The organism is Nocardioides donggukensis (assembly GCF_014842875.1).
Classification (GTDB): domain Bacteria; phylum Actinomycetota; class Actinomycetes; order Propionibacteriales; family Nocardioidaceae; genus Nocardioides; species Nocardioides donggukensis.
Genome location: NZ_JACYXZ010000001.1, coordinates 1,183,932 through 1,298,681, shown reverse-complemented (window position 1 = coordinate 1,298,681; position 114,750 = coordinate 1,183,932). Strand labels below are relative to the sequence as shown.

At 73.2% G+C, this 114,750-nt stretch carries 101 protein-coding genes and 1 riboswitch (2 of these 102 running past the window's edge); of the genes, 39 read left to right on the top strand and 62 right to left on the bottom strand.

Going from position 1 to position 114,750, the window contains the following annotated elements; genetic code table 11:
* The 6 genes in view from hisF to hisD are tightly spaced (each overlapping or abutting the next) and all read right to left on the bottom strand, a layout consistent with a single transcriptional unit that may run on beyond the window.
* Positions 1 to 413, bottom strand: partial view of an imidazole glycerol phosphate synthase subunit HisF gene (hisF, locus tag IE331_RS06350; protein WP_192141515.1) — the 5' portion only. The gene continues 349 nt to the left of window position 1, outside the view; only the first 413 of its 762 coding nucleotides appear in the window; it begins with the start codon at positions 411 to 413; the stop codon falls past the left edge of the window.
* Entirely contained in the window at positions 410 to 1,144 is a 735-nt protein-coding gene (priA, locus tag IE331_RS06345; protein ID WP_192141513.1) for a bifunctional 1-(5-phosphoribosyl)-5-((5-phosphoribosylamino)methylideneamino)imidazole-4-carboxamide isomerase/phosphoribosylanthranilate isomerase PriA, read from the bottom strand. Before priA ends, hisF begins: the two co-directional genes overlap by 4 nt.
* Entirely contained in the window at positions 1,141 to 1,818 is a 678-nt protein-coding gene (gene hisH, locus IE331_RS06340; protein ID WP_192141511.1) for an imidazole glycerol phosphate synthase subunit HisH, read from the bottom strand. The genes priA and hisH overlap by 4 nt, the downstream gene beginning before the upstream one ends.
* Positions 1,815 to 2,423 (bottom strand): imidazoleglycerol-phosphate dehydratase HisB, encoded by a 609-nt coding sequence (gene hisB / locus IE331_RS06335; RefSeq protein WP_192141509.1) that lies wholly within the window; start codon positions 2,421 to 2,423, stop codon positions 1,815 to 1,817. The genes hisH and hisB overlap by 4 nt, the downstream gene beginning before the upstream one ends.
* Positions 2,420 to 3,499, bottom strand: a complete 1,080-nt coding sequence (locus IE331_RS06330; RefSeq protein WP_192141507.1) for a histidinol-phosphate transaminase — start codon at positions 3,497 to 3,499, stop codon at positions 2,420 to 2,422. The genes hisB and IE331_RS06330 overlap by 4 nt, the downstream gene beginning before the upstream one ends.
* Complete coding sequence (gene hisD / locus IE331_RS06325) at positions 3,496 to 4,842, bottom strand: histidinol dehydrogenase (protein WP_192141505.1); 1,347 nt, start codon at positions 4,840 to 4,842, stop codon at positions 3,496 to 3,498. Before hisD ends, IE331_RS06330 begins: the two co-directional genes overlap by 4 nt.
* 74 nt (positions 4,843 to 4,916) lie before the next feature.
* On the opposite strand from hisD, the gene IE331_RS06320 reads away from it, so the two are divergent.
* Positions 4,917 to 5,585, top strand: a complete 669-nt coding sequence (locus IE331_RS06320; RefSeq protein WP_192141503.1) for an LON peptidase substrate-binding domain-containing protein — start codon at positions 4,917 to 4,919, stop codon at positions 5,583 to 5,585.
* A 16-nt stretch (positions 5,586 to 5,601) separates the two neighbouring features.
* Positions 5,602 to 6,099 (top strand): Cys-tRNA(Pro) deacylase, encoded by a 498-nt coding sequence (gene ybaK / locus IE331_RS06315; RefSeq protein WP_192141501.1) that lies wholly within the window; start codon positions 5,602 to 5,604, stop codon positions 6,097 to 6,099.
* 27 nt (positions 6,100 to 6,126) lie between these two features.
* On the opposite strand, the gene IE331_RS06310 is transcribed toward ybaK, so the two are convergent.
* The 26 genes from IE331_RS06310 to mraZ form a co-directional block, all read right to left on the bottom strand.
* Positions 6,127 to 7,800, bottom strand: coding sequence for a DUF3352 domain-containing protein (locus IE331_RS06310; protein ID WP_192141500.1), 1,674 nt, complete (start codon positions 7,798 to 7,800; stop codon positions 6,127 to 6,129).
* Between the two features lie 28 nt (positions 7,801 to 7,828).
* Positions 7,829 to 8,359, bottom strand: coding sequence for a hypothetical protein (locus IE331_RS06305; protein ID WP_192141498.1), 531 nt, complete (start codon positions 8,357 to 8,359; stop codon positions 7,829 to 7,831).
* On the bottom strand, positions 8,349 to 11,903 hold the full coding sequence (gene dnaE, locus IE331_RS06300) for a DNA polymerase III subunit alpha (protein ID WP_192141496.1): 3,555 nt from the start codon (positions 11,901 to 11,903) through the stop codon (positions 8,349 to 8,351). Before dnaE (IE331_RS06300) ends, IE331_RS06305 begins: the two co-directional genes overlap by 11 nt.
* A 160-nt stretch (positions 11,904 to 12,063) precedes the next feature.
* The gene (locus tag IE331_RS06295) at positions 12,064 to 12,807 is read right to left on the bottom strand and encodes a GNAT family N-acetyltransferase (protein WP_192141494.1); all 744 of its coding nucleotides are present in this window, start codon (positions 12,805 to 12,807) and stop codon (positions 12,064 to 12,066) included.
* Positions 12,797 to 13,726, bottom strand: a complete 930-nt coding sequence (locus IE331_RS06290) for an RluA family pseudouridine synthase (RefSeq protein WP_192141492.1) — start codon at positions 13,724 to 13,726, stop codon at positions 12,797 to 12,799. The genes IE331_RS06295 and IE331_RS06290 overlap by 11 nt, the downstream gene beginning before the upstream one ends.
* Positions 13,723 to 14,295, bottom strand: coding sequence for a signal peptidase II (lspA, locus tag IE331_RS06285; protein ID WP_192141490.1), 573 nt, complete (start codon positions 14,293 to 14,295; stop codon positions 13,723 to 13,725). Before lspA ends, IE331_RS06290 begins: the two co-directional genes overlap by 4 nt.
* Complete coding sequence (locus IE331_RS06280) at positions 14,268 to 15,083, bottom strand: TraR/DksA family transcriptional regulator (RefSeq protein WP_192141488.1); 816 nt, start codon at positions 15,081 to 15,083, stop codon at positions 14,268 to 14,270. Before IE331_RS06280 ends, lspA begins: the two co-directional genes overlap by 28 nt.
* A gap of 173 nt (positions 15,084 to 15,256) precedes the next feature.
* Positions 15,257 to 16,009: a DivIVA domain-containing protein gene (locus IE331_RS06275; RefSeq protein ID WP_201931214.1), complete on the bottom strand. Its 753-nt coding sequence runs from the start codon at positions 16,007 to 16,009 to the stop codon at positions 15,257 to 15,259.
* Between the two features lie 91 nt (positions 16,010 to 16,100).
* Positions 16,101 to 16,397, bottom strand: a complete 297-nt coding sequence (locus tag IE331_RS06270; protein ID WP_192141484.1) for a YggT family protein — start codon at positions 16,395 to 16,397, stop codon at positions 16,101 to 16,103.
* An 8-nt stretch (positions 16,398 to 16,405) separates the two neighbouring features.
* Positions 16,406 to 16,888 carry a cell division protein SepF gene (locus IE331_RS06265; protein ID WP_192141482.1) on the bottom strand — a complete coding sequence of 161 codons (483 nt, stop codon included), beginning with the start codon at positions 16,886 to 16,888 and terminating at the stop codon, positions 16,406 to 16,408.
* A 60-nt stretch (positions 16,889 to 16,948) separates the two neighbouring features.
* Positions 16,949 to 17,647, bottom strand: coding sequence for a YggS family pyridoxal phosphate-dependent enzyme (locus IE331_RS06260; protein WP_192141480.1), 699 nt, complete (start codon positions 17,645 to 17,647; stop codon positions 16,949 to 16,951).
* Positions 17,644 to 18,396, bottom strand: a complete 753-nt coding sequence (pgeF, locus tag IE331_RS06255; RefSeq protein WP_192141478.1) for a peptidoglycan editing factor PgeF — start codon at positions 18,394 to 18,396, stop codon at positions 17,644 to 17,646. The genes IE331_RS06260 and pgeF overlap by 4 nt, the downstream gene beginning before the upstream one ends.
* 6 nt (positions 18,397 to 18,402) lie before the next feature.
* Positions 18,403 to 19,704: a cell division protein FtsZ gene (ftsZ, locus tag IE331_RS06250; RefSeq protein ID WP_192141476.1), complete on the bottom strand. Its 1,302-nt coding sequence runs from the start codon at positions 19,702 to 19,704 to the stop codon at positions 18,403 to 18,405.
* Between the two features lie 284 nt (positions 19,705 to 19,988).
* Complete coding sequence (locus IE331_RS06245) at positions 19,989 to 20,735, bottom strand: cell division protein FtsQ/DivIB (RefSeq protein WP_192141475.1); 747 nt, start codon at positions 20,733 to 20,735, stop codon at positions 19,989 to 19,991.
* A complete protein-coding gene (gene murC, locus IE331_RS06240) occupies positions 20,728 to 22,149 on the bottom strand; it encodes a UDP-N-acetylmuramate--L-alanine ligase (protein ID WP_192141473.1) in 1,422 nt (473 codons plus the stop codon). The genes IE331_RS06245 and murC overlap by 8 nt, the downstream gene beginning before the upstream one ends.
* The gene (gene murG, locus IE331_RS06235) at positions 22,146 to 23,225 is read right to left on the bottom strand and encodes an undecaprenyldiphospho-muramoylpentapeptide beta-N-acetylglucosaminyltransferase (RefSeq protein WP_192141472.1); all 1,080 of its coding nucleotides are present in this window, start codon (positions 23,223 to 23,225) and stop codon (positions 22,146 to 22,148) included. The genes murC and murG overlap by 4 nt, the downstream gene beginning before the upstream one ends.
* Positions 23,225 to 24,568, bottom strand: coding sequence for a putative lipid II flippase FtsW (gene ftsW, locus IE331_RS06230; protein WP_201931209.1), 1,344 nt, complete (start codon positions 24,566 to 24,568; stop codon positions 23,225 to 23,227). The genes murG and ftsW overlap by 1 nt, the downstream gene beginning before the upstream one ends.
* A 47-nt stretch (positions 24,569 to 24,615) precedes the next feature.
* Positions 24,616 to 26,079 carry a UDP-N-acetylmuramoyl-L-alanine--D-glutamate ligase gene (gene murD, locus IE331_RS06225; RefSeq protein WP_201931202.1) on the bottom strand — a complete coding sequence of 488 codons (1,464 nt, stop codon included), beginning with the start codon at positions 26,077 to 26,079 and terminating at the stop codon, positions 24,616 to 24,618.
* Positions 26,079 to 27,155, bottom strand: coding sequence for a phospho-N-acetylmuramoyl-pentapeptide-transferase (gene mraY / locus IE331_RS06220; protein WP_192141469.1), 1,077 nt, complete (start codon positions 27,153 to 27,155; stop codon positions 26,079 to 26,081). The genes murD and mraY overlap by 1 nt, the downstream gene beginning before the upstream one ends.
* Positions 27,152 to 28,543, bottom strand: coding sequence for a UDP-N-acetylmuramoyl-tripeptide--D-alanyl-D-alanine ligase (locus tag IE331_RS06215; protein WP_201931200.1), 1,392 nt, complete (start codon positions 28,541 to 28,543; stop codon positions 27,152 to 27,154). The genes mraY and IE331_RS06215 overlap by 4 nt, the downstream gene beginning before the upstream one ends.
* A 5-nt stretch (positions 28,544 to 28,548) precedes the next feature.
* A complete protein-coding gene (locus IE331_RS06210; RefSeq protein WP_449866961.1) occupies positions 28,549 to 30,108 on the bottom strand; it encodes a UDP-N-acetylmuramoyl-L-alanyl-D-glutamate--2,6-diaminopimelate ligase in 1,560 nt (519 codons plus the stop codon).
* 43 nt (positions 30,109 to 30,151) lie between these two features.
* Positions 30,152 to 31,918 carry a peptidoglycan D,D-transpeptidase FtsI family protein gene (locus IE331_RS06205; protein ID WP_201931196.1) on the bottom strand — a complete coding sequence of 589 codons (1,767 nt, stop codon included), beginning with the start codon at positions 31,916 to 31,918 and terminating at the stop codon, positions 30,152 to 30,154.
* Positions 31,915 to 32,580: a hypothetical protein gene (locus IE331_RS06200; protein ID WP_192141467.1), complete on the bottom strand. Its 666-nt coding sequence runs from the start codon at positions 32,578 to 32,580 to the stop codon at positions 31,915 to 31,917. Before IE331_RS06200 ends, IE331_RS06205 begins: the two co-directional genes overlap by 4 nt.
* Positions 32,577 to 33,533, bottom strand: a complete 957-nt coding sequence (rsmH, locus tag IE331_RS06195) for a 16S rRNA (cytosine(1402)-N(4))-methyltransferase RsmH (protein WP_192141466.1) — start codon at positions 33,531 to 33,533, stop codon at positions 32,577 to 32,579. The genes IE331_RS06200 and rsmH overlap by 4 nt, the downstream gene beginning before the upstream one ends.
* A gap of 2 nt (positions 33,534 to 33,535) precedes the next feature.
* Positions 33,536 to 33,694, bottom strand: coding sequence for a hypothetical protein (locus IE331_RS06190; protein WP_192141465.1), 159 nt, complete (start codon positions 33,692 to 33,694; stop codon positions 33,536 to 33,538).
* Between the two features lie 179 nt (positions 33,695 to 33,873).
* Complete coding sequence (gene mraZ, locus IE331_RS06185) at positions 33,874 to 34,302, bottom strand: division/cell wall cluster transcriptional repressor MraZ (RefSeq protein ID WP_192141464.1); 429 nt, start codon at positions 34,300 to 34,302, stop codon at positions 33,874 to 33,876.
* A 301-nt stretch (positions 34,303 to 34,603) separates the two neighbouring features.
* Here mraZ and IE331_RS06180 point away from each other — a divergent pair, with 301 nt between their 5' ends.
* The 3 genes from IE331_RS06180 to IE331_RS06170 are packed head-to-tail and all read left to right on the top strand — an operon-like array spanning position 34,604 to position 39,413.
* Positions 34,604 to 35,590, top strand: coding sequence for an AAA family ATPase (locus IE331_RS06180; RefSeq protein WP_318646774.1), 987 nt, complete (start codon positions 34,604 to 34,606; stop codon positions 35,588 to 35,590).
* Between the two features lie 9 nt (positions 35,591 to 35,599).
* Positions 35,600 to 36,964: a DUF58 domain-containing protein gene (locus IE331_RS06175; protein WP_192141463.1), complete on the top strand. Its 1,365-nt coding sequence runs from the start codon at positions 35,600 to 35,602 to the stop codon at positions 36,962 to 36,964.
* Positions 36,965 to 36,971: 7 nt separating this feature from the next.
* Complete coding sequence (locus IE331_RS06170; protein ID WP_192141462.1) at positions 36,972 to 39,413, top strand: transglutaminase family protein; 2,442 nt, start codon at positions 36,972 to 36,974, stop codon at positions 39,411 to 39,413.
* 82 nt (positions 39,414 to 39,495) lie between these two features.
* Here IE331_RS06170 and IE331_RS06165 read toward each other — a convergent pair whose 3' ends face one another.
* The 6 genes from IE331_RS06165 to IE331_RS06140 all read right to left on the bottom strand — a co-directional run bounded on the left by IE331_RS06165 (position 39,496) and on the right by IE331_RS06140 (position 47,059).
* Positions 39,496 to 39,972, bottom strand: coding sequence for a DUF3040 domain-containing protein (locus IE331_RS06165; protein WP_192141461.1), 477 nt, complete (start codon positions 39,970 to 39,972; stop codon positions 39,496 to 39,498).
* A gap of 118 nt (positions 39,973 to 40,090) precedes the next feature.
* Complete coding sequence (gene dinB / locus IE331_RS06160) at positions 40,091 to 41,275, bottom strand: DNA polymerase IV (RefSeq protein ID WP_192141459.1); 1,185 nt, start codon at positions 41,273 to 41,275, stop codon at positions 40,091 to 40,093.
* A gap of 74 nt (positions 41,276 to 41,349) precedes the next feature.
* Positions 41,350 to 42,114 carry a methyltransferase domain-containing protein gene (locus IE331_RS06155; RefSeq protein ID WP_192141452.1) on the bottom strand — a complete coding sequence of 255 codons (765 nt, stop codon included), beginning with the start codon at positions 42,112 to 42,114 and terminating at the stop codon, positions 41,350 to 41,352.
* Between the two features lie 76 nt (positions 42,115 to 42,190).
* A complete protein-coding gene (gene dnaE / locus IE331_RS06150) occupies positions 42,191 to 46,195 on the bottom strand; it encodes a DNA polymerase III subunit alpha (protein ID WP_318646773.1) in 4,005 nt (1,334 codons plus the stop codon).
* Positions 46,188 to 46,688, bottom strand: a complete 501-nt coding sequence (locus IE331_RS06145; protein WP_192141448.1) for an SAV_6107 family HEPN domain-containing protein — start codon at positions 46,686 to 46,688, stop codon at positions 46,188 to 46,190. The genes dnaE (IE331_RS06150) and IE331_RS06145 overlap by 8 nt, the downstream gene beginning before the upstream one ends.
* Positions 46,689 to 46,696: 8 nt before the next feature.
* Entirely contained in the window at positions 46,697 to 47,059 is a 363-nt protein-coding gene (locus IE331_RS06140) for a DUF6504 family protein (protein WP_192141446.1), read from the bottom strand.
* 230 nt (positions 47,060 to 47,289) lie between these two features.
* On the opposite strand from IE331_RS06140, the gene IE331_RS06135 reads away from it, so the two are divergent.
* The 3 genes from IE331_RS06135 (at position 47,290) to IE331_RS06125 (ending at position 49,563) form a co-directional block, all read left to right on the top strand.
* Positions 47,290 to 47,757: a YbaK/EbsC family protein gene (locus IE331_RS06135; RefSeq protein WP_192141444.1), complete on the top strand. Its 468-nt coding sequence runs from the start codon at positions 47,290 to 47,292 to the stop codon at positions 47,755 to 47,757.
* 1 nt (position 47,758) lies between these two features.
* Complete coding sequence (locus IE331_RS06130) at positions 47,759 to 48,133, top strand: ArsC/Spx/MgsR family protein (RefSeq protein WP_192141442.1); 375 nt, start codon at positions 47,759 to 47,761, stop codon at positions 48,131 to 48,133.
* 119 nt (positions 48,134 to 48,252) lie between these two features.
* Positions 48,253 to 49,563: a phytoene desaturase family protein gene (locus IE331_RS06125; RefSeq protein ID WP_192141440.1), complete on the top strand. Its 1,311-nt coding sequence runs from the start codon at positions 48,253 to 48,255 to the stop codon at positions 49,561 to 49,563.
* A 25-nt stretch (positions 49,564 to 49,588) separates the two neighbouring features.
* Here IE331_RS06125 and metF read toward each other — a convergent pair whose 3' ends face one another.
* Entirely contained in the window at positions 49,589 to 50,497 is a 909-nt protein-coding gene (gene metF / locus IE331_RS06120) for a methylenetetrahydrofolate reductase [NAD(P)H] (protein ID WP_192141438.1), read from the bottom strand.
* A 70-nt stretch (positions 50,498 to 50,567) separates the two neighbouring features.
* Between metF and IE331_RS06115 the strand changes: the two genes are divergently transcribed.
* The gene (locus tag IE331_RS06115; RefSeq protein WP_192141436.1) at positions 50,568 to 51,638 is read left to right on the top strand and encodes a polyprenyl synthetase family protein; all 1,071 of its coding nucleotides are present in this window, start codon (positions 50,568 to 50,570) and stop codon (positions 51,636 to 51,638) included.
* 3 nt (positions 51,639 to 51,641) lie between these two features.
* Here the strand turns inward: IE331_RS06115 and IE331_RS06110 are convergent, their stop codons facing one another.
* From IE331_RS06110 to IE331_RS06100, 3 genes are read right to left on the bottom strand one after another with little or no spacing between them, the layout of a single operon-like run.
* Positions 51,642 to 52,061, bottom strand: a complete 420-nt coding sequence (locus IE331_RS06110) for a barstar family protein (protein ID WP_192141434.1) — start codon at positions 52,059 to 52,061, stop codon at positions 51,642 to 51,644.
* The gene (locus tag IE331_RS06105) at positions 52,058 to 52,561 is read right to left on the bottom strand and encodes a ribonuclease domain-containing protein (RefSeq protein WP_318646772.1); all 504 of its coding nucleotides are present in this window, start codon (positions 52,559 to 52,561) and stop codon (positions 52,058 to 52,060) included. Before IE331_RS06105 ends, IE331_RS06110 begins: the two co-directional genes overlap by 4 nt.
* 16 nt (positions 52,562 to 52,577) lie before the next feature.
* Positions 52,578 to 52,979 carry an Rv2175c family DNA-binding protein gene (locus IE331_RS06100; RefSeq protein WP_201931194.1) on the bottom strand — a complete coding sequence of 134 codons (402 nt, stop codon included), beginning with the start codon at positions 52,977 to 52,979 and terminating at the stop codon, positions 52,578 to 52,580.
* A gap of 174 nt (positions 52,980 to 53,153) precedes the next feature.
* Between IE331_RS06100 and IE331_RS06095 the strand changes: the two genes are divergently transcribed.
* From IE331_RS06095 to IE331_RS06065, 7 genes are all read left to right on the top strand, one after another.
* On the top strand, positions 53,154 to 53,957 hold the full coding sequence (locus tag IE331_RS06095) for a lytic transglycosylase (protein ID WP_192141432.1): 804 nt from the start codon (positions 53,154 to 53,156) through the stop codon (positions 53,955 to 53,957).
* A gap of 170 nt (positions 53,958 to 54,127) precedes the next feature.
* Positions 54,128 to 56,164, top strand: a complete 2,037-nt coding sequence (locus IE331_RS06090) for a Stk1 family PASTA domain-containing Ser/Thr kinase (protein ID WP_201931191.1) — start codon at positions 54,128 to 54,130, stop codon at positions 56,162 to 56,164.
* 18 nt (positions 56,165 to 56,182) lie between these two features.
* Positions 56,183 to 57,109 carry a deoxyribonuclease IV gene (locus IE331_RS06085; protein WP_192141430.1) on the top strand — a complete coding sequence of 309 codons (927 nt, stop codon included), beginning with the start codon at positions 56,183 to 56,185 and terminating at the stop codon, positions 57,107 to 57,109.
* Entirely contained in the window at positions 57,106 to 58,002 is an 897-nt protein-coding gene (locus tag IE331_RS06080; protein ID WP_318646771.1) for a DMT family transporter, read from the top strand. The genes IE331_RS06085 and IE331_RS06080 overlap by 4 nt, the downstream gene beginning before the upstream one ends.
* Before the next feature lie 62 nt (positions 58,003 to 58,064).
* A complete protein-coding gene (gene aroF, locus IE331_RS06075) occupies positions 58,065 to 59,126 on the top strand; it encodes a 3-deoxy-7-phosphoheptulonate synthase (protein WP_192141428.1) in 1,062 nt (353 codons plus the stop codon).
* Between the two features lie 63 nt (positions 59,127 to 59,189).
* The gene (locus tag IE331_RS06070) at positions 59,190 to 60,065 is read left to right on the top strand and encodes an NADase-type glycan-binding domain-containing protein (protein ID WP_192141426.1); all 876 of its coding nucleotides are present in this window, start codon (positions 59,190 to 59,192) and stop codon (positions 60,063 to 60,065) included.
* A 56-nt stretch (positions 60,066 to 60,121) separates the two neighbouring features.
* Positions 60,122 to 61,837, top strand: a complete 1,716-nt coding sequence (locus tag IE331_RS06065) for a zinc ribbon domain-containing protein (RefSeq protein ID WP_192141424.1) — start codon at positions 60,122 to 60,124, stop codon at positions 61,835 to 61,837.
* Between the two features lie 4 nt (positions 61,838 to 61,841).
* Here the strand turns inward: IE331_RS06065 and IE331_RS06060 are convergent, their stop codons facing one another.
* The 4 genes from IE331_RS06060 to IE331_RS06045 form a co-directional block, all read right to left on the bottom strand.
* A complete protein-coding gene (locus tag IE331_RS06060) occupies positions 61,842 to 62,846 on the bottom strand; it encodes a threonine aldolase family protein (RefSeq protein WP_201931184.1) in 1,005 nt (334 codons plus the stop codon).
* Between the two features lie 22 nt (positions 62,847 to 62,868).
* On the bottom strand, positions 62,869 to 64,200 hold the full coding sequence (locus tag IE331_RS06055; protein WP_192141422.1) for a class II 3-deoxy-7-phosphoheptulonate synthase: 1,332 nt from the start codon (positions 64,198 to 64,200) through the stop codon (positions 62,869 to 62,871).
* A 76-nt stretch (positions 64,201 to 64,276) separates the two neighbouring features.
* A complete protein-coding gene (locus tag IE331_RS06050) occupies positions 64,277 to 65,302 on the bottom strand; it encodes a 6-phosphofructokinase (protein WP_192141420.1) in 1,026 nt (341 codons plus the stop codon).
* Between the two features lie 75 nt (positions 65,303 to 65,377).
* Positions 65,378 to 66,643 (bottom strand): MFS transporter, encoded by a 1,266-nt coding sequence (locus tag IE331_RS06045; protein WP_201931177.1) that lies wholly within the window; start codon positions 66,641 to 66,643, stop codon positions 65,378 to 65,380.
* 74 nt (positions 66,644 to 66,717) lie between these two features.
* Here IE331_RS06045 and IE331_RS06040 point away from each other — a divergent pair, with 74 nt between their 5' ends.
* Together IE331_RS06040 and glpK are read left to right on the top strand one after the other, a co-directional pair.
* Complete coding sequence (locus IE331_RS06040) at positions 66,718 to 67,551, top strand: DUF1028 domain-containing protein (protein ID WP_192141416.1); 834 nt, start codon at positions 66,718 to 66,720, stop codon at positions 67,549 to 67,551.
* A complete protein-coding gene (gene glpK, locus IE331_RS06035; RefSeq protein WP_192141414.1) occupies positions 67,548 to 69,035 on the top strand; it encodes a glycerol kinase GlpK in 1,488 nt (495 codons plus the stop codon). The genes IE331_RS06040 and glpK overlap by 4 nt, the downstream gene beginning before the upstream one ends.
* Before the next feature lie 73 nt (positions 69,036 to 69,108).
* Here the strand turns inward: glpK and IE331_RS06030 are convergent, their stop codons facing one another.
* Positions 69,109 to 70,005: a hypothetical protein gene (locus tag IE331_RS06030; RefSeq protein WP_201931175.1), complete on the bottom strand. Its 897-nt coding sequence runs from the start codon at positions 70,003 to 70,005 to the stop codon at positions 69,109 to 69,111.
* A 64-nt stretch (positions 70,006 to 70,069) separates the two neighbouring features.
* On the opposite strand from IE331_RS06030, the gene IE331_RS06025 reads away from it, so the two are divergent.
* Entirely contained in the window at positions 70,070 to 71,221 is a 1,152-nt protein-coding gene (locus tag IE331_RS06025) for an MFS transporter (RefSeq protein ID WP_192141412.1), read from the top strand.
* 254 nt (positions 71,222 to 71,475) lie between these two features.
* Here IE331_RS06025 and IE331_RS06020 read toward each other — a convergent pair whose 3' ends face one another.
* Positions 71,476 to 72,768: an HNH endonuclease signature motif containing protein gene (locus tag IE331_RS06020; RefSeq protein WP_192141410.1), complete on the bottom strand. Its 1,293-nt coding sequence runs from the start codon at positions 72,766 to 72,768 to the stop codon at positions 71,476 to 71,478.
* Between the two features lie 150 nt (positions 72,769 to 72,918).
* On the opposite strand from IE331_RS06020, the gene IE331_RS06015 reads away from it, so the two are divergent.
* Positions 72,919 to 73,383 (top strand): hypothetical protein, encoded by a 465-nt coding sequence (locus tag IE331_RS06015; protein WP_192141408.1) that lies wholly within the window; start codon positions 72,919 to 72,921, stop codon positions 73,381 to 73,383.
* 137 nt (positions 73,384 to 73,520) lie between these two features.
* On the opposite strand, the gene IE331_RS06010 is transcribed toward IE331_RS06015, so the two are convergent.
* Genes IE331_RS06010 through macS form a run of 4 tightly spaced genes read right to left on the bottom strand, consistent with a single transcriptional unit; the run spans position 73,521 to position 76,468 of the window.
* Positions 73,521 to 74,108 (bottom strand): hypothetical protein, encoded by a 588-nt coding sequence (locus IE331_RS06010; RefSeq protein ID WP_192141406.1) that lies wholly within the window; start codon positions 74,106 to 74,108, stop codon positions 73,521 to 73,523.
* On the bottom strand, positions 74,105 to 74,764 hold the full coding sequence (locus IE331_RS06005; protein WP_192141404.1) for a response regulator: 660 nt from the start codon (positions 74,762 to 74,764) through the stop codon (positions 74,105 to 74,107). The genes IE331_RS06010 and IE331_RS06005 overlap by 4 nt, the downstream gene beginning before the upstream one ends.
* A gap of 40 nt (positions 74,765 to 74,804) precedes the next feature.
* Positions 74,805 to 75,317: a flavin reductase family protein gene (locus IE331_RS06000; RefSeq protein WP_192141402.1), complete on the bottom strand. Its 513-nt coding sequence runs from the start codon at positions 75,315 to 75,317 to the stop codon at positions 74,805 to 74,807.
* Complete coding sequence (macS, locus tag IE331_RS05995) at positions 75,314 to 76,468, bottom strand: MacS family sensor histidine kinase (protein ID WP_192141400.1); 1,155 nt, start codon at positions 76,466 to 76,468, stop codon at positions 75,314 to 75,316. Before macS ends, IE331_RS06000 begins: the two co-directional genes overlap by 4 nt.
* A 152-nt stretch (positions 76,469 to 76,620) precedes the next feature.
* Here macS and IE331_RS05990 point away from each other — a divergent pair, with 152 nt between their 5' ends.
* Entirely contained in the window at positions 76,621 to 85,263 is an 8,643-nt protein-coding gene (locus IE331_RS05990; protein WP_192141398.1) for a DUF11 domain-containing protein, read from the top strand.
* A 34-nt stretch (positions 85,264 to 85,297) separates the two neighbouring features.
* Here the strand turns inward: IE331_RS05990 and IE331_RS05985 are convergent, their stop codons facing one another.
* Positions 85,298 to 86,071: a lysophospholipid acyltransferase family protein gene (locus IE331_RS05985; protein ID WP_192141396.1), complete on the bottom strand. Its 774-nt coding sequence runs from the start codon at positions 86,069 to 86,071 to the stop codon at positions 85,298 to 85,300.
* A gap of 152 nt (positions 86,072 to 86,223) precedes the next feature.
* Here IE331_RS05985 and IE331_RS05980 point away from each other — a divergent pair, with 152 nt between their 5' ends.
* Together IE331_RS05980 and IE331_RS05975 are read left to right on the top strand one after the other, a co-directional pair.
* Positions 86,224 to 86,997 carry an alpha/beta hydrolase gene (locus IE331_RS05980; RefSeq protein ID WP_192141394.1) on the top strand — a complete coding sequence of 258 codons (774 nt, stop codon included), beginning with the start codon at positions 86,224 to 86,226 and terminating at the stop codon, positions 86,995 to 86,997.
* A 30-nt stretch (positions 86,998 to 87,027) separates the two neighbouring features.
* Positions 87,028 to 87,465, top strand: a complete 438-nt coding sequence (locus tag IE331_RS05975; RefSeq protein WP_192141392.1) for a hypothetical protein — start codon at positions 87,028 to 87,030, stop codon at positions 87,463 to 87,465.
* 314 nt (positions 87,466 to 87,779) lie between these two features.
* On the opposite strand, the gene IE331_RS05970 is transcribed toward IE331_RS05975, so the two are convergent.
* Positions 87,780 to 88,058 carry a GIY-YIG nuclease family protein gene (locus IE331_RS05970; RefSeq protein WP_192141390.1) on the bottom strand — a complete coding sequence of 93 codons (279 nt, stop codon included), beginning with the start codon at positions 88,056 to 88,058 and terminating at the stop codon, positions 87,780 to 87,782.
* A 1,020-nt stretch (positions 88,059 to 89,078) separates the two neighbouring features.
* Here IE331_RS05970 and IE331_RS05965 point away from each other — a divergent pair.
* Positions 89,079 to 90,323, top strand: a complete 1,245-nt coding sequence (locus IE331_RS05965) for an ornithine cyclodeaminase (protein WP_192141388.1) — start codon at positions 89,079 to 89,081, stop codon at positions 90,321 to 90,323.
* On the opposite strand, the gene IE331_RS05960 is transcribed toward IE331_RS05965, so the two are convergent.
* On the bottom strand, positions 90,308 to 91,303 hold the full coding sequence (locus tag IE331_RS05960; protein WP_192141386.1) for an ROK family protein: 996 nt from the start codon (positions 91,301 to 91,303) through the stop codon (positions 90,308 to 90,310). The two genes, IE331_RS05965 and IE331_RS05960, sit on opposite strands and share 16 nt — an antisense overlap.
* 227 nt (positions 91,304 to 91,530) lie before the next feature.
* Between IE331_RS05960 and IE331_RS05955 the strand changes: the two genes are divergently transcribed.
* Positions 91,531 to 91,944: a TadE/TadG family type IV pilus assembly protein gene (locus tag IE331_RS05955; RefSeq protein ID WP_201931173.1), complete on the top strand. Its 414-nt coding sequence runs from the start codon at positions 91,531 to 91,533 to the stop codon at positions 91,942 to 91,944.
* The gene (locus IE331_RS05950; protein WP_192141383.1) at positions 91,941 to 93,716 is read left to right on the top strand and encodes a TadE/TadG family type IV pilus assembly protein; all 1,776 of its coding nucleotides are present in this window, start codon (positions 91,941 to 91,943) and stop codon (positions 93,714 to 93,716) included. The genes IE331_RS05955 and IE331_RS05950 overlap by 4 nt, the downstream gene beginning before the upstream one ends.
* 24 nt (positions 93,717 to 93,740) lie before the next feature.
* Here the strand turns inward: IE331_RS05950 and IE331_RS05945 are convergent, their stop codons facing one another.
* From IE331_RS05945 to IE331_RS05930, 4 genes are read right to left on the bottom strand one after another with little or no spacing between them, the layout of a single operon-like run.
* Complete coding sequence (locus IE331_RS05945; protein ID WP_201931170.1) at positions 93,741 to 94,697, bottom strand: ROK family glucokinase; 957 nt, start codon at positions 94,695 to 94,697, stop codon at positions 93,741 to 93,743.
* Positions 94,682 to 95,104, bottom strand: a complete 423-nt coding sequence (locus IE331_RS05940; RefSeq protein WP_192141381.1) for a hypothetical protein — start codon at positions 95,102 to 95,104, stop codon at positions 94,682 to 94,684. Before IE331_RS05940 ends, IE331_RS05945 begins: the two co-directional genes overlap by 16 nt.
* Entirely contained in the window at positions 95,101 to 96,270 is a 1,170-nt protein-coding gene (locus IE331_RS05935) for an ArsA family ATPase (RefSeq protein ID WP_192141379.1), read from the bottom strand. Before IE331_RS05935 ends, IE331_RS05940 begins: the two co-directional genes overlap by 4 nt.
* 6 nt (positions 96,271 to 96,276) lie before the next feature.
* Complete coding sequence (locus tag IE331_RS05930) at positions 96,277 to 96,714, bottom strand: SRPBCC family protein (RefSeq protein WP_192141377.1); 438 nt, start codon at positions 96,712 to 96,714, stop codon at positions 96,277 to 96,279.
* Between the two features lie 81 nt (positions 96,715 to 96,795).
* Here IE331_RS05930 and IE331_RS05925 point away from each other — a divergent pair, with 81 nt between their 5' ends.
* The 10 genes from IE331_RS05925 to IE331_RS05880 all read left to right on the top strand — a co-directional run bounded on the left by IE331_RS05925 (position 96,796) and on the right by IE331_RS05880 (position 107,895).
* Positions 96,796 to 98,586 (top strand): AMP-dependent synthetase/ligase, encoded by a 1,791-nt coding sequence (locus IE331_RS05925; protein ID WP_192141375.1) that lies wholly within the window; start codon positions 96,796 to 96,798, stop codon positions 98,584 to 98,586.
* A gap of 200 nt (positions 98,587 to 98,786) precedes the next feature.
* Complete coding sequence (gene cpaB / locus IE331_RS05920) at positions 98,787 to 99,524, top strand: Flp pilus assembly protein CpaB (RefSeq protein ID WP_192141373.1); 738 nt, start codon at positions 98,787 to 98,789, stop codon at positions 99,522 to 99,524.
* A 6-nt stretch (positions 99,525 to 99,530) separates the two neighbouring features.
* Positions 99,531 to 100,724, top strand: coding sequence for an AAA family ATPase (locus tag IE331_RS05915; RefSeq protein WP_192141371.1), 1,194 nt, complete (start codon positions 99,531 to 99,533; stop codon positions 100,722 to 100,724).
* A gap of 6 nt (positions 100,725 to 100,730) precedes the next feature.
* Positions 100,731 to 102,191, top strand: a complete 1,461-nt coding sequence (locus IE331_RS05910; RefSeq protein WP_192141369.1) for a CpaF family protein — start codon at positions 100,731 to 100,733, stop codon at positions 102,189 to 102,191.
* The gene (locus tag IE331_RS05905; protein WP_192141367.1) at positions 102,191 to 104,116 is read left to right on the top strand and encodes a type II secretion system F family protein; all 1,926 of its coding nucleotides are present in this window, start codon (positions 102,191 to 102,193) and stop codon (positions 104,114 to 104,116) included. The genes IE331_RS05910 and IE331_RS05905 overlap by 1 nt, the downstream gene beginning before the upstream one ends.
* Before the next feature lies 1 nt (position 104,117).
* Positions 104,118 to 105,041, top strand: a complete 924-nt coding sequence (locus IE331_RS05900) for a type II secretion system F family protein (RefSeq protein WP_192141358.1) — start codon at positions 104,118 to 104,120, stop codon at positions 105,039 to 105,041.
* A 10-nt stretch (positions 105,042 to 105,051) separates the two neighbouring features.
* Positions 105,052 to 106,623, top strand: coding sequence for a sensor histidine kinase (locus tag IE331_RS16930; RefSeq protein WP_192141356.1), 1,572 nt, complete (start codon positions 105,052 to 105,054; stop codon positions 106,621 to 106,623).
* Entirely contained in the window at positions 106,620 to 107,279 is a 660-nt protein-coding gene (locus IE331_RS05890; protein WP_192141354.1) for a response regulator transcription factor, read from the top strand. The genes IE331_RS16930 and IE331_RS05890 overlap by 4 nt, the downstream gene beginning before the upstream one ends.
* Before the next feature lie 185 nt (positions 107,280 to 107,464).
* On the top strand, positions 107,465 to 107,653 hold the full coding sequence (locus IE331_RS05885; RefSeq protein ID WP_192141353.1) for a Flp family type IVb pilin: 189 nt from the start codon (positions 107,465 to 107,467) through the stop codon (positions 107,651 to 107,653).
* 80 nt (positions 107,654 to 107,733) lie between these two features.
* Positions 107,734 to 107,895: a Flp family type IVb pilin gene (locus IE331_RS05880; RefSeq protein ID WP_201931163.1), complete on the top strand. Its 162-nt coding sequence runs from the start codon at positions 107,734 to 107,736 to the stop codon at positions 107,893 to 107,895.
* Here the strand turns inward: IE331_RS05880 and IE331_RS05875 are convergent.
* The 3 genes from IE331_RS05875 to IE331_RS16925 all read right to left on the bottom strand — a co-directional run bounded on the left by IE331_RS05875 (position 107,882) and on the right by IE331_RS16925 (position 111,452).
* Positions 107,882 to 109,141, bottom strand: coding sequence for a M48 family metalloprotease (locus IE331_RS05875; RefSeq protein WP_192141348.1), 1,260 nt, complete (start codon positions 109,139 to 109,141; stop codon positions 107,882 to 107,884). The genes IE331_RS05880 and IE331_RS05875 overlap by 14 nt on opposite strands.
* Positions 109,138 to 110,376 (bottom strand): hypothetical protein, encoded by a 1,239-nt coding sequence (locus IE331_RS05870; protein WP_192141346.1) that lies wholly within the window; start codon positions 110,374 to 110,376, stop codon positions 109,138 to 109,140. Before IE331_RS05870 ends, IE331_RS05875 begins: the two co-directional genes overlap by 4 nt.
* An 83-nt stretch (positions 110,377 to 110,459) precedes the next feature.
* Entirely contained in the window at positions 110,460 to 111,452 is a 993-nt protein-coding gene (locus IE331_RS16925; protein WP_192141344.1) for a C40 family peptidase, read from the bottom strand.
* A gap of 12 nt (positions 111,453 to 111,464) precedes the next feature.
* A riboswitch (cyclic di-AMP (ydaO/yuaA leader) is annotated at positions 111,465 to 111,630 on the bottom strand.
* Between the two features lie 421 nt (positions 111,631 to 112,051).
* Here IE331_RS16925 and IE331_RS05860 point away from each other — a divergent pair.
* From IE331_RS05860 to IE331_RS05850, 3 genes are all read left to right on the top strand, one after another.
* The gene (locus IE331_RS05860) at positions 112,052 to 112,393 is read left to right on the top strand and encodes a hypothetical protein (protein ID WP_192141342.1); all 342 of its coding nucleotides are present in this window, start codon (positions 112,052 to 112,054) and stop codon (positions 112,391 to 112,393) included.
* Positions 112,381 to 113,286, top strand: coding sequence for an HTTM domain-containing protein (locus IE331_RS05855; RefSeq protein ID WP_192141340.1), 906 nt, complete (start codon positions 112,381 to 112,383; stop codon positions 113,284 to 113,286). The genes IE331_RS05860 and IE331_RS05855 overlap by 13 nt, the downstream gene beginning before the upstream one ends.
* 209 nt (positions 113,287 to 113,495) lie before the next feature.
* On the top strand, positions 113,496 to 114,750 hold the 5' portion of the coding sequence (locus tag IE331_RS05850; protein ID WP_192141338.1) for a DEDD exonuclease domain-containing protein. 527 nt of this gene lie beyond the right edge of the window; the window shows 1,255 of its 1,782 coding nt (coding positions 1-1,255); the start codon lies at positions 113,496 to 113,498; its stop codon lies beyond the right edge, outside the window.

Here is a 114,750-nt window from a genome sequence, read left to right as displayed (position 1 = left end):
GTGCCCGGGGCCCGGCGCGCGTCCACCGACAGCACCAGCACCTGGTTGCCGAACCGGTCGGCGATCTCCGCCACCAGCTCGGGGCGACGGATCGCCGCGGTGTTGACGGCGATCTTGTCGGCTCCCGCCCGCAGCAGCCGGTCGACGTCCTCCACGGACCCGACTCCCCCGCCGACGGTCAGCGGGATGAACACCTCCTCCGCGGTCCGCGAGACGATCTCCATCGTCGTGGCGCGGCCCTCGTGGGAGGCGGAGATGTCGAGGAAGGTCAGCTCGTCGGCGCCCTCCGCGTCGTAGGTCCGGGCCAGCTCCACCGGGTCGCCGGCGTCGCGCAGGCCCGTGAAGTTGACCCCCTTGACCACCCGGCCGGCGTCGACGTCCAGGCACGGGATCACACGGACGGCGAGGCTCACGGCCGCACCCCGGTGAGCGCCAGCGCCTCCTCGAGGGTGAACCGGCCCTCATAGAGCGCGGTGCCGACGATCGCGCCCTCCACGCCGTCCTCGAGCAGCCCCTGCAGGGCCGCCAGGTCGGCCAGCTCGGTGATCCCGCCCGAGGCGACCACGGGCCGGTCGGTGGCGGCGCAGACGTCGCGGAGCAGCTCGAGGTTCGGGCCCTGGAGCATGCCGTCCTTGTTGACGTCGGTGACCACGTAGCGGGCACAGCCCTCGGAGTCCAGCCGGGACAGGACGTCGTACAGGTCGCCGCCCTCGCGGGTCCAGCCCCGGGCCGCGAGGGTCCGCCCGCGGACGTCGAGGCCCACCGCGACCCGGTCGCCGTGCTCCGCGATCGCGGCCGCGCACCACTCGGGCTGCTCGAGGGCCGCGGTGCCGATGTTGACCCGGCGGCACCCGGTCGCCATGGCCGCCGCGAGCGACTCGTCGTCGCGGATCCCGCCGCTCATCTCCACGGCGATGTCGAGGGTGCCGACGATCCGCGCCTGGAGCTCCCGGTTGTGGCCCCGCCCGAAGGCGGCGTCGAGGTCGACCAGGTGGATCCACTCGGCGCCGGCCGACTGCCAGCGCAGCGCCGCCTCGACCGGGTCGCCGAAGCGCTTCTCGGAGCCGGCCACCCCCTGCACGAGCTGGACCGCCTGGCCCCCGGCGATGTCGACGGCGGGCAGCAGCTCGAGGTGGTCGCTCATGACGACGATCCTAGGGAGGCGGCCACGGGCGACGGGCGGAGGGAGCCGACCCAGTTGCGGAGCAGGGCGGCGCCGGCGTCGCCGGACTTCTCGGGGTGGAACTGGGTGGCGCTGAGCGGCCCGTTCTCGACGGCCGCGACGAACCGGTCGCCGCCGTGCTCGGCCCAGGTGACCAGCGGCGCGCGGGTCCGGTCGTTGGTGACCAGCTCCCACTCCCGGACCCCGTAGGAGTGCACGAAGTAGAACCGCTCCTGCTCCACCCCCGCGAACAGCGACGAGCCGTCCGGCACCTCGAGGGTGTTCCAGCCCATGTGCGGCACCACCGGCGCCTGCAGCCGCTCGACCACGCCCGGCCACTCGTCGCAGCCGTCCGAGGCGACACCGTGCTCGACCCCCCGGGCGAAGAGCACCTGCATGCCGACGCAGATCCCGAGCACGGGGCGGCCGCCGGCGAGCCGGCGACCGATCAGCTCGGGACCGTGCACCGCGCGCAGGCCCGCCATGCAGGCCGCGAAGGCGCCCACGCCCGGCACGACCAGGCCGTCGGCGGCCAGCACCGTGCCCCGGTCGGCCGTGAGGTCGACCTCGGCGCCGGCCCGCTCGACGGCGCGCACGACCGATCGCAGGTTGCCCGAGCCGTAGTCGAGCACCGCCACCGTGGGGCGAGCGGTCACAGGGTGCCCTTGGTCGAGGGCACACCGGTCTCGCGGGGGTCGTGGGCGACCGCGTCCCGGAACGCCCGGGCGAAGGCCTTGAACTGGGTCTCGACGATGTGGTGCGGCTCGCGCCCCGCGAGCACCCGCACGTGCAGCGCCAGGTGGGCGTGGAAGGCGACCGTCTCGAAGACGTGCCGGGTCAGCGAGCCCAGGTAGTCGCCGCCGAGCACGACGTACTGCTGGCCCTCGGGCTCACCGGTGTGCACGCAGTACGGCCGGCCGGAGACGTCCACGACCGCCTGGACCAGCGCCTCGTCCAGCGGCACCGTGGCGTCGCCGAACCGGCGGATCCCGCGCTTGTCGCCGAGCGCCTCGCGCAGCGCCTCACCCAGCACGATCGCGGTGTCCTCGACCGTGTGGTGGGCGTCGATGTGGGTGTCGCCGTTGGTGTGCACGACGAGGTCCACCAGCGCGTGCCGCGCGAACGAGCCGAGCATGTGGTCGAAGAAGCCGACGCCGGTCGAGACCTGCGCCCGGCCGCTGCCGTCCAGGTCGACCTCGACGTGGACCTTCGACTCCTTGGTCTCGCGGTCGATGCTCGCCCGTCGCTCCGGCCTGCTCATCGCTGCTCCTCCATGACCTCGGTGAGGGCGTCGGTGAACGCCGTCATCTCCTCCGCGGTGCCGATCGACACCCGGAGCCATCCGTCCGGACCGGTCTCGCGCACCAGCACGCCCCGGTCCACCAGTCCCTGCCACACCGCGTGCCGGTCCGCGAACCGGCCGAACAACACGAAGTTCGCGTCGCTGTCGGCCACCTCGAGGCCCTGCTCGCGGAGCCAGCGTACGGTCTCGTCGCGGCGGCCGCGCAGCTCCTCGACCCGGCCCAGCAGCTCCGGGGCGTGCCGCAGCGCCGCCAGCGCCGTGGCCTGGGTGATCGCGGAGAGGTGGTAGGGCAGTCGGACCACCCGGATCGCGTCGCAGATCTCCGGCGCCGCGGCGAGGTACCCCAGCCGGGCCCCGGCCAGCGCGAACGCCTTGCTCATCGTGCGGGTGACGACCAGGTTCCGGTGTCGCGGCAGCAGCTCCAGCGCACTCGGCGTGCCGGCGCGGCGGAACTCGCCGTACGCCTCGTCGACGACCACGACCCCGTCGCCGGTCTCCTCGCACAGCGCCGTCACCGCCTCCGCCGGCAGCGCGGTGCCGGTGGGGTTGTTCGGCGACGGCAGCAGCACCACCGAGGGCCGGTGCTCGCGGACCAGCGCCCGGGCGGCGTCGAGGTCCAGCGAGAAGTCGCTCTCGCGACGACCGGCGACCCACGTGGTCATCGCGTCCCGGGCGTACTCGGGATACATCGAGTACGTCGGCGCGAAGCTCAGCGCGGTGCGGCCGGGACCACCGAACGCCTGGAGCAGCTGGAGCATGATCTCGTTGGACCCGTTCGCGGCCCACACCTGCTCCGGCGACACGTCGTGACCGAGGTAGTCGGCCAACGCCGCCCGGAGCTCGGTGAACTCCCGGTCCGGGTAGCGGTGCAGGGTCCCGGCGGCCTCCGCGACGGCCGTCGCGATGTCGGCGACCACCCGCGGCGACGGGCCGTAGGGGTTCTCGTTGACGTTCAGCTGGACGGGCACGTCGAGCTGCGGAGCGCCGTAGGGGGCGATCCCGCGCAGCTCCTCCCGCAGGGGAGGCCAGCTCATGCGGTGGGCTCGTCGGGTGCGCCGGTGGGGGCGAACCGGGCGCGGACCGCGGCCCCGTGGCCGGGCAGGTCCTCCGCCTCGGCCAGGGCGACGACGTGGTGCGCCACCTCGTCCAGCGCCTCGCGGGTGTAGGAGACGACGTGCACCGCCTTGAGGAACGAGCGCACCGACAGGCCGGAGGAGTGGCAGGCGCAGCCCGCGGTCGGCAGCACGTGGTTGGAGCCGGCGCAGTAGTCGCCCAGCGACACCGGGGTGAACGGCCCCACGAAGACCGCGCCGGCATTGCGCACCCGGGCCGCCCACCGCTCCGGGTCCGCGGTCTGGATCTCGAGGTGCTCGGCGGCGTAGCCGTTGACCACCTCCAGCCCCTGCTCCAGGTCGTCGACGAGCACGATCGCCGACTGCCGGCCGCCGAGCGAGGTGCGGATCCGCTCCGCGTGCCGGGTCAGGGAGACCTGCTTGTCCAGCTCGGCCTCGGTCTCCTCGGCCAGCCGCTCCGACGGGGTGACCAGCACGCTGCCGGCCATCGGGTCGTGCTCGGACTGGCTGATCAGGTCGGCCGCCACGAACGACGCCTCGGCGGTCTCGTCGGCCAGGATCGCGATCTCGGTGGGCCCGGCCTCGGAGTCGATGCCGACCACGCTCTTGAGGAGCCGCTTGGCCGCGACCGTGTAGATGTTGCCCGGGCCCGTGACCAGGTCGACCGGCCGGCACGGCCCGGCGCCGTAGGCGAACATGGCGATCGCCTGGGCGCCCCCGACCGCGTAGACCTCCTCCACGCCGAGCAGCTCGCAGGCGGCGAGGATCGTCGGGTGCGGCAGTCCGCCGTGCGCCTTCTGCGGGGACGAGGTCAGCGCGATCGACCCGACGCCGGCCACCTGGGCCGGGACCACGTTCATCAGCACCGAGGAGACCAGGGGCGCGATCCCCCCGGGCACGTAGAGGCCGACCCGCTGCATCGGCACCAGCCGGTGCGTCACCCGGGCGCCGGGGCCCAGGTCGGTGACCACGTCCGACTCGAGCTCGGCCGCACAGGTGGCCCGGAGCCGGCGGATCGACTCCTCCAGCCCGGCCCGCACGGCCGGGTCGAGGGCGGCCAGGGCCTCGGTCAGGGCCGCACGCGGCACCGCCAGGTCGGTCTGCTCGACGCCGTCGAAGCGGGCCGAGTACTCCGCCACGGCCGGCTCGCCCCGCTCCCGGACGTCCTCGCAGATCGGCCGGACCACCTCGACCGCGGCGTCCACGTCGAACTCGGCGCGCGGCACGGCGCTCTGAACGGCGCCCTCGGCGGGACCCCCCGGGTCGGTGCCGGGGTCGGTGCGGAGGTCGATGCGGCGGATCATGGTCCCGATTCTAGGTGCCCGGCCGGGACCGGCACTCCCCCGTTCCGGCCCGGGGAACGACTAGGCTCGAGAGCGTGACCGAGACCGTGCCGATGTTCCCGCTGAACACCGTGCTGTTCCCGGGCATCAGCGTGCCGCTGCACGTCTTCGAGGACCGCTACCGGGCCCTGGTCCACGAGCTGCTGCGGATCGAGGACCCGGCCGAGCGACTGTTCGGCTCGGTCGCGATCCGGGAGGGCTACGAGGTGGGCGAGCGCGGTGGCCAGTCGGTGCACCGGGTGGGGTGCCTGCTCCAGCTCACCGACGTCGAGCGCAACGACGACGGCACCTTCGACATCGTCGCGGTCGGCCGCGGCCGCCTGCGTCTCGAGGCGCTGGAGACCTCCGGCCCGTTCCTCGCCGGCCAGGTCGACGTGCTCGCCGACCCCGAGGAGCACGTGGACCCCCGCATCTCCGAGCGGGCCCGGCTGACCTTCGAGGAGTACCGCACGCTGCTCTCCCAGATCCGCGGGGACAGCGTCCTCGAGGGCGACCTGCCCCGCGACGCGACGTACCTCTCGTGGAGCCTGGCCGCGACCTGCCTGCTGACGCTGCAGGACCGGCAGGCGCTGCTGGAGGCCGAGTCGGCCTCGGTGCGGCTGGCGATGGTCGGCGAGCTGCTGCGGGGCGAGATCTCCGCCATGACCGCGCTCCCCTCGCTGCCCGCGACCCAGGTGGCGCGCACCGGCTGGTCCCCCAACTGAGTCGCCGACTGAGTCGATGGCACTCAGGAAGGGCGCGGCGGGCCGGGCCGGGACCCCGGCCACGGTCGCACTGAGCCGGGCCGGCATCGGGTTCACCGTGCACACCTACGCGCACGACCCGCGGGCCGACAGCTTCGGGGGCGAGGCCGCCGCGGCGCTGGGGGTGCCGGCCGAGCGGGTCCTCAAGACCCTGCTCGCCGACGCCGACGGCTCGCTCGTCGTCGGCATCGTGCCGGTCACCGGTCAGCTCGACCTCAAGGCGCTGGCCCGGGCGGTCGGCGCCCGCCGCGGCACCCTGGCCGACCCGGCGGCCGCGGAGCGCAGCTCCGGGTACGTCGTCGGGGGGATCTCGCCGGTGGGCCAGAGGCGCGCCCTCCCGACGGTGCTCGACACCTCGGCGCTCGGCCACCCGACCGTGTTCGTCTCCGGTGGCCGCCGGGGACTCGAGGTCGAGCTCGCGCCGACCGACCTGGTCCGGGCGACCGGGGCGCTCACCGCCCCGATCGCCCGCTGACCGGCGTCGGCGGCCGGCGGTCCGGCCTCAGTCCTCGGTGGTCAGCCGGACCAGCGAGTGCGCCTCGCCGTCCTCGATCCACGAGCTGATCCCGAAGGCCTGCAGCGGCGCGAGGTTCTCCTTCGTCTCACCGTTCTGGTCGAACTCGGCGAGCCGGACCAGCCAGTTGCCGGCGTCGAAGTTCAGGTAGAAGATCGACGCCGCCTCCTCGGCGTTCGGCACGACCGATCGGAACGCCACCGTGTCGCCCAGCCCTCCGTCGGCGGCCAGCCGGTCGAGGTAGGCCGGGCTGGGACCCACCAGCAGGTGGTCCCCGTCCACCCGTGAGGCGAGCAGGTCGGCGTCGGCGCCGAACCGGGCCCGCAGCTTCTCCAGCACCGCGTCCATCGCCTCCGGGTCGCCGGCGATCTTGGCGCCCAGCGGGAACTCCTCGACACCGCCGGCGAAGAACTGCTCGGGGTCGAACGCGCCGTCGAGGGCGAACGAGAACGACGTGCCCAGCAGGGTCTCGAGGTCCTCGGGCAGGGCCAACCCGGTCTCCCGCTCGGCCTCGGCCAGGGCCTCGTCCAGGCTCATCCCCGCGTCCTCCTCGATCATCGGACCCAGGTAGTCGATCAGCGTCCCGACCCAGCCGTCGGCGAAGCCGATGCCGACCGCCACCGCTGTCGACTGCGGCAGCGTGGCGAGCGCGTCGTCGCCCCGGTCGGTCCCGAAGGCCTGGGCGAGGTCGCTCTCCAGCTCGCCGGTCACGACCTCCATCTCGAGGGCCCCGTCGTCGAACCGGACCACCCCGGCGGCGCCGGGGAACTTCTCGAGCATCTCGCGGGTCTGGGGGTCGGGCTCGCCGCCCGAGGAGGAGAGGTCGTCGAAGCCGGTGCTGAAGTCGAGCACGGCCTGACCGGCGGCCGGAGCGGCGTACATCGACATCACGCCCGGGTCGCCGGCGGAGGCCATCCAGCGCTGGTACTCCTCGTCGTCGGCGAGGTTGGCCTCCGCGGTCGCGTCGACGACGCCCTGGGCCAGGGCCTCGGTCTCGGCGAGGACCACCCAGTCCCCGCTCACCGCGTAGCCGCCGATCTCGTCCCCGCCGGCGCTCTCCTCGCCCTGGGCCTCGCCCTCGGCACTGCACTCGACGAGCTTCTCGATGCCCGCGACCGCCCCGTCGCCGTCCTTGACCTGGACCACCGCGACCGGGATCACCTCGTCCTCGCCGAGGTCGACCGCCGCGATCCCGGCCCGGTTGCCGAGCCACGGCTCGACGTCGCTGCCGTAGTTCAGGTCCGGGCAGATCCCGTCCCTCTGCATCGCCTCGAACAGCTTCTGCTTCACGTCGTCGTCGGTGTCGAGGCCGATCTTGTCCTCGAACGCCGGGAACTTGCCCAGCATCTCGACCGCCTCGAGCTTCTGCTGGCCGGTCGGGTCGAGGTCGATCGCCACGTAGCCCAGCGTGCCGGCCGGCAGTGCCTCGGCCGGCTGCGCACCCTGGGAGAAGAAGGCGGAGAGCGCCCACGCGCCGCCACCGACGAGGACGGCCAGGGCCACCCCGCCCCCGACCAGGAGCCCCTTCCGCGCCCGGCGCGGCCGTTCGGTCTCCGCTGCGATCGGGGTGCCGTCGCTGCTGTAGAGCTGCTCGCTGACCCCGTAGCCGGAGTCCTGGCCGAAGCCGCTGCCGCTGCCGTCCGTGGGCGGGTGCTGGGACATGGGACTCCCCCGTTTCGTCGTGTGATCCCTATGCCTGGTGCGACGCGGAGCCTACCCCGGTTGGTTCCCCCGCGTGGGTGTGTCGCGTGAACGTGACCAGAACGAGAACCGCCCCCATCAGCGCCCCGCCCGGGAACGCGGCGTACGCCGCCGGCGTCCCGACCCGCAGGTCGCTGCGGACCTCCTCGTAGTCGGCCGTGCGGGCGATCGCCTCCGCGACGCTCTCCGGGCCGAGCAGGTGGCCGACCAGCGCCATCACCGCACCCGCGGCCACGGCTCCCAGCACGGTCGCGGCCAGCGTGACCACCTCGTCCCGCTCCAGGAGGAAGGTCGCGACCCCGCCGAGGACCAACCCCGCCAGGACCGCGATCAGCATGTACAGCCCGGTGCCGGCGAACTCCTGGTCCGGGGGGAAGTAGGCCGTCTCGCCCACCACGACACCGGTGGGCGCCGGCGCCCACAAGGCGTGCCAGAGCCAGCCGCAGAGCGCGCCCGCCACGGTGAAGCCGAGGACCACCAGCACTGCGTCGCGGCCCCGGGCGAGTCGGTCACTGGCCAAGACAACCCGGCCCGAGCAGCTGCTTGAGGTCCGCGAACAGTGCCGGGCTCGGGCTCACCCGGAGCCGGTCGTCAAGCCGCAGGACCGTGGTGGAGGCGCGGGTCAGCAGCTTGAGCTGCACCTCGCTCATGCCGGGGTGCGTCCCGAGCACCTCCTTGAGCTGCTCCACCACCGGCGCCGTGCAGCGCGTGGACGGGAGCGTGATCACCACCGGGCCCGACGGGCCGTCGTGGATGTCGGGGACCGAGACCTCCTGCCCGTGCAGCTCCGGCTGGTCCTTGCTGCGGGAGAGCCGGCCCTTGACGGTGAGGATCGCGTCCTGGGTCAGGTGGGTCGCGGCCAGCTGGTAGGACGACGGGAAGAGCAGCACGTCGATCGCGCCGTCGAGGTCCTCGAGGGTGACCATCGCCCAGGTGTCCCCGCGCTTGGTGATCTTGCGCTGCACCGAGGTCACCAGCCCCGACACCGTCACCGTCGAGCCGTCCTGGCGCTCCTCGTCGAGCATGAGCTGCCCGATCGAGCAGTCGGTGCCGCGCGAGAGCACGTGCTCGAGCCCGAGCAGCGGGTGGTCGGAGACGTAGAGGCCGAGCATGTCCCGCTCGTGCCCGAGCAGGGTCATCTTGTCCCAGTCGTCGATGTGGTCCGGGACGTCGACGGCGGTGGCGGCGCCACCCACGTCCCCGGTCCCCAGCATCTCCATCAGGGAGCCCTGGCCGCCGTCGTCGTTGCGCTTCGCCTCGGCGTACTTCTCCACGGCCTCCTCGTGGACCGCGACGATCGCCCGGCGCTTGTGCTTCATGTCGTCGAACGCGCCCGCCTTGGCGAGCGAGTCGATGAGGCGCTTGTTGCAGACCAGGAGCGGGACCTTCTCCATGAAGTCGTTGAAGTCGACGAACCGGCCGTGCTCCTCGCGGGCGTCGACGATCTTGTCCACGACCGTGTGCCCGACGTTGCGGATCGCGTTGAGGCCGAAGCGGATGTCGGTGCCGACGGGGGTGAAGTCGGAGGCCGACTCGTTGACGTCGGGTGGCAGCACCTGGATCTTCATCCGGCGGCACTCGTTGAGGTAGATCGCCGACTTGTCCTTGTCGTCGCGCACCGAGGTCAGCAGCGCGGCCATGTACTCGGCCGGGTAGTTGGCCTTGAGGTAGGCGGTCCAGTAGGAGACCAGGCCGTAGGCCGCGGAGTGCGCCTTGTTGAACGCGTAGTCGGAGAACGGCAGCAGCGTGTCCCACAGGGCCTTGATGGCGCCGGCCGAGAAGCCCCGCTCGGTCATCCCGGCGGAGAACATGGCGAACTGCTTGTCCAGCTCCTCCTTCTTCTTCTTGCCCATCGCCCGACGCAGCAGGTCGGCCTGACCGAGCGTGTAGCCGGCCAGCTGCTGGGCGATCGCCATCACCTGCTCCTGGTAGACGATCAGCCCGTAGGTCTCACCGAGGATGTCCTCGAGCGCCTCGGCCAGCTCGGGGTGCAGGGCCTCGACCGGCTCCCGCCCGGTCTTGCGGCGGGCGTACTTGTTGTGCGAGTCGGCGCCCATCGGCCCGGGCCGGTAGAGCGCGCCGACCGCCGAGATGTCCTCGAAGCAGTCGGGTCGCATCGAGCGCAGCAGCGAGCGCATGGGGCCGCCGTCGAGCTGGAAGACGCCGAGGGTGTCACCGCGCTGGAGCAGGGTGTACGTCGCCTCGTCGGTGAGCTCGAGGTCCTCCAGGACGACGCTCTCGCCGCGGTTCGCCTCGATGTTCTTCACCGCGTCGTCGAGGACGGTGAGGTTGCGCAGCCCCAGGAAGTCCATCTTGATCAGCCCGAGCGCCTCGCACGTCGGGTAGTCGAACTGGGTGATCATCGCCCCGTCGGAGGGCCGCTTGAGCAGCGGGATGACGTCGATCAGCGGCTCGCTGGACATGATCACGCCGGCCGCGTGCACCCCCCACTGCCGCTTGAGGCCCTCGATGCCGATGGCGGTGTCGACCACCGTCTTCACGTCGTGCTCGGCGTCGTAGAGCGCCCGGAACTCGCCGCCCTCGCCGTACCGCTTGTGGGCGGGGTCGAAGATCTCCTTGAGCGGGACGTCCTTGCCCATCACCGAGGCCGGCATCGCCTTGGTGATCCGGTCCCCCATCGAGAACGGGTAGGCGAGGATCCGCGAGGAGTCCTTGACCGCCTGCTTGGCCTTGATGGTCCCGTAGGTCACGATCATCGAGACCCGGTCGTCGCCGTACTTCTCGGTGACGTAGCGGATCACCTCGCCGCGCCGACGCTCGTCGAAGTCGATGTCGAAGTCGGGCATGGAGACCCGGTCGGGGTTGAGGAACCGCTCGAAGATCAGGCCGTGCTTGAGCGGGTCCAGGTCGGTGATCCGCATCGCGTAGGCGACCATCGAGCCGGCGCCCGAGCCACGACCGGGGCCGACCCGGATGCCGTTGTCCTTGGCCCAGTTGATGAAGTCGGCGACCACGAGGAAGTAGCCGGGGAAGCCCATCTGGGTGATCACGCCGACCTCGAAGTCGGCCTGCTTGCGGACGTCGTCGGGGATGCCGGCCGGGTAGCGGAACCGCAGGCCCTTCTCGACCTCCTTGACCAGCCACGAGTCCTCGCTCTCCCCCGGGGGGCACGGGAACCGCGGCATGAAGGTGCCGTTGCCCTCGGTGAACTGCACGTCGCACCGCTCGGCGATCAGCAGCGTGTTGTCGCAGGCCTCAGGCAGCCCGTAGCGGTCGGCCCACAGCGCCCGCATCTCGGCCGGGGACTTGATGTAGTAGCTGTCGCCGTTGAAGGCGAACCGCTGGCCGGGTCCGTCGCCGGCCGGGATGTCCATCGTGCTGCCGGAGTTGATGCACAGGAGGTGCTCCTGGGACTTGGCGTCCTCCTTCATCACGTAGTGCGAGTCGTTGGTCGCCAGCAGCGGGATCCGCAGGTCCCGGCCCAGCTCCAGGAGCCCGTCGCGGACCCGCTTCTCGATGTCGAGGTCGTGGTCCATGAGCTCGAGGAAGTAGTTGTCGCGCCCGAGGATGTCCTGGAAGTCCCCGGCCACCTTGCGGGCGGCGTCGTACTGCCCGTGCCGCAGGTGCACCTGGACCTCGCCGGAGGGGCAGCCCGTGGTGCCGATCAGGCCCCTGCCGTGCTGCTGCAGCAGCTCGCGGTCGGCGCGGGGGTGCTTGAAGAAGCCGTCCCGCCAGGCGCCGGTCGAGAGCCGGAACAGGTTGTGCATGCCCTCGGTGGTCTCCGAGAGGAGGGTCATGTGGGTGTAGGCGCCGCGGTTGGAGACGTCGTCGGGCCCGCCGCCGTAGAAGGTGACGCCCTTGCGCTCGAAGCGGGAGACGTTCGGGGCCATGTAGGCCTCGATGCCGATGATCGGCTTGACGCCGGCCGCCTTGGCCTTGGAGTAGAACTCGTAGGCGCCGAAGACGTTGCCGTGGTCGGTCATCGCGATCGCCGGCATGCCCAGCTCGGCGGTCCGCTCGGCCAGCGCCCCCAGTCGGGCCGCTCCGTCGAGCATGGAGTACTCGGTGTGCACGTGCAGGTGCACGAAGGAGTCGGACGCCATCGCCTGAGACTCTCCCAACGACTAGGTGCGGGCATGCTCGTTCCACCGCGGCGGTCAGGCCGGACGGCGATCTCGGGGAAGGCCAGTCAGCCTACGCGACCCGGTGACCCGATCCTGACAGGACGCACCCACCACGCCGCCGCACCCGCGGAGCCGGCCGTTACGAGCCCTCCGACCCGTCGGCGGCCGCGTCCACCTCGAGCGACTCGGTGATGATCGTGTGCACGATCCGCTGCAGTCGGGCGGCGCCCAGCGCCGGTGCGTGCCGGGCCATCCGGTCGGCGATCGCGTGCTCGCGCTCGGGGTCCCGGCCGGCCTGGCCGGCGACCGGCTTGTGCCGCTGGACCGCCGAGGTCAACGCCACCCGGCGGGCCAGCAGCCGGGCCAGGTCGTCGTCCACCTCGTCGATCTGGGCCCGGAGGAACGCCAACGGCTCCGCCCCCGGCCAGGCCACCCGGAGGTCGGGCGACCGCTCCTCGTTGGCGGAGCCGTCGGTGCTCTCGAGCTCGAGCAGCCCGTGGGCGGCGTAGAAGGCCCGGGCCGGCTGGTTCTGCTCGAAGACCCAGAGGCTGAACCCCTGCGGGCGCAGCCCCATCACCACGCCGAGGAGGGCCGACCCGACTCCCCCGCGGGCGTGGCCGGGCAGGACGTAGAGCGAGTCGAGCCAGTCGCCGGTGAGCGAGGCGAACCCGACCACCGCGCCCCCGGAGGTCGCCACCCAGGTCTCGTGCCGGGACAGGTCCCAGCCGCTCACCCAGGCGCGCACCTCGGCCTCCGGGCGCACCGGGGCCGGCATCGCGGGCACGGCGGCGGCGCGCGCCGCGACGTACACCTCGGCCACGGCGGGCAGGTCGGTGGGTACGGCGGCGCGGAGCTCCAGGTCGGCGACCGCCTCAGTCGGCATGCCGGATCGTCTCCAGGGCGGCGGCCAGGTCGGCCGGGTACTCCGAGCTGTAGGTCACCTGGTCCCCGGAGTCCGGGTGCTCGAAGCCGAGCCGCACCGCATGCAGCCACTGCCGCTCCAGCCCGGCCCTCCGGGCCAGGGTCGGGTCGGCGCCGTAGGTGAGGTCGCCCAGGCACGGGTGCTTGAGCGCCGCCATGTGCACGCGGATCTGGTGAGTGCGACCGGTCTCGAGGTGCACCTCGAGCAGGCTCGCGAAGCGGTGCGCCTCGAGCGTCGAGTAGTGGGTGATGCTGTGCTTGCCGTCGGCCATCACCGCGAACTTGTAGTCGGCCTTGGGGTGCCGGCCGATGGGGGCGTCGATGGTGCCCTCGAGCGGGTCCGGGTGCCCCTGGACCAGCGCGTGGTAGGTCTTGTCGACGGTGCGGTGCCGGAAGGCGTTCTTGAGCCGCGAGTAGGCGTGCTCGGACTTGCAGATCACCATCACCCCGGAGGTGCCCACGTCGAGTCGCTGCACGATGCCCTGACGCTCCGAGGCGCCGCTGGTGGCGATCCGGAACCCGGCGCCGGCCAGGTGCCCCACGACGGTCGGACCGCTCCAGCCCGGGCTGGGGTGCACCGCGACGCCGACCGGCTTGTCGATGACCACGATGGAGTCGTCGTCGTGGATGATCTTGATCCCCTCGACCACCTCGGGGACCACCGCCAGCGGGTCGCCGAGCACCGGGATGGTCACGTCGAGCATCGCCCCGGCGTGCACCCGGTCGGACTTGCCGACCCCGTCGCCGTCGACCTGCACGTGCCCCTCGGCGATCAGGTCGGCGGCCCGGGTGCGGGAGACCCCGAACATCCGGGCGATCGCGGTGTCGACGCGCTCCCCGGCCATCCCCTCGGGGACGAACACCACCCGCTGGTCGCTCATGACGCCTCGTCCGGGTCCTGCGCCTCCCGGTCCCGGTGCCCGTCGATGGCGATCCCGCGCAGCGACTGGACGACGATGACGGCGGCCGCCAGGTTGATGCAGATGTCGGCGACGTTGAAGATCGGCCAGTTCGGCAGCTGGAGGAAGTCGATCACGTGCCCGCGCAGCGGCCCCGGCGACCGGAGCACCCGGTCGGTGAGGTTGCCCGACACGCCCGCGAGCAGCAGGCCGAGGCCCACCGCCCAGCCGGCGCTCCCGATCCGGCGGACGAGGTAGAGCACCACGCACACGGCCGCGATCGAGATCAGGCTCAGGACGACGGTGTAGGAGGTCCCCGTCGAGAACGCCGCCCCGGGGTTGCGCGTCAGGTACAGCCCGAACCAGTCCCCCAGGACCGGCACGGTCTCACCGCGGGTGAGCCGGTCGACCGCGAGCACCTTGGTGACCACGTCGACGGCGTAGCCGGCGAGGGCGACCGCGGCGAACAGCCCCAGCAGTCGGGGGGCGGGGACCGGACGGGTCCTGGTGGGTTCGCTGGCGTTCAGCGACGCTCCTCGCGCTGCTTGCATGACAGGCACAGTGTGGCACGCGGGAAGGCCATCACCCGCATCTTGCCGATGGGGTTCCCGCAGGACTCGCAGATGCCGTAGGACCCGTCCTCGATGCGGCCCAGCGCCCGCTCGATCTGGGCCAGCATGTCGCGGGCGTTGGCGACCACGGTCAGCTCGTGGTCACGCTCGAAGCTGGTGGCACCCATGTCGGCCTGGTCGTGACCGGCACCGTCGCCGGCGTCCCGCATCAGGCCGGCCAGCTCCTCCTCCTGGTCGTGCAGCTCGGCACGCAGGCGGTCGGCGGTCTCATTGAGCTCCACGAGCACTTCGTCGAGCTCGGCCTTCGTCCAGGCACCCTCGCCCTCCTTGACCACGAGGGCGCTGGCAGGTGCCTTCTTCGCCGAGGTCTTCCTGGGGGCGGACTTCTTGGCCGGGGCCTTGGCGGCCTTCTTCGCGGGGGCCTTGGTGGCTGTCTTCGTGGCGGCCTTCTTCGCGGGTGCCTTCGCGGCCGTCTTCTCCGTGGCCGTCTTCTTCGCCGGCGCCTTCGTGGCGGCCTTCTTGGCCGGGGCCTTGGCGGCGGCTTTCTTCGCCGGCGCCTTCTTCGTGGGCGCCTTCGTGGCGGGCGCCTTCGTGGCCGCCTTCTTCGCAGGCTTGCCCGCCGATGCCTTCGTCGCCGACGTCTTCTTCGCGGCCGACGTCGAGGGGGCGGCCACAGCAGCCGCGGAGGCCTTCCCGCGGCGCCCGATCACTCGCTTCGCGGCCGCGGCCGCGGACCCCGTCAAGGACTTGCGCGTGCTGCTTGCCATGGAACGAGGCCCCCTCATCAGCCGGTCGCCATGTGGCGGGCGCCACGTGCCGAGTGGGAGGGAGGGTAACGCCTTGCCGGAGCCGACTCAAACCGACGCGCAGCAGCACCGCGGCCGGGCTCCCATGGGGAACCCGGCCGCGGTGACCGTGCAGGTGCGCTGTCGCCTGGGTCTCAGGCGTCGTCCTCGCCGAGGATCGAGCGCAGGCGCTTCGGGGCCTGGCCCGACGACTCGGTCGGTCCACCCTCCGGCGCGGCGTCGAGGGCCTCGAGCTGCGAGGTGAAGTAGCTCTTCAGCCGCGAGCGGTACTCGCGCTCGAAGGAGCGCAGGTTCTCGACCTCGGCGTTGAGCTTGTCCCGCTCCTTCTCGAGGTCGCCGAACATCTGCTGGCGACGCTCGGCGGTCTCGGAGTCGAGCATCTGCGAGCGGCTGCGGGCGTCGGCCTCGAGCCGGTCGGACTTGGTCTTGGCCTCGGCCTCAAGACGCTCGGACTTCGTCCGCGCCTCCCCCACGATCTTGTCCGCCTCGTTCTTGGCGTCCTCGACCAGCTCGTCGGCGTTGCGGGTGGCGATCTCCAGGAGCCGGGCGGCCGCGTTGGATGCCTCCGGCACGGTCTCGACACGGATCGTCTCGACCTGCGAGGCCGCCGCCGCTGCCACCGGTGCCGCGACCGGAGCCGGGGTCGGCTCGGGCTCGGGCTCGGGCTTCTTCTCGACGACCGGCTCCGGCTTGGGCGCCGGCGTCGACGAACCACCGGCCTGGGCCGCGGACAACTTCGACCGGAGGTCGTCGTTCTCCTTCGTGAGCCGCGCCAGCTCGCCCTCCACCTCGTCGAGGAACTGGTCGACCTCACCCATGTCGTACCCCTCGCGGAGCCGGACGGGAGTAAAGCGCTTGTTGCTCACGTCCTCAGGCGTCAGCGGCATGACCTCACCCATTCGTTAGTCGTCATCGGTCGTTCTGTCTGTCGAACAATAGCGCTAGTCGCCCGACCCGCATCAGTGCCCCGGCACACGATCAGCCTCCCAGGAGGAGCATCTGGTTCAGCCGGAGCAGGAGGTAGGCGGCCACCAGCACGATGAGGAAGCTGAGGTCGAGCGCGATGCTCCCCAGCCTCAGCGGCGGGATCACCCTCCGCAGCGCCTTCACCGGCGGGTCGGTGATCGAGTAGACGATCTCGAGCAGGACCAGCAGCGGCCCGCGTGGCGACCACGAGCGCGCGAACACCTGGACCCAGTCGAAGACGAAGCGGACCCACAGCAGCGCGATGAAGAAGAAGAGGATGCCCTCGATGAGAGAGCCGATGATGAACACGGGTGTCGTCAGCTCTGGTTGAAGAAGCCGCCCTCGGCGATGCGCTCCTTGTCCTCGGCGGCCACCGTCACGTTCGGCGGCGAGAGCAGGAACACCTTGCTGGTCACCCGCTCGATGGTGCCCCGCGTGGCGAAGACCAGGCCGGCGGCGAAGTCGACCAGGCGCTTGGCGTCCGAGTCGTCCATCTCGCCGAGGTTCATGATCACCGGGACGCCCTCGCGGAAGTTCTCACCGATCGTCCGGGCCTCGTTGTAGGTGCGCGGGTGCAGGGTGGTGATCCGGGACAACTCGGCGACAACTCCTGCGCTGGGGACCGGCTGGGGTCGCCGCCGGTCGGTGAGGTTGGACACGGGGGCAGGGCGGCTCTCGGCGGCCGCCGCGGCCCGCACGGGGGCCTCGGCGTACTCGTCGTAGCCCTCGTCGTCGGGGTACCGGCCGGTGTCCTCGAGCAGGCCGAGGTACTCACCGATCTTGCGCATCGCGCCGCTCATGAGCTGTTCCTCCGGTATTCCTGCGGCCCCATCACGTGGGGCCGCGTCTGGTGTGTGACATTACTTGATCGAAGGGCGTGGACCGAGGACCGCGCTGCCTATCCGTACGTGTGTCGCGCCGCGCGTCACGGCGGCCTCGAGGTCCCCGCTCATGCCCGCGGAGAGCCAGTCGGCTGTGGGGTGCTCGGTGCGGAAGTCCGCGGCAACGGCCGCGAGCCGGTCGAACGCCTCGGCGGCATCCACACCGAGTGGGGCCACCGCCATCAGGCCGCGCAGTCGCAGGCCCTCGGTGGCCGTGACCCGCTCGGCCAGGTCGGCCAGTCCCTCGGGCGGCACGCCCGAGCGCCCCTCCGCCCCCGGCGGGTCGAGGCTGACCTGCACGAGGCAGTCCAGCTCGCGACCGCGGGCGGTCGCGCCCCGCGAGAGACCCGGCAGCAGCTTGGCGCGGTCGACCGACTCGACCACGTCGGCGTACGCCGCCACGGCGGCCGCCTTCTTGGACTGCAGGCCGCCCACGAAGTGCCAGCGGACCCCCACCCCGGCGCACTCGGCGACCTTGGCCTCGGCCTCCTGGTGCCGGTTCTCGCCGACGTCGGTGACCCCGAGCTCGGCCAGCAGCCGGACGTCCGTGGCCGGGAAGAACTTGGTCACCACGGTGAGGCCGACCTCCTCGGCGTCCCGCCCGACCTCGGCGCACGCCGCGGCGATCCGTCGCCGTACGCCGGCCAGGCCGTCGGCGAGCTCCTCGCGGCGGCTCACGACCGCCTCCGGATCAGGCCGGCCGACCGACCGGCGCTGGCACCGTCCCGGCGGTGCGAGTAGAGGTCGGCCGACTCCCGGGTGCACCGGGAGACGTCGACCACCTCCACCCCCGCCCGGGCCAGCTGGGCCCGGACACCGGCGCCGAGGTCCAGGGCGCTGGTCCCCCAGCTGGTCGTGGACCGGGTCGTCGGCTCCCGGGCCGCGACCTCCTCCTGGAGGGCCGCCGGCACCTCGTAGCAGGCGCCGCACACGTGCGGGCCGACCCAGGCGGTGACCCGGTCGGCCCCCAGGGCCCGCATCCGCTCGACGGCGGCGGGCACCACCCCGGCCGCGACGCCGGACCGGCCGGCGTGGGCCGCCCCGATCACCCCGTGGTCGGGGTCGGCGAGCAGGACCGGGACGCAGTCGGCCACCCGCACCATCAGCACGACGTCGGCATCGGCGGTCACCAGGGCGTCGCACTCGGGCGGCGTCCCCTCACGACCCCCGGCCCCGTCGGGGCCCTGGGGGCCCTGGGGGCCCTGGACCATCTGCACCGTCGCGCCGTGCACCTGGTGCATGTCGGCCAGCCGGGCGCCCGGCGCGAAGTCCGCCAGGACCCGGCGCAGGTTCTCGGCGCGGTCCGCGGCGTCGTCCTCGGAGACCAGGGCCAGGTTCAGCTCCTCGAAGGGGACGCCGCTGACCCCGCCGTACCTGTCCGTGAAGGCCAGGTCGACGGGGCCGTGGGTGGCGCGGTGGGCGTACAAGCGCGACTACTTCAAGAAGTCCGGCACGTCCAGGTCGTCGTCGTCGAACTCGACCTGCCGGGGCACCGCCCGCGGCGCGGAGGGGCCGGTCGACTGGCCGGTCTGGTTGGGCGACTGCTGGCCCGACGGGGACGACGGCTGGCCGGACGGCTGGGTCGGCTGCTGGGCCGACTGGCTCGTCGACTGCTGGGCCGCCGGCTGAGCCGGCCGCTGGGCCGCGGGCGCCGGTCGGCTCGCCTGCTGGGCCGGCTCCGGCTGCCGCTGGGTGGCCAGCTGCTGGGCCGCGGCGCGGGTCTCCTCCTGCGACTGCTGCGGTCGCGGCTCGCGGCGCAGGACCGTGCCCTCGTCACGCCGCTTGGGCATCCCGCCGTCGAAGCCGGCCGCGATCACCGTGACCCGGACCTCGTCGCCGAGGGAGTCCTCGATCGTGGCGCCGAAGATGATGTTGGCATCCGGGTGCGCCGACTGCGCGACCAGCGCCGCCGCCTCGTTGATCTCGAACAGTCCCAGGTCGGAGCCACCGGCGATCGAGAGCAGCACGCCGTACGCACCGTCGATGCTGGCCTCGAGCAGCGGGCTCGAGACGGCCATCTCGGCCGCGGCCACCGAGCGGTCCTCGCCCCGTGCCGAGCCGATCCCCATCAGGGCGGAGCCGGCGTTGGCCATGACCGACTTCACGTCGGCGAAGTCGAGGTTGATCAGCCCGGGGGTGGTGATCAGGTCGGTGATGCCCGAGACGCCCTGCAGCAGCACGTGGTCGGCCTGCTTGAAGGCGTCCAGGATCGAGACGTTGCGGTCACTGATCGACAGCAACCGGTCGTTGGGGATGACGATGAGGGTGTCGACCTCCTCGCGGAGCTGGGCGATGCCCTCCTCCGCGGAGTTGGCGCGACGGCGTCCCTCGAAGGCGAACGGCCGGGTCACGACGCCGATCGTCAGCGCGCCGAGCGAGCGGGCGATCCGGGCCACGACCGGCGCGCCGCCGGTGCCGGTGCCGCCTCCCTCGCCGGCGGTCACGAAGACCATGTCGGCGCCCTTGAGCACCTCCTCGATCTCGTCGGCGTGGTCCTCGGCGGCCTTGCCGCCGATCTCGGGGTTGGCGCCGGCGCCGAGCCCGCGCGTCAGCTCGCGGCCGATGTCGAGCTTCACGTCGGCGTCACTCATGAGCAGTGCCTGTGCGTCGGTGTTGATCGCGATGAACTCGACACCCTTGAGTCCGACCTCGATCATCCGGTTGACGGCGTTGACGCCACCTCCACCGATGCCCACGACCTTGATGATGGCCAGGTAGTTCTGTGCTGCTGCCACGGCGGTGCGTGCCTCTCCTGTCGGTGACGCCCAGCTGCCCGTCCGGGCGGTTGGGCCTGACTCCTCGTGCTCCCGATCGGCGAGAAACCCTAACCCTGAAGTGGAGGGTTATAGTTATGTCAACCTCTCGATGATGAAGACAGTAGGCACGGCCGCCCCCGATTCCCTGCCGACACGCCCCACCCCCACCCCACCAATCCACATTTCTCGATAGTCCACGAAGTTCGAGTCGCCCGAGGACGCCGATCACGACTCGAACTTCGTGGACTATCCGGGGAGGAGGGTCAGTCGGAGGTGGTGGGCTGACCGGGGACGGTGACGTCGTACACGGTGGCGGGGCGGTCCAGGAGGACGCTGAGGACCCGGGCCTTGTCCTCGGAGGCCTCGGCGCTCCCCCAGACCACGGTGCGACCGTCCCGCAGGCGCAGGGAGATCCGGTCGATGCTGGCCAGCTCGACGTAGTCGACGGTGCGCGCGATCTCGTCGGGCAGCACGCCCACGACCCGAGCCCCCTCGGCCATCGCCTCGCCGCGGGTGTCGGCGGCGACCCGGATCCTGGGCAGCTGCGCCGGCGCGCGCCGGTAGTCACGGAAGACCACGCCGTCCTCGTCCATCCCCCGCTGGCGTCCGTCGATCTCGACGACGGCCACCGCCTCGCGCTCCTCGATGCGGACCAGGATGCCGTCGGGCCAGGCCCGCGAGACGTCCACGGACCGCACCTGCGGCAGCGCCTCGATGCGGGCCCGGGCGCCGTCGAGGTCGGTGCGGGCCAACGGCTCGCCGGCAGGTACGGCGGCCGCCCGGCGCACGTCGCCGTCGCTGAGCAGCGCGTTGCCACGCACCTCGACCTGCTGGACCGCCATCACCTGGGAGAAGAGCAGCAGCCAGGTGGCCGCGACGAGGGCGCCGGTGACGACGGCGACCACCACCAGCACCCGCCAGGCCAGCCACCGCCGGGCCCACTGGCGACGCGCGAACCGGCGTCGGCTCAGCTCGCGCGCGGCCTCCTCGTCGAGCGCGCGGTCAGGCATCGGGCCGGGCCGCGAGCAGGTCGAGCACCAACGGGCCGAGGCCGGTGACCGTCCCGGCGCCCAGCGTGAGGACCAGGTCGCCGGGGCGGGCCAGGTCGACGAGCACCTGCGGGGCGTCCTCCAGCGCGGGGACGAGGTGGACCGCCTCGGGGGGCAGCGGCACCGCACCGGCGACGAGGGCGCCGGTGACCTCCGGGTCCGCCTCCTCGCGGGCGAGGTAGACGTCGAGCACCACGACCTCGTCGGCCGCGCCGAGCTCGATGCCCATCCGCTCCCCGAAGATCCGGGTCCGGGAGACCAGGTGCGGCTGGAACGCGACCACCAGCCGGCCCTCCCCGGCCACGGCCCGAGCGGCCTCGAGGTCGCCGCGGATCTCGCTCGGGTGGTGGGCGTAGGAGTCGTAGACGCGCACTCCCGCCGCCTCGCCCTTGAGCTCCATCCGTCGCCGGGTGCCGGTGAAGTCCTCCAGCCCGCGGCGCAGGTCCGCGACGTCGTGACCCAGCTCGAGGCCGACGGCGAGCGCAGCCAGGCTGTTGAGCACGTAGTGGCGTCCTGGGATCCGCAGCGTCACCTCGCCGAGCTCCTCGGCCCCGTGGCGGACGGCGAACCGGGTGCTGCTGCCCTGCGCCCGCACGTCGTGGGCGACCAGGTCGGCACCCTCGTCGAACCCGTAGGTCCGCACCCCCACCCCCCGGTCCCGGGCGACCCGGGCCAGCTCGACGGTCCGCGGGTCGTCGCCCCAGGTGACCAGCAGCCCGCCCGGCTCGATCCGGTCCAGGAAGTCGACGAACGCGGCCCGGTAGGCCTCCTCGGTGCCCCACTGGTCGAGGTGGTCGGCGTCGATGTTGGTGACCACGGCCAGGGCGGGCGAGTAGACGAGGAACGCGCCGTCGCTCTCGTCGGCCTCGGCGACGAACACCTCCCCGGTGCCGTCCTCGGCGTTGACCCCGGTGCCGGCCAGGTCGCCCCCCACGGCGTAGGTCGGGTCCGCGCCGGCCGCCTTCAGCGCCATCGTGAGCAGCGAGGTGGTGGTGGTCTTGCCGTGCGTCCCGGCGACGGCGATCGTCCGCCTCCCGGCCATGACGGCGGCCAGGCCGGCCGAGCGCGGCAGGATCCGCAGCCCCCGGTCCCGGGCCTCGAGGTACTCGGGGTTGTCCTCGCGGACCGCGGTGGAGACCACCAGCGTGTCGACGTCGGCGACGTGCGCGGCGTCGTGGCCGAGGTGGACCCGAGCGCCGAGCGCGCGCAGGGCCTCGAGGGTGGGCGAGTCGGTGCCGTCGCTGCCGCTGACGGCGATGCCGCGGGCCAGCATGATCCGCGCGATCGCGGACAGACCGGCCCCACCGATCCCGACGAAGTGCACCCGTCCGAGCTCCTCGGCCGGGAGCAGCACGTCGGGCACCGGCAGCCTCATGCCCGGTCCCCCGCGACCTCGAGCACGATCCGGGCCAGCTTCTCGTCGGCGTCGCGAGGGATCAGCTCGGCGGCCGCCGAGCCCATCGCGGCCAGGCGTCCGACGTCGGTGGCCAGCGCAGGAAGGGTCGCGGCCACCCACTCGCTGGTGAGGGCCTCGTCGGCGACCATCAGGCCGCCACCGGCGTCGACGACCGGCCGAGCGTTGAGGGCCTGCTCCCCGTTGCCGATCGGGAGCGGGACGAAGACCGCGGGCAGCCCGGTGGCGGCGGCCTCGGTGACGCTGGACGCGCCGGAGCGGCAGACGACCACGTCGGCGGCGGCGTAGGCGAGGTCCATCCGGTCCACGAACGGGACCACGACGTACGCCGCGGCGCTGGGCGCCGGCTCCACCTCGCCGTGCGGCCCGGCGACGTGCAGCACCTGGACACCGGCCTCGCCGAGCGCGGTCGCGGCGCCGGCGACCGACTGGTTCAGTCGCCGGGCGCCCTGCGACCCCCCGGTGACGAGCAGCGTCGGACGGTCCGGGTCGAGGCCGAAGAACGCCCGCGCCTCGGCTCGCCGCGCCGGCCGGTCGAGGGTGCTGATCATCCGCCGGATCGGGAGGCCGACGTACTCGGCCCGCGGCAGCGAGGTGTCCGGGAAGCTGACCGCGACCCGGGCGGCGATCCGGGCGCCGGCCTTGTTGGCCAGGCCGGGCAGCGCATTCTGCTCGTGCACGACCACCGGCACCCGGCGCCGGCGGGCGGCCAGGTAGGCCGGCATCGAGACGTAGCCGCCGTAGCCGACGACCACGTCGGGCCGGACCCGGTCCAGCACCGCCAGGGCCTCGCGGACCGCGCCACCGAGCCGCCCCGGGACCCGCAGCAGGTCGGCGCCGGGACGTCGCGGCAACGGCACCGGCGGGACCATCTCGAGGGGGTACCCGGCCTCGGGCACCACCCGGGTCTCCAGGCCGCGGGGGGTGCCCAGGCAGGTGATCTCGACGCCCGGCGCCAGTCGGACGAGCGCGTCGGCGGTGGCGAGCAGGGGCGAGGTGTGGCCGGCGGTCCCCCCGCCGGCGAGCAGGACCCGCATCACTGGCCCCGTCGCTGCCCGGTGCGCGGGCGGGTCGCCGCCGGTGCGGACGCGGCCGAGACCCCGGTCGCGCGGCGCCGGCGCCGGGCCGCGAGCGCGCGGGCGGCCTCCGGCTCGGACCGGGCGAAGCCGACCAGGATGCCCAGGGCGACCAGGGACGGCAGGAGGGCCGAGCCTCCGTAGGAGATGAGCGGGAGCGGGATCCCGATGACGGGCAGCATCGCCAGCACCATACCCACGTTGATGATCATCTGGCCCAGCAGCCAGATCGTGATGCCGAACGACGCGTAGCGCACGAACGGGTCCGACGTGGTGCTGGCCACGCGGGTCGCGGCGAAGGCGATCGTGAGGAAGAGCGCGAGAACCAGCAGCGTGCCGATGAGGCCGAGCTCCTCGCCGAGGACCGCGAAGATGAAGTCGGTGTGCGCCTCGGGGAGGTCCCCCCACTTCTGCTGGCTGGCGCCGATGCCCTCGCCGAACCAGCCCCCGGTCGAGAGGGCGTAGAGGCCGTGGGCCGGCTGCCAGCCGGCGTTGAGGTAGTCCTTGAACGGGTCGGCGAAGCTGAGCAGCCGCTCGCGGCGCTCGTCGTTGGTGGTCGCCAGGTAGAACGCCCCGACCCCGACCACGGTGAGCGCGAAGGCGAACAGCCGGCCCGGGGCGCCGGCCACCCAGAGCATCCCGAGCAGGATCGCGAACATGACCAGGGCGGTGCCGAGGTCGTGCCCGAGGATCACCAGTCCGGCGACCAGCAGCACCCCGGGCACCACCGGGAAGACGAGGTGGTGCCAGTCGTGCAGGCGGCGCTCCTTGCGGGCGTAGACGTGGGCCGCCCAGAGGATCAGCGCCAGCTTGGCGATCTCGGAGGGCTGGATCTGGACCGGGCCGAGCGCCAGCCAGTTGGTGTTGCCGTTGACCTCCACGCCCAGGGGGGTCTGCGTGAGCGCCAGCAGGACGACCGCGACGGCCAGGCCGAGCCAGGCGAGCTTTCGGAGCACCCAGGTGGGCAGCCGGGTCGCGACGAAGGCGGCCGGGAGCCCGAGCCCGACCCACATCAGCTGCCGCTTGACGACGGCGTAGGAGTCGCCGCCGTTCTGCTGGTAGGCGTAGACGCTGGAGGCCGAGAGCACCATGATCACGCCGATGGTGAGCAGCAGGGCCGAGGCGCCGAGCAGCAGGTAGTAGGCGGTCAGCGGCCGGTCGAGCGCCTGCGTCAGCCCGGTGAGCCACTGCGGGGTGCGGCCGCGCCGGGGACCGGTCGGGCCGGCGGGCTCCGCCGCGGCGCCGCTGGTGGTGGCCTGCTTCGCGCGGGTGGTGCCGGTGGTGCCAGTGGTGATCGTCGCCACGTCCTCCGCCCTCCTGCGCCGCGCCTCCCGGTCCGGAGCGGCCGGGTCTACACCTGTCCTGGGTCCTGCAGCCGGCGCCGCACCGCGTCGGCGAACGCCTCGCCGCGTTCGGCGTAGTGGGCGAACATGTCCATCGAGGCGCATCCCGGCGCCAGCAGCACCGTGTCGCCGGGCCTGGCGAGGTCGGCGGCCGCAGCCACGACCCGTTCCATCACGCCGGAGACGGGACCAGTCTCCCTGCCACCGCAGACGATGACCGGCACATCGGGCGCGTGTCGCGCGAGGGCCTCGGCGATGACCTCGCGGTCCGCGCCGAGGAGGACCACGCCCCGGAGCCGGTCCCGGGTGGCGCCCACGAGCTCGTCGAACCGGGCGCCCTTGGCCAGGCCGCCGGCGACCCACACGACCGGGTCGTAGGCCTCGAGCGAGGACCGTGCCGCGTGCGGGTTCGTGGCCTTCGAGTCGTCGACCCAGGTGACGCCGTCCTGCTCGGCGACGAGGGCGATCCGGTGCCCGTCCGGGCGGAACGCGCGCAGCCCGTCGCGCACCGCGGCCGGCGCGATGCCGTGGCTGCGGGCCAGGGCGGCCGCGGCCAGCGCGTTGGCCACGAAGTGCGGCGCCGGGGAGGCCAGGTCGCGCACCTGGCAGAGCTCGGCCGCGCTGGTGTCCCGGCTCTCGACGAAGGCCCGGTCGGCGAGGATGTCCTCGACCACGCCCACCATGCCCACCTGCGGCATGCCCAGCGTGAAGCCGACCGCCCGCGCGCCCTCGACGACGTCGGCCTCGCGGACCAGCTGCTCGGTCCGTGGGTCCGCCACGTTGTACACGCAGGCCCGGCGCACGTTCTCGTACACCCGACCCTTGTCCGCGGCGTAGTCGTCGAAGGAGGGGTACCAGTCGAGGTGGTCCTCGGCGACGTTGAGCACCGCGGCCGACTCCGCGCTCATCGACTGCGTGTAGTGCAGCTGGAAGCTGGACAGCTCGACCGGCAGCACGTCGTACGGCTCGGGGTCCATGACCGCCTCGACGAGCGGCAGGCCGACGTTGCCCGCGGCGACCGTGCGCAGACCGGCCGCGCGCAGGATGCTCTCGAGCATCTGGACGGTGGTGGTCTTGCCGTTGGTCCCGGTGACCGCCAGCCAGGGCGCCGGCCGGTCGGGGTCCCTCAGCCGCCAGGCCAGCTCCACCTCGCCCCAGATCGGTACGCCGCGCTGCCGGGCCTGGGCGAGCAGCGGCGCGTCGGGCCGCCATCCGGGAGAGGTCACCAGCACGTCGACGTCGTCGGGGAGCCGGGCGGTGTGCCCCTCGCCGAGCCGGATGTCGGCGCCGAGGCTCTCGAGCAGGCCGGCCTGCTCGCCGCGGTCGCCGACCCGCTCGTCCAGCGCGGTCACGGTGGCGCCGAGGAAGAGCAGGTTGTCGGCGGCGGCGAACCCGGAGACGCCGAAGCCGGCGACGACCGCGCGGATCCCGTCCCAGGAGTCGTTGCGGCCCAGGAGGTCGAGCCTGGACATCAGGTGCCGGCCACCCATTCGGCGTAGAAGACGCCGAGCCCGGCGGCCACGCACAGGCCGGTGATGATCCAGAACCGGATCACGACGGTGACCTGCTCCCAGCCGACCATCTCGAAGTGGTGGTGCAGCGGTGCCATGCGGAAGACCCGCCGTCCCTTGGTGACGCGGAAGAAGCCCACCTGCAGCATCACCGACAGCGTCTCGACCACGAACAGGCCGCCGAGGACGAGCAGCAGCAGCTCGGTGCGGGTCAGGATCGCCAGGCCGGCGAGCGCCCCGCCGAGCGAGAGCGACCCGGTGTCGCCCATGAAGATCTGGGCCGGTGAGGCGTTCCACCACAGGAACCCGAAGCAGGCGCCGGTGATGGCGGCGGCGATGATCGCCAGGTCCAGTGGGTCGCGGACCTCGTAGCAGCGGCCGTAGGTGATGTCGTCCTGGCCGCACCACTGGTTGTTCTGCCAGATGTTCACGAGCGTGTAGGCGCCGAACACCATCATCGACGCGCCCGCCGCCAGCCCGTCCAGCCCGTCGGTGAGGTTCACGGCGTTGCTGGTGCCGGTGACGATGATCCAGATGAACAGCACGACCAGCACGGCGGGCACGGTCCAGAACTCGAAGTCCCGGATGAAGGAGATGTGCTGCGAGGCCGGGGTCTGGCCGCGGAAGTCCTCGAGCACCGGGGACAGCGCCAGGATGCCGAAGGTGACCGCGATGACGGTCTGCCCGATCATCTTGGCCTTGCTCCGCAGGCCGAGGTTGCGCTGCTTGTAGATCTTGATGAAGTCGTCGAGGAAGCCGACCACGCCGAGGCCGACGAACAGGAACAGCAGCAGCAGCGCCGAGGCCGAGGGGACGTCCTGGGTGATCACCTTGGCCGAGAAGTAGCCGATCACCGAGGACAGGATGATCACGATGCCGCCCATGGTGGGCGTCCCGCGCTTGGTGTGGTGGCTGGTGGGACCGTCGTCGCGGATCTCCTGGCCGTAGCCCTTCGCGGACAGCAGCTTGATCGCGTAGCGGGTGCCGACGAGCGAGATGATCAGCGACAGTCCGCCACCGAGCAGGATCGCTCTCATGCGTGAGGTCCCTCCGGGTTCACCAGCGCCTCCGCGACCACCTCGAGGGCCGCTCCGCGGGACGCCTTGACCAGTACGACGTCACCGGCGGCGACGTTCTCGCGCAACCATGCCAGAGCCTCGCCGCGATCGGCGACGGGCACCGCCGTGCCGGGCCAATCCGTGACCGACCTCGCACCGTCCACCATCCCGGCCGCCGGCTCACCGACCACGAGCAGCCGGTCGACGCCGGACCGGGCGGCCACCGCGCCGACCTCGCGGTGCGCGGTCGGGGACTCCGAGCCGAGCTCCTTCATCTCCCCCAGCACGGCCACGGTCCGGCCGCCGCGCCGGGCGGCGATGCCCGTCGCGGTGTCGAGGGCAGCGGCCATCGAGGCGGGGTTGGCGTTGTAGGCGTCGTTGACCACGACGGTGCCGTCGGCGAGCTCGGTCATCTCCATCCGCCACCGGGACAGCGACCCGGCCCCGCGGAGCGCCGCGGCCACGTCGTCGAACCCCACCCCGGCCGCGAGCGCCAGGGCCGCGGCCGCCGCGGCGTTCGGCACCTGGTGCGCCCCCGACTGCCGGAGCCGGACCCGGGCCCGGTCCACGCCGCCGGCGCGGGCGTGCGTGAAGGTGACCTCGGGGCGGCCGAGGTCGTCGAGGTCGAGGTCGGACCAGGACAGGTCCGAGCCGGAGGCGACGCCGAAGGTCCGCCTTCGCGCCCCGGTGCGCTCCGCCATGGCCCGCACCAGGTCGTCGTCCGCGTTGAGCACGGCGACCCCGTCGCCGGGGAGGCCCTCGAGGATCTCGCCCTTGGCCCGGGCGATGGCCTCGCGGCTGCCGAACTCGCTGAGGTGGGCGGTGCCGACGTTCAGCACCGCGGCGATGGTCGGCCTGGCGACGTCGCACAGGTAGCCGATGTGACCGAGCCCCCGGGCGCCCATCTCGACCACGAGGTGGCGGGTCGTCGCGGTGGCCCGGAGCACCGTCAACGGCACGCCGATCTCGTTGTTGAGGTTGCCCTGGGTGGCGACGGTCTCCCCGGAGGCGGCCAGCACCTGCGCGAGGTAGTCCTTCGTGCCGGTCTTGCCCTGGCTGCCGGTCAGGGCGATCACCGTGAGCCCGGGCAGCCGGTCCCGGACGTGCCGGGCGAGGCGGCCGAGGGCGGTCACGGGATCCGGCACCACGACACAGGGCACACCAGGTGCCCGCGACCCCAGCACGGCCGCGGCCCCGGCGGCCACGGCCTGCGCGGCGTAGTCGTGGCCGTCGGCCCGCTCCCCCGCGACCGCCAGGAAGAGTCCGCCGGGGACCACCTCCCGACTGTCCACGAACGCCGGGCCGGTGACCACGGCGTCCCCGTGGGCGGTCCCGCCGACCACGTCGGCGATCTCGGCCAGCGTCATCGGGATCATCCTCGGCCCCCTCGGGCGGCCAGCTCCTCGCGCACCACGGTCCGGTCGTCGAAGGGGTGCACCACCCCGGCGACCTCCTGGCCGCTCTCGTGGCCCTTCCCGGCGATGAGCACGATGTCGCCGGGGGCCGCGAGGCCCAGGGCCTCGCGGATCGCGGACCTGCGGTCGCCCACCTCCCGGACCTCGGCGGGCCCGCCGCCGGCTCCACGCAGCACGGCTGCCCGGATCGCGGCGGGGTCCTCGGAGCGCGGGTTGTCGTCGGTCACGACCAGGACGTCGGCGAGGCGGGCCGCGATCTCACCCATCACCGGCCGCTTGCCGGTGTCCCGGTCGCCCCCGGCGCCGAGCACCACGATGAGCCGGCCCTCGGTCAGGGGGCGGAGCGTGCGCAGAGCGGCCTCGACGGCGTCCGGCTTGTGGGCGTAGTCCACGACCACGGTGAAGTCCTGCCCGGCCCGCACCTCCTCCAGGCGGCCGGGCACACCCCCCGACCGCGCCAGGCCGCCGGCGACCGACGCCGGGTCGAAGCCGGCCTCGGCCGCCGCGGCCACCGCGGCCAGGGCGTTGGCGACGTTGAAGTCCCCGGCGATCGGCACCCGCGTGGCCACGCGGAGCCCACCCGGCCCGACCACGGTGAAGGTGGAGCCGTCCGCGGCGGCGACCACGTCCTCGGCGCGCCAGTCCGCCTCGGCGCCGCGCGCGGAGAAGGTCCGGAGCGGGATCGACGCCTCCCGCAGCAGCCGTCGCCCGTGCTCGTCGTCGACGTTGACCAGTCCGGAGCGGGCGCGCTCCGGGGTGAACAGCGACGCCTTCGCGGCGAAGTACTCCTCGACGTCGGCGTGGAAGTCCAGGTGGTCGCGCCCGAGGTTGGTGAACACGGCGACGTCGAAGACCACGCCGTCGACCCGGCCCAGGACCAGCGCGTGGCTGGAGACCTCCATCGCACAGGCCACGACGTCGCGCTCGCGCATCATCGCGAACAGGCCGTGCAGGTCGGGGGCCTCCGGCGTGGTCAACGAGGTCCGGACGTCCTGCCCCGCGACCCGGGTGCCGACCGTGCCGATCGCGGCCGACGGGATCCCGGCCTCCTCCAGCGCCCGCTCCAGCAGGCGGGTCGTGGTGGTCTTGCCCTGGGTGCCGGTCACGCCGATCATGTGCATCGCCGCGGCCGGGTCGCCGTACAACCAGGCCGCCAACCGACCGAGGACGGCCCGGGGCGAGGCCACGACCAGCACCGGCACCCCGATGCCCTCCCGGGACAGCAGCTCCTCCCCCGCCCGGTCGGTCAGCAGGGCCACGGCGCCGGCCGCCACGGCGGAGTCGGCGTACCCGGCCCCGTGCGTGGTCGCGCCGGGCAGCGCGGCGTAGAGGTCGCCGGGCCGGACGCGTTGGGAGCTCAGGGTCAGCCCGAGGACCGTCGGCTCGTCGTCCTCGCCCGAGGGCCGGCCGGGCGGCGCGACCTCCAGCCAGCGGGCCACGTCGGACAGCGCGGTCCTCCGGGCCTCCCGGGGCCGGGTCGCGCTCAGCTCGGCTGCCTTCTGCTCGTCGCTCACCACGGCCGGAGGCTACCGGGTGCCGGAGCGAGGGTGGTCCGCCCCGTCACCACTCGATGGGGTACGTCGAGGCCTGGGTCCCGGTCGGCGCCACGGCGTAGCGGCGCAGCAGGTGGCTCATGATCCGGCTGAACGCCGGTCCTGCGACCGAGCCGCCGCCACCGCCGTTGCGGGGGTTCTGCACCACCACGTAGACAGTGAACCGCGGGTCGTCGGCGGGCGCGAACCCCGCGAACGACACCGTGTAGGTGCCGTCGTAGCAGCCGCACTCCTCCCCGACCCGCTGCGCGGTGCCGGTCTTGCCGGCCACCCGGTAACCGGGGACCGCCGCCCCCGGCGCCACCCCGTCCTCGGGGTCGGTCACCAGCTCCATCATCTGCATGGTCTGGGCGGCCGCCTCGGGGCTCACCACCTGACGCCGCTCGGCGGTGGCGGTGCCCACCTGCTCGCCCTCGTCGGAGGTGGCCGAGCCGCGGACCAGGCTGGGGGCGACCCGCTCCCCGCCGTTGGCGATCGTGTTCACCGCGGCCGCCATCTGGATCGCGTTGACGCTGACGCCCTGACCGAAGGCGATCGTGTCCTGGTTGATCTGGGACCACAGGGACGGGTCGGGCAGCAGGCCCGCGGTCTCGTTGCGGATGCCGACGTCCGTGCGCTGGCCGAGGCCGAAGGCCCGCAGGTAGGCGTGCAGCTCGTCGGGGCTGAACTCGTCGGCGGCCAGCACGGTGCCGATGTTGGAGGAGCGCGCCAGCACGCCGGCCATCGTCAGCCGGATGTCGCCGTGGTCCCAGTGGTCGTGGATGACCCGGTCCTGGCGGGGCAGCGTGCCCGGCACCTCGATCCGGGTGCGCGGGGTGACCTTGCCCGCGTCCAGCAGCGCCGCGGTCGTGAGCACCTTCTGCACCGACCCCGGCTCGTAGACGTCGCTCGCGGCGCGGGAGACCCGGTTCCGCTCCGGGGCGGCCCCCGGCCGGTTGGCGTCGAAGGTCGGGTCGTCGGCGATCGCGAGCAGCTCGCCGGTCCGGGAGTCCATGACCACGGCGGCGCCGGAGTCGCCCCCGGCGCCCCGGATGGTGGAGCGCAGGACCCGCTGGACGAACCACTGCAGGTCCCGCTCGATCGTGAGCTCGAGGTCGGCACCGTCCTGGGGCTCGACCGTCGTCTGGTCGCCCAGCGGGATCCGGTTGCCGCCGCCCACCTCGTAGGTCGCCTCGCCGTCGGTGCCCGAGAGCAGTCCGTCGAAGGTCTTCTCCAGCCCGCCCAGGGCGATCGCGTCGTCGCCCAGGAAGCCGACCACGTTGGCGGCCACGTCGCGGGCCGGGTAGTCGCGCATCGGGTCGCGCCGGGTGCTCAGGCCGCGGTACCCCCGCTCCTGCGCCTCGGCCAGCACGTCGAGGGCGATCGTCGAGGGCACCCGCCGGGCGATGTAGCGGAACCGGGTGTTCTCGTAGCGCAGGCTCTCCAGGGTGGCGAAGTAGTCGAGGTCCAGCTCCTCGGCCAGGAACGAGGCGATCTCGGGGGCGTCCGGCGCGGTCATCGTGGGGTCGGCCACGATCATCCGGCCGTCGACGCTGGTGGCCAGCTCGACGCCGTTGCGGTCGGTGATCGCGCCACGGTCGGCCGGCAGCTCGACGGTGACCATCCCCTCCCGCGCGGCCATGGCGGCGTACGACTGGGGGTCGATGCCCTGCAGCTGCACCAGGCGGACGCCGAACAGCGAGATCACCATGCAGATCACCACGAAGCCGAACCGGAGCCGGAGGTGGACCGAGGCGCGGGGGCTCCGCGGCGCGGACCGGGGTCGGCTGGTCACCCGTCGCTCCGGCTGTCGGCCCGGTTGCCGGCCCGGTTGCCGGCCCGGTTGCCGGCCCGGTTGCCAGCCCGGTTCTCGGCCCGGTTCTCAGCCCGGTTGCCAGCCCGGTTCTCAGCCCGGTCGCCGGCCCGGCCCTCACCGCGTCGGCGCTCCCGCACCGACGGCGCCGGCACCTCGACGACCCTCGTGCGGGTCCTCAGCACCGCCGGCTTGGCCGGCGCGGTCGGCAGGATGTCGAAGCGCTCCCGCGCGGTGGAGACCGTCGGCACCCCGAGCACCTTGCCGTCGGCGATCCGCAGGAACGCGGGGGTGGCGGCCGGGACCATGCCCAGGCGCTGGGCGCGCTCGGCGACCCGTTGCGGGTCGCGCAGCACCTCGAGGTCCATCCGCAGGGTCTGCTCCCGCGAGGTCAGCGTCGCCGCCCGCTGCTCGAGCGACGTCGCCGCGAAGGCGTTCTGCTGCATCGTGGTGTTGAACATCAGCAGTCCCACGACCCCGGCCAGCAGGACCAGGCTCACCAGGGTCACGAACGGCACTCGCGGCGCCCGGGTCACCCGGGGCGCCCGAGGCACCACCCTCAGCCTGGCTCGCTCGACGGCCGCCTCGGCGATGCGCTGGACGCGGACCCGGCCTGGGCTGCCCTGGGGAAGGGGACTGCTCATGCGTGCGCTCCTTGACGAGTGCGCTCGACCGCGCGGAGGCGGACCGAGGCCGCGCGGGGGTTGTCGGTGACTTCGGGTGGTCCGGCCTTCTCGGCGCCGCGGGTCACGGCCCGGAACAGCGGCTGCGCCTGGTCCGGGACGAAGGGCAGGTCCGGCGGGACGTCGGTGCGGGTCGCGGCGGCGAACGCCTGCTTGACGATCCGGTCCTCGAGCGAGTGGTAGGACTCCACCACCACCCGGCCGCCCACGGCGACCGCCTCCAGCGCCGCCGGGATCGCGCGGCGCAGGACCTGCATCTCGTCGTTGACCTCGATCCGCAGCGCCTGGAAGGTGCGCTTGGCCGGGTGTCCCCCGGTACGCCGGGCGGGGGCCGGGATGGCGTCGTAGAGCAGCTCGACGAGGCGGGCGGAGGTGGCGAACGGCTCGCTCTCCCGGGCCGCGACGATCCGGCGTGCGATCCGGCCGGCGAACTTCTCCTCGCCGTACTCCCGCAGGATCCGGGCCAGGTCCTCGACCGGGTAGCTGTTCAGCACGTCGGCCGCGGTGGGGCCCTCGTCGCCCATCCGCATGTCGAGCGGCGCGTCCTGGGCGTAGGCGAAGCCGCGCTCGCGGACGTCGAGCTGCATCGACGAGACGCCCAGGTCGAACAGGACGCCGTCGACCCGCGGCAGGCCCAGCTCCTCGAGCACGTCGGGGATCCGGTCGTAGACCGCGTGCACCAGCGTCGTGCGATCGGCGTACGCGGAGAGCCGGTCGCCGGCCAGCTCCAGGGCCTGCGGGTCACGGTCCACGCCGACCAGCCGGGCCTGCGGGCAGGCCTCGAGCACGGCCTCGCTGTGCCCACCCAGACCGAGCGTGGCGTCGACGAGGACCGACCCGGGGTGGTCCAGGGCAGGGGCCAGAAGAGCGACGACCCGGTCCAGCAGGACCGGGACGTGGCGGGGGCCGCTCATGCCTAGCCCTGCCGGCCGAGGCCGAGCAGCAGCACGGCCGCACCGGCGAGCACCAGGGAGGTGGTGGCCGAGAAGGCCATGAGTGCGAGGGCCTCCCGCACCTGGTGCCGGACCCGTCGGGCCGGCAGGGCGGGTGGTGCACCCGTGGCGGTGATGCTCATGGTCTCGACCCCTCGTTGACTGCTGCGCCTGCTGCTGACGTGTGCGGATCGCCTGACCAGGTCCCTGCCCGCTCCCGAGGGAAGTCGTCCTCTGGAACCGGGGAAGGTGCCCCAGATGACGAACAGGGAGCGGGCTCGAGACCTCGTCCTGCGATCCGGTGTGCTGTTGTGTGTGCGGCTCAGATGCCGGGGAAGACCTCGTCGCTGAGCTCGGAGAACTTCTGCTCCTGCTCCTCCGAGTAGCTCTGCCACGAGCCCGGGTCCCAGATCTCGATCCGGTTCATCGCGCCGATCACCATCACGTCCTTGCTGAGCGAGGCGTACTCCCTCAGCACCGACGGGATCGTGATCCGGCCCTGCTTGTCAGGGACCTCCTGGGACGCCGCCGCGAACAGCATGCGGACGTAGTCACGAGTGCCCTTGTTGGTGACCGGCGCCTCCCGGAGCCGGTCGGTCAGTCCGCCGAAGTCGTCCATGGACCACACCGTGAGGCAGCGCTCCTGCCCTCGTGTGACCACAAGCCCCTCCGCCAGGTCGTCCCGGAACTTCGCCGGGAGGAAGAGCCGACCCTTGTCGTCGAGCTTGGGGGTGTAGGTGCCGAAGAACACCGGGCCCCACCCCTTTCACCCACTCATCCTCCACTGCGCTCCACTTTACTCCACATCCACCCACCGTCAACCATATTCGCTCCGATTCGCTCCCCCGTCGCACCCGGTCCAGTCCATTCCCGCCGCCATTCCCGACGCCGGCCGCCTCCGGTCCCGCCTCGGGCCGCAGCCCGCAGGCGGCCACGGCACCGGGTCCCGGCCGAGGTGGGGCACAGTGGAGGAGAATGTGGGGATCGCGGGGGCGGCAACCGGTCGTACGGTTGACTGGACGCACTGCAGGCGGCTGGTGGAGGGCACGGACGTGGAGACAGGCCAGGAACAGATCGGCACCGGAGACGTGGACGCCGTGGCCCGGGTGGCCGCCCGGGTGCGCGACTCCATCGACACGGTGATCGAGGGCAAGCCCGACGTGGTCACCACGGCGGTGACGGTCCTCCTGGCCGAGGGTCACCTGCTGATCGAGGACGTGCCGGGCGTCGGCAAGACCATGCTGAGCAAGGCCCTGGCCCGCTCGATCGACTCGTCGGTGCGGCGGATCCAGTTCACGCCGGACCTGCTGCCCTCCGACGTCACCGGCGTCAGCGTGTTCAACCAGGAGAGCCGCGAGTTCGAGTTCCGGCCCGGCGGCATCTTCGCCAACATCGTGGTCGGCGACGAGATCAACCGGGCCTCCCCCAAGACCCAGTCCGCGCTGCTCGAGTGCATGGAGGAGCGCCAGGTCACCGTCGACGGCAACACCTGGCAGCTGGAGACGCCGTTCATGGTGGTCGCCACCCAGAACCCGATCGAGATGGAGGGCACCTACGCCCTCCCCGAGGCACAGCGGGACCGGTTCATGGCCCGGGTGTCGATGGGCTACCCGGTGCCGGCCGCGGAGCTGGCCATGCTCGGCTCGCACGGCGCCCGCAGCCCGCTCGAGGACCTCGAGCCGGTCACCGACGCCGCCGAGATCCGCAAGGTGATCGGCATCGTCCAGGGCGTGCACGTCGCCGAGGCGGTGCAGCGGTACGCGATCGCCCTGACCACCGCGACCCGGAACACCCCCGACCTGAACCTCGGCGCCTCGCCGCGGGCCACGCTGCACCTGATCCGGGCCGCGAAGGCCTACGCCGCGGTGCACGGCCGCAGCTACGTGCTGCCCGACGACGTCCACCTGCTCGCCCGGCCGGTGCTCGCCCACCGGCTGCTGCCCAGCGTCGAGGCGGCGATGAGCGGCCGGAGCACCGGCGCGATCCTCGACGCCGTCGTCGGCTCCGTGCCGGTGCCGGACGCCCGCCCGGACGCCTGAGCCGACGCGATGCGCGAGGGACTGAACGGGCTGACCGCGCGGGGGCGGGCGTTCCTCGCCGCGGGGGTGACCGCCGTGGTCTGCGCGATCGTGCTCGGCCAGCCGACGCTGACCCGGGTGGGGGTGCTGCTGGTCGCGCTCCCCCTGCTCACGGCGTACCTCGTGGGGCGCAGCCGCTACCGGCTCGCGCTGACCCGCACCGTGAGCCCGCAGCTGGTGAGCGCCGGACAGCGGGCCACGGTCCGGCTGGAGCTGACCAACGAGGGACGCACCCCCACCGGCCTGCTCCTGCTCGAGGACCGGCTGCCCTACGCCCTGGGCACCCGGCCGCGGTTCGTGCTGGAGGTGATGAGCCTCGGGTGGCAGCGCCAGATGGAGTACGTCGTCCGCTCGGACCTGCGCGGCCGGTTCGAGATCGGGCCGATGTCGGTGCGGGTCTCGGACCCGTTCGGGCTGGTCGAGCTGGGCCGGACCTTCCAGACGACGGTGCCGCTGACCGTCACCCCCCGCACGGTGCCGCTCCCGGTGGTGCCGCTGAGCGGCGCCTGGACCGGCTCCGGCGACAACCGCCCGCGGGCGTTCACGACCGGCAGCGCCGAGGACGTCACCGTCCGCGAGTACCGCCAGGGGGACGACCTGCGCCGGGTGCACTGGCGCAGCAGCGCCCGGGCCGGGGAGCTGATGGTGCGCCGGGAGGAGCAGCCCTGGCAGTCCCGGGCCACGCTGGTGCTCGACAACCGACTGATGGCACACCGTGGGCACGGCGCCGCCTCGTCGCTGGAGGCGGCGGTCTCGGCGGCGGCCTCGATCGCCGTGCACCTCTCGCAGCGTGGCTTCGTGGTGCGGCTGGTGACCGCCGACGGCGAGGACCCAGGCACCGTGTGGCACGACCGGGCCTCGTCCCAGAACACCGCTCCCCTGCTCGAGGCGCTGTCGGTGGTCGAGGGCTCCCGCAGCAGCCACCTCGACGCGTCCTGGCTCGGTGAGGGCGGCCACGTGGGCCTGCTGGTGGCGGTGCTGGGCCACCTCGACCAGCACGACCGCCCGATGCTCCGCCGGCTCGTGCACCACGGCAGCGCGCCGCACGCGATCGCGCTCGACGTGGACGCCTGGGACACCAGGTCGGGGCCGGACCGGGAGGTGCCGGGCGCCGCCTGGCTGTCCGGGTTCGGCTGGCGCGCCGTCGGCGCCCGGCCCGACGACAACCTCGCGACGCTGTGGCAGGAGCTCGGCCGACGCTCCGCCGGTGGCGGCGGGGTGCGCCCGTTCGGGCCCGACAGCCACGACAGCCCCGACACCCAGGGCCGCCAGGGCACCCAGGACAGCCGGGGCACCCGGGTCACCCGGGTCGCGACCGACGTGGCAGGCGGGTGAGGACACGGTGACCACGACCCTGACGACCTCGGCGCCCCGGACCGAGCGCCCGGCGGCGACGCCCCAGCGGACGACCCCCACCGGCTCGACCAGACTGGTCCTCGCCTCCGCGCTGACCGCCTGGCTGACGCTCTTCGCCTGGTCCGGCTTCGTCGAGCGGCCGGGGACCTACCTGAACATCTGCCTGGTCGGGATCCTGCTCATCGGCGGCGTCGGGCTCCTGGCGCGCCGGGTCCGGTTCCCCGGCATCGTCGTGGTCGCCGCCCAGGCGCTGGCGCTGATGCTGTTCGCCAACGCGGTGTGGGGGTCGGCCTGGTGGCCCTCCCCCGCCTCGGTGGAGGCGACGATGCGGTCCCTAGGGCAGGCGGTCACCGCCAGCCAGCAGTACGCCGCGCCGGTGCCCGCACAGGTCACCGCGGTGGTGCCGCTGCTCGCCCTCGGCGGGCTGGTCTGCTACCTGCTCGTCGACCTGTGCGCGGTGACCCTGGGCCGGGTCCCCCTGGCCGGGCTGCCGCTGCTACTGGTCTACAGCCTGCCCGTGAGCCTCCTGGACCGGTCGGTGGGCTGGCCGGTGTTCGCCGCCTCAGCCTTCGGCTTCCTGCTCATGCTCACCTTCCAGGAGGGCGACCGGATCCGGCGCTGGGGCCGGCCCCTGGGGACCGGGAGCCCCGCCTCGACGGTCAGCGCCCAGCGCGACACCGTGCTGGTCGGCGCCACCGCCACCGGCCTCGCCGTGCTGCTGCCGCTGCTGATCCCGACCCTCGACCTCTCGGTGTTCGCGGGCGGCGCGGCCGGATCCGCCGGGGGCGGCCGCGAGGTGAGCATCCGGAACCCGATGACGGACCTGCGGCGGGACCTGACGAGAGGGGCCGACGTGCCGGTGCTCCGGGTGCGCACCGACGGCGCGGAGACGCCGTCCTACGTGCGGCTCTCGGTGCTGACCACGTTCACCGGCCGGGCCTGGACGCCGGGGGCTCGGGACCTCCCCAGCGCCCAGGCAGCCACCGGCGCCTTCCCGGCGCCGATCGGGCTCGCGCCCGGCGTACCCCGTGCCACCAGCGAGTGGGAGCTGAGCACCACCGACGCCTTCGACTCCCTCTGGCTGCCCACCCCGCTCTACGTCAACCGGGTGGTCGCCGGCGAGGACTGGCGCTTCGACAACGAGGTCCTCGACGTCCACGCCGCCGAGGACGACGTGTCGGCCAGCAACCTCGACTACTCGCTGACCGCGCTCCGCCCCGAGATCACGGCCTCGGCCCTGGTGCGGGCCGGCGCGCCGCCGTTCGACCTCGAGCAGGAGTACACCGAGCTGCCGGAGGACCTTCCGGGCGAGGTCCTCGACTACGCCACCGAGGTCACCCAGGGCCTGCGCACGGACTTCGAGCGGGCCCAGGCGCTGCAGGAGTGGTTCCGCAGCGAGTTCACCTACTCGCTCGAGCGCAGCACCGAGGGCAACAGCAGCAGCGACCTGGTCGACTTCCTCACCCCGGGCACCGGCCGGGTCGGCTACTGCGAGCAGTTCTCGGCCTCCATGGCGCTGATGGCCCGGGCCCTCGACATCCCGGCCCGGGTCTCGGTCGGCTTCCTGAACTCCTCCCAGATCGGCGAGGACCTCTACGAGTTCAGCGCCCACGACCTGCACGCCTGGCCCGAGCTGTACTTCGACGGCTTCGGCTGGGTCCGGTTCGAGCCCACCCCGCAGGACCGGGCCCGCACCGTGCCCGGCTACTCCACCGAGGAGCTGCCGAGCGATCCGACCACCGAGCAGCCGACCGGCCCCACCGACGAGGCCACCGCGTCGGACGGACCGCAGCGACCCACCGAGTCGGCGGCGCCGACGGCCGGGGACGCCGAGGACGACTCGACCGGCGGCGGCCTCACGTCCGCCCCGTTCCTGTGGGGCGGGGCGGGGCTGCTGTTCCTGGTCGGGCTGGCCCTCGCACCGGGTGCGGTCCGCCGGACCCGGACCGAGCGTCGGTGGCGGGCCGCCGGGGCGAGCGGCTCCGCGGCCGTCGCCGCCGAGGTGGCCTGGGCCGAGCTCCGCGACAGTGTCGTCGACTGCGGTCTGACCTGGCCCTCGGGCCGCTCTCCGCGGGTCGCCGGCGCCCTGGTCGCGCGCAGCCTCGGCGCTGCTCCGGACCGGACCGCGCCGGATCGACCGGCCACCGGTCCGCACGCGAACCCGGACGCGTCCAGGGCCCTGGACAAGATCGTCGCGGCGGTCGAGCAGGCCCGCTACGCCGCGGTCCCGGCCCCGGTCCGGGTCGAGGAGCTGCGGGAGGCGGTCGCCACGTGCGTCACCGCCCTCCGCGGCGGGCTGACCCCGCGGGCCCGGTTCCGGGCCGAGTGGCTGCCGGCCTCCGTGCTGTCGCCGCGGCACGCGGTGACGCCGGGACCGGCACTGACCCGGGTGCGCTCGCACCAGGACGTGGTCGACCACGTGGGCTGAGCCGGGGATCCGGCTCGGGGCCCGATCCTAGGTCAGGGCCCGGGGTCGAGCCGGGGATCCGGCTCGGGGTCCAGCTCGGGGCTCAGAGGCCGCCGTTCTGGTCGCGCCGGCGCCGCCAGCGCTGCTCCATCCGCTCCATGAAGCTGCCCTGGGCGCGGGGCCGGGAGGGCCGCGACGCCTTGCCGGGCCGGCGGGAGCGACCGCCGTCGATCACGCCGAGTCCGCCGCGCTGGCGGGGCTGGTCGCTGGTGCCCGTACGGCCGGACGCCTCCTGCTGCTCCTGGGCCTGGCCGCCGCCGCGGAGGACGGTCAGGCCGAAGGTGGCGGAGGCCAGCATGATCACGAAGCCCAGGATGCCGACGGGGGTGATGCTGGCGATGGCGCCGGTCATCAGGACCGTGACGCCGACCGCGAACGCGAAGCCGGCCCAGATCGCCTTGCGACGGGCGTTGCGGCGGAACGAGCTGCCGCGCAGCGTGGAGGCGAACTTCGGGTCCTCTTCGACCAGCGCGCGCTCCATCTGCTCCAGCAGACGCAGCTCCTCTTCCGAGAGCGGCACGGCTTCCTCCAAGGCGAATCTCGACGCAGCCACCGGCTGACTCCACAAGTCTAGGCAGCCCGGGGTAAAGGCGGTACCCACGGCCCGAAATGTATACGCCTGCGGGTGATGTTCGTGCTCATCCCAGGAGACTGGCCGGCCGGACCGCGGCGGCGCCGAACCTCCGGGTGGCCCGGTCCACGGCCCGGTCCGCGTCCGACCAGCCGTGGTCGCGTTCGCCCAGCAGGCCTTGCCGGTGCACGGTGGCGCGCGGCACCAGCCCCTCCACCCGCACCCCCACCAACCGGATCCGGGCCCGCTGCAGCCCGAGTCCGTCGTAGAGCCGGGACGCCACCTGGTGCACCTCCCGGGTCACGTCCGTGGCCTCGGGCAGGGTGCGGGACCGGGTGATCGTGGTGAAGTCGGCGAAGCGCACCCGGAGCGTCACCGTGCGGCCGGCCACCTGCGCCTGCCGCATCCGGGTCGCCACCCTGGCCGAGAGCCGGAGCACCTCCCGCAGGATCGTCTCCCGGTCGTCGGTGTCGCGGGCGAAGGTCTCGTCGGCGCCCATGCTCCTGTCCGGCTCCTGGTCTCCCCGGCGGGGAGTCAGGGTGGTCCGGTCGGTGCCCCAGGCCAGGTCGTGCAGCTGGCTCCCGAGAGCCTGGCCGACTGCCCGCTGGAGGGTCCGCAACGGCAGGTGCGCGACGTCCCCGACGGTGTGCAGGCCCAGCCGGTGCAGGTGGGCGGCGGTCTTCTCGCCCACCCCCCACAGCTCCCCGACGTCGAGCGGGTGCAGGAAGCCGGTCACCCGGTGCGGCGGGACGACCACCACCCCGTCCGGCTTGGCGCGGCGGCTGGCGAGCTTGGCGACCGCGACCGAGGCGGCGATGCCCACCGAGCAGGTGACCCCCTGCTCGTCGTGGACGACGGCCCGCAGCCGCTCGGCGATCTCCAGCGGGGAGCCGAGCCGGCGGGTCGCGCCACTCACGTCGAGGAAGGCCTCGTCCAGCGAGACCACCTCGACCAGCGGTGTGATCCGGCGGAAGGTCTCCATCACCGAGGACGAGACCGTGTCGAGGACCTCGAAGTCCGGCGCCACCACCACGGCCTGCGGACAGGCCCGACGGGCCCGGGTCATCGGCATCGCCGAGCGGACGCCGTACTGCCGGGCGAGGTAGTTGGCCGAGAGCACCACGCCCCGCTGACCGCCCCCGACGACGACCGGCACCTGCCACAGGTCGGGGCGCTCCCGGACCATCACCGAGGCGTAGAACGCATCCATGTCGACGTGCAGCAGGTGGCAGTCCCGGGACGCCTCATCCATCGCGGGCCCCCCGAGTCTGCCCGGCCCCCCGAGTCTGCCCGGCCTGCCGAGTCGGGCCGGTCTGCCCGGTGGCCTCAGCCCGCGGCGCTGGTGGCGAGCACGTGCACCTGGGTGGCGAGGGGGAGGTACTCCGGGCGTCCGGACACCGCCTGCTCGAGCTCGACCAGCGCCTGGGCGGCACCGGGCTCGAGCTCGAGCAGCGCACCGGGCACGAGGTCGGCGAAGACCCGGACCCCGTGCACCGCGCGGGTCTCGAAGCCGGCTCCGGCGAGCAGGTCCACCACCTCGTCGCTGGTGAACCGGCGCCCGGCCCGGCTGGGCTGGCCGGGCTGGCCGGTCTGGGCCTCGGGGTCGAGCAGGGTGAGGGCCTGGCCGAAGTGCCCGGCCATCGCCCGGGCCACCACGGCCGCGTGCCGCTGGGCGACCAGCAGGCTGAGCGTGCCCCCGGGCCGCAGCGACCGGGCGATCGTGTCCAGCGCGGCCGCGGGGTCCTCGACGACCTCGAGCACCCCGTGGCAGAGCACCACGTCGGCCCGGCCGGGCGGCACCAGGTCGAGCAGACTGGAGACGTCCCCCTGCGCAGCCTCGACCCGGTCGGCGACACCGCCCTCGTCCGCGCGTCGTCCGAGGGCGGCCAGGGCGTCCGGGCTGGGGTCGACCACGGTGACCCGGTGGCCGAGCTGGGCCACCCGGACCGCGAAGCCGCCGGTGCCACCGCCGATGTCGAGCACCTCGGCCGGGTCGGTGAGGACGGAGCGCAGGGCCTCCCAGACGACGGCGGTGCGGGCCGCACCTCTCCGCTCACTGGGCCGATCGCTGGTCCGTTCACTGGCTGGCATGGCGCCCACCCTATCCGTGCGGCACCCGGTGCCCGCCGACTCATCCGGGGCCTCGTCCGACGACTCATCCGCGGCCTCATCCGGGGCTTCCCGGGCTGCGGTGCCACAGCGTGCGGGGCACCGCGTTCGCGGCCTCCCCGGCCGGCTTGACGTCGGCGTAGGGAGACATCTGGAAGCCACTGCTGTGCACCAGCACCCGCCGGGGACCGGAGGCACCCGGCTCGGCGAACCCCTCGGGCAGCACCGCCATCGCGGCCCGCACCGCCTCGATCCCCTCGGCCCGCCAGAGCGCGTGCAGCGCCGGGAGCTCCCAGCACCCGGTCGCCCGGATCGAGACCCCGCGCCGCCCGGTGCGCCGCAGCTCCCCGCGCACCACCAGCAGCCAGGAGCCGAACACGGTGGCCGCGTAGGGGCCCTGGGCGTCCTCGAAGAAGGTCGCGTCGACCGGGCCGGTGCCGTCGTCCAGGGTCAGGAAGACCACCCGGCGGCCGGACCGGATCGGCGGGGTCTGGGTGGCCACCTTCACCCCCGCCACCAGCAGCTCGGACCGGCTGCGCCGCGACAGCAGGTCCCGGCTGCGGACGGTGCCGAGCTCGGCGAGGAAGTCGGTGTAGGTGTCCACGACGTGCTGGCTGACGTCGAGGCCGAGGATCTCCAGCTCGGCCCGCATGCGCTCCTCGAGCTCCATCTCGGGGAGCCCGCTGGCCTCCCCCTCCCGGGGCTCGTCGCCGAGGTCGAGGGGCAGCTGGACGCTGGTGACCGGCGCCGGCGGCGGGGTCGCCCGGGACTGGGCGGCCGCCTGGGCCCAGACGCCCGGGGCGGCCAGGGCGTGGCGCTCGGTGCGGGTCGCCCCGTCCCGGGTCACCGGGTCGCTGCTGCTGCGCTCCGCGGCGGCCGCCGCCCGCGGGGCCGCCGACCGCACCGCCGCCCGGGACCGGACCGCCCCCCGGGTGCGCGAGGCCGCCCGCTCGACGGCGCGGCCGTGCCGGTCCAGGTCGGCGACCTGCAGGAGCAGGTCGCGGCGGGTGACCGTGCCCCGGCGCCGGACCTCTCCCCCGCTGCCCCCCGGGGCGATCCGGTAGGTCGAGTCGAACGCCCCCGCCAGCACCAGCCGCTCGACGATCGGACGGGAGACCCGGGCCCGGTGCCAGAAGTCGGTCAGCGAGGTGAAGGGGTCGCTCGGTCCGCCCGGGGCCAGGGTCCCGCGGGCGGCCACGACCCGCTCCACCTCGGTCTCGTTGATCCCCTTCACCTCGGAGAGGGCGAGCCGGATGCCGTAGCCGGCCTCGACCCGCTCGACGGCGTACTCCTTGCCGCTGGCGTTGACGTCGAGGCCGAGCACGGCGACCCCGAACTGCCGGGCGTCGTCGAGGATCAGCCGCTTGGGGTACATCCCCGGGTCGTGGGTGAGCACGCCGGAGAGGAAGTGCGCCGGCCAGTGCGCCTTGAGCCACGCCGACTGGTAGGTGGGCAGCGCGAACGCCGCGGCGTGCGCCTTGCAGAAGCCGAACGAGGCGAACGCCTCGAGGATCCGCCAGATCCTCTCCACCACCGGGAGCGGGTACCCGCGCCCCAGGGCGCGCGGGAAGAACCAGACCTTCGTCTCGGCCATGCCCTCGGTGTCCCCCAGCGCCCGCCGCTTCTCGTCGCCCTCGGCGGCACTCACCCCGGCGAACCGGGCGATGATCTCGATCACCTGCTCGTGGAAGACGACCACCCCGTGGGTGTCCTCCAGGATCGGGCGGAGGTCCTCGTGCAGGTAGCTCGGCGACCTCCAGCCCTGCTTGGCGTCGAGGTAGGGCGTGATCATGTCGCTCTTCACCGGCCCCGGCCGGAACAGCGAGATGTCGGTGATGATCTCGGAGAACGTCTCGATGCCGGACTTGCCGACCAGCTCGCGCTGCCCGGGCGACTCGATCTGGAAGACCCCCAGGGTCTTGCTCCGGCTGATCATGTCGAAGGTGTCGCCGTCGTCGAACGGCACCTGCGTCTCGTCGTCGAGGTCGACCACCTCCCCGTCCACCCGCTCGATCTCGGCCAGGGCATGGGCCATGGCCGACTGCATCCGGATGCCGAGCACGTCGAGCTTGAGCAGGCCGAGGTGCTCGACGTCGTCCTTGTCGAACTGGCTCATCGGGAACCCGGCGTACGACGCCTCGACGGGGGTCCGGTCCAGCAGGGTGGCATCGGAGAGCAGTACGCCGCAGGGATGGACGGCGATGTGCCGGGGCAGCCCGTCCAGCCGCTCGACCAGCCCGAAGAACAGGTCGGTGGCCTGCGCCTCCCCGCCGAAGAAGCTGCTGGCCCGGAGCTCGGGCAGGTCGCGCAGCGCCATCCGGGCGTCGCGGGCCCGGATGTGCGGGAACGCCTTGGCGATCGCGTCGATCTCGCCGGGCGGCATCCCCAGCGCCGCGCCAACGTCGCGGACCGCGTGCCGGACCCGGTAGGTCTCCATCATCGAGACGCACACGCACCGCTCGCCGCCGTACCGGTCCAGGATCGCGGTGTAGACCTCGAGCCGCCGGGCGGACTCCACGTCGACGTCGATGTCGGGCAGGTCGCCGCGCAGCGGGGAGAGGAACCGCTCCATGAGCAGGCCGTGCCGGATCGGGTCCACCCCCGAGATGCCGAGCAGGTAGTTGACCAGGCTCCCGGCCCCCGACCCCCGGGCCGCCGAGCGCACCCCCATCCCGCGGATCAGGTCGGTGACGTCGGCGACGGTGAGGAAGTAGGAGGCGTACCCGAGCTCGCGGATCACCTCCAGCTCGTCCTCCAGCCGCTTCCAGATCCGCTGCCGGGGGGCGGAGCCGTAGCGCCACCCGATCGCCCCCTCGCAGCGCGCCCGCAGCACCGCGTCGGCCTCCGTGGCCGGTCGAGTCGCCGCTGGTCGGGTCGCCGCCGGTCGAGTCGCCGTCGGTCGGGTCGCCGCCGGTCGAGTCGCCGCCGGTCGAGTCGCCGCCGGTCGAGTCGCCGCTGGTTGAGGAGGCGCGCCAGCGCCGTCTCGAAACCCGCCCCCCACCGCCGGCGTGACCGACAGCTCGGGGAAGTGCACCTCCCCGATCCCGAGGTCGGTGCGGGGGTCCAGGGCGCAGCGGTCCGCGACCACCCGGGTCCGGGCCAGCAGGTCCCGGCCGCGGCGGTCGGCGAGGCCGGCGTACCGGCAGATCTCCTCGGCCACCTCGTGCATCTGCTTGCCGGACTTGAGGAACCCCTCGGCGTTGCCCCGGACGTCGGCGGAGCCGGCGCGCCTCAGGTCGGCGGAGCCCAACGGCACCAGGCGACGGGCGGCGTCGAGCACGTCGACGGTGGGGGCGTCCATCCGGTCGGCGTAGCGGACCGCGTTGGTGAGCACCACGCCCAGGCCGGCCTCGCGGGCCACCCCGGCCATCCGGGCGGCATGCGGGGAGGAGCCCGGACCGTGCCCGGCCCTCCGGTGCGAGACCACCTCGACGAGCAGGTTCTCGGCCGGCACGATCCTCCGCCACCGCTCGAGCACCGCCCGCGCCCGGTCGTCGCGCCGGGCCGTCGCGGCCGCACCGAGGGTGGAGCCGGGGCCGAGCAGCACCAGCAGGTCGCCCCCGGCGGCGTGCTCGGCGATCAGCTCCGGGGTGGTGACCGGGCGGCCCCGCTCCCCGGAGAGGTGGGTGGCCGAGACCAGCCGGCACAGCGCCGCCCAGCCGGCCTTGCCGGCCGCCAGGAACGTGGCCCGGGGCAACGTCCGGCCCCCCGGCTCCCGGAACGCCCCGCCCCGGACCGGGGTCCGTCCGGCCGACTGCTGGTGACCCTGCGCCCCTTCGACCGACCAGCCAGGGTCGGCGTAGGCGAGATCCACCCCGAGCACCGGGCGGATCCCGGCCCGCTGGCAGGCCAGCGCGTGCTTGACCGCCCCGTAGGTGCCGTCGCGGTCGGTCAGCGCGAGTGCGTCCATCTCCTGCTCGGCGGCCCGCTCGACCAGGACCTGGGGATGGGAGGCGCCGTACCTCAGGGAGTAGCCGGAGGCCACGTGGAGGTGGACGAACCCGTCCGGGCCAGTGAGAGGGCCAGAGAGAGGGCCGGAGAGATCGGCTGCGGGGTCAGGCACTGCGCCCGACCCGCAGTTGCTGCTCGACCGGCACGTGCCGGGTCAGCCCGAGTGCCTGCTCGACGACCGCGAGGAACCGGTCGACCTCCCGGACCAGGTCGTCGGCCTCACGCTCGGTGACCGCCCGGCTGGAGCCGGCCTCGGCGGCGGCCCGCTTGCCGGCACCGGCGGCGAAGAAGCTCGCCCACTCGGCCAGCTCGGGTGCCACCTCGGCCAGCAGCACCCAGGCGTTCTTCTGGGTACGCCGCCGCCCGGTCGCCGGCACCGCCCGCGCGGCGAGCAGCGCGGCCGCGGACTGGAGCCCGGCGACGTGCGCCACCGCGTAGCGGGTGGGCACCTCGGGAGTGGTGATCGCCTCGCGCAGGGATGCCGCCGCCCGTTCGAGGTAGGAGTGGGTGGTGGCCGGCAGGCAGTGCGGGCCCGGCTGGTGCGGGATCGGCTGCGGGCTGGGCTGGTGCGGACTCGGCTGCGGGCTGGGCTGGGTGCGTCGCATGGTCGGCCTCAGTCCTGGCAGCCGACGAGCTGCCAGCTGCCGTCGGTCCAGGAGAAGGAGAGGTCGAAGACCCCGCCGCCGCCGGGGCCGGTCCCGGCCTCGACCCGCCACAGCTCCCGCTCGTCGAGCAGGTCGCCGCCCCCGATCCCGCTGCCGTCCCCGCTGCCGGCCCCGCTGCCGACTTCACCGCCGGCCCCGCTCCCGACCGTGGCGAGCGCACCCGCCGAGGCCCACCACGGCCCGGTCTCCACCCAGTGCGCGAGCAGGTCGCGCACCTTCCACAACCTGCCCCGCCACAGGAACTGCTCGGGACCCTCCTGCTGGCCCACCATCCCCCGGCGTACCTCCACGGGGTCGTCGTACCGGCGCATCCGTTCGCTCCTTCCCCAGAGCTCTCACTGACCCGACCTCGACCCCGCTGTCCGACCCCTCGATGACGCTGGCGACACCCGGCGACGCGTGATGCCGGGGTCCCGGCGGGGACGGGGGTCGAGGTCGTCCCCACCGGGTTGTTCGAACACGTGTTCGAACAACCCCAAGGTACACCCGCCCTCCGACACCGCGTCAATCCCCCGCCCACCTCGCCCGCTAATCTCGCGGCATGCCCGCCGAGCACCCCTCCATCACGACCTTCCGCGCCGAGCTGGACCGCCGCGGAGGCACCGGCGAGATCGTCGTCCTCCCGGACTCCGTGCACACCGCGGCGCTGGCCGCCGAGGCGCTGGGCTGCGAGGTCGGCGCGATCGCGAACAGCCTGCTCTTCGACTCCGACGACTCCCCCGTCCTCCTGCTCACCTCCGGTGCGCACCGGGTCGACCTGGCCCGGGTCGCCGGGGTCACCGGCCCGCTGGTCCGCGCCGACAAGGACTTCGTCCGCCGGCACACCGGTCAGGTGATCGGCGGGGTCTCCCCCTTCGCCCACCCGGCGCCGGTCCCGACGTACATCGATCCCTGGCTGCGTCGGCACGAGGTCGTCTGGGCCGCCGCCGGCCACCCCGCGGCGGTGTTCAGCACGACGTACGACGAGCTGGTCGCGATGACCGGCGCCACCGAGCTGGAGGTGGAGTGAGGTGGAGCTCTGGATCAACCCCGCCTGCTCGAAGTGCCGCACCGCGGTGGCCGCGCTCGACGAGGTCGACGCCGGCTACACGACCCGCCGCTACCTCGAGCAGCCGCCGACGACCGCCGAGCTCGAGAGCGTGCTGGCCCGGCTCGGGCTCGAGCCGTGGGACCTCGCCCGGATGACCGAGCCGGCCGCGAAGCAGCTCGGGCTGCGGGCACTGCCCCGCGACGAGGCGCACCGCGCCGACTGGGTGGCCGCGCTCGCGCAGAACCCGGTGCTGATCCAGCGGCCGATCATCACCCTCGACGACGGCACCGCGGTGGTCGCCCGAGACGCCGCGACCCTCGACCGGGTCGTCCGCGGGAGCGTCGGCACCCGCTGACCGGCGCCCTGCGGTCGATCCGTGACCGCGTCCCGCCTCGGCCGGCCCGAGCGGGCCGGTCCGGGGCCAGGATTCAGGGCCAGGACTCGGGGCCAGGACTCGGGGCTAGGGTTCGGCGCATGGCGCGGGTGGTGGTGGTCGGTGGCGGCTTCGGCGGTCTGGCCTCGGCCGCGCGCCTGGCCAAGCAGGGCCACGAGGTGACCCTCGTGGAGCGCCGCGAGGAGCTGGGCGGCGCGCTCGGCTCGATCAGCGCCGACGGCTTCACCTGGGACACCGGCCCCACCCACACGCTGCTGCCGGCGGTGCTGCGCGACCTGTTCCGCAAGACCGGCCGACCGCTGGAGCGGGAGCTGGACCTGGTGCCGCAGGAGACCGTCCGCGAGCACTGGTTCGAGGACGACACCCGGGTCCGGCTCCCGGGTGGCTCCCGTGCCGCCCAGCTCCGCGCCTTCGACGAGCTGGCACCGGGCCTGGGCCAGCAGTGGTGCGACCACGTCGCCTCCTTCGCCGACGACTGGGAGGTGCTGCGCCGGGAGGTCCTCGAGCGGCCCTGGGAGCGGGAGCTGGCCGATCCCGCCGTCACCGCCCGGGTCTTCACGAGGGAGACGCTCGGCCGGCGTCTGAGGAGGACCTTCCGGGACGAGCGCCTGCGCCTGGTCGCGGCGCACCCGTTCGTCGCCGACGGCCACGACCCGCGCAACGTCCCCGTGTGGCTGGGCATGCAGGCCTACCTCGAGCAGAACTTCGGCGCCTGGACGGTCCCGGGCGAGATGGGCGGCATGGGCCGGGTGGCGACGGTGCTCGCCGGCCGGATGGCCACCCGCGGCGTCACCGTCCACACCGGAACCGGCGTGACCGACATCGAGCTGCGCGCGGGTCGTGCGGTCGCCGTGGCGACGACCCAGGGTGAGGTCGCGGCCGACCACGTCGTCTGTGCGATCGACCCGCGCGCCCTGCCCGCGCTCGCGGCGTACGCGCGACGCACGATGCCGGCGATCCCGCCGGTGGTCTGCCACCTGGGGCTCAGCGGCGACGTCCCGGACCTGGCCCCGGAGACCGTCCTGCACGGGGACCCGATGCTGGTGGTCCGGACCGGCGGGCAGGCCCCGGAGGGCGGACATGCGTGGACGGTCCACGGTCGGGGCAAGCTGGCCGAGGACGTCGTGGTCGCACTGGCCCGGGCCGGGCTGGACGTCCGGACCCGGATCGAGGTCCGGGTCGACCGCTCACCCCGGGCGCTCGTGCAGGAGTGGGGCCAGTCCCCGCACGGAGCGCTCTGGCAGGGTCGGGCCACGCTGAAGGAGCGGATCGGCACCCGGACGCCGGTGCCCAACGTGTACGCCGCGGGGGCCTACACCGCGTTCGGCCCGGGGCTGCCCTACGTCGGCCTCAGCGCCGCCCTGGTCGCTCAGGCGATCGGCCCCGCCTGATCGTCCCGCCGACCCGTTTGCTCGGTCAGGCGGAGATGCGGAGGGCGGCGAAGATCTCGCGGGTGGCCCGGGACCTGTTGAGCGTGTAGAAGTGCAGCCCCGGGGCGCCGCCGTCCAGCAGCGCCTCGCACAGCTCGGCCGCCATCGCGATGCCCTCGGCCCGCACCGCGGCCGGGTCACCCTCGTGGGCGGCGACCCGGGCGACCACGTCGGGGGGCACGTCGCGCCCGGACAGCTCGGCCATCCGGCGCACCTGCCCGAGGTTCAGGATCGGCATGATGCCGGGCAGGATCGGGATCTCGACCCCCGCCCGGCCGGCCCGCTCGACCAGGCCCAGGTAGTCGGAGGAGCGGAAGACCATGTCGGTGATCGCGAACTCGGCGCCGGCCCGCTGCTTGTCCAGCAGCACCCGCACGTCGCTCTCCAGCGACTCGGCGGCCGGGTGCCCCTCGGAGAACGCCGCGACCCCCACGGAGAAGCGCCCGGCGGCGAGCTCCACCAGCTCGCACGCGTAGGTGAAGCCGCCCGGGGTCGGCAGCCAGTCGGCCCGCGGACCGTCCTGCGGGTCGCCGCGCAGCGCCAGCACGTTGCCGATCCCGGCGGCGGCGTAGGAGTCCAGGATCCCTTCGAGCTCCGCCCGGGTGTGGCCCACGCAGGTCAGGTGCGCCATCGGCACCAACGACGTCTCCCGCGCGATCCGCCCGGTGATCCGGGCGGTGGTGTCCCGGGTGCTGCCGCCCGCGCCGTAGGTCACGGAGACGAACGTCGGCCGGTAGGGCTCGAGCTCGCGGATCGCCTGCCAGAGCTGCTCCTCGCCGGCCGGGTCCTTCGGCGGCATGAACTCGAACGAGAACGAGCGCTCACCCTCCCGGATCAGCCGGCCGATCCCGCGCTCGGTCCCCCGCTGGGTCCCCCGTCGATCCGTGTGGTCCATGCCGCGAGTCTAGGGACGCGGTGGTGCCCGGCCGTCCGCGTTCCACGGAGCGGTGACTAACCTCGGGCCCGTGCCCACCTCCTTCGACGCCTCCGCCTTCCGGGACGGCATCCAGGCCACGCTCGACGACTTCCTGGTCGAGCAGTCCACCCGGCTGGCCCCGCTCGGGTCGGACGCGGCGCGACTCGTCGAGGCGGCCCGGAGCTCGGTGTCCGGGGGCAAGAGGTTCCGCGCGGCGTTCTGCTACTGGGGCTTCCGGTCGGTCGCCGAGCCCGGCCCGGAGGAGGAGCCGGCGCTGCTGCGCGCCTGCGCGGCCCTCGAGCTGCTGCACGCCAGCGCACTGGTCCACGACGACTTCATGGACGCCTCCGACACCCGCCGCGGGCGCCCGGCCACGCACCGCGCGTTCGAGGCCGCGCACCGCGAGGCCGGCTGGCAGGGCGATTCGGAGCAGTACGGCGCCGCGGCCGCGATCCTCCTCGGCGACCTGCTGCTGACCTGGGCCGACGAGCTGCTGCGCCGCTCGGGGTTCGGCTGGGACCGGATCGGTCCCGCGATGGAGGTCTTCGACCTCTGCCGCTCCGAGGTGGTGACCGGTCAGTTCCTCGACGTGTCCGTGCAGGCGCGCGGGCGGGCCGACGTCGAGGACGCGATGACGGTGCTGCGCTACAAGTCGGCGAAGTACTCGGTCGAGCGCCCGCTCCACGTGGGGGCTGCGCTGGCCGGCGCCGGGGCCGACCAGCTCGCCGCCCTGTCCGCCGTGGGTCTCCCGCTCGGCGAGGCCTTCCAGCTCCGCGACGACCAGCTCGGCGTCTTCGGCGACCCCGAGGTCACCGGGAAGCCGGCCGGCGACGACCTGGTCGAGGGCAAGCGGACGGTCCTGGTCGCCCTCGCCCTCGACGGCGCCGAGGCGGCGCCGGCCCGACTGCTCGACTCCTCGCTGGGTCGGCCACTCACCTCGGAGCAGGTCGAGGCGCTGCGCGGGGTGATCGTCGACTCCGGCGCGCGGGACCAGGTCGAGGCGGTCATCGACGAGCTGTCCCGGCTGGCCCTGGACGCGCTCGACGCGGCCCGCATCACCGACGACGCCCGGGAGGCCCTGCGCGAGCTCGCCGGCGCCGCCACCCAGCGCACGGTGTAGGCGCTACTCCAGCAGCGGCACGGCCGGCAGGTCCGGGCCCTCGCCGCGCAGGAGCACGACGAAGGGCGTGCTCGGCTCATCGCGGGCGCGCTGGGCCAGCACGTCGAGGCCGGCGTGGAAGGTCACCGGCTCGGCGCGGGCGAACGCCGACCAGCCGTCCCACAGGAGCACGGTCGCGGGCAGGTCGGCGAGGCAGTCGGCGAGCGCGTCGAGGTTCTGTCCGTAGTAGTCGGGGAAGGACAGCGCCTCACCGACGGCGGCGAGGAACTCGGCCTTGTGCTCGATCTCCCAGCCGTCGAGGTGGCCGTAGGCCCAGCCGGCGTGCTCGACGGCGTGCCGGACGTCGGCCGCGTCGAAGTTGCCGTGCCAGCGGTAGACACCCGGAGCGTGCCGCCCGGCGAGGACGGAGGCCAGGCCGCTCATCGGGCGATCCGCACGAACGAGGCGTAGTGGTCGGCCGTCCAGTAGAACTCCGTGGACCGTCCGGCCACGATCCGGCGCGCACCACGGTCGCTCGCCCCGGGCGTGGGGACGGTGTACTCGCGGTAGTACCCCGAGTCGCGCGGCGGCAGGATCCCCTCGCGGTTGAAGAACACCAGGCCGTCCCGGTCGTAGGGGAACGGCCCGCCGGCGTCGATGAGCGAGAGCGTCCGCGACGCCTCCGCCGGCAGGGCGGTGACCGACACCAGCGGCAGCCCGCTGACCGGGTCGGTGTCGGGCGGTGCCAGCGGGAACGGGGGCGTGGTCTCCGGGGCCGGCGTCGGGGAGGAGGGCGTCGAGGCGGGTGCCGAGGAGGGGGCCGACGCGGGCCGGTCGGCGGCGGGGTCGGACTCGGCGCCGTGCTGGGTCCACCACCACAGGGCGACCGCGACCAGTGCGGTGAGGACCGAGAGGACCCGGCGCTGGGTGCTGGTCAGGTGCACGGCCCCCACCCGTCCCTCAGAGCGACAGCGCCTGGGCGCGCCGCTTGACCTCGGAGCCGCGGTTCTCGCGCAGCGCGTCGATCGGCCGGCCGGGCAGGTCCAGGTCGGTGAAGATCCACTCCAGGCACTCCCGGTCGTCCCAGCCGCCGTCGTGGAGCACGGTCAGGAGCCCGGGCAGGCCCTTGACGACCTCGCCGTCCTGGACCAGGTCGGCCGGCACCCGCTGGCCGGCGCCCGGGCTCGGCACGGCGGCCGCGAGCTGGTGGTCGCGGATCATCGTGCGCACCTTGTTCACACTGACGCCGAGCGCGGTCGCCGTCTCGGACCAGTCCAGCCAGTCGGCGATGAGGGCGCCGAGGTCGGGGCCCGGGGACTCGGCCCGGCCCATCTGATCGGTGGAGGCGGAGGCGTCGTTCATGGTCCCACTCTCGCACCGGACCGGCCCGGAGCGAAACCACACCAACCCCAGAATGCTCGTCAGCCCCTTGAGTCACACACGCAACAGGGGTTACCGTCGAGCGCCGCCTCGTGCCACCTCCAGGGCCCGCTCGGGACCCGGGCGCGGTGCGGCCGACGAAGGGACGACCTCGTCATGAGCCCCACACCTCCCCGCCCCCGCCGCCTCCTGAGACTCGCCGTCGCCGGTGTGGCCGGCGCCGTCCTCGCGACCACCGCCGGCACCGGCCCGGCCGCGGCCGACCACGGCTCGCTGCCGCCGGGACGCAAGATCGTCCAGCACACGGTGCAGCCCGGCGACACCGCCACCGGGCTGGCGGTGCGCTTCCACGCCTGGACCGCCGAGCTGGTCTCCCACAACCACCTCGGCAGCGCGGCGCTGCTCCGGGTCGGCGACCGGATCGAGATCCCGGTGGTCCGCGCCGCGGCCCGCCGGGACCGGGCCGCTCCCCAGGTGCGCGCCCAGAGGACGGCACCGAAGCAGGCCCGCAAGCAGGCCCGGCCCCCGCGGCGTACCGCCTCCGGTCACCCCACCCGCGCGCACGTGCGCCGGGTCGTCGTCCGCACCGCCCGCAGCCACGGCATCGACCCGCAGCTGGCGCTGGCGGTCTCCTGGCAGGAGTCGGGCTGGCAGATGCACCACGTCTCGAGCGCCAACGCGATCGGCGCGATGCAGGTGCTGCCCACCACCGGGACCTGGATGTCGCTCTACGCCGGCCGCCCTCTGGACCTGCGCACGACCCGGGACAACGTCCTGGCCGGCATCCTCCTGATCCGGGTGCTGCGCGACTCGACCAGCGGCCCGCGGAACAAGATCGGCGCCTACTACCAGGGGCTGGGCGCGGTGCGTGAGCACGGGCTCTACGCCGAGACCCGGGCCTACGTCGACAACGTGCTGGCCATCAAGGGCCGCCTGGTGCAGGGCCGCCCGCCCGCCTGAGCCGGCCGCCCGAGCCGCCAGCCCGAGCCGCCCGTCCCAGGCGCCCCACCGGCCCGGGGAGGACACCGCCGCCACGCCGGGCGGGGCGTCGGGACCGCCCCGGGAGCGAGGTTCCGTACGATGGCGGGGGCGGAGACCTTCCCCAGCCCGCCGCGCACGGAGGCCGACCAGTGGAACAGACGACCGTACGGGACACCCATGACCCGTTGATCGGGCGTCTGCTGGACCGCCGCTACCGGATCGGCCCCCGCATCGCACGCGGCGGCATGGCCAGTGTCTACGAGGCCACCGACACCAGGCTCGACCGACCGGTCGCGGTCAAGGTGATGCACCCCGGCATGGGGGACGACGGCGACTTCGCGGCCCGGTTCGTCCGCGAGGCGCGGCACGCCGCCCGGCTCTCGCACCCGCACGTGGTGGGGGTCTACGACCAGGGCGAGGAGGACGGCGTCGTCTACCTCGCGATGGAGTACGTGCCCGGCCACACCCTGCGCGACGTCATCCGCCACGAGGCCCCGATGCCGCCGGCGAAGGCGCTGGCGCTGATCGAGCCGGTGCTCTCGGCCCTGCGTGCCGCGCACGGCTCGGGACTGATCCACCGCGACATCAAGCCCGAGAACGTGCTCATCGCCGACGACGGTCGGGTCAAGGTCGCCGACTTCGGGCTGGCCAAGGCGGTCAGCGCCGACACCCAGCACACCGCCACCGGAGGGGTGCTGATCGGCACCGTCTCCTACCTGGCCCCCGAGCTGGTCGTGGACGGGCGCGCCGACGCCCGGGCCGACGTGTACGCCGCGGGCGTGGTGCTCTTCGAGCTCCTGACCGGCCGCAAGCCGCACGAGGGCGAGTCGCCGATCCAGGTCGCCTACAAGCACGTGCACGAAGACACCCCGGCCCCCTCCTCGCTGGTCCCGGACGTCCCGGGGTACGTCGACGCGCTGGTCGCCCGCGCCACCGCCCGCGACCGCGGCCACCGCCCCGCCGACGCCGCGGTGCTGCTGCACCAGGTGCACCGGGTCCGGCACGCGCTGGCCGAGGGGGTGCGCGAGGACGCCGAGCTGGTCGCGGACCTGGCGCCTCCGGTGTCGCTGGCCGCGGCGCTCCCCCCGGCGGGCACCGGCCCCGATCTCGGACTCAGTCTCAGCCCGAGCCTCGACCCCGGACGGGGGCCGGCCGGACCTCCCGAGGACACCGCCTCGGACCCGCTGGTCGAGCCCGAGGACACCAGCGCGATCCACCCCTTCGACGCCGCCGGGGACCCCCCGGGCTGGCGGGTCCCTCCCCCGCCGGTCGGCGAGCCCGCCGCCGCGGCGTACCGGCCGCGCCGTCGCCGGGGACCGGTGCTCCTGCTCGTCGCCCTGCTCGTCGCCGCCCTCACCGGAGGCGGGGCCTGGTGGTTCGGCGTCGCCCGCTACACCACCGCGCCCGGCGTCATCGAGCTCACCTCGGCCCAGGCGCAGGCGAAGGTCGAGAGCGCGGGGCTGGAGTTCGCGGTCGGCGACGAGGTGTACTCCGAGAGCGTGCCGGCGGGGTCGGTGATCAGCACCGACCCCGACGCCGGCGACCGGGTGCTCGACGGCGGCACGGTCACCGCGACGCTGTCGCTGGGGCTGGAGCGCTACGACGTGCCTCGCGTGCGCAGCCTCGACGAGGACGCCGCCCAGGCCGCCATCCAGGACGCCAACCTCGACTTCGGACGCTCGATCGGCCGCTTCCACCCGACGATCCCGGAGGGGCGCGCGATCAAGAGCGACCCCAAGGCCGGGAAGGCGCTCAAGCGGGGCGGCACCGTCAACGTGATCCTGAGCAAGGGCCCTCCGCCGATCAAGGTCGTCGACTGGACCGGCAAGGACGCCGACCGCGCCGAGGAGTCCCTCAGCGGCAAGGGTCTGCGGGTGGACACGAGCGAGGCCTACGACGACGACGTCCCGGCCGGTCGCGTGGTCTCGCAGACCCCCTCCTCGGGCCAGCTCTTCAAGGGCCGGACGGTCAGCCTGGTGGTCTCGCTCGGCCCCCAGCTGGTGGAGGTGCCGCGGGTGGTCGGCAGCGGCACCGAGTCCGCCGAGCGTGAGATCCGTGGCGCCGGTCTGGTCCCGCAGGTGGAGAAGCACCCGGACTACATCGGGCTCGGCTGGGTGGTCCGGGTCTCGCCCGGCCAGGGCAGCGAGGTGCCGAAGGGGAGCACGGTCACGCTGACCGTCATCTGATTCGATAGCGTGCGCGGCATGCCCGCTCCTGCCTGGTCCGACCCTGCCCTGCGCAACCCGCTCGGCACCCACGTGACGGTGGGCAAGGGCCTGGTCACGGGTGCGCTCGCCTCGGCGCGCGAGCTGGGCTGCGAGACGTTCCAGGTCTTCGTCGGCAACCCGCGTGGATGGGCCCTCTCGGCCGGCGACCCGCGCCAGGACGAGCGGTTCCGGGCGGAGTCCGCGGGGTTCCGGGTCTTCGTGCACGCGCCGTACCTGGTCAACCTCGGCAGCCCCACGCCGGCGACGTACGAGCGGTCCGTGGCCACCGTCGCCCACAACCTCAGGCGGGCCGCGGAGATCGGCGCCGAGGGGCTGGTCGTGCACACGGGCTCGTTCGTGGACACCGCCTCAGACGCCCGGGAGTGCGAGGAGCGGTACGCCGCGGCGATGCGTCAGGTCCGCGACGGCCTGCTCCCCCTGCTCGAGACGCTCGAGGGCGCGAGCCGAGGTGAGGGCGAGGACGCGCCCTGGCTCCTGCTGGAGCCCACCGCAGGACAGGGCCGCTCGCTGTGCGCCGGCGTCGACGACCTCGCGCCGTACCTCGCGGCGCTCGACTTCCACCCCCGGGCCGGGATCTGCCTCGACACCTGCCACGTCTTCGCGGCCGGGGCGCCACTGGACGAGCCGGGCGGCACCACCGCGACCGTCGACCGGGTGGTCGAGGTGGGCGGCGCCGACCGGCTGCGGCTGGTCCACGCCAACGACTCGATGGACGTGCGCGGGGCGTTCAAGGACCGGCACCAGAACCTCGGCGCCGGCCACATCGGCACCGCCGCCTTCACCGAGCTGCTGGCACACCCGGCCACCGCCGGGGTCCCCTTCGTCCTCGAGACGCCGGGGTCCCGGGAGCCGGGGAACGCCGACCTGGAGCTGCTGCGCAGGTTGCGGGCGGCCGGCTCGTGAGGGAGCGGCACCTCACCCTGCTGGCCACGCTGGCACTGCTGGCGATGACCGCCACCTGGGGCAGCACGTTCTTCCTGATCAAGGACCTCACCGACCGGATCAGCGCCCTGGACTTCCTCGCGGTCCGGTTCCCGATCGCCACCGTCGCGCTGTTCCTGATGTTCCCCCGCGCGGTCGGCCGGCTCTCGCCCGAGTCGTGGCGGCAGGCGACCGTGCTCGGCTGCCTCTACGCCGGCGCCCAGGTGCTGCAGACGATCGGTCTGGCCCACACCGCCGCCTCGGTGTCGGGCTTCATCACCGGGCTGTACGTCGTGCTGACGCCGATCCTGGCGGCGGTGCTGCTGCGGACCCGGATCGGCGGCCTGACCTGGCTGGCCGTGGCGCTGGCCCTGGCCGGGATCGGCGTGCTCACCCTCCAGCCGGCCGGGGTGGTGTTCGGGTACGGCGAGTCGCTCACGCTCGTGGCCGCCCTGGTCTACGCGCTGCACATCGTGGGCCTCGGCGCCTGGTCCACACCCGGTGAGGCCATGGGCATGTCGATCGTGCAGCTGGGGGTGATCTCGGTCGTGTGCTTCGTGGGCGCGGTGCCGAACGGGATCGAGCTGCCCGACAACGGGCGGGACTGGGCCAGCATCCTCTACATGGCGGTCTTCGCCGCCGCCCTCGCGATGGCCGGTCAGACCTGGGCCCAGGCCCACCTCCCACCCACGCGGACCGCGATCATCATGAGCATGGAGCCGGTGTTCGCCGCGTTCTTCGCGGTGCTCGCCGGCGGCGAGGACCTGACCACGAGACTGGTCTCCGGCGGCCTGATGGTGCTGGCGGCGATGCTCATCGTGGAGCTCCTCCCCCGACGCCGGATCGAGGCCGAGGTCACCCACATCGCGGTCTGACCGCACGACCGCATCCTGGTCCGCACCGGCTCGGGCCGCCGCGCTGCACTAGCCTCGACGGCATGGTCGTCGTGATGTCCCCCGACGCCACCGATGAGGACGTCGCCCACGTCGTGGAGCGGGTCGAGGGCGTCGGTGGTGAGGCGTTCGTGTCCAAGGGCGTGGTCCGCACGATCATCGGCCTGGTCGGTGACATCGAGTCCTTCCACCACCTGAACCTGCGCACGCTGCGCGGCGTCGCCGACGTGCACCGGATCTCCGACCCCTACAAGCTGGTCAGCCGCCAGCACCACAGCGAGCGCTCCACCGTGTGGGTCGGACCCCCGGGCGGCCAGGTGCCGGTCGGCCCGGACGCCTTCACCTTCATCGCCGGTCCGTGCGCGGTGGAGACCGCCGACCAGACCTTCGAGGCAGCGCGGATGGCGCAGTCCGCAGGAGCCACGATCCTGCGTGGCGGTGCCTTCAAGCCGCGCACCTCGCCGTACGCGTTCCAGGGCCTCGGGGTGGCCGGGCTGGAGATCCTGGCCGGGGTCCGGGAGGCGACCGGCATGCCGGTCGTGACCGAGATCGTGGACGCCCGCGACGTGGACGTGGTCGCCGAGCACGCCGACATGCTGCAGATCGGCACCCGCAACATGGCCAACTTCGGCCTGCTCCAGGCGGTCGGCGGCTGCGGCAAGCCGGTGCTCCTCAAGCGCGGGATGACCGCCACCATCGAGGAGTGGCTGATGGCCGCCGAGTACATCGCCCAGCGCGGCAACCTCGACGTCGTGCTCTGCGAGCGCGGCATCCGCACCTTCGAGCCGGCCACCCGCAACACCCTGGACATCTCCGCGATCCCCGTGGTCCAGGCGACCAGCCACCTCCCGATCATCGTCGACCCCTCGCACGCGGCCGGACGCAAGGATCTCGTGGTGCCGCTCTCCCGGGCCGCCATCGCGGTCGGCGCCGACGGGGTCATCGTCGACGTCCACCCCGACCCGGAGACCGCTCTCTGCGACGGGCCGCAGGCGCTGCTCGGCTCGGACCTGAGGGCACTCGCCCAGGCGGTACGCCGCCTGCCCGGCGCGGTCGGCCGGGTCGGCGCCGGCGATCTCGCCACCGGCCGCCGATCCGGATCCTGACCCGCGCGGGTTCGCCCGACCCGGCCGGTTCGCATACGCTGGCCGGCGATCGGAGGGAGCCGGATGAACTTCTGCGCGAGCTGCGGTGCCCGTCTGGGGACCGGCCGGACCGGTCGGTTCTGCACCCGCTGCGGGGCCCCGGTGCCCGGTGCGTCCCCCGCGACGTCGGCCGGCGCTCCCCCGGCGGCCGACCCCGGCTCGACGTCCCGCTACCCGCTCTTCGCCGACGAGGTGGTCGAGCCCGCCGACTGGGCACCGCCACCCGCGGCCGGGGAGTCCCGGACCGCCCGCCGTCCGGTCCTCTGGCTGGGCGCCCTCGTCCTGGCCCTGCTCACCGCGGTCGCGACCGGGGTCTGGCTGACCTCCGACGACGACGAGACCCCGGTCGCGGCGACCGGGGCCGAGGACCCGGGAGGCAGCGACGGACCGGACCCATCGCCCTCGGAGCCGCCGCGGGCCGACGACGTGTCGGGCACGGCGCGGGTGAGCGGTCCGCGGCCGCTCCCCCCGGGGCGCGACCTCGCCGGTCGGAGGGTGGGGTACGCCCTGGCCAACATGGTCGACGGCGACCCCGCCACCGCGTTCCGCACCGCAGGGGACGCCTCCGGCAAGCCGCTCACGTTCACGCTCCCCGAGCCGGCGGTGATCCGCGAGGTGGGGCTGATCAACGGCTACGCGAAGTCCGACTCGGCCCGCGGCCGGACCGTCGACTGGTATCCCCTCAACCGGCGGATCACCCGCGTGCAGTGGATCTTCGACGACGGCAGCACGGTGACCCAGGACCTGCGCATGGGCACCGACCTGCAGACCGTCGCGGTGGAGGGCGTCCGCACCCGCAGTGTCGGCCTGCGGATCCTCACGGTGAGCCCGCCCGGGACCGGGCCCCTGCGCAAGAACGTCACCGCGATCAGCGAGGTCCTGCTCCGGGCTTCGTCCTGACCCGGACACCTCACTAGGGTGACGGTGTCACCAGCCCAGGATCGGAGGGTCTTCCCATGAGCCAGTGCCCGCAGTGCGGTGCGCCGACCACCGAGGACCAGCGCTTCTGCGGAGCCTGCGGCGCCGCCGTGCCCGCGCCGGACGGACCGACCGTGCAGATCCCCGCCCAACAGCCCGTCCAGGAGCCCGCCCGGGAGCCGACCCAGGAGCCGACCCGGCAGCCCGCCGAGGAGGTGCCGCCGACCGCCCAGTTCCCGGCAGTCCGTCCCGCCGAGGAGCCGTCCCGTCCCGCCGAGGAGCCGTCCCGCCCGGCCTACCGGCCCGACCGGCCCGGCCCGCCTCCCATCGTGCCCTTCGCCGACCCGCAGGCGCCGCGAGTGGACCGGTCCCGGGCGCCGCGGGGCAACTGGCCGGGCGCCCTCGCCACCGCCGGTGCGGCGTTCGGCGTGGCCCTCGTGCTGGCCACGGTCGTCGCCCTGACCGGCGCCACCGACCTCGACGGCTCCAGCGCGATCGGCCTGACCGGCGTGCTCACCACAGCCACCTTCGGCGCCGACCTGGTCCAGGACAGGGGCGGCAACGGCACCTTCACGATCGGGCAGTATCCGCTGCTGGCCACGGTGCTGGCGCTGGGCGTCGCCGTGGCGGTGTTCCGTCGCGCCACCGCCGGCGTCACGAGCATCCGGTCCGCCCTGGCCGACGCCGCTCGCGCCGGCCTGGTCCTCTCGGTGCTGCTGACGCTCCTCGCCCTGCTGGTGCGGGTCGCGAGGCCGGACATCCGCGGCTACCGCGGGAGCGACGGCGAGTCGCTCGCGACCACCGGACTGGTGGTGCAGAACGGTCCCACGGTCAGCTCGATCGCCGGCGCCCTGATCCTGGGCTTCCTCGTCCTCTTCACCGTGCTCGCGATCGCCACCCTGGCCTTCCGGCGGGAGTGGACCTCCCCCGTGGCCTACGTGCTGCACGGGTGGCTGCGGGCACCCCTGCGCGGGATCGTGGTGCTGCTCGCGAGCCTGATGCTGTGCGGGGTGTTCTACGTCGTCGCGATCCTCGCCGGCGTCGACTCGACCCGTGACCTGCCGCACGTGATCGGGCTCTTCGCGGTGCTGCCCGCGCTCGGGCTCCGGGTGCTGGCCCTCGGGTCCCTGGCGCCGGTGGGCACCGAGAGCTCGATCGACGGCGAGGAGGAGGTGAGCTTCGCCCGCCTCGGCGACTTCGCGGCCGACCACGGAGGGCTGTTCTGGCTGGCGCCGCTGCTGGTGCTCGCCACCGCCGCGGCCGCGACCTACGTCGTGGCGCGCAGCTCGTCGGAGCGGCGCTGGGTGCGCCGGGACGTGCTGGTCCACCTCGGCCTGCTGCTGGTCGTCCTGCCGTTCCTGATCCGCTTCGCCAACCTGCACACCGGAGGCGAGCTGGCCGGCGACGGCCGCGAGCGGTCGTTCTCCTCGTTCGGCGGGGTGGAGGGCCTCCAGACGACGGTCTTCTACGTCCTGCTCTCCGCGCTCGTGGCGGTGGCCCTGCTCCTGCTCGGCGGGCACGTCGACGCCCGCGTGGTCCTCCGCCGGAGCGTGGAGCTGGCTCGACGGGTGCGAGCACCTGGCACCGGGTCCGGGGCGTCGGGGCCGTCCGGGGAGTCCGGGCAGTCCGGGCCGTCCGCGACGCCGACCGGCGCGCCGACACCGGCCAGGTCCGCCGGGCCGACGCCTCCGCCCGGCTACCGCCCGTCGGCGGCGCCCGGGCAGGGCTCCCCCTACGGCCGGCCCCCGCAGTAGCCGGTCAGCCGAGCAGCCCGGCCAGCACGTCGGCCGCGCGGTCGACCGCGGCCCGGTCGACGTCGAGGTGGGTGACCAGGCGGAGCGTGGTCGGCCCGACCGTGGCGACCAGGACACCCCGGTCCCGGGCGGCGGCCACCAGCTCGGCGGCGTCGGGTCGCTCCACGACCACGATGTTGGTCTGCACAGTCGCCGGGTCGACGCCGCAGGCCCGCGCCAGCAGCCGGGCGTGCTCGTGGTCGTCGGCCAGCCGCTCGACGTGGTGGTCGAGCGCGTGCAGACCGGCCGCCGCCAGGATGCCCACCTGCCGCATGCCGCCGCCCATGCGCTTGCGCCAGACCCGGGACTCGGCGATGGCGTCGGCACTGCCGATCACCGCCGACCCCACCGGGGCCCCCAGCCCCTTGGAGAGGCAGACCGCCATCACGTCGGCGATCGAGCCGTAGTCGGCGAGCGGGGTCCCCGTCGCCACGTGCGCGTTCCAGATCCGGGCGCCGTCGAGGTGGACCGCGGCCCCGACGGAGTCGGCGTACTCCCGCAGGGCGGTCAGCTCGTCGAGCGGCAGCAGCGTCCCCCCGGCGAAGTTGTGCGTGTTCTCGACCGAGATCGCGGCCGTCGGCACGAAGAACGGCCCCATGTCGGGGGCGAACATCTCGCGCACCGCGTCGAGGTCGACGCCGCCGCGGGGGTGCCGCCAGGTGCGCATCGTGATCCCGGTGTACGCCGCGTGCGCACCCAGCTCGGCCCGCGCGATGTGCGCCCGCGCCTCGCACAGGACCTCCTGGCCGACCCCGGCCACGGTGCGGACCGCGAGCACGTTCGCCATCGATCCGGTCGGGGTGAACAGCGCCGCCTCGTGCCCGAACAGTCCGGCCAGCCGCTCCTCGAGCTCGCGGACGGTCGGGTCCTCGCCGTAGACGTCGTCGCCGACGTCCGCCGAGGCCATCGCCGCCCTCATCGACGCGGTCGGGCGGGTCAGGGTGTCGCTGCGCAGGTCGATGAGGCTCACCGGCCCAACCTAGCGAGTCGGGTCAGGCGCGACGCAGCATGGCGGCCACGAGGAACGCCAGCTCGAGGGACTGCACCCGGTTCAGCCGCGGGTCGCACACCGACTCGTAGCGGTTGCCGAGGTCGATCTCGGCCAGCTCCTCGCCACCGCCGACGCACTCGGTGACGTCGTCGCCGGTGAGCTCCACGTGGATGCCGCCCGGCCAGGTGCCGAGCGCGTGGTGCACGTCGAAGAAGCCCTGCACCTCCTCGATGACGTCGTCGAAGCGCCGGGTCTTGTAGCCGGAGGACGCCTCGAAGGTGTTGCCGTGCATGGGGTCGCAGACCCACGCCACCTGTACCCCGGCCGCGGTGACCTTCTCGACCAGCTCCGGCAGCCCGTCGCGGATCCGCCCGGCACCGAACCGGGTGATGAACGTCAGCCGCCCGGGGGTGTTCTCCGGGTTCAGCCGCGAGGCCAGGGCGAGCGCGTCGTCGGGCGTCGTGGTGGGTCCGAGCTTCACGCCGATCGGGTTCTTGATGTGCCGCAGGAGCTCGACGTGGGCGCCGTCGAGCTGACGGGTCCGCTCGCCGATCCACACGAAGTGGCCGGAGACGTCGTACGGCGACCCGGTGCGGGAGTCGATCCGGGTCAGCGCGTGCTCGTACTCCAGCACCAGCGCCTCGTGGCTGGAGTGGAAGTCGACCCGGTGGAACTCGTCGGGGTCGGCGCCGATCGCCTCCATGAACGTCAGCGCCCGCTCGATCTCGCCGGCCAGCTGCTCGTAGCGCTGGCCGATCGGCGAGCTGCGCACGAAGTCGGTGTTCCAGGTGTGCACCTGGCGCAGGTCGGCGTACCCGCCGGTGACGAAGGCGCGCACGAGGTTCAGGGTCGCGGCCGAGGAGTGGTAGACGTCGACCAGCCGCTGCGGGTCGGGGGTCCGGGTCTCGGGGGTGAACTCGAAGCCGTTGACGGCGTCGCCGCGGTAGGCCGGCAGGGTCACGCCGTCCCGGGTCTCGTCGTCGGACGAGCGCGGCTTGGCGTACTGGCCGGCCAGCCGACCGACCTTGACCACCGGCACCGAGGCGGCGTAGGTCAGCACCACGGCCATCTGCAGCAGGACCCGCAGCTTGTTGCGGACGTTGTCCGCGGTGACCCCGGCGAACGTCTCCGCGCAGTCGCCGCCCTGGAGCAGGAACGCCTCCCCCCGGGTGACCGCCGCGATCTTCTCGGTCAGGTCGTCGCACTCACCGGCGAAGACCAGCGGAGGCGCGGTGCGCAGCCGGGCGACGGCCCTGTCCACGGCGGCGGGATCGGGGTACGACGGCTGCTGGGCGGCGCCGCGGGCGTGCAGCGCTGCGAGGTCGGGAATCACCCGACCACTCTACGGGGTGACCGCCCCCGGGCCGGACCAGGTCCGGCCCGGTCCACCAGTCGGTCCGGGACCCCGCTCAGCCGAAGAAGACCTGCGCCTCGGCGTACTCCTCGGGGCTGACCAGCTTCAGCTCCCCGGTGCCCTCGAGGAGCGGGATCCGGGTGACCGTGGTGCCGTGCAGCGCCATCATCGTGCCGAAGTCGCCCTCGGCGACGGCGTCGGCCGCCTGCAGGCCGAGCCGGGTCGCCAGCCACCGGTCGAACGCGGTCGGGGTGCCGCCGCGCTGGATGTGGCCCAGGACGACGCTGCGGGCCTCCTTGCCGGTGCGCTCCTCGATCTGCCGGGCCAGCCGGTCGCCGATGCCGCCGAGCCGGACGTGGCCGAACGCGTCGAGCTCGCCCGAGGTCAGCTCCTCCGTGCCGGACTTGGGGACGGCGCCCTCGGAGACCACGATGATCGGTGAGTACTGGCTCTCGAAGCGGGCCTCGACCAGCGCGCAGACCTCGTCGATGTCGAAGGGCTGCTCGGGGATCAGCACGATGTTGGCACCGCCGGCCAGGCCGGAGTGCAGGGCGATCCAGCCGGCGTGCCGACCCATGACCTCGACCACCAGCACCCGGTGGTGGGACTCGGCGGTGGTGTGCAGCCGGTCGATGGCCTCGGTGGCGATGTTCACCGCGGTGTCGAACCCGAAGGTGTAGTCGGTGCCGGACAGGTCGTTGTCGATGGTCTTGGGCACCCCGACCACGTTGACCCCGAGGTCGGCCAGCTTGGTGGCGACGCCGAGCGTGTCCTCGCCACCGATCGCGACCAGGGCGTCGACGCCGTCGCGGGCCAGGTTGTCCTTGATCTGTTCGACGCCGCCGTCGACGGTGAACGGGTTGGTCCGCGAGGAGCCCAGGATGGTGCCGCCGCGCGGCAGGATCCCGCGGCACTGCTCGATGCCGAGCTCCATCGTCAGGCCCTCCAGCGGACCCTTCCACCCGTCGCGGTAGCCCACGAACTCGAATCCGTGGACGCTGACGCCCTTGCGGACCACCGCCCGGATCACGGCGTTCAGTCCGGGGCAGTCGCCGCCGCCTGTGAGCACTCCGACGCGCATGGTGGTTCTCCTCGAGGGGTCGTTGGATCGATCCAGCGTGCCTACCCTGCCATGCCGGGCGGTGATCCGGCAGCCTCAGAGTCCGGCCTCGTCCGCGATCGGCAGGGGGTCCCCGACCGCGCCGTTCGTGATCCGGGCCCGTGCCAGCGGCATCCGGGCACCCAGCCGGACCGTGAGCGCCGCCCCGACCGCGGTGAGCCCGACCAGGCCCAGCCAGGTGGCGGCCGGCCCCTGCACCAGCAGCCAGGCGAACCCGACCGGCGCGATCGCGCCCGTGACCGTCCACGCGAGCTGGTGGTAGGAGAGGTACCGGCCCCGCAGGTGCTCCGGGGCGGCCTCCGCCGCCAGCGCCGACAGCACCGGCCCTCCGAGCAGCTCACCGAGCGTGTAGACCGCTCCGGCGCCCAGGACGACCACGACACCCACGGCCAACGACGCCGCGGAGGCGCCGTACAGCACCAGGTACGACGCGGCGAACGCGACGTTGGCCCACAGCAGCACCTGGCGGCGCACGGTGCCGGTGAGCGAGCGGACCACCAGCCCCTGGCCGAACCCGACCAGCACGGTGTTGACCGTGAACAGCGCGCCGGCCACCCAGCCCGGCAGCCCGAGCGTCGTGGTGATGTAGACCGGCATCGCGAAGTTGAGCGCCATCATCGACAGCGAGAACGACGCCTGGGTCAGCACCAGGATCCGGTAGGGGCCGTCGCGCAGGACGCTCAGCCAGGAGCCCGGCTCCTCGACCGGGGCGAGTCTGGCCGGGACCCGGTTGGGGACCGAGAGCATGAGCCAGAACGCCAGCGCGTACGAGACCGCGTTCAGCACCACCACCGCGGCGTACGCCTCCGGTGAGCCGACAGTGATCGCCAGCCCGGCGAGCAGCCCACCCAGGGCGAAGCCGACGTTGCGCAGCGCGCCCAGGAAGCCGAACCACAGCTCCCGCTCCCCCGGCGGCGAGATGATCGCGACGGTGGCGCCGAAGGAGCCCCAGAAGGCGGTCCGGCCGGCGCTCACCGCGACCGTCGCCACCAGCACGCCCGTGAAGCCGTCCACGAAGAGGTAGGCGACGAAGCCGGCGCCCTGGAGCAGGTTGGCGACCTGGAGGACCCGCGTCGAGCCGACCCGGTCGACGACACTGCCCACGAGCGGCCCGACCGGGATCGAGACGAGTGAGGCGATCGAGATCGCGGCGCCGATCTCCACCAGACCCATCGGAGTGGCGACGAGGAAGTAGAGCAGGGTCACCGGCATGAACACGCCGCTGCCGATCGCGTCGACACCGATGGCGGTGACGAAGCGTCGGTGTTCGCCCACGCTCGGGAAGCCCAGTCTGCTCAGCACTCCGTCATTGTCGAACCTCAAGTCCGGTTGAGGGCAAGCGGATAACCGACCTCGCGGCCACTACCCTCGCTCCCATGACCTTCTCGATCGTGGCCCGCTCCGATGACGGAGAGTCCTGGGGCGTGGCCGTCGCCTCCAAGTTCCTGGCCGTGGGCTCGGCGGTCCCGGCCGCCGTCGCCGGGCTCGGCGCGATCGCCACCCAGGCCGACGCCAACGTCGCCTACAAGGGGCTGGCCCTGGCCCACCTCGACGCCGGGGCGACCGCGCCGGTCGCGCTCCAGCGGCTGCTCGAGGAGGACGACCACCGCGACCACCGGCAGGTCGGGATCGTGGACCTGGACGGCACGGCGGCCTCGCACACCGGGACCGCCTGCCTCGACTGGGCCGGCAGCCGGACCGGAGACGGGTACGCCGCCCAGGGCAACGTGCTGACCGGACCCGAGGTCCTGGACGCCGTCGAGGCCGCCTGGCTCGGCTCCGACGCGCAGGCCTCGCTGGCCCGTCGGCTCCTCTCCGCCCTCCGAGCCGGCGACGAGGCCGGCGGCGACCGGCGCGGCCGGCAGTCGGCGGCGCTGCTCGTGGTGCGGGACGGGGCCGGGTACGGCGGCCTCGACGACATCGCCGTGGACCTGCGCGTCGACGACCACGCCACCCCGGTGCCCGAGCTGACCCGGCTCCTCGACCTCAACGACCTCTACCTGACCGCGTCCACCCCCTCCGAGCGCGTGGCGGTGGACAGCGACCTGCGTGCCGACCTGGAGGCGTTCGCGACCGCGCACGGGCACCGGGACTTCGCGACGTGGGTCGGCACCGAGAACTACGAGATGCGCGTCGACCCGGGTCTGGCCTGGATCGACGAGAGGATCCTCGCGATCGTCCGCGAGGCCGACGGGAGGGACGACGCATGAGCGTGCTCGCCATCGACGCCGGCACCACCGGCGTCACCGCCGTCGTGGTCACCGCCGAGGGCACGATCGCGGCCCGTGGCTACCAGGAGTTCTCCCAGCACTTCCCGCAGCCGGGCTGGGTCGAGCACGCCCCCGAGGAGATCTGGCAGGCCACCCTCGCCGCCACCCGGGCCGCGGTCGCGGCGTACGACGGGGAGCTCACCGCGGTCGGGATCACCAACCAGCGCGAGACCGTCCTGCTCTGGGACCGCGAGACGCTCGGCTCGCCGCGTCGGGCGATCGTCTGGCAGGACCGGCGCACGACCGACATCTGCACCCGGCTCCGCGAGGCCGGCCACGAGGACCGCGTCCGCGAGCTGACCGGTCTGCGGCTGGACCCGTACTTCTCCGGCACCAAGCTGATGTGGTTGGCCGAGAACGAGCCGAACACCTGGGCGCTGGTCACGTCGGGTCGGTACGCCGTCGGCACGGTCGACTCCTACCTGATCGCCCGGATGACTCGCGGGACCTGGCACGTCACCGACGTCTCGAACGCCTGCCGGACCCTCCTGTTCGACCTCCGGACCGGTGACTGGTCCGACGAGCTGTGCGAGCTCTTCGGCGTGCCCCGCGAGGCGCTGCCGGACCTGGTGCCGAACTGGGGCGAGATCGCCACGACCGACCCGCGTGCGTTCTGCGACCTGGAGCTCCCGATCGCCGGCATCGCCGGGGACCAGCAGTCGGCGCTGTTCGGGCAGACCTGCTTCGACGTGGGCGACTCCAAGTGCACCTACGGCACCGGGTCGTTCATCCTCACCAACACCGGGAGCGAGCTGGTGCGGAGCGAGGCCGGCCTGCTCAGCACGGCCGCCTGGCGGTCGCCGGACGGGGTGCTGACCTATGCGCTCGAGGGCGCGATCTTCGTGACCGGCGCCGCCGTGCAGTGGCTGCGGGACGGGCTGCAGATCGTCGGCTCCGCGGCCGAGACCGAAGCGATCGCCGCGACCGTGGCCGACTCGGAGGGGGTGGTGTTCGTGCCGGCCCTGACCGGCCTCGGCGCCCCACACTGGGATCCCGACGCCCGCGGGATGATCATCGGCCTGACCCGCGGCACGACCCGCGCGCACATCGTCCGGGCCACCCTCGAGGCGATCGCGTTCGAGGTCCGCGACGTGCTGGAGACGCTGCCCGGGTGGGCGGACGGCTCCACGCCGGTGCTTCGGGTGGACGGTGGCGCCAGCGACAACGACCTGCTGTGCCAGGTGCAGGCCGACCAGGTCGGCGTACCGGTCGAGCGGCCGCGGATCGTCGAGACGACCGCGCTGGGTGCGGCGTTCCTGGCCGGGCTGGGCACCGGCCTGTGGGCGTCCGTCGACGACCTCCGGGAGACCTGGCAGCTCGACCGACGCTTCGAGCCGGCCGGTGACCAGGCCGCCGCGGACGCCGCGCACGGCCGGTGGACCGAGGCGGTCCGGCGGGCCGGGGGCTGGGCGCAGCACGTCTGAGGCCGGGCCCGCTGACGGACGCCCCACTGACACTGACGCTCGGACCCCGGCCCGCGGACCGCGGGCCGGGGGGTCAGCCGCGGAGGCGGTCGACGGCCGCCGCGGCCCGCTCCCGGGCGGAGTCGGCTGCGCTGCGGTCGTCCTGGGCCGACGCCAGCACCGCCCGGGCGTCGGTGAGCTCGTCGTCGATCTCGTCCGCGGTGTCCTCCAGCTCCGCCAGGCGCCGCCTCAGCTCCTCGAGCTCGGCCTGGGTCTGCAGGCTGCGCGCCTCGAGCGCCTCGACGTCCGCGTCGGCGGCGGTGTGCGCCTGACGGGCGCGCTCGACCTCGGCGTCCGCCTCCGCCAGCTCCTGCTCGGCGGCGGCCAGGCGCTTGGCGTCGGCATCGGGGTCCGGCACGACGTGCAGGTCCGGCGGCGTGGGCGGCTGCTCGACGACCGGTGTCGCCGTGAAGCCGGCCGCCTCCGGGACCGCCAGCGCCGACGCGACGTCGAGCTCCCCCACTCCGGTGGCGGCCAGGGCGCTCACCAGCAGGCCGGTGCGCACCGCGGCCGCCGCGTCGGCATCGACCATCGCCGCCGTCAGCGTGCCCTCCACCTGCTCGGCCACCGCCGGCGTGATCCGTTGCCCCTGCTCGGACGCCAGGCTGCGCGCCCTCGTGGTCACCGCCGCGGTCAACTGCCGCCGCTGCCTGGTCAGGGCCCGCAGCTCGTCGCCGTCGAGGTTGGTCTGTGCCTCGCGCAGTGCGGCGCCGACCGTCAGCACCTGCTCGACCTGCTCGGCCTCACGACGTACCAGCAGGTTCACCGCCCACGCCGCCAGCGACGGCTTGCGCAGCCGCTTCACCGCGTCGGAGAGCGGACGGTCCTCGGCGCGCAGCGACTTCGCCAGCTCGTCCCGGGCGGGTGTGAAGGCGGGCAGGTCCAGCCCGTAGAGCCCGTCAGCTGCCTCGAGCAGCGCGTCGTTCGGCACGCTCGCGAATCTACACAGGGTGGCACCCCCGGCCGGTCCGGGGACGCGTGCGAGGGTGGGCGGCGTGACGGAGACCTGGAGCGCGGACCGGAGGCTGACGCTCCTGCTGCTGGCGGTCGCCACCGGGACCAACGTCCCCACCCCGCTCCTGCTGATCTACCGCGACCGGCTCGCGATGACCGATGCGTCGCTGACCGCGGTCTTCGGGGTCTACGCGCTCGGCCTGATGCTCGCCCTCGCGATGGCGGGGCAGGCCGCGGACCGGTGGGGACGCCGGCGGGTCGCGCTTCCGGCCGCCGTCGGTGCGGTCGTGGCGTCGTTGCTCTTCCTGCTCGCCGCCGACAGCGAAGCGCTCCTGTATGTCGTCCGGTTCCTCCAGGGAGCGACCTCGGGGACCGTCTTCAGTGTCGGCAGCGCCTGGCTCGTGGAGACCGCGACCCGGGGCGGGCGCACGTCCGGTCCGCGCAGTGCCGCGGTCGCCATGACCGCGGGGTTCGCGATCGGACCGTCGTATGCAGGACTGATCGGCGAGTGGGGACCGTGGCCCCTCGTGCTTCCCTACCTGCTGCACGTCGCGGTCCTCCTGCTGGCGCTGGTCGCCTCCTGGTCGGTCGCCGAGTCGCTGGTCCGGTCTCCGGCGCCACCCGGCACCGTGCGCTCGGGAGCGTTCCGGCCGGGCGGCCGACGCACCGGGCTGTTGGTGGTGGCCCCGCTGGCGATCTGCGTCTACGCCTTCCCCGCGACCGCGGTCGCCGGAGTGCCCGTGCTGATCGGCTTCCCGGTCGCCCCGGTGGCACTGACCGGCCTGCTGGCCGGCCTGGCGCTGGGAGCCGGTGCCCTGGCCGCGCCGCTCCAGGGGCGGCTCGGGCCGCGCACCGCGCCGGTCGCGGCCGGCTGCGGTGTCGTCGGGTTCGGGGTGACAGCGCTGGCCGCGGCCGTGCCGCCGCTCCTGCCGCTGGCGATCCCGGCCTCGGTCGTGCTCGGGGCCGGAGGCGGTCTCGCCCTGGCCAGCGGGCTCTCCCGGCTGCCCGCGCTGGCCGCCGAGGGGCGACTGGGCACCGTGTCCGCAGGCTTCTACGCCACGGCCTACGTGGGCTTCGGCTTCCCGCTGATGCTGGCCGCGTTGTCCGCGCAGGTGTCCGTGGCCCTCGTCCTGGCCGCGCTGGCCGGATGGTGTGTGGTGCTGGCCGTGCAGCAGGGACGAGCGCGGTTGTAGGCGAGCCCGGTTGTAGGCCAGCCCGGCTGTCGGCGAGCCCGGTCGTCGGCGAGCCCGGTCGTCGGCGCAACCGGTCGTCGGCGCGCCCGGTCGTCGGCGCGCCCGGTCGTCGGCGAGCCCGGTCGTCGGTGAGCCCGGTCGTCGGCGCAACCGGTCGTCGGCGAGCCCGGCTGTCGGCGAGCCCGGTCGTGGGCGCGCCCGGTCGTCGGCGAGGCCCGGTCGCGGGCTCGAGCCGGGTGGGAACCGATCCGGTCCTACCGTCGTCGGTGGAATCGCCAGTCCCCACAGGCGGTGCGGCGCAGGTCGAACACATCGTCGTGGGCGCGCTGGTGGTGCCAGCCGCAGAGCGGAACGGCGTTGCCGAGGTCGGTGCGGCCACCTCGCGACCAGGCACGCGGATGGTGGATCTCGCACCAGGCGTAGGGGCGTTCGCACCCGGCCACGGCGCAGCTGTCGTGCCGCAGACCGAGGGCCAGGCGCTGGTTGCGGTCGTGGAGCCGACGGCTGCGTCCCAGATCCAGCGGGACGGACGGCCCACCCATCACCGCTGGCACGATCTCGGCCTCGCACGCGAGACGCCGGGCAGCGCCGGCGTCGATCTCGATGCCGGTGTCCAGCGCCGCCGTGCCCAGCCCGGTCACCAGGTCCTGCAGGTCCGCCCGGACCAGCATCGTGACCGCGTTGCCCTTGTGCCCGTCGGTGGGCAGGTGCTCGATGAGCTCGGTGAACGCCGCCCCGAGGCGCTCGGACCAGCTCAGCACCTCCCCGGCGCCCGGCAGCGTGTCGTCGACGACGCGGTCGCCGGCCCGGTCCCGACCGAGCCGTCGTGGTGAGGTGAGTCGGTCCAGGCTCGCCTTGAGGAGCGCACCGTGCAGCTCGGGGATGACGAACCTGCCGGAGTACCGCCCGTTGCCGTCGTCATTGAGCGTCAGCCACGTCTCCGACTCGGCCGTCCGGCGCTCGCGGGTGAGCATGGCGTGCTCGTGATCCTTCGCCAGCTCGGGATCCACCAGCGAGCACATCCGCCGTGCGGCGGCTCGGAGCCGACGGTCCGACAGCGGTCGGCCGTCCCGGTTGCCGGCCCCCGTGGCCCGGCCGACCAGCCACTGCTCCGCCGCCGCGACCTGGGACGGCGTGGCCCGCTCCGGGATCCGCTCGGCGGCGAGCACGATCGTCCGGACCTGCTCGAAGCGCAGGTCACCGGCTGCGAAGGCGGCCCGCGTCGCGGCGTACTTCTCGCTGAGCAGCCGCTGCACCAGGAGGCCTCCCCGGGCGACGTGCCGGGGGTCGCCGGTCAGACGTGAGACCCAGGCATCCGTCCCGGTGGCGGCCTCGGCGGCCGCCACCCGGCGCCGCTCGGCCTCGGCCGCGAGCTCGAGCCGCAACGCCGCGGCCTGCGACTCCAAGGCCGCCAGGGTCGCGATGCCGTCAGCGAGCTCGGCCACGGGCAACGCGGTGACCGGCACGCTCGTCGCACTGCTGACCGCGGCCCGCGCTGCCTCGATCGCCGGTGTCACCACCGGGGCCGGGAGCGCGTGGATGCTCATGGATCCATGACACCAGCCGGCACCGACAGTCAGCCCCGAAGAACAGCGTCACGTCCCACATCGTGAGACACTAATCGAAACTCTCTTCGCCCACTTCGGAGTGGGGAACCGTCAGGCGGGTCACCACGTCCCATGCCTATGTCCGTCCGGTTGCCCCTCTCCTTCGCCCTCATCGGGTGGGTCCTGGTCGCCTGCGGCCCGGCCCAGGGTGTCGACCCGATGCCCGACGCGGAGGTCACGGCCGCCGACGCCGCCGTGAGGCTCGTCGACGAGGCCGCGGCGAACCTGGTCCTGATCGTCAGCAACCAGTCGTTCGACGACGAGGTGGTTCGCCTGAGCGTCGTGATCGACGGTGTCACCGTGGTCGACGGCGACTTCCACGTGGAGGGCCAGCACAACTGGATCAGCTTCCCTCTGGGCCTGCCCACGGGGGTCCACGAACTCACCGCCGCATCCGACTCCGGAGCCACCCTGCGCGAGTCCTTCGAGGTGCGCCGCGCCTCGGCGCGCTACGCGGTCATCGACTACTGGACCGAGGACGACTCGCCGGACACCGACGACCCTGCGGTGTACCTCACCTGGCAGTTCCAGCGGCACGCCCCCGCGTTCGACTGAGCAGGCGAGCCGCCCGGAGGACAGGAGGAGGCACCCGCCTCGAGCACGCGCGGAGCCCGACACAAGCGACGGGTCGACGGTCTCAGAGCCGACACAAGCGACGGGTCGGCGGTCTCTGAGCCGACACTAGCGACGGGTCAGGGAAGGGGGAGGGTGTAGGTCATCTCGAGGGGGTACGGCGGCCAGCCGGCCTCGCGGCGTTCGGCACCGGGGAGCCAGCCGAGGTGCTCGTAGAGGCCGCGGGCGCGATGGTTCTCCACCAGGCACCACAGCGACGCCTCGCGAGGTCGCGCCGACGCGGCCGCGGACGCGGCCGCCGACGCGACCGCCGACTGCGCAGGGTTGTCGAGGTGAGCGGGGTCCCCCGGCTGCGCGGCGGCGATCGAGGCGACGGCCCGGGCCAGCGCCGACCGGGCCAGGCCACGACCCCACACCGCCGGGGCGACCGCGAGGTGCCGCACGGTCGAGGCGTCGTGCGCGACCAGCACCAGCAGCCGTCCCGGCGCCCCGGGGTCGTCGACCACCTCGACGCCGACGCCCGGCTCGTCCAGGACCAGGGCCCACCGGGCCAGCACCTCGTCGGAGGGGTAGGGGTGCCGCGCGGGGTCGAAGACGTGGCCCAGCGCGGCCAGCCCGGCCTCGCGCTCAAGGTCGCGCAGCGCGACCAGGTCCCAGGCCTCGGCACGGCGGAACCGGGCCTCGACGGCTTCACCGGTGCGGCTCACTCCTCGTCGAGTCCCTGCTCGATCGCGTACCGGGTCAGCTCCACCCGGTTGTGCATCTGCAGCTTGCGCAGGGTGTTCTGCACGTGGTTCTGCACGGTCCGGTGCGAGACGACCAGCCGCTCGGCGATCTGCTTGTAGGACAACCCCTTCGCCACCAGCCGCAGCACCTCGGTCTCCCGCTCGGTCAGCTCCGGGGTCCCGGCCGAGGGAGCAGGGGCGTCGAGCAGCCGCCGGTACTCCCCCAGCACCAGCCCGGCCAGGCCCGGCGTGAAGACGGTGTCGCCCAGCGCCACCCGCCGGACCGCCTCCAGGAGCTCCTCGCGGGAGGCCGACTTCACGAGGTAGCCGGTCGCGCCGGCCTTGACCGCCTCGAGCACGTCGGCCTGCTCACCGGACGCGGACAGGATCAGCACCCGGGCGGAGGGGTCTTGCGCGACGACGGCCGAGGTCACCTCCACCCCGTTCGGCGCCGGGATCTGCAGGTCCAGCACCACCACCTGGGGCCGGGCGGCCGGGAACCGGGCGAGAGCCTCGGAGCCGTTGGCCGCCACCGCCACCACGTCGAAGCCGGCGGCGGCGAGGTCCCGCTCCACGGCGTCGCGCCACATCGGGTGGTCGTCGACCACCATCACCCGGGTGGGTGCCGGCTGCTCCATCAGGTCCCCCTCGAGGTCGCTGCCCGTGACCGTACGGCGTTCACGACGGCGCCTGGTAGCGCCCGCGCCGGTGCACCAGCGGATCGGGCTCCGCACCGATCTCGGCCGACTCGACCACGCAGCGCACCAGCAGCGACCAGCCGACCTCGTCGACGTCGGCCAGACCGACGCCGACCCAGGTCGTGGCGGAGTCCAGCACCGGCCCCCACTCCGAGGCGTGCCACTGGCCGAGGGTGAACGGCCCGCCCGGCGCGGGCGCGACGCCGGCGAACGCGTCGGCGAGGTCGCGGTGCTGCCACCGGAGCAGGTGGACGACGCCGCGCCCGGTCTCCTGGAGGCGCTCGGCGAGGTCGGAGTCGGGGTCGAGGAGCGCGACCACCTCGGCCGGCTCGCCGGTGGCGACCACCAGCGAGGAGACCGTGAGCCCGGCCCGCTCCCGGTCCGCTCCCGAGGTCCACAGGGAGACCGCGCCGCCCAGCCGGGAGCGGAACCGCCGGGCCGGGTCGCGCTCGGACTCGGGGTCCTGGAACGGGTGCGAGCTGTGGATGGTCATCGGGGCACCCTCACCTCCCACTCGGTGCCGGACGGGCCGGTGTGCAGCGCGGCGCTGCCCCCGAGGTCGGCGATCCGCCCGCAGATCGACTCCGACACCCCGAGCCGGCCCTCGGTCACGGCCGCGTCCAGCCGGCCGTCGGGGATGCCCGGCCCCTCGTCCCGCACGGTCACCACGACCTCGGCGCCGAGGTCCTCCAGCAGCACCCAGGCGGGCGCCGTCGGCCCGACGTGACGGGCCACGTTGTCCAGGCAGGCGCGCACCACGGCCACCAGCTCCTCGACGGCCGCCGCCGGCATCAGCACCGGCGCCCCCGGCCCGGACATGCTCGCCTGGGGCGGGCGCCGGGTGGCCGTCCGCTCCAGCGCCGAGGCGAGGTCGGTCGCCTCGTCACGGGACGGGGCGGCGAGGCTGTCCTGCTGGTGGATGAGCGAGCGCAGGTCGCGCTCCTGCTCGCCGGCCAGCCGGCCCAGCTCGGCGGCCTCGCCACCGATCTCGGCCCCGCGCCGCTGGACCAGTGACAGCACCTGCAGCACGCCGTCGTGCACCGCCCGAGCCAGCCGGGCCCGCTCCGCGGCGGTGGCCGCGGCCCGCTCCGCGTGGTCGCGCTCGGCGGCCATCCGCTGCAGCGAGCCGCACATGTAGCCCACGATCGGGCCGCCGATCATGATCAGGAAGACGTTGGCGTAGTTGGCCTGCGTGACCGACTCCCGGATCAGCAGGTCGGTCGCGCTCACCAGCGTCGCCGCCACCAGCCCGCCGATCCAGCGCCAGTGGATCGCCCACGCGAACAGGGCGCCGATCACCCAGAACCCCGACACGGACGCCGAGAAGCCGGCCCCCTTGACCAGGGGCGAGGAGGCGAGTGCCGCCAGCGCGATCACGAGGTCGAGCACCAGCAGCAGCGGCACCCGACGGGCCGAGGAGGAGAAGGCCCAGATCGCGATCCCGGTCCAGGCGGCCATCCCCAGCACCACCAGCACCCCGGCCGTGGGGTGGTCGAAGTTGTCCCGGCGGTAGAGGTTCAGCGCGACCGCGTTCGCCAGCACCACGACCCGCAGCACCGCGAGCGCCCGGAACAGCCGGTCCTCGACGGCCTCCGCCCCGGCCTCCCGCCAAGCGCGCGGAGCGGTCAGCCGGGAGCGGGTCATGCGGGGAAGTCTGGCAGAGCGGCCGTCGCCCCGCCCGTCCCACGAGTTTCTCTCGTTTCACTCAACTTCCTGCGCGGGTCGGCGTTCGGTGATGGGGTGTTGCGCGAGCACCCCCACCCCCACACGCTCGTCTCGGTCTCGAAAGGTCCCCCATGCTCCTCCCCCGTCCTCGGCACACTCGCGCGCGCCGGACCCGCCAGACCCGCCGGACCCGCCGGACCCGCTGGTCGGCCCTGACCGGATTCCTGGTGCTGGTCGGTCTGGTCGTGGTGGTGCCGGCGAGCCCCGCCTTCGCGGCCGAGGGGATCGCGGTCACCAAGAGCGCCTCCGAGCAGGTGCTGGTCGGCGAGGACGTCGCGGTCACGATCACCGCGCGCAACACCGGGACCGAGAAGGAGTACAACCTCACCCTCCGCGACGTGCTGCCGCTCGGGGTGGAGTACGCCGGCCCGACCCGGCCGGCGGGGATGCCCGAGCCGACCGAGTACGTCGACTCCGACGGCCGCACCGTGCTGGTCTGGGAGAACGTCAGCGACCTGCCGGTGGGGGCCGCGCAGTCGGTGAGCTTCGCGGTCAGGCCCGACCCGGACGTCCACCCGGTCGGCTCCACCATCGAGAACACGGCCAACGCCTACGCGAACGCCGGCCCGCGCACCCTCCCCCGCTTCGACGGCCAGGGGCAGTACGTCTCCGGCGCGACGGTCCAGGCGACGTCCGGGCCCGCGAGCACCACGATCACCGCGATCACGGTCGACAAGTCGGAGGACAGCCCCGAGGGAGAGCTCCTGCGGGGCATCCACGCGCACCCCACGACGTACACGCTCCGGGTCACGAACAACTCCGCCCACGCCGACGACGACGTGGTCCTCGTCGACCACCTGCCGGCCGAGCTGGAGTTCCTCGGGTGCGGCCTCGACGACAACTCGGCGACCGTCGAGTACACCGGCGCCCCGCGTCTGGACGTCTCCACCCCCGACGTGGCCGGCTGCATCGAGCCCGCCGGCGTCGCGACGGTCACCGACCCGGCAGGACTTCCCTCCGGCGTCTACACGCGGGTCGAGTGGCGCCTCGGCACCCTCGGCCCGGGCGACGTCGTCGACGTCGTCCACGCGGCCGGCATCCCGCAGCGCGCGAACACCGCGACCTTCCCCGGCGGCGCGCCGACGCCGGCGTCCCTCGGCCAGGGCTCGAACCTCGACAACAACACCGGCGCCCCCACCCGCGAGACCGGATCGGAGATCGGCCTCACCAACCGCGCCGTCGTCACCGCCGACTACACCGGCCCCACGGCCGGGGACACGGGCTCGGCCGTCTCGGACTCCGACCAGCTGGCCGTGACCGCCGAGGACCTGGCGATCCAGAAGTCCGTCTCCCCCGCCGTCTTCAGCCAGGGCGACGTCGCGACCTACACGCTCGAGCTCCAGGCCGGCGAGTACGCCGACACGACGGGCATCGTCATCACCGACGAGATGCCGGACGGCCTGTGCCCGCTCGCCGGGCCGGGCACGAACTTCGCCGACGGCGCGCCGGCCCCGTGCGACGGCTCGGCAGGCACGGCGCCGAGCCTGCCGTTCACCGCGGTCCAGAACGGCGACGGCACGTTCACCCTCACCTTCGACGCCATCGACATCGCGGCCAGCGGCACCGCCACGGTGACCTACCAGGCCCGCATGCTCGGCAACTACCGCGACACCGGCTCCGACCCGACCGTCGCCGGCGACGCCTACACCAACACCGTCGACCTGACCGGTGAGAGCACCACCCTCGCCTCGGTGGACGCCCCCGGCGGGGTCAGCACCGTCACCGTGCAGGACGGCTCGTCCGCCTCGCTGAGCTCGGGCGCGCCCGTGCTCGACAAGCGGATCCAGCCCAACAGCGGCCCGGTCCCGCACACCTGCTCGGACGCACCCGCCGACTACGAGGACGCCGCCGACCTGACCGCGGCGGAGACGACGTTCACCCAGGGCTCACGGGTCTGCTTCCTGCTCAGCATCGACTTCCCGGCCGGCAGCGACACCAAGAACCCGGTGCTGGTCGACCTGCTTCCCGACAACCTCGACTACGAGGCCGGGTCCGCCGTGGCGGTGACCGGCAACGACGTCACCACCTCAGTCGACGAGACCGAGCTGACCTTCACCCTGGGCGACGCCGGGGCCTCCGGGCGCTTCGTGCCGAAGGGCTCGACGTTCCGCTACCGGATCTCCGCGGTCGTGAACGGCGCCCCCGCCGGCTCGCCCGACGTGACCGGGAACCTCGCGAAGCTGGAGTGGGTCGACACCGACGGCACCGTCGGCTTCCTGCGCGACCAGGAGGACTTCACGATCCCGCCGGTCCCCCCGGTCTCGGTCGCGAAGTCCGCGGCGCGGATCACCGCCACCCCGCCCGGAGCGGCGGGCCCCCTGCCCGACGGCAGCACCGCGCAGCAGCACCGGATCCGCGCCGGGGACGTCGTGGCCTTCACGGTCTCGGTGCGCAACGACGGCACCGCCGCCGACCTCACCGACCGCCCGGTCATCGGCCCCGACGCCTGGGACCGGCTGCCCGTCGGGATCACCTGCCTCGACGTGAGCGCGATCAGCGACGGCGGCGCCTGCACCGACCCGGGCGACGCCACCCACCCGGACTTCGCGGGCAACGGCACCCGATCCGCGGTCCGCTGGGACCTGCCCGACGCCACCGAGGTGGCCGCCGGCGCCGCCCTCGACCTCGACTACCGGGTGACCTACCCGGTCACGGTCGCCACCAACCAGTCCTACCGCAACGACGTCGACGTGGCGTCGTACGCGACCCGGACCAACCTGGACGCGCTGGTCCAGCACCACCCGGCGGACAACGTCGACACCACCGTCGCCGCCGACGACGAGGACGTGCCGCGCGCCCACGACGACCACACCCTGCGCACGCCCAACGCCGGGATCACCAAGGCCAACACCACGTCGGTGGACGACACCACCCAGGGCGGCAACCCGACCGGGCTGAACTACGCCGCGGTCGGCGAGACCGTCACCTACACCGTGCTGGCCACCGTGCCGGCCAACACCACGGTGTACGGCGGCGTCCTGACCGACCAGCTCCCCTCCGGGATCCGGATCGACGCGGTCACCTACGAGTACCGCCCCGCACCGACCGACCTCTGGCTCGCGCTGCCGCTGCCGGGCTGGTCGACGAGCTCCCCGCCCGCCCAGGCCCGGGTCGACTTCCCGGACTCGCTCGACGCCGGAGTCGCGGACGATCAGGTCCGGATGACCATCGAGGCGACGGTCCTCGACGCGACCGCCAACATCCACCCGGCCGTGCGCACCAACACCGCCCGGCTCGCCTCCTTCGCCGAGGACGGCAGCACCGCCCTCGGCACCCGGTCCGCGTCGTCGTCGGTGACGGTCGTCGAGCCGGTCCCGGCGCCGACGAAGGCCGCGGACGACCGGGAGCCGGTCGCCGACCAGGTCGTCGGCTACACGGTCACCGCCCGGAACGTGGCCACCGGCAGCCCGAACCAGGTGCGCCCCACCCTGTACGACGCGGTGCTCGTCGACTGCGTCCCGGCCGGGCTGACCGTCCAGCCGGGGAGCCTCGACCCGAGCACCGGCACCGCCACGACCGAGGCCGTGGGCACGAACGGCTGTGACGCCGACCGGACCCCGGTCGTCTGGCAGGTCGGCGACCTGGCCTGGCGCTCGGCGGCCGAGGCGGCACCCGACGGGGCGAACCCGTGGCCGACCCTGGACTACGCGGTCACCACCTCCCCGGCCGCCGGCGGTGGCGTCAGCTACCGCAACACCGCGACCCTCACCGGCACCTCGCTCGACGGCGCCAGCGCCGACGAGCGCTCCTACACCGGGACCGCGAGCGAGACGATCACCGTGCCCGGCGGAGCGGTCACCAAGTCCGTGGACGAGCAGCGGGTCCGGGTCGGCGACCGCGCGGCCTACGAGGTCACCGCCGACCTGCCGGCCGACGTCAACTTCTACGACGCCAGCATCATCGACCTGCTGCCGGCCGGCATCGACCCGGCGACGGTCACGCTCGTCGGCTCGACCTGCACCTACGACGACGTGGCGGCGGGAGCGTGTGCCACGACGGTCTCGGCGGGCGACGCCCTGACCCCCTCGGGCCAGCGGCACGGCTGGTTCCTCGACGACGTCGCCGCGGACCCGCGCCCGCGCACGATCTCGGTGTCCTACACCGCCGTCGTCGGCGTCGTCGCCGGCAACACGGCCGGCACGACCCTGAGCAACAGCGCGGACCTGCGCTGGAACCAGACCGACACGGTCCCCGCAGGCACGACGCCGGCCCCGGACGCGACGTTCGACTCCGCGACCGAGCCCGACACCGCCACGGTGACGGTCAGCGAGCCCGACCTGGGCATCACCAAGAGCGTCAGCCCGGCCGACCCGGTGCCCGGAGAGTCCTTCACCTACACGGTCCGCGTGACCAACGCGAGCGGGGCGAACGTGTCCGCGGCCCACGACGTGGACCTCACCGACACGGTGCCCTCGGGTGTCGTGGTGGACGCCACCAGCATCAGCAACGGCGGCACGCTCACGGGCGGCGCGACCGGCGGTGGCACGATCGGCTGGGTCGACCTCGGCCCGATCGCCCCCGGCGGCACGGTGGTCCTGACCTACGACGCGACGCTGGTCTCCCCCGCACCGTCGACCGCGCAGCGCAACACGATCGACATCACCGAGTACACCTCCCTGGACGACGGGGGCCGCACGTACGACGGCCCCACGGCCTCCGCGACCGTGACCCCCGGACTGCCCGTGCTCGAGGTCGACAAGACCCTCCTCGACCCCGCCCCGGCCTACATCGGCGAGGCGACCCGCTGGCAGATCGAGGTCACCAACAGCGGCCCGGCCACGGCGTACGACGTGGACGTCCGCGACGTCCTGCCCGAGGACTGGACCTACGACGCCGACTCGGCCCGGATCTCCGTGGCCGGCGCCCCCGCCGCAGCCGACGAGCCGGACTCGGTGACCGGCGACCCGGTGCAGACGCTGACCTGGGACGCCCTCGGGGACCTGGCCACCGGCGAGCGCATCGTCGTGGTCCTCTCCGCCACCCCCGGCGCCGACGTGGCACCGGACCGGGTCGGCAGCGGCACCTCGCACACCAATGAGGCCACCGCGACCGCCCAGGACCTCGACGGTGCCGCCGGCAGCGTGGTGACCACCGACTCCGACGACGCCAGCACCCGGATCGACTCCGCCGACCTCCGGATGACCAAGACGGCCGTCGGCACGCCGGTGGCCGGCGCCGAGTTCAGCTGGACGCTGAGCGTGGCCAACCTCGGCTCCGACACCGCCGCCGGGCCGATCTCGGTCAGCGACACCGTGCCCGGCATCGTGACCGGGGCCACCGCGACCGGCACCGGTTGGACCTGCACCACGACCGCCGGGACCGACGGTCCCCCGGCGACGCCCACGACCGTGGACTGCGACCGCACCGACGCCACCGACTCGCTGGCCTCGGGCTCGTCGTTCCCCGACATCACCCTCACCGCCACCGTGCCGGACGACACCACGGCCGGCACGACCCTGGTCAACGAGGCGACCGTCGAGGGCCACACCTTCGACCCCGTCGCCGGCAACGACACCGACGACGCCTCCAGCGACGTCACCGTCGAGTCGGACTTCGGCATCGACAAGACGCTGTCCGGAGCGCTGGTGCCCGGCTCCGAGGCGACGTACCGGCTGGCCGTCACCAACCACGGCCCGTCGGTGTCGCGGGGACCGATCACGGTCGTGGACACCCTGCCCACGGGGCTGACCTACGACTCCTTCACCGGAGCCGGCTGGTCATTGAGCCGCAGCGGCCAGGAGCTGACCTTCACCTGGACCGGGGACACCCCGGTGGCCGTCGGGGCACTGCCCACGATCGTGATCACCGCGGACGTCGACCCGGACCTCACCGCCGACGTGCGCAACGTCGCCGCGGTGTCCGAGCCGACCGACCCGACCAGCGGCGACGAGGAGCCGGACAGCGACAGCGTCACGACGACGCCCGCCCCGAGCGCCGACCTGTCCCTGGAGAAGGCCTCCGTCGGCACCTTCAAGGCCGGCGAGCAGGGCACCTACCGGTTCACCGTCACGAACTCCGGCCCGTCGGCCGCCACGGGGCCGCTGCGGCTGACCGACACCCTGCCGTCCGACGTCGGCTACGTCTCGGCCGTCGGTGACGGATGGGCCTGCACCGCGTCCGGTCAGGACGTCACCTGCACCCGCACCGCCGGCCTCGCCTTCGACGGCGAGACCACGTTCGACGTCACCGTCGACCTCGACGAGGGCCTGACCGGGGACGTCACCAACGAGGCCACCGTCTCCAGCCCGACGACCGACCCGGCGCCGGTCGACAACACCGACGGCGACGACAGCGGCATCACCGTCGAGTCGGACCTCAGCATCGTCAAGACGCTCACCACCGACCCCGTCGTCGCCGGTGAGAACGCGAGCTTCACGCTGCAGGTGCGCAACCAGGGACCGGCGACCTCTCCCGGCACGATCACCGTGACCGACACCCTGCCGAGCGGGCTCGGCCACGTGTCCGCCACCGGCACCGGCTGGGACTGCTCGGCTGCCGACGGCGTCGTCACCTGCGACCGGGACGCCGCCCTCGGGGCAGACAGCGCTGCTCCGGCGATCACGCTCGTGGCGCGGGTGGACTCGGGCATCGGCAGCACCACGCTGCAGAACACGGCCACGGTCGACGGCCCGGCGACCGACCCCGTCGCGACCAACGACACCAGCCGGATCGACGTCCCCGTGACCGAGGACACCGAGATCTCGGTCGCCAAGACGACGACCGGGGCCGACCCCGTGCGGGCCGGCGAGAACGCCACCTTCCGCCTCGTCGTCTCCAACACCGGCTCCTCCGACGCGCGCTCGGTGCGGGTGACCGACACCCTCCCCTCGGGGATGACGCTGGTCTCCGTCGGCGGGACCGGGTGGACCTGCAGCGACAACGTCTGCTCGCGGGACCGGATCGTCGCGGGCACCGCGGCACCCGCGCTCACCGTGGTGGCCACGGTCGCCGCCGGCACGCCGCACGGCAGCACCCTCACCAACCGCGCAGCCGTCTCCACGACGACGCCGGGCGACACCGACGCCGGGAACACCGCGTCCGCGGACGTCGACGTGGTCGCCGACGCCGACCTGGCGATCAACAAGGTCCACGGGTCCGGGGCGGCGGTGGCCGGCGAGTCCACGACGTTCCTCCTCGAGGTCTCCAACGAGGGACCCTCCGACGCGGTCGGCCCGATCACCGTGGTGGACACGCTGCCGGCCGGGCTCAGCTACCTCTCGGCCAGCGCGCCGTGGAGCTGCTCCGAGGGCGACGTGAACCCCCAGCGGGTCACCTGCACCGTGCCCGGTGGTCTCGTGTCCGGTGCCGATGCGCCGGACCTGCGGATCCAGGTGATGGTGGCCGCCGACGCCGACACCGGCACCGTCACCAACTCGGCCACGGTCGGCTCCCCCACCGCCGACACCACGCCGGGCAACGACACCGACACCGCCGACCTGGCGGTGGCCCAGGAGGCCGACCTCTCGATCGTCAAGGACCACACGGGTCCGGTGAAGGTCGGCGAGGAGCTGAGCTTCACCCTCGACGTCGCCAACGACGGGCCGTCCGAGGCCCGGAGCGTGACCGTCACCGACGACCTGCCGACGGGCCTGCGCTTCGTCTCCGCGGTCGGCACCGACTGGACCTGCGACCAGGTCGACGGCACGGTCACCTGTGACCTCGCCGGGCCGCTCGGACCGATGGCCTCGGCGCCGACGATCACGCTGACCGTGGAGGTGCTGCCGGCGGCGTACCCGGCCGTCGACAACGTCGCGGTCGTCGACGCGGCCACGCCGGAGGCCGACGAGGAGGACAACTCCTCCTCGGACACCGTCACCGTGCCCGCGCTGGTGGACCTGGCGCTCACCAAGACGCTGACGGGCGACCTGGTCGTCGGCGAGGAGGGCAGCTACCTGCTCGAGGTCACCAATGACGGCCCGACGCCGGCCCCGGGGCCGATCACGGTCACCGACGACCTGCCCGAGGGGCTCACGTACGTCGCGGCCGAGGGCGCCGACTGGACCTGCTCGAGCTCCGCCGGCCTGGTCACCTGCGAGCGGACCGAGCCGCTCGGGGTGGGCGAGTCGACCGTGGTCGAGCTGACCGTGGCCGTCCAGCCGTCGGCGTACCCCACGGTCGAGAACTCGGCCACGGTGACCTCGGACTCGGAGGAGACCGACGGTCCCGGGGACCTCGACAACACCGGCAGTGCCGCCGCCGGCGTCACGCCGACCGTCGTGCTGGACATCGAGAAGGACGCGGTGAACCTCACCGGTGACCGGGTCACCTACCGGATCACGGTCCTCAACGAGGGTCCGAGCGCCACGGTCAAGCCGGTGACCGTCGTCGACGACCTGCCCGACGGCCTCCGCCTGGTGCGGGTCGGGGGCAAGGGCTGGTCGTGCGCGGAGACCCCCCGCAAGGCCACCTGCACGCTCGCGGCGTCGCTGGCGGCCGGAGAGGACTCCTCGATCACCCTGGTCGCCGACATCACCGCCGCACCGGGCACCGAGGTGGTCAACGTGGCCACCGTCAAGGGCGGCGGTGGCGGCTCCTCGCCGGCCGTCGACGACGCGGCGATCACCTCGCCCGCCGCGCCCCAGGGCGCAGGCACCGGCGGGACCGGAGTGCTGCCGAACAACGGCGGGCCGCTGTGGTACCTGGGCCTCTCGGCGCTGCTCCTGATCGCCCTTGGGCTGGGCCTGACCAGGCACGCCCGGCGGACGACCGGCTGAGGCACCTCGCGCGGAGCCCGCAGGGGGCGCCGGCTCAGGACGCCTGCTGGTCCACCGAGCCGGGACCCTCGGCGGGACCCTCCGGGTTGTCCTTCGCCTCCTTGGCGGCGTCCTTCGCCTCCTTCTCGAGGCGCTTGGACTCCTCCTTGGCGCGGGCGGCGTACTGGTCGACGTACTCCTGGCCGGAGAGGCGCATGATCTCGTACATGATCTCGTCGGTGATCGACCGCAGGATGTAGCGGTCGTTCTCGAGGCCCTCGTAGCGGGAGAAGTCCAGCGGCCTGCCGAACCGGACCACCGGGCGGGTGAACGAGCCGAACTTCTTGCCGGGCGGGGCGACCACGTCGGTGCCGACGACGGCGACCGGGATCACCGGGACGCCGGTCTCCAGGGCCAGCCGGGCGACGCCGGTCTTGCCGCGGTAGAGCTTGCCGTCGTGGCTGCGGGTGCCCTCGGGGTAGATGCCGAACAGGTCCTGCTCACCGAGGATCCGCTTGGCCGTGGTGAGGGCGCCCTCGGCGGCGTTCGCCCCGGAGCGGTCGATCGGCACCTGGCCGGCGCCGGAGAAGAAGGTCTTCTGCAGCCAGCCCTTGAGCCCGGGCGAGGTGAAGTACTCCGCCTTCGCGACGAACGTGACCCGGCGCGGGACCGCCAGCGGCATGAACAGCCAGTCGGCGTAGGAGAGGTGGTTGCTGGCCAGGATCGCCGGACCCTCCTCGGGCACGTTCTCCAGCCCGTGTGCCTGCGGGCGGAAGATGACGCGCAGGAGCGGACCGATCGCGATCCACTTCAGGAACCAGTAGAACACCGACGACCTCCTCGCTCCCGCGTCACGTCGGCCCGCGTCGCCGGGCCGACGGGTGAACCCTATCCGTTCGGCTCCCCCCTCGGTGGTCGAGGAGGTCGCGGAACGAGCCCGTCTCGAAACGACCAGCTCCGCCTGGTGCAACAATCACCCCCGTGACCGACAACCCCGCCGTGGCGCCGTACTCCGCCCCCGCCCGTCCCGACCTCTTGTCCTCGCCCCGCCGCGTGGGCGTCCTGCTGAGCCACGGCTTCACCGGCTCGCCGGCCTCGATGCGGCCGTGGGGCCAGTTCCTCGCCGACCGGGGGTACGCCGTGGAGGTGCCGCGACTGCCCGGCCACGGGACGACCTGGCAGGAGATGAACGGCACCGGCTGGGACGACTGGTACGCCGAGGTGACCCGCGCCTTCGACAAGCTGGTGGCCGAGAACGACCAGGTGGTGGTCGGAGGCCTGTCGATGGGCGGCGCGCTCGCGCTCCGGCTCGCGGCCGACCGGTCCGCCGACGTCCGCGGCGTGGTGCTGGTGAACGCGGCGGTGGCCAGCACGAACCGGCAGCTGCTGGCGGTCCCCGCGCTCAAGCACGTGCTGAAGTCGATGCCCGGGATCGGGAACGACATCAAGAAGCCGGGCGCCGACGAGCTCGGCTACGACCGGACGCCGCTGCGGGCCCTGGCCTCGATGCTGGCCGCCTGGAAGCCGCTGCGGACCGCGCTGGCCGACGTGAGCGCACCGATCCTCCTCTTCGGCTCCACCGAGGACCACGTGGTGGACCCCTCCTCCGCGGCGCTCATCCAGTCCACCGTGGGCTCCCGCGACGTCCGCGAGCGCCTGCTCGAGGACAGCTACCACGTGGCCACGCTGGACAACGACGCGCCGACGATCTTCGAGGAGTCCGCCGAGTTCATCGAGCGGGTCACCGCCGACTGACGTGTTCGCCGCGCGACGTAGGCTCGGCACGTGACACCGCGCGACGAGGACGAGGCCTGGCGCGAGATCGTCGACAACTACGGCGACGCGCCTGCCTTCGAGGACGAGGCGCCGCCTCCGGCCGCCCCGGAGACGCCCCCGCCCGCGCCCTTCACCGGGTCGACCGCCGGGCCGACCGTTGGGTCGGCCCACGGGTCCGCGGACGAGCCGGACCCGTGGGAGAACGAGGGCCGGTTCGTGCCCCCGGTCCCGCCTCCCGTGCCGCGGGCCGAGCCGCGCCGCCAGCTGGCGTGGTTCGGAGTGTTCGTCGCTCCGGCGATCGTGCTGTTCTCGGTGGTGATGAACTGGTACCTGCCCGGCTTCGTGAGCCTGCTGCTGGTCCTGTGGTTCGTCGGCGGATTCGTCTACTTGGTCTCCACGATGCCGAACGGCCCCCGCGACCCCGGCGACGACGGCGCCCGGATCTGACTCCTCGGCCCCCGGTGGTCGAGGAGGCCGCGCCCGCCCCCGGCGGTTGAGGAGGTCGCGCAGCGACCGTCTCGAAACCCGTCGCTCGGTGGTTGAGGAGGTCGCCCAGCGACCGTCTTGAAACCACCCGCCGGTTGCGCCCCGGTGGTTGAGGAGGTCGCCCAGCGACCGTCTCGAAACCCGTCGCTCGGTGGTTGAGGAGGTCGCCCAGCGACCGTCTCGAAACCACCCGGTGGTTGAGGAGGTCGCGCAGCGACCGTCTCGAAACCACCCGGCCGGTTGAGCCGCGAGCTCCGCGAGCGCGTCGAAACCCGCTACCGCCGGCGCCGTGCCAGCTCCGGCAGGTCCGCCAGCCGGCCCTCGATCAGCGCGATCCGCTTGGCCCGGCTCCAACCCTGCACCCGCTTCTCGAAAGCGAACGCCTCGTCGATCCGCGCGAACTCCGCGGACCACACCAGCCGGACCGGCCGACGTCTTCGGGTGTACTCGGCGCCGAGCCCCAGCTCGTGCTCGCTGACCCGCCGCGCGAGGTCGACGGTGCTGCCGGCGTAGAAGGAGCCGTCCGCGCAGTGAAGGACGTATGCCCAGGCCATGCCCGACCGTCGCAGATGGGAAGGCCGCGGGCCAGGACGAGCCTCCAAAGCTGTGGACGGCTGCCCAGGCTCGCCGGTTGAGGAGGTCGCGCAGCGACCGTCTCGAAACCAGCACGCCAGCCGAGGGGGTGGTTTCGATACGCTCGCTGGCGCTCGCTCCGGTTCCTGAGGAGGCGCGCCAGCGCCGTCTCGAAGGGCAACCACCGAGGACCGGGCTCGCACGTCGGTGGTTGAGGAGGGCCGCCAAGGCCCGTCTCGAAACCACGCGCCAGCCGAGGGTGGTTTCGAGACGCTCGCTGGCGCTCACTCCTCAACCACCGAGGACCGGGCTCGCCCCGGTTCCTGAGGAGGCGCGCCAGCGCCGTCTCGAAGGGCAACCACCGTCGCCCGGTCGAGCAGGTCGCGCCGCTCGCGTGCCGCACCCCGGCGCCCGGGCAGGACTACGTGCAGCACCCCGCCTCGGAGTGCCGTACGGCGCTGGAGGGCGGCGGCTGCATGTCGTTATGCACGTCCACCGGGTGGGAAGCGGCGCCCGGTGGGTTTCGAGACGCTCGCTGGCGCTCGCTCCTCAACCACCGGGGACCGCGCTCGCTCCTCAACCAGCGGGGCGGGGTGGTTTCGAGACGCTCGCTGGCGCTCGCTGCTCAACCACCGGGGGCCGTGCTCGCTCCGGTGTCGAGACGCTCGCTGGCGCTCGCTCCTCAACCACCGGGGACCGCGCTCGCTCCTCAACCACCGGGGCGGGGTGATTTCGAGACGCTCGCTGGCGCTCGCTCCTCAACCAGCGAAGACCACGGCTGCACATCGGTGGTTGAGGAGGTCGCGCAGCGACCGTCTCGAAACCAGCACGCCAGCCGAGGGGGTGGTTTCGAGACGCTCGCTGGCGCTCGCTCCTCAACCACCGGGGACCACTGGCGCTCGCTCCTCAACCAGCGGGGCGGGGTGGTTTCGAGACGCTCGCTGGCGCTCGCTCCTCAACCACCGGGGACCACGATCGGGAGACCTACTAGGGTCGGGGCCGTGAGTGTGCGAGAGAGCGTCGAGATCAGCGGCCACCTGATGGACCACGGCATCCTGTCGCGGGTCCTCAACGACATCCGGGAGTATGCCGGCGACTACGTCATCGACCGGTTCGACGTCGGCCGCGAGACCGACGACCCGTCCCGGGCGCTGATCACGGTGATCGCCGACGACGACCCCTCATTGCAGCGGCTGCTGATGCGTCTGCAGACCCGCGGCGTCAACCAGGTGGACCCGGGCGAGGCGGAGGTCGCGGTCGCCGAGCAGGACGGCGTACTGCCGGAGTTCTTCTACTCCACGACCAACCTCGAGACCCGGGTCCGGGTCGAGGGCACCTGGCTCGAGGTCGGCAACCCGGAGATGGACTGCGGTCTCATCCTCGAGCGGGACGAGTCCGGCACCCCGGCCCGGGTCTACACGCTGCCCATGTCCGACGTCCGCGCCGGCATGGAGGTGATCTGCGGTGCCTCCGGCATCCGGGTCACGGTCCCGGTGCCGGACAAGTCCGCGGAGGCCTTCGGGTTCATGGAGTCCGAGGTCTCCTCCGAGAAGCCGCAGGCGGTGCTGGTCCGCCAGGTCGCCGACGGCATGCGCGAGGCCAAGCAGCAGGGCAAGAAGGTGCTGTGGGTCGGAGGACCCGGCGTCGTGCACACCGGCGCGGCACCGGCCATGGTCGCGATGGTGGAGGCCGGCTTCGTCGACGTGCTCTTCGCCGGCAACGCACTCGCCACCCACGACATCGAGTCGTCGCTGTTCGGCACCTCCCTCGGCATCGACCTCGCGGAGGGCCGCGGCGTCGAGCACGGGCACGAGCACCACATCCGGGCCCTCAACACGATCCGCAAGCAGGGCTCGATCCGCGCCGCCGTCGAGAACGGTGTGCTCACCGGCGGCATCATGCACTCGCTCGTCACCCACGACCGCGAGTTCGTGCTCGTGGGCTCGGTCCGCGACGACGGCCCCCTGCCCGACGTCCACACCGACGTCATCGAGGGCCAGCGCGCCATGCGGGCCAAGCTGCCCGACGTCGGCTTCTGCCTCATGGTCGCGACGATGCTGCACTCGGTGGCGACCGGGAACATCCTGCCCGCGTCGGTCCCGCTCGTGTGCGTCGACATCAACCCCGCCACGGTCACCAAGCTCGCCGACCGGGGCTCGTCCCAGGCGCGCGGCATCGTCACCGACGTCGGACTGTTCCTGGAGCAGCTGGCGGTCGAGCTGGTCCCGGACTACCGCCGGGGCTGACTCCGGCCATCCGGCCGCGCGGCGGCCGCTCCGGACTCTCGCGCCATCGTCGCGGCACCGACGAGACCGGCCTCGGGACCCAGCCGGGCCGGCCGGAGCGGGGGCACGCCGCGGTGCCCGGCCCCGACGAGCGCCCGGCGCAGAGCCAGCCGCGCCGGCTCCAGCAGGAGATCCCCGGCCGTCGAGACGCCGCCGCCGACCACGATCAGGTGCGGGTCGAGGGCCGCGACCAGGTTGGCGAGCCCGACGCCGAGCCAGTCGCCCACGTGCGCGAACGCCTCTCTCGCCAGCGGGTCTCCGGCCTCCGCCTCCTCGGTGACCATCGGCCCGCTGACCCGTGCGGGGTCGCCTGCGCATCGTGTCGCCAGAGCGGACGGTCGGCCGCCGAGGCGGTCCCGCACGTAGCGCACCAGGGCGTTCCCCGAGGAGTACTGCTCCCAGCACCCCCGGCCACCGCATTCACAGGGCAGTCCGTCCGGCACCACCTGCATGTGCCCGAACTCCCCTGCCATGCCGCTGGCCCCACGATGGATCCGGCCATCGAGCAGCAGCGCGCCCCCGATGCCGGTGCCCAGGGTGACGACGACCGAGGTGTCGACTCCGGCGGCGGCGCCGAAGCGTCCCTCGGCGTACGCCGCCGCGTTGGCGTCGTTGTCCAGGACCACCGGCACCCGCCAGCGATGCTCGAGCCGGGCCCGCACCGGAGCGTCGAGCCAGGGCAGGTGCGGCGCGAACATCACCCGCTCCCCCGCCGCGTCGACGAAGCCGGCCGCCGCGACCCCGACACCGAGCACGTCGCACCCGTCGGCGGCCTCCAGGACCGCCGCGCTGAGGGTGTCCTCGACCTGCTCCACCCGCTCGGCCCGACCGGGAGTGGTCCGACGGCTGGTCCTCAGCACCCGTCCGCGATCGTCGACGACCCCGGCCAGCACCTTGCTGCCGCCGACGTCGACCCCGACCCAGACACCACTGTCCGCCACGGGGTCATCCTGTCCCACGCCTCGGCCCGGGCACCGCCCGGCTCGCGGCGGGGCGGCGATGACTAGACCGCAGGCCACCCGAACGGGTCATGTCCACCCAAAGCGGTGCGGCGCGGGCGCGAGCCTTCCTAGACTCAGCCGTCGCAGGACCTCTGCATGGGGGATGGGGCCCTGTCAGGGTCTCCAGGAGCGGAGGGGGTCACGGAGATGACGAGGGGCACACGGAGATGATGAGACGAAAGAAGCGCGAGGACGGCGCGGCTGCCGTCGAGTTCGCGCTGATCCTGCCGATCTTCATCACGATCGTCCTGGGCATCGTGGAGTACGGCTACTTCTTCTACGTGGCCGAGACGGCCAACAGCGCCGCCCGTGAGACCGCTCGACGCGTCGTCGTGGGCGACTGCTGGACCTCGGACCGGACCGCGTTCGCGAAGGGGCACTCCCCGCAGCTGGACACCGTGACGGTCGCGCCGGCGCCCAGCACCCTCTCGGTCGGAGACCCGATCACGATCACGATCACGGCCGACTCCGACGTCCTGAACTACTTCCCCGGCATCCCGAGCACGGTCACCCGCACCTACGACGCGCGCATGGAGACCGACGAGCAGGCGCCGAACGGGAGCGACACGTGCGTGCCGTGACCCGACCCCGCCGCGCCAAGGACGAGAGCGGAGCGTACGCCGTCCTGTTCGCGCTGCTGGCCTCCTTCCTGGTCGCCATGGGAGTCCTCGCGGTCGACCTCGGCAACGCCGTGGCCCGGAAGTCCGACGTGCAGGGCCAGGCCGACTTCGGCGCGCTCGGGGCGGCCCGCAACCTCAACGGGAACACGGGCACGATCCCGGCCGCCGTCTACCAGGCCGTGGCCGACTCCATGAACAGCAACCGGCCGCAGAACGGCGCGGGAGTCTGCAGCGACGCCAACCCGTGCGTGACCGCGGCACAGCTGCAGGCCTGCACGGTCAACACCACGACGAACCTCTACGACAACGGATGCGTCCGCCGCGGCAACGGCGGGCTCCAGGTGTTCGCGCCGGCCAGCCTGGTGGACTACGGGTTCGCCGGGATCTTCGGCACCGACAACAAGGACGTCCAGGCGCACGCCACGGTCAAGGTCCTCTCGCCCCTGGGCGCGCTGCCCGTGTACGCCGTGGCGCCGTGCGACTACGGGCGGCAGACCATCACCGACCCCGCCAACGGCCACGTGACGCCGGTGCCCGTGCCGACCCTCGCGTTCGACGGCGACACCAACAACACCCAGTTGACCGGGGTGACGCCCCAGCGGATCGACGTCAACCAGTTCGGCCAGCAGGTCCAGCTCACCGGCTCGCGGTTCCAGAACGCGATCCACGTCGGCTTCTTCCCCTCGGACGGCGGGGCTCCGGTGGTGGCCACCTCGTTCACCGACCCGGGCGGCGGGCTGCACCCGTTCCTGCCTCCCGTGCCGTGGACGGCCAACAACAACTCCAGCAAGACGATCACCGTGCCGGTGCCGACCGCGGTGGCGGGGAGCGAGAAGGTCTACTACATCCGGGTCTACGAGCTCAACGGCCCGCTCGCCCTGACCGGCAGGTGGTCGGACAAGAACCAAGCACCCGCCTTCCGGGTCGGCGACCCGGTGCTGGAGTGCGACGCCGGCTCCAGCTCCGGCAACTTCGGCGCCCTGAAGCTGCAGCGCACCGACGTGCCGTCGGTGAACGACCAGCTGGCCATGAACATGGCCACGAACCTGCAGGCACCCCTCACGCTGACCAAGCACCAGACCTGGCTGCCGACCGGGCTGTGCGTCGACGGCCTGAACGGGGCTGTCGTCAGCGCCCTGCCGAACCCGGGGCTGAGGCCGGGCACCAACTGCGTCGACACCGACACCGGTCTGCCGGCCAATGCGACCACGTCCGGCATGATCACCGGCAGTGGCATCCCGGCGCCGGGGCGGCTGACGACCAAGCCCACCACGCCGGGGTGCAACGGCGGGACCAACCGGACCGTGAACGCGTCGGGCAGCTACAGCATCAACAACGACGTGCTCACCTGCTTCATCACCGACGGCACCACGTCGCTGGCAGACTTCGCCCGGCCGAACTACACCGGCGACGCCGTGCTGGACCCGTCGATCTACGACTCGCCGCGGTTCTTCTACGTCCCCGTGCTCCACATCGAGCCGGCCAACGGCGGCAGCCTGAAGTACTCCATCATCGACTTCCGGCCGGCGTTCCTCACCGACGAGGCAGTGGCGGCCTCCTCGATCCGGGGCAGCAGCTCGGCCAGCGCCGACAACGGAGTCACCATGGCGTCGAACAAGGTCGAGTCGCTCAAGGTCGTGTTCTTCAACAGCAGGGCCCTGCCGACCCGGACCAGTGGCCAGGTGACCGACTACTTCGGCGTCGGCCCGCGGATCATCAGACTGGTCGACTGACCCGCGCGCCCGTCGCGGCCGATCTCAGCGGCGGGCGAGGTCGGCGGCGCCGATGAGCCCGGCGTCGTTGCCGAGCGTGGCGACCCGCACCTCCGCGACGGGGCGGTGCCCGCCGCCGGTGAGGTGGGCGGCGAACGCCGCGCGCACCGGGTCGAGCAACAGGTCGCCGGCCTCGGACACGCCCCCGCCGACCACCACCACGCCGGGGTCCAGCACGGCGACCAGGCTGGCGACGCCCTCGCCCAGCCACTGTCCGAGCTGCTCGATCCGGGCAAGTGCGAACCGGTCGCCCTGCCGGGCCAGCTCGGTGACCATGGGCCCGTCGATCGCGCCGACCTCGCCCCGCGCCCGGGTCAGCAGCACCTCGGAGTCGGGTGAGCCGGCCGACACGAGGGCCCGGGTGTCCTCCACCAGGGCGGTGCCGCTGGCGTACTGCTCGAGGCAGCCGCGCTGACCGCACGGGCACGGACGACCCCCCGGCACCACCCGCAGGTGTCCGATCTCGCCGGCGATGCCGAAGGAGCCGCGGTGCAGCGCACCGTCCAGCACCAGGCCACCACCGACGCCGGTGCCGACCGCGACCATCAGCAGGTCGTCGGCGTCGACCGCCGCACCGTGGGCGAACTCGCCCCAGGCCGCGGCGTTGCCGTCGTTCTCGACCACCACCCGCAGGTCGAGCGCCCGCTCGAGGTCGGCGCGCAGCTCGACGTCGCGCCAGGCCAGGTTCGGCGCGAACACCACGGTGGACCGCGCGTTGTCGACGAAGGCGGCGGCAGAGACCCCCACCGCGTCCACGGGGTGGTCGGCGCACAGCCCGACCACGAGGTCGACGATCGCCTTCTCGATCGCGGCGGAGTCCTGTGCCGGCGACTCGACCCGGCGGCGGTCGAGGACCCGGCCCTCGGCGTCCACCACTCCCCCGGCGATCTTGGTGCCGCCCACGTCGATCCCGATCGTGTGCCCCATCAGTGCTCCGGCCATTCGTCGTCGTCCAGGTCGATGTGCTCGAGGTCCTCGGCAGCAGCCTCGGCGCGCCGGTCGTGCGGGGTCGCGGTGGCGAGCAGCGCGGAGGCCGCCTGCACCAGCGACATCCCGGCGACGGCGAGATGGGTGCGCACCTCCGGACTGCACGCCCGGACCGCGTGCACCACCCGGCACACCGGGCAGTACGTGCACTCGGGGGCGCCGGTGGAGAGGTGCTCGCCGACGTTCCGCAGGGCCTCGGCGGCACCGGCGGCCGCGTCCGCGGCACCGTGCCCGACGCCGTCGGCCGCGTCGTGACCCTGCTCGCGCGCCCAGTCCGAGAAGGCGCCGAGCAGCTTGGCCGCCTCCTCGCCCAGCGAGCCGACCTCGTGGCCGCCGGGTCCGTCGTCGCTGGAGTCGCTCACGGCTTCCTCTCCTCGAATCTCACCTGCAGGGCACCCTCCTCGACGCGTGCCCCCGCCACCCGGTGCCGGGCCAGGCCGGTGGGCAGCGACAGGAGTCGACGATACGACGCCACGGTCACCACCAGCTCGTCGCCGTGCCTGGCGAGATCGACCTCGCCCCTGGTCACGAACGGCAGCGCGAGCCGGAGCACGGCACCGCCCGGGGTCCGCTCGACGGTCAGCGGCCGCGGCCCCGACGGGGAGGCGAGCGGGTCGGAGCCGTCGTACAGGTCCTCGGCGAGCGTGCGCAGGGCCTCGACCCCCACCGGCTCGCCCGGTCGGTAGACGCTGCGCCAGCGGTCGACCGCGGCGAAGGACTCCTCGACCTCCTCCAGCACCCGCGCCTGTGCAGCGACCCAGCCCTCGCGCCAGGGGTCGCCGGCACCGTCGGGGAAGACCCGGTTCGCCACCACCCCGTCGACCCGGTAGCCGAACAGCGACAGGGTGGTGAAGGACCGCCGGGCCTCGGCCAGGACCACGGCCTCGGGGGTGAGCACGAGCCGGACGCTGGCGTCGTCGCCGGACAGCAGGGCCCGCACCTGGTCCAGCTCGGCGTGCAGCCGCTCCACGGCGTCGAACACCGAGTCCTCGGGCATCGGGACCCCGGCGGCCTTGGTCAGCACCGGCTTGAGGGCCTTTACCACCCGGCGCTCGAACGGGAACACGCGCTGCATGTACCACCCCAGCGCCTCCGGGAGGGCCAGCAGCCGGAGGGTCTCCGCGGTCGGCGCGCAGTCCACGACGATGACGTCCCACTCCCCAGACAGGGCGTGCTGACGCAGCTCCAGCAGGGCGAGGACCTCCTCCGCGCCGGGGATCACGGTCAGCTCCTCGGCCGCGACCGGGTCGACGCCGGCCACGTCCAGCACGGTCAGCAGGTAGCCCTGGATGTCCGCCCAGGACTGCTCGAAGAGGCGCTGCGCGTCCACCTGCTGCACGAAGAGGTGCTCGGCCACCTCCGTCGGCTCCGCACCGACGGGCGTGCCGAACGCGTCGGCCAGCGAGTGCGCGGCGTCGGTGGACAGCACCAGGGTGCGCTGTCCTCGCGAGGCCGCCAGGGCCGCCGTACCGGCCGCGACCGTGGACTTGCCGACACCGCCCTTGCCGGTGAACAGGAGGATCCGCACGGAGGCCTAGAGGGACTCGACGCGCTTCTTCAGGCCCTTCAGCGCGGTGTCGATCAGGATCTTCTCGCCCTTGCGCTTGAGCATGCCGATGAGCGGGATCGAGACGTCCAGCACCAGCTGGTAGGTCACCTCGGTCGAGCCGTCGCCGAGGTCACGCAGCAGGTAGGCGCCGTCGAGCGCGCGCAGCATCTTCCCCTCGACCAGGGTCCAGGTGACCGCGCGGTCGTCGTCCCAGGTGTAGGCCAGCGTGTACTGGTCCTTGATCGGCGAGACGTCGAGCTCGAAGTAGACCTCCCGGGCCCGGCCGTCCGGGAAGGTGCTGCGCACCTCCGCGGTCTGCACGCCCTTCGCCCAGGCCGGGTACGACCCGAAGTCGGCGATCACGGTCATGACCGCGCTCGGAGGCGCGTCGATGACGATGGAGGAGGTGGTCTGATCGGCCATGGTGCAGCGAGCGTACCGGATACCGAGACCGGGTTCCGGGCCGGTAACCTGCGACCGGACACCCAGAGGAGGAGGCCGAGGTTGCGTGAGTTCTCGACGCCGTTGACGGTGGACGTCCCGGTCACCGGCAACCTCACGGACGACGTCGTCGCCAACGCCCGCGACCACGGCGACGACGTGGTCCTCAGCCGGAAGCAGGACGGCGAGTGGGTGGACGTGACCGCCGCCGAGTTCCGCGACGACGTCGCGGCGGTGGCCAAGGGCCTCGTGGCCGCGGGCGTCGAGGCCGGCGACCGGGTCGCCCTCATCTCCCGGACCCGCTACGAGTGGACGCTGTTCGACTACGCGATCTGGTTCGCCGGAGCCGTGACGGTGCCGGTCTACGAGACCTCCTCCGCCGAGCAGGTGGGCTGGATCCTCGGGGACTCCGGGGCCCGGGCGGTGCTGGCCGAGACCACCGAGCACTTCGGCCGGGTCGCCTCGATGCGCAGCGACCTCCCGGAGCTCAACCACGTCTGGACGATCGAGGACAACGCCGTCGACGTGCTGCGCAGACTCGGCTCCGACGTCAGCGACGCCGAGCTCGAGAAGCGGCGTACGGCGGCCACACCGCTCGACCTGGCCACCCTGATCTACACCTCCGGCACCACCGGGCGCCCCAAGGGCTGCATGCTCACGCACGGCAACTTCATGTTCGAGCTCGGCGTGGCGATCGCCGAGCTCGACGAGCTGTTCGAGGCTGGGGGCCGCTCCACCCTGCTGTTCCTGCCGCTGGCCCACGTCTTCGCCCGGATCATCCAGGTGGGGTGCATCAAGGCCCGCGTGCGGATGGGGCACTCCAGCGACATCAAGAACCTGGTCGCCGACCTGGGCGACTTCCAGCCGACGTTCATCCTCGCCGTGCCCCGGGTCTTCGAGAAGGTGTTCAACACCGCCTCGCAGCGGGCCGTCGCGGACGGCAAGGGGGCGGTCTTCACCCGGGCCGCGGAGGCCGCGATCGCGTGGAGTCGCGCCCGGGACGGCGGGAGGGTGCCGATCCGCCTGCGCGCCCAGCACGCGGTCTTCGACCGGTTGGTCTACGCCCGGCTGCGCACCACGCTCGGCGGCCGGTGCGCGTACGCCGTCTCCGGCGGGGCCCCGCTCGGCGAGCGGCTCGGCCACTTCTACCGCGGGATCGGGCTCACCGTCCTCGAGGGGTACGGCCTGACCGAGACCACCGCCGCGGTCACCGTGAACCTGCCGGACGCGCACAAGGTGGGCACGGTCGGCCGCCCGCTCGCGGGCTCGGCCGTGCGGATCGCCGACGACGGCGAGCTCCTCCTGAGCGGCGGCCAGGTCTTCGCCGGCTACTGGAACGACGAGGCCGCCACCCGGGAGGTCCTCGAACGGGACGGCTGGCTGCACACCGGGGACGTCGGCGAGCTCGACGACGAGGGCTTCGTCCGGATCACCGGACGCAAGAAGGAGATCCTGGTGACCGCCGGCGGCAAGAACGTCGCCCCCGCGGTGCTCGAGGACCGGCTCCGGTCGCACGCGCTGGTCAGCCAGTGCATGGTCGTCGGGGACGGACAGCCCTTCATCGCCGCGCTGGTCACCCTCGACCCGGAGTCGCTCCCCCACTGGGCCGCGGAGCGCGGCAAGTCGACCCGACTCTCCGAGCTGGTGGACGACCCGGACCTGCGAGCCGAGATCGAGGCGGCCGTCGAGGACGCGAACAAGGCGGTGTCCAAGGCCGAGTCCATCCGCAAGTTCGTGATCCTGCCCGGCGACTGGACCGAGGAGGGCGGCCAGCTCACGCCGAGCCTGAAGCTCAAGCGCGCCGTCGTCCAGCGCGAGTTCCGCGACGAGATCGAGTCGCTCTACACCCGCTGACCTGCGGCGGCGGGGGCACCGGTCGGCCGCTCCGGATGACTACTCACTGGGGCCCGGTCTAGTCCATCTGAGTCATATGGTTCGACTTTGAACCGAGCGGCCAGACCTGCGTGACATCTTGTGTTTCGGAAATCGCCCTGTGCGTCGGGATGGGTGGGGAAGCTCCGTATCCCGCTCCGCAGCCCCTGGAAGTTGGAGTCATGGACCGTCGAAAGATCCTGCTCGTGGTCGCGGCCTTGATCGCCGCGCTCGGCACGATGTTGGTATTCCTCTACGTGCAAGGCGCGGACACCCGCGCCAAGGAGAACGTGGCCTCGGTGGAGGTCCTCAAGGCCGTGCAGCCGATCCAGCTCGGCGAGGCGTTCGACGACGCCGCAGCGGCCGGCAAGTTCCAGCTGGAGGAGGTGCCCAAGGACCAGAAGCTCGACGGCGCCCAGACCAACCTCTCCGCCCTGAGCGGTCAGGTCGCCACCACCCAGATCCTGCCGAACGAGCAGATCGTGGCGGACCGCTGGGCCGGCTCGGCCGACCCGGTCTCCGGGGTGCTGGCGATCCCGGACGGCCTGATGGCGGTGTCGGTGAACCTGACCGACCCGGCCCGGGTCGCCGGATTCGTCAACCCGGGCTCGGAGGTCTCGATCCTGCTGTCGGCGTCGAACCCGGCCACCCAGACGGGGTACGCCCGGACGCTGCTGCAGCGCGTGTTCGTGCTGGGCGTCGGGCAGACCTCCACGATCACCTCCACCAAGGTCACCGAGGAGGGCGAGGAGACCACCGAGCAGCTGCCGGCCACCCTCATGACCCTCGCCGTGGACCAGGAGCAGGCCGAGCGGATCGCCTACGCCGCCAACAACGGCGAGCTCTCGTTCGGCCTTCTCACCGAGAAGTCCAAGGTCGACAAGACCCCGGGCATCACCTTCGCCAACCTCTTCAAGTGAGGCGTCATGCCAGTCATCGTTGACAAGGACCCGACCGTCGTCGAGTCGCTGATGGCCGTGCTGCCCCCGGGCACGCACGGGGTCGAGGGGACGGACGCCCTGCAGGCGTGGATGACCCACCGCGACAACGAGTTCGCCGTGGTGATCGGCCCCAACCTCGACCTCGACGAGGCGCTGGCGGTCAGCGAGTCCATGCGGTTCACCCGCCCGTCGACGAGCGTCGTGCTGGTGCGCGACGAGATGGACACCACCCTCCTCCACCGGGCGATGCAGTCCGGCTGCCGGGACGTGGTGCTCAGCACCGACATCGACTCGGTCGTGACCGCGGTGGACCGGGCCGGGCAGCTCTGGGCGGCCCTGCACGGCGACACCGCGGGCACCGCCCAGGGTCACGTCATCACGGTGTTCTCACCCAAGGGTGGCGTCGGCAAGACCACCACCGCGGTCAACCTGGCGCTCGCCCTGGCCGACGGCGGGTCCCGCAAGGTCTGCCTGATCGACCTCGACCTCGCCTTCGGCGACGTCGCCATCACGATGCAGCTCTTCCCCAGCCACACCATCGAGGAGGCGATCGGCGGCGAGGACGCGATCGACTTCCCGATGGTCGAGTCGCTGCTGACCCGGCACGAGCAGTCGCTGATGGTCCTGGCCGCCCCCAGCCTCCCCGACGCCCGGGACCGGGTGTCGGCGACGCTGGTGGCCCGCATGATGCGCACCCTCAAGCAGGAGTTCGACTACGTGGTGGTCGACACCTGCCCCAGCTTCGACGAGCAGACCCTGCAGGCGCTCGACGAGACCGACGAGTGCGTGATCGTGGCGACCCTCGACGTGCCGACCCTGAAGAACGTCAAGGTGGCGCTGGAGACCCTCGACCTGCTCAACCTCGCCCCCGACAACCGGCACCTGGTGCTGAACCGGGCCGACGACGCGGTCGGGCTGCACGTCGACAAGGTGTCGCAGATCCTCGGGATGCCGATCACCACGGCGATCCCCTCCTCGCTCGACATCGCCGCCTCCACCAACGCGGGCAAGCCGATCGTGGTGAGCAACGCCGGGCACCCGGCCAGCGCCGCCTTCCGCGAGCTCGCGGCGCGGCTGGCCGACCAGCTCGGCGACGAGCACCCGGGGGTGGCCGACGCGGCTCCCGCGACATCGTCCGACGGCGACCGCAAGTCCCGCCGGCTCCGGAAGAAGAGGTGACGTGCGATGAGCACGCTAGGTGATCGACTCCGTCGCGCGCAGCCCGTCGCCGAGGGGCTGGACGGCCAGGCCGCCGACGACGCGCCGTCCGTGGCCACGGAGGAGCGACCCACGCTCGGCAAGCGAGCCGCGGACGTCGCGGTCGACGAGGCGCCCTCGGCTGCGAAGCGCCTGTCGATGGGCGCGGGTCAGAAGGACCGGCTCGAGGACCTGAAGGCCAGTGTCCACCAGGAGCTGCTCAAGCAGCTCGGCCCCCAGCTCTACGACGCCAACATGGACCAGGAGGACCTCTCCGGCCGGGTCCGGCAGGTGCTCAAGGACGTGCTCGGCTCCCAGGAGAAGCCGCTCAGCAGCGGCGACCGGACCCAGGTCACGCTCGAGATCACCGACGACATCCTCGGCTACGGTCCCATCGAGCCCTTCCTGCGGGACCCCGACGTCACCGAGATCATGGTCAACGGACCGGACAGCATCTTCCTCGAGAAGGGCGGGAAGCTGACCGCGGTGCCCGTCAGGTTCACCGACGAGGCGCACCTGCGGCGGACGATCGACAAGATCGTCTCCCGCATCGGTCGGCGCGTCGACGAGTCCAGCCCCATGGTGGACGCGCGCCTCCCCGACGGGTCCCGTGTCAACGGGGTCATCCCGCCGCTGGCGCTGGACGGCTCCATCCTCACCATCCGCAAGTTCTCCGCCGACCCGCTCACGGCCAAGGACCTGATCAGGTTCGGCTCGCTCTCGGAGCGCACCGCCGACTTCCTCGACGCGTGCGTGCGCGGCCGGCTGAACATCGTGGTCTCCGGATCCACCGGCGCCGGCAAGACGACGACCCTGAACGTGCTGTCGTCCTTCATCCCCTCCGACGAGCGGATCGTCACGATCGAGGACGCCGCCGAGATCCAGCTGCACCAGGACCACGTCGTACGCCTGGAGTCGCGGCCGGCGAACATCGAGGGCAAGGGCGCGATCGACATCCGCGACCTGGTGAAGAACAGCCTGCGCATGCGGCCGGACCGGATCATCGTCGGTGAGGTCCGCGACGCCTCCGCGCTCGACATGCTCCAGGCCATGAACACCGGCCACGACGGCTCCATCTGCACGGTCCACTCGAACGGTCCCCGAGACACCCTCTCGCGCATCGAGACCATGGTGCTCATGGCGGGCATGGACCTGCCGATGCGCGCGATCCGCGAGCAGGTCGCCAGCGCGGTGGACCTGATCGTGCACCAGGCCCGGTTCAAGGACGGCTCCCGGCACATCACCCACGTGACCGAGGTCGAGCGGATGGAAGGTGACGTGATCACCCTCCAGGACGTCTTCGTCTACGACCACTCCGCCGGCTTCGACGCGAACGGGCGGGCCCGGGGCGGACTGATCTCGACCGGCCTGCGACCGAAGTTCCTCGAGAAGATGGCGCACGCCAACGTGACCGTGGACCCGATGCTGTTCGCCATGGACGGCCGCTGATGCTCAGGGCACCTCGGGCCCTGCTGGCCCTCGGACTCGCCGCCGCCGTGGTCTCTGTCGGCGGCGCGGCCCAGGCCGCGGACGAGCTGAGCATCGACTACGTCGAGCCCTCCGACGGCGGCGTGCAGATCCTGGTCTCCGTCCCGCCCGACGCCGAGGTCGACCCGGACGCGATGACGGTCACGATCGCCGGCAAGCAGGTCGAGGCCTCGGGCGAGCTCGCCGCCGAGAGTGACGAGGTGGTGCGACGCACCACCATCCTCGCGATGGACACGAGCAACAGCATGGTCAAGCAGGGACGCTTCGCCGCAGCGAAGGCGGCCGCGAACGCGTTCCTCGACACGGCCCCCGACGACGTGTACGTCGGCATCGTCACCTTCGACTCCGACGTCGAGACCGTCTTCGAGCCCGCCCTGGACCGCGCGGCCGCGAGCGAAGTGGTGGCCGGGCTGGAGCTGGCGCGGGCGACCCGGCTCAACGACGGGGTCCTGCAGGCCGTCGAGGCCGCGGGAGACGAGGGCCAGCGCACCATCCTGCTGCTCTCGGACGGCAAGGACACCAGCAAGACGCCGGCCGAGGACGTCATCGACACGATCACCGAGGCCGAGATCCAGGTCAACGTCGTCGGCCTCGACCAGCCGCTCGACGACCTGGCACCCCTGAAGGCGATGTCCGACGTCGGCGGCGGATCGGTGATCTCCGCCAACGCCGGGGGCCTGGCCCGGGTCTTCGCCGACGAGGCCGACTCGCTGGCCCGCCAGGTGCTGGTGACCGCGTCCCTTCCCGCCGGGCTCACCGACGCCGAGACGACCGTGCAGGTCACGGCGCCGACCGAGAGCGGAACGCTGAGCGGCACGACGTACACCATCGTCCAGGAGGCCACCGCCGGCATCGACCTGCGCACTCTGGACCCCGGCAGCGACGGCGGGCTCCTCATCCCCAAGGAGGCGATGTACGGCGGGCTCGCCGCGATGGGCATGGGCATGCTCCTGCTGTTCTCCGGGGTCGTCTCCGTTGCCGGCCCGAAGCGCCCGGCGACGGTCGAGGACCGGATCGCGGCCTACGCGGCAGGATCGGGTGGCGGCTCCGGGCAGCACGCGGGGAACCCCGCCGAGTCCGCGGCGGCCTTCACCCAGGTCAAGGACGCGGCCGCCACGATGCTCAAGCGCAACCGTGGACTCGAGTCGCGGATCGAGAACCGGCTCGAGGCGTCGGGAAGTGCCCTCAGGCCCTCCGAGTGGCTGCTCGCCCACGGAGGCATCACGATGCTGGCGGGGCTCGTCGGGATGCTGCTCGGCGGCGGGCAGATCTTCCTGGTCGTCGTGTTCCTGGTCGTCGGCGCGGTGCTGCCCTGGGTCTTCCTGGGCTTCAAGCGGAAGCGTCGGCTGAAGGCCTTCAACGCCGGTCTCGCCGACACCCTGCAGCTCATGTCCGGCAGCCTCTCCGCGGGCATGTCCATGGCACAGTCGATCGACACGGTCGTCCGGGAGGGCAGCGAGCCCATCGCCGGCGAGTTCAAGCGCGTCCTGATCGAGACCCGTCTCGGGGTGACGCTCGAGGACGCACTGGCGGGCGTGGCCCAGAGGCTGGAGAGCAAGGACTTCGCCTGGGTGGTCATGGCGATCCGCATCCAGCGCGAGGTCGGAGGAAACCTGGCCGAGCTGCTGACGATCGTCGCGGGCACCCTCAGGGAGCGCGACTACCTGCGCAGGCAGATCCAGACCCTGGCGGCGGAGGGCAAGCTGTCGGGATACATCCTCGGCGCACTCCCCCCGGGGATGCTCGTCTACCTCGTGGCGGTCCGTCGCGAGTACGTGTCGCCGATGTTCACCGAGACCCTCGGGTGGGCCATGCTCGGCGGCGCCGCGGCCCTGCTCGGCCTGGGGGCGTTCATGATCAGCCGCATCGTGAAGATGGACGTGTGACATGACCATGACCTTGTTGCTGGGCATCATGCTGATCTTCGGCGCGCTCTTCCTGGTGTTCGCGGCGCTCGCGGCGTTCAGCCCGGAGAGCCGTGGGGTCTCGCGCTCCATCGAGGTGCTGGAGGCGATGACCAGCGCCCCCGAGGAGATGACCAAGGAGCTCGACCCACCGTTCAGTGAGCGCGTGCTCGCTCCTCTCGCCCTGCGCTTCCAGAGCATCGGTCGTCGGATCACGGGCGCCGACCAGGCCGAGCGGATCCGGCAGAGGCTCGACCGCGCGGGGAACCCGGCGGGATGGACCGTCGACCGGGTCGCCTCCACCAAGGTGCTCGGCCTCGTGGCCGGCTTCGGCCTGTCGACGCTGGTCGCCATCGGCGGGGACCTCTCACTCCCGGTCCGGATCCTGATCGTGGTCCTCGGCACCGCAGTGGGGTTCCAGGCCCCCAACATCTACCTCTACAACGTCGCCAGCAAGCGCAACGCGCTCATGCTGAAGGAGCTGGCCGACGCCCTGGACCTGTTGACCATCTCCGTCGAGGCGGGTCTCGGGTTCGACGCCGCCGTGCAGCAGGTCGCCCGGAACACCGAGGGTCCGCTGTCCATGGAGTTCGGGCGGGTCCTGCAGGAGATGCAGATCGGACGCGGCCGGGCCGACGCCCTTCGCGGGCTCGGCCAGCGGACGACCCTCGGAGACGTCAAGTCCTTCGTCGGGGCCATGGTCCAGGCCGACTCGTTCGGCATCCCGATCGGCCAGGTGCTGCGGGTGCAGTCCCAGGAGATCCGGATGAAGCGCCGGCAGCGGGCCGAGGAGAAGGCCGGCCAGATCCCCGTCAAGATCATGGTGCCGGTGATCCTGTTCATCCTCCCCTGCCTGCTGCTCGTGGTGATGGGCCCGGCCGTCATCAGCGTGACCCAGAACTTCTGACGTGCTCCCCGTGGACGATCGGACCCGGCTCGCGTCGCTCTCCGCCGGCGCCCGGGTCTTCGCCCTGGTGGCGCTGGCCGCGCCGATCGCCGTCATCGGCGACGACCGGGCGATCCTCAACGCGATCCTGATCTCGGCCGGCTGGATGCTGGCCACGTTCACCGACGGCCTGCGTGGCGTCCCGGCGATCCCCGCCCTGTCCGTCGAGGCCGGCCTGGTCACCGCCCTGGCGGCCCTCAGCCTGGCCGAGTCGACCGTGCTCCTGCCGGCCCTGGTCGTCCCGGCGTTCATCGGCGGCCTGCTCAAGGGCCACCGTGGCATCGCCGCCGTGCTCGCCACCGAGGTGGGGGTCCTCGGCATGGCCCTGAGCACCGGTCGTCTGGAGCTGACGGCGGCGATCGTGGGTGCCTCGCTGACCTGGCTCATGGTCGGCCTCGGCTTCGGCGTCGTCGGCTCGTTCGTGGCGCGGACCACCTCGGCAGCCACCACGACTTCCTACCGGGACGCCCGTGAGCTGATCACCCAGCTGCTGAAGCTCTCCGGTCAGCTCACGGAGGGCCTCGACCCGGTCAGCATCAGTGACAACATCCTCACGCTGGTCCGCGCCGACGTCCCGCTGGTGGGGTCGGTGGTGTACGCCGTGAACGGGAGTGCGTTCGTGCCGCTCCTGGAGGGTGAGCCGGACGCGACCCAGAGGGACCACCACGAGACGCTGTGCCGGATGGTGCTGGTCTCGGGGCGGCCGGCGAAGGCGCAGCGTGAGCTGGGGATCCCCCTGCGGACCGATGCCGGCCTGGTCGGCGTCGTGGTGGGGACGCTGGCGCCGTGGTCCAACGAGCGGTCCGGCTCGCTCGAGGGCGACCTGCTCGCGCTCACCGAACGGCTCGCGCCCGCGGCATTGCAGCTGGACACCGCCATGCTCTTCCGTGAGGTGCGCGACGAGGCCACGGCCGAGGAGCGGCAGCGCCTGGCGCGGGAGATGCACGACGGGGTGGCACAGGACCTGGCCTCGCTCGGCTACCTGATCGACGACCTGGCCGTCGGCTCGGCCGACCACCAGGCCGACCAGGTCGCGGAGCTGCGCCGGGAGCTGAGCAACGTGGTCTCGGAGTTCCGCGAGTCGGTCTTCGGCCTCCGCAGCGAGTCACGTGACTCGCGGTCGCTGGGCGCGCGAATCGAGGCGCTCGCCGACCACCTCGGACGCCGCAGCGGCGTCCAGGTCACCGTGGACCTCGACGAGTGCTCCGGCCGGCTCCGTCCGGCGGTTGAGGCCGAGGTGCTGCGGATCGCCCAGGAGGGGATCAACAACGCGATCAAGCACGCCCGCACCGCCCGCATCGACGTGTCGTGCCGGGTCCGGACCCCGGGCGCGGAGCTCGTCGTCCGGGACTTCGGCCGCGGGTTGCAGCGGGGCCGCGACGACTCGCACGGCGTCCGCATCATGCGCGAGCGGGCCCGCCGCATCGGTGCGGAGCTGGAGCTGCACAACGCCGTGCAGGGCCCCGGCACGGTCCTCCGACTGACCCTGGATCCGACCACCCGCCTGCAGACGAGCGCGACCGAGAGGACTGGTCAAGCATGACCACGGACACCGAGACCCCCACCACGCGCGTCGTCCTGGTGGACGACCACGAGCTGATCAGGCACGGGCTCGCCCGGGCCTTCGAGCGCGACCCGAACATGCAGATCGTGGGCCAGGCGGCCAACGTCGTCCAGGCGCTCGCCCTCTTCGAGCAGCTCCGCCCGGACGTCCTGGTCACCGACCTGCAGCTGCCCGACGGCACCGGCTTCGACATCATCCGCTCGATCCGGCAGGACAGCGACGAGGTGGGGCTGGTCATGCTGACGATGCACTCCGGCGACGACCAGATCTTCGCCGCGATGGAGGCCGGGGCCTCGGCCTTCGTCGGCAAGGACGCCCCCTCCTCCGAGGTGGTGAGCGCCGCCCGGCACGCCAGGGTGTCGCCGAAGACGTTCCTGTGCGCCGGGCTGGCGGGCGCCATGATGCGCCGGGCCAGCGACGACCGGCCGAGGCTCTCCGAGCGTGAGCAGGAGGTGCTCGACCTCCTCGCCGACGGGCTCGGGACCGCCGCGATCGCCGGCAGGCTCTACATGAGCGAGTCGACCGCCAAGACGCACATCGCCCGCATCTACCAGAAGCTCGGCGCCACCAACCGGGCGCAGGCACTGGTGACCTCGATGCGCATCGGCCTGCTGTCCTCGGTCCAGCCACGCTGAAGGACTAGTCCCACCCCAGCAATGACACTGCGGGACTAGTCAGGACTGACTACCACACTGCGGCCGATTGCCTGATGTTCGCCGGCGGCGATCCGCGACAGCATTGCCATTGTCCGAATCACTCCCCTGGTGATTCGGGGGGAAACCGAAACATCATTCGTGACATCACTTCAGAGGAGAAAACAATGCTCGAGTTCGTCAAGATCATGCTGGCCGGCAAGACCAAGTCCGAGAACGGCGCCACCGCCGTCGAGTACGGCCTGCTCGTGGCCCTGATCGCCGCGGTGATCATCCTCGTGGTGGGCTTCCTCGGCCAGGACGTCCTGGGCGGCTTCAACACCGTCGAGGACAACATCAACGGCGACCAGGCCTGATCCAGGCAGCCAACACGCTGTGGCCGCGGACCGCTCGGTCCGCGGCCACAGCGCCGTCAAAGAGGATGATGGTGGGGAGCATGCAGGAGTCCGAGAAGCTTCGTGATGAGCGAGGAGCGTCGGCCGTCGAGTACGGCCTCATGATCGCCGCCATCGCCGCCGTGGTCATCGTCGTCGTGGGATTCCTCGGGCAGGACGTCGTCGACCTGTTCGCCCGCGCGTGCTGGGTCAGCGTCTGCTGATCCGCCGCGCCAGCGCCACCCGCTCCACGGCGGTCGGGTGGCTGCCGAACCACAGCTGCGACCACGCCGGTGGCGTCGGGTCGCACAGGGAGCGCCGGCACAACGCCCGCTGCAGCTCCACGAAGGCCGCCGCGTCGCCCGTGGCCGTCAGCGCCGCCACGTCCGCCCGGGCCTCGATCTGACGGCTGATCGTGCTCTGCACCGGGCTCGAGGCGACGCCGCCGACCGCCGCCAGCGCCAGGACCAGCGCCACCACCCTCGGGTCCGAGGCTCCGCGGACCCCGGCCCGGCGGCGTACTCGCGCGCTGCCCAGCACCAGCGCCAGCAGGCCGACCCCGGCCACCGAGCCGGCGGCACCCAGGAGGGTGCCGGTCACCACGTCGTCGTACGACGCGTGCGCCAGCTCGTGCGCCACCACGGACACGATCTGGTCGTCGGGCTGGGACTCGAGCAGGGTGTCGTAGACGACCACCCGCCGGGTGGAGCCGAAGCCGGAGACGTAGGCGTTGAGGGTCGTCGTGCGCCGGGACGCGTCGGCGACCAGCACGTCGTCGACGACGACCTCCTCAGCCTCGGCGACGCCCAGGATCTGCTCGCGCAGGGGGCCGTCCTCGAGCGGCGTGAAGTCGTTGAAGAGCGGCTCCACGAGGACCGGGTAGACGAAGGACCCGACGACCACGAGGCCGGCCGCGAGGGCACCGGCCACGGCCGGCCACCAGGTGCGCCAACGACGCGCGCAGCCGACCAGCACCAGCAGGGCGATCGAGGTCACCACGATGCCGAGCCCGACCCCCTTGGCCACGTCGACCAGCCACGCCCCCGTGGACTGGGTGCTCAGCCCGGCACCCACCCGGTGCCGGTGGTTCAGCAGCCCCAGCGGCAGCGTGGCGAGCCGGCCGAGGAGTAGCACCCCGGCGACCAGGCCCACCACGGTGAGCGGCCAGGGCAGCCGGAGCCGGCCGAGCAGTCGGGTGCCCAGGGACGTGAAGCCCAGGAGGGCGGAGACCGCCAGTGACACCGCGAGCGACGACCAGCCCAGGAGCCGGGCGGTGCGCACGAACTCCTCGGCGCGGGCGAGCTCGCCGGCGGTGAGCACGTCGGTGTCGGCGACCGGGGGTGGTCGTCCGCCGGGCACCGGCTGCCACGGGACCAGCAGGACCGCGAGCGCGACGAAGGCCGCGCCACCGAGCAGGACCATCGCCCAGGCCACGCGGCGACCGCCCACGCCGGCCGCCGGACCCCTCATGCGACCTGCCCCCGGGCGATCCCGATCAGCTCACGCCGCCAGCGTCGGGTCAGCTCCGCCTCGTCGAGTCCGGCCACCTCGCGCAGGAGCCGGTCCACGTCGTCGCCGCGGGCGGCTCGTCGGTTGATCTCCACCAGGGCCTGCTCCCCGGCCGCCTCGGCGAGCACCCGGCAGGCCAGCCAGGCCGCCTCGTAGGCGGCCCCGAGGTGGGTGGTCCGGGTGTCGAACTCGTCCTTGCCGGGCAGCGCCTCGGGAGCCCCCTCGTCCCGGACCTGCGCGGCCACCTGGCCCGCGGTCACCGACAGGGGAAGGTCCACGTCGCGCAGCGCGACGTAGTCGGCGAACCCCTCCAACAGCCAGAGCGGGGTGCGCGCCGTGGCCGCGCCGGAGGCCACGTGGGCCGCCTCGTGGCTCATGACCACCTGGGCGCCCTGCTCGCGCAGGTTTCCGAGGACCTCGGGGTTCACGAACACGTGCACGGGTGCACCAGGATCCACCGAGCCGTCGACGGTGGCGGTGACGGCCGCGATGCTGGCGTACTCCCCCGGCTCCACGTCGAGGGCGGCATCGAGCGCCTCGGCGGTCCGCGGCACCTCGACGACCAGGGTCTCCTGCCAGCCCGGGAGCACCCTGCGCACGGTCCGGACCGCGCGTCGCGCGTACCGGTCGTAGTCGTCCACCCGACCGGGGCCCTCGGCGACCAGCACCAGCGTGCCGGGCGAGCGCCGGACGACGACCGGCTCCGCGAGCCAGAGCGGGGTGCGCCGATCGCCGCCGCCCACGGCCACCAGCCCGGCCTCCTCGCTCTCGCCGTCGTCGTCGCCGCTGAAGGTGACCGTGACCTCGGCACGCGCCGGCTCGGGATCGGCTCCCGCGAAGCGCCAGGTGGCCTCCACGGCCGCGGCCCACTGGCCCTGCGGGAGGCCGGCCCCGGCACCGGGGTCGTCGTCCACGTAGCGCAGGGTGAAGTCGTCGACCCGCAGCCGCCGGCCGTTCTCCGCGATCGCGCGGGCCCGATCCACCGCGTCGGCGTCGTCGGGGTCGGCCAGTGCGGCGGCGGCCTCGCCGTCCCCGTCCGCGACCGCCGTCTCGAGGTCGGCCAGCAGCCGGGTCGCGAGGTCGGGCCGCGGCTGGGTCACCTGCGGCTCGCCGGTCGGGCCTGCCTGGTCGGCCGGGCGGTCCGGCTCCCCGTCCCGCACCAGGACGAGGGTCAGCACGACCGCCAGCACCGCCACCAGGGCGAGCGAAAGGCCGGCCGCCCACCGAGGTGGACGACCGGCCGCGCCTGCCTCGGCAGGCTGTTCGTTGCTCAGCGGGATCAGCCGGGTCGGACCGCGCCCGAGTAGGGCATCGAGAAGACGCCGGTCACCTGGACACCGGTGCTCGGGTTGGCGGCGTGCACGATCCGGCCGCCGCCGATGTAGATGCCCACGTGGCTGACCGGGCTGTAGTAGAACACCAGGTCGCCGGGCTGGAGGGCGTCCGAGGACACCCGGGCGCCGGAGCTCTGCTGCGCGCCGGAGGAGTGCGGCAGGCTGACCCCGGCCTGGGCCCAGGCCATCATCGTCAGGCCGGAGCAGTCGAAGGCGTTCGGGCCGGCTGCGCCGTACACGTAGGCGTCGCCGACCTGGGCGAGCGCGTAGTTGACGGCCGCAGCCGCACGGCCGGAGACCGGGACGTTCGCCGGCAGCCGGGGGGCGCTGCTGCGGCTGGCCGCGGCCATCTCGGCGCGCTCCTCGGCCTTCAGGTCACCCAGGAGCTCCTTGGCCTCGGCGAGGTTCTCCTCGACCACGGCCTTCTGCTCGGCGAGCGCCTGCTCGGTGGCCGCGAGCTCCTTGGCCCGGTCCCGGGCCGCCTCGCGGCGGATCTCGAGGGCGTCGGCCTCACGGCTGTAGTCGTCGACGACCTGCGCCTGGACGTCGTTGTACGCCGAGAGCGTGGTCAGCTCGGAGAGGAACTGGTCGGGGTCCTCGGAGAGCACCAGCTGGCCGGTGGCCGAGAGGCCCTCGCCCTCGTACTGGGCGGCGATCGCCTGGTCGACCGCGGACTGCATCCGGTCGACGCGCTCCTGCTGGGCAGCCTGGTCGGCCTCGAGGGCCCGCAGGTCGGCGCGCAGGTCGTCGAGCTGGAGCTTGGCGTCGTGGTAGCGCTCCTGGGCGACCTCCGCCTTGTGGTACAGCGTGTCGACCCGGGCCTGGACCTCGTCGACGTCGGGGTCCGCGTAGGTGGGGGTGGTGGGGACGAGGCTGACGCCGACGATGGCGGCGACGCCCGTGAGTGCGGCGATGAATCGCTTCCGGCCGTGGAGCACGAGCGGAGGTTCTCCCTCTTTGTTCGACGCCTACCGGGTGAGCTGACGGGTTCGGACACAAAGGAGCCCTACTCGCCCGGGCAGAGCCGGTCGGCCCGCTCGCGCGTGATTCACCCCAAGGAAGATTGGTTCCCCGGCTCCGTGCCACCCGACTCCCCTCAGCCGGCCGTACGGATTGAGCGCGGCACCCGAGCCGGTCCGGTCTGACCTGCTTGTGCGGGCACCAGCCCCAGAGACTAATCGCGCATCGTCGCAGCGGCAAACGAACGGCACCCGTGTTGACACGTGTTTTCGGACACTCCGGCCACGTCTGGTCACATCAATCCCATCCGTCACACCAGCACCAACCCCAGCCCGAGCCGGCCCTCACCCACCAGTCCCGCACTCTGGGGTCGCCCGCCCTTCCGGCCCGCCACCTCGGTCGCGGACACTCGTGGGGTGAACACCAGGAACGTCGAGCTGATGCTCAAGAGCCTGATCGTCGTGGCCGCCGTGCTCGTGCTCTACGCGGCCACACTGCGCATCCTCGGCTGACCGACGCCGGCGGCGGGAGCGCGCTTTCGCTGACAGATGCCCTCCGGACCGACCATGCTGGTCCCATGAGCGTCGAGACCCGCCTGGCATCCGCGCGACGCGTGCCCGCCTGGGTCCTGGTCGCGCTGGCCGTGCAGATCGCGGTGCCCCTGGCCGTCACGGTCGGAGATCCGATCCCGTCCCGGTTCGGCTTCCACATGTACACCGATCTGAACCCGGTCGAGTTCGACCTGTACGACGCCTCCGGGGCCGAGCTGGAGCCGGACCGGGTCGCCGTCGCGCGACTGCGCCCGGAGATCGACTGGACGGGCCCCCTGCCCGAGTACCTGTGCGATCGCTTCCCCGAGGCGGCCGAGGTCCGCGTCCGCGACGGTGAGGGCGAGCGGAGCCTGACATGCCGGCCCTGACGGGTGACCTGGCGCGCCCGCTGGCCCTCGCGCGGATCGGGCTCGGCGTCGGCACCGTCCTGTTCGCGCTCGAGATGGCGGTCGTCCTCTCCCGGATCGCGCACGGCGCGGTCCGGCTCCCGGTGCTGCCCGGCGTCCCCGACCCGACGATCCCGACCGTCCTCGCGGTCACCGGTCTCATGGTCCTGGCCGGGATCTGTCTTGCGGTCGGCCTGTTCGCGCGTCCCGCGGCCTGGGCGGCGACCCTGCTCAACGTCGCCCTGCTCCTCTGGGACCAGCAGGCCTACAGCCACCATGCGTGGCTGCTCACCAGCCTGCTCCCGTGGTTGGCGCTGTCCGCCCCCGACCGTGCCCTGGCGGTACGCCGGGTCCGCCACTGCGGCCCGGCAGCGGCCTGGGCGCCGATGCTGCTGATGACCCAGCTCTCCCTCTGCTACCTGTTCGCCGGGGCGAGCAAGTTGAACGAGGGGTTCCTCAGCGGCGAGCCGTTCGCCCAGTGGCTGCGGCTCGACCTGCCCATCGAGCTCCACCAGGGACTCGCCGTGGGTGCCGTGGGCACGGAGCTGTTCCTGGCGTTCGCGCTGTGGTTCCGACGGACCCGACGGCTGGGCGTGGCGGCCGGCGTGGGCCTGCACCTGTCCATCCTGGTCCTGATGCCGGACGGGACCCTCCCGTTCGCTGCCTTCGCCGTCATCTGCCTCTCGCTCTACCCGCTCTTCGGCAGGCTGGCCGAGGGTCAGGCCGACTCGATGTCCGGGCCGGAGACCGGGGTGACCATCCGCAGCGGGGGCACCATGCCGGAGTCCGCCAGCACGTCCAGCGCGCGACACTCGTCGTCGTCGAACGCCAGCTCGGGTGGCGGTCCGAGCAGCACCGTCACCACGCAGTCGTGACAGGCCAGGCCGCGCACCACGCAGGTGTCACAGTCGATTCGCACGCTCATCCGCACGTTCCTCTCGTCGGGCCGGAGTGGATCCCTCGGCGCTGAGCACCCTCGCACCCGGCACCGACACCGCACCGACACCGGCGTTCCGTCGGGCCCCACGTGCCGTGCCGCGCGGCGTCCCAGGATGTGTCAGTGGTCCGCTCTAGCGTCGATCACATGAACGACCCCGCCCCTGCTGCGCCCTCCCGGTGGGAGGCACAGCGCAGCTTCGACGAGCTCGGCCGTCCCCTGCGCGACCTGACGTTCTGCGTCGTCGACCTCGAGACCACCGGCGGCTCGGCCAGGGCGGGCTCGATGATCACCGAGATCGGCGCGGTCAAGGTCCGGGGCGGCGAGGTCCTGGGCGAGTTCCAGACGCTGGTCAACCCGCACACCCGGATCCCGGCGTTCATCGCCGTCCTGACCGGGATCACCAACTCGATGGTGGCCGACGCCCCGCCCATCGAGTCGGCGCTGCCTGCCTTCCTCGAGTTCGCTCAGGGCACCGTGCTGGTCGCCCACAACGCCCCCTTCGACGTCGGCTTCCTGCAGCACTTCGCGGCCGAGCAGGCTCGTCCGTGGCCGCGGTTCGAGGTCGTGGACACCGCCCGGCTGGCCCGCCGGGTGATCACCCGCGACGACGCGCCCAACTGCAAGCTGTCCTCGCTGGCCGTGCTCTTCGGAGCCACCACCACCCCCAACCACCGGGCTCTGTCCGACGCCCGCGCGACCGTCGACGTGCTGCACGGCCTGCTGGGGCGACTGGGCGGCCTCGGGGTGCACACGCTCGAGGAGCTGCAGACCTTCTCTGCCAAGGTCAGCGCCGCCCAGCGTCGCAAGCGACACCTGGCCGAGCCGCTCCCCCACGCCCCGGGCGTCTACCTGTTCCGCGACGAGCGGTCACGGGTCCTCTACGTGGGCACCTCACGCGACCTGCGCACCCGGGTCCGCACCTACTTCACCGCCTCCGAGACCCGCTCCCGCATGGGCGAGATGGTGCGCCTGGCCGAGACCGTCACCGGCCTCGAGTGCGCCACCCCGCTGGAGGCCCAGGTCCGCGAGCTGCGGCTGATCGCCGAGCACAAGCCGAAGTACAACCGGCGCTCCCGCTTCCCCGAGAAGGTGCACTTCCTCAAGCTCACCCGGGAGCCGTGGCCGCGACTCTCCCTGGTCCGCCGGGTGCTCGACGACGACGCCGACTACCTCGGCCCGTTCTCGTCCCGGAAGGCCGCCGAGCGCTGCCTGGCCGCCCTGCACGACACCTTCCCGGTGCGTCAGTGCTCGGACCGGCTCGCCCGCGAGCCATCGCGCTCGCCGTGCGTGCTCGCCGAGATGGGGCGCTGCCTGTCCCCCTGCGACGGCAGCACCGACGCCGCGACGTACGCCGCCGTGGTCGCCCGGCTGCGCGACAGCCTGCTGCGTCGTCCGGACG

What these genes read in the sequence shown, in the direction of transcription:
- priA (WP_192141513.1), bottom strand. Translation starts at nt 1,144, where the DNA reads ATGAGCGACCACCTCGAGCTGCTGCCCGCCGTCGACATCGCCGGGGGC.
- hisB (WP_192141509.1), bottom strand. Translation starts at nt 2,423, where the DNA reads ATGAGCAGGCCGGAGCGACGGGCGAGCATCGACCGCGAGACCAAGGAG.
- IE331_RS06330 (WP_192141507.1), bottom strand. Translation starts at nt 3,499, where the DNA reads ATGAGCTGGCCTCCCCTGCGGGAGGAGCTGCGCGGGATCGCCCCCTAC.
- hisD (WP_192141505.1), bottom strand. Translation starts at nt 4,842, where the DNA reads ATGATCCGCCGCATCGACCTCCGCACCGACCCCGGCACCGACCCGGGG.
- ybaK (WP_192141501.1), top strand. Translation starts at nt 5,602, where the DNA reads ATGGCACTCAGGAAGGGCGCGGCGGGCCGGGCCGGGACCCCGGCCACG.
- IE331_RS06310 (WP_192141500.1), bottom strand. Translation starts at nt 7,800, where the DNA reads ATGTCCCAGCACCCGCCCACGGACGGCAGCGGCAGCGGCTTCGGCCAG.
- dnaE (WP_192141496.1), bottom strand. Translation starts at nt 11,903, where the DNA reads ATGGCGTCCGACTCCTTCGTGCACCTGCACGTGCACACCGAGTACTCC.
- IE331_RS06295 (WP_192141494.1), bottom strand. Translation starts at nt 12,807, where the DNA reads ATGCCGACTGAGGCGGTCGCCGACCTGGAGCTCCGCGCCGCCGTACCC.
- IE331_RS06290 (WP_192141492.1), bottom strand. Translation starts at nt 13,726, where the DNA reads ATGAGCGACCAGCGGGTGGTGTTCGTCCCCGAGGGGATGGCCGGGGAG.
- lspA (WP_192141490.1), bottom strand. Translation starts at nt 14,295, where the DNA reads ATGCAAGCAGCGCGAGGAGCGTCGCTGAACGCCAGCGAACCCACCAGG.
- IE331_RS06280 (WP_192141488.1), bottom strand. Translation starts at nt 15,083, where the DNA reads ATGGCAAGCAGCACGCGCAAGTCCTTGACGGGGTCCGCGGCCGCGGCC.
- IE331_RS06275 (WP_201931214.1), bottom strand. Translation starts at nt 16,009, where the DNA reads ATGCCGCTGACGCCTGAGGACGTGAGCAACAAGCGCTTTACTCCCGTC.
- IE331_RS06265 (WP_192141482.1), bottom strand. Translation starts at nt 16,888, where the DNA reads ATGAGCGGCGCGATGCGCAAGATCGGTGAGTACCTCGGCCTGCTCGAG.
- IE331_RS06245 (WP_192141475.1), bottom strand. Translation starts at nt 20,735, where the DNA reads ATGCCTGACCGCGCGCTCGACGAGGAGGCCGCGCGCGAGCTGAGCCGA.
- murC (WP_192141473.1), bottom strand. Translation starts at nt 22,149, where the DNA reads ATGAGGCTGCCGGTGCCCGACGTGCTGCTCCCGGCCGAGGAGCTCGGA.
- murG (WP_192141472.1), bottom strand. Translation starts at nt 23,225, where the DNA reads ATGCGGGTCCTGCTCGCCGGCGGGGGGACCGCCGGCCACACCTCGCCC.
- murD (WP_201931202.1), bottom strand. Translation starts at nt 26,079, where the DNA reads ATGTCCAGGCTCGACCTCCTGGGCCGCAACGACTCCTGGGACGGGATC.
- mraY (WP_192141469.1), bottom strand. Translation starts at nt 27,155, where the DNA reads ATGAGAGCGATCCTGCTCGGTGGCGGACTGTCGCTGATCATCTCGCTC.
- IE331_RS06215 (WP_201931200.1), bottom strand. Translation starts at nt 28,543, where the DNA reads ATGACGCTGGCCGAGATCGCCGACGTGGTCGGCGGGACCGCCCACGGG.
- IE331_RS06200 (WP_192141467.1), bottom strand. Translation starts at nt 32,580, where the DNA reads ATGAGCAGTCCCCTTCCCCAGGGCAGCCCAGGCCGGGTCCGCGTCCAG.
- rsmH (WP_192141466.1), bottom strand. Translation starts at nt 33,533, where the DNA reads ATGAGCGGCCCCCGCCACGTCCCGGTCCTGCTGGACCGGGTCGTCGCT.
- IE331_RS06190 (WP_192141465.1), bottom strand. Translation starts at nt 33,694, where the DNA reads ATGAGCATCACCGCCACGGGTGCACCACCCGCCCTGCCGGCCCGACGG.
- IE331_RS06175 (WP_192141463.1), top strand. Translation starts at nt 35,600, where the DNA reads ATGCGCGAGGGACTGAACGGGCTGACCGCGCGGGGGCGGGCGTTCCTC.
- dinB (WP_192141459.1), bottom strand. Translation starts at nt 41,275, where the DNA reads ATGGATGAGGCGTCCCGGGACTGCCACCTGCTGCACGTCGACATGGAT.
- IE331_RS06155 (WP_192141452.1), bottom strand. Translation starts at nt 42,114, where the DNA reads ATGCCAGCCAGTGAACGGACCAGCGATCGGCCCAGTGAGCGGAGAGGT.
- IE331_RS06145 (WP_192141448.1), bottom strand. Translation starts at nt 46,688, where the DNA reads ATGCGACGCACCCAGCCCAGCCCGCAGCCGAGTCCGCACCAGCCCAGC.
- IE331_RS06140 (WP_192141446.1), bottom strand. Translation starts at nt 47,059, where the DNA reads ATGCGCCGGTACGACGACCCCGTGGAGGTACGCCGGGGGATGGTGGGC.
- IE331_RS06135 (WP_192141444.1), top strand. Translation starts at nt 47,290, where the DNA reads ATGCCCGCCGAGCACCCCTCCATCACGACCTTCCGCGCCGAGCTGGAC.
- IE331_RS06125 (WP_192141440.1), top strand. Translation starts at nt 48,253, where the DNA reads ATGGCGCGGGTGGTGGTGGTCGGTGGCGGCTTCGGCGGTCTGGCCTCG.
- metF (WP_192141438.1), bottom strand. Translation starts at nt 50,497, where the DNA reads ATGGACCACACGGATCGACGGGGGACCCAGCGGGGGACCGAGCGCGGG.
- IE331_RS06110 (WP_192141434.1), bottom strand. Translation starts at nt 52,061, where the DNA reads ATGAGCGGCCTGGCCTCCGTCCTCGCCGGGCGGCACGCTCCGGGTGTC.
- IE331_RS06100 (WP_201931194.1), bottom strand. Translation starts at nt 52,979, where the DNA reads ATGAACGACGCCTCCGCCTCCACCGATCAGATGGGCCGGGCCGAGTCC.
- IE331_RS06095 (WP_192141432.1), top strand. Translation starts at nt 53,154, where the DNA reads ATGAGCCCCACACCTCCCCGCCCCCGCCGCCTCCTGAGACTCGCCGTC.
- IE331_RS06085 (WP_192141430.1), top strand. Translation starts at nt 56,183, where the DNA reads ATGCCCGCTCCTGCCTGGTCCGACCCTGCCCTGCGCAACCCGCTCGGC.
- aroF (WP_192141428.1), top strand. Translation starts at nt 58,065, where the DNA reads ATGGTCGTCGTGATGTCCCCCGACGCCACCGATGAGGACGTCGCCCAC.
- IE331_RS06070 (WP_192141426.1), top strand. Translation starts at nt 59,190, where the DNA reads ATGAACTTCTGCGCGAGCTGCGGTGCCCGTCTGGGGACCGGCCGGACC.
- IE331_RS06065 (WP_192141424.1), top strand. Translation starts at nt 60,122, where the DNA reads ATGAGCCAGTGCCCGCAGTGCGGTGCGCCGACCACCGAGGACCAGCGC.
- IE331_RS06050 (WP_192141420.1), bottom strand. Translation starts at nt 65,302, where the DNA reads ATGCGCGTCGGAGTGCTCACAGGCGGCGGCGACTGCCCCGGACTGAAC.
- IE331_RS06040 (WP_192141416.1), top strand. Translation starts at nt 66,718, where the DNA reads ATGACCTTCTCGATCGTGGCCCGCTCCGATGACGGAGAGTCCTGGGGC.
- glpK (WP_192141414.1), top strand. Translation starts at nt 67,548, where the DNA reads ATGAGCGTGCTCGCCATCGACGCCGGCACCACCGGCGTCACCGCCGTC.
- IE331_RS06020 (WP_192141410.1), bottom strand. Translation starts at nt 72,768, where the DNA reads ATGAGCATCCACGCGCTCCCGGCCCCGGTGGTGACACCGGCGATCGAG.
- IE331_RS06005 (WP_192141404.1), bottom strand. Translation starts at nt 74,764, where the DNA reads ATGGAGCAGCCGGCACCCACCCGGGTGATGGTGGTCGACGACCACCCG.
- IE331_RS06000 (WP_192141402.1), bottom strand. Translation starts at nt 75,317, where the DNA reads ATGACCATCCACAGCTCGCACCCGTTCCAGGACCCCGAGTCCGAGCGC.
- macS (WP_192141400.1), bottom strand. Translation starts at nt 76,468, where the DNA reads ATGACCCGCTCCCGGCTGACCGCTCCGCGCGCTTGGCGGGAGGCCGGG.
- IE331_RS05990 (WP_192141398.1), top strand. Translation starts at nt 76,621, where the DNA reads ATGCTCCTCCCCCGTCCTCGGCACACTCGCGCGCGCCGGACCCGCCAG.
- IE331_RS05970 (WP_192141390.1), bottom strand. Translation starts at nt 88,058, where the DNA reads ATGGCCTGGGCATACGTCCTTCACTGCGCGGACGGCTCCTTCTACGCC.
- IE331_RS05955 (WP_201931173.1), top strand. Translation starts at nt 91,531, where the DNA reads ATGATGAGACGAAAGAAGCGCGAGGACGGCGCGGCTGCCGTCGAGTTC.
- IE331_RS05945 (WP_201931170.1), bottom strand. Translation starts at nt 94,697, where the DNA reads ATGGCCGGAGCACTGATGGGGCACACGATCGGGATCGACGTGGGCGGC.
- IE331_RS05930 (WP_192141377.1), bottom strand. Translation starts at nt 96,714, where the DNA reads ATGGCCGATCAGACCACCTCCTCCATCGTCATCGACGCGCCTCCGAGC.
- cpaB (WP_192141373.1), top strand. Translation starts at nt 98,787, where the DNA reads ATGGACCGTCGAAAGATCCTGCTCGTGGTCGCGGCCTTGATCGCCGCG.
- IE331_RS05915 (WP_192141371.1), top strand. Translation starts at nt 99,531, where the DNA reads ATGCCAGTCATCGTTGACAAGGACCCGACCGTCGTCGAGTCGCTGATG.
- IE331_RS05910 (WP_192141369.1), top strand. Translation starts at nt 100,731, where the DNA reads ATGAGCACGCTAGGTGATCGACTCCGTCGCGCGCAGCCCGTCGCCGAG.
- IE331_RS05905 (WP_192141367.1), top strand. Translation starts at nt 102,191, where the DNA reads ATGCTCAGGGCACCTCGGGCCCTGCTGGCCCTCGGACTCGCCGCCGCC.
- IE331_RS05900 (WP_192141358.1), top strand. Translation starts at nt 104,118, where the DNA reads ATGACCATGACCTTGTTGCTGGGCATCATGCTGATCTTCGGCGCGCTC.
- IE331_RS05890 (WP_192141354.1), top strand. Translation starts at nt 106,620, where the DNA reads ATGACCACGGACACCGAGACCCCCACCACGCGCGTCGTCCTGGTGGAC.
- IE331_RS05885 (WP_192141353.1), top strand. Translation starts at nt 107,465, where the DNA reads ATGCTCGAGTTCGTCAAGATCATGCTGGCCGGCAAGACCAAGTCCGAG.
- IE331_RS05880 (WP_201931163.1), top strand. Translation starts at nt 107,734, where the DNA reads ATGCAGGAGTCCGAGAAGCTTCGTGATGAGCGAGGAGCGTCGGCCGTC.
- IE331_RS05875 (WP_192141348.1), bottom strand. Translation starts at nt 109,141, where the DNA reads ATGAGGGGTCCGGCGGCCGGCGTGGGCGGTCGCCGCGTGGCCTGGGCG.
- IE331_RS05860 (WP_192141342.1), top strand. Translation starts at nt 112,052, where the DNA reads ATGAGCGTCGAGACCCGCCTGGCATCCGCGCGACGCGTGCCCGCCTGG.
- IE331_RS05855 (WP_192141340.1), top strand. Translation starts at nt 112,381, where the DNA reads ATGCCGGCCCTGACGGGTGACCTGGCGCGCCCGCTGGCCCTCGCGCGG.